We start from the raw sequence: 114,474 nt of genomic DNA, 5'->3' as shown, positions 1-114,474 counted from the left end.
CTCTCAAATTCTATTGTGATATCTTGGGAATGAACTTGTTGCGTCAAAAAGAGTATCCAGGAGGAGAATTTACTCTCGCTTTTGTTGGGTATGGGGATGAGTCAGAAACTACAGTCATTGAATTAACCTATAATTGGGGGGTTAATTCCTATGAATTAGGCAATGCCTATGGACACATTGCTCTTGGGGTTGATGATATTTATGGAACTTGTGAAAAAATTCGTAACCTTGGTGGTAAAATAAGTAGAGAACCTGGCCCGATGAAACATGGCTCAACTGTGATTGCTTTTGTGGAAGATCCTAATGGTTATAAAGTTGAATTAATTCAGTTAAAAAATCAAGGATTATCCCCCAAAGAAGAAGCGATCGCACCGAGTCAGTTCTTAAGATAAAATATTGCTTACTATTTGATGTAATGGTGGAACGGGCATCTTGCCCGTCACAGAATTTTAGCTATATATAAAATTAAATATGGGGTTTCGTTCATAAAATTAAATGTGGGGTTTTGTTCATAAAATTAAATGTTGGGTTTCGTTCCTCAACCCAACCTACGTTTAGGAGTAATTATGAGTCATTTTTTTGAATTTGAAGCTGATTTTGTGGAGTCTTTACGCTGTATTCCTATGCAGGTACGTCTGAAATTAGATACCTGTGGAGTAAAACTTAAACTGTCTCATTGGCATCAGTTTACTGCTGAAGAACGTCAAGTGCTAATATCTATGGCTTGTGCTACTACTGAAGAAAGTCAAATTTATCGGGAATTTCTGCAAACTTTGGTCACACAAAAGACAGGAAGTCCAGCCACCGAACTTCCTTTAGAGTCTAATCCTTCTTGGTTAGATGGGGGAACTATCCCCTCAGAAGTCCAAGCAAAAGCGACTGAATTTAATCTGATTATTGAACCCTCTCAATGGGCTAATTTAACGCCTTCTCAACGGTTTGCCTTGATCAAATTGAGTCGTTCTAGCCATGAAAACCGGAATTTTTATCCTGCTTTGCAAGAATTTAAGCTGGTTTAAATGCCAAATTCTGCGGGAATATGACCTTCCTTGATCGCTTTAACTAAAGAGTCCCAGTCTTTTTCTGTTTGTTCTCCATACGCTTCAGCAAAGTTAGCGATCGCGGAGGGTAAAATGGGAGATGTCCCACAATATCCGGCAATTTTGGCAATATCTCCAGAACGAGCATGAGCGCGAGCTAATAAAGTGCCACAAGCACGAGCATAGGTCATAAAAGCGGAACCTTTCAGGGAATTAAGGGGAATAGACCCTTTTAAATTCTTTAGCTGACGCACATAAAAAGGACGACCATCAATAGAAGTCCAACCCAGTAAAACATCTGTTGCTGCTTGTAATACCCGTTGTCCAAAGACAACTCGCTGCCCTTGATGAGTAACTGTAGGGGGTAAAGAAGGCCCATAAGGGGCAAATACAGGAGAAATACCCTCTTTAACTTGCAGAAACAGGGGATCACTATCATCATTGCCCAACAACATCACCAGATACGTTCTTAACCCCACACTACTAATACCAACGACCCGATGAGCAACATCCACAACCCGATAGCGTTGGAACATATAACGACGTTCTGGTGCAAGGGTTTCCGCATAGCTAATCAGAGAACCAATAATTTTTTGACTGGTGACTTCATCAGTACGGATTAAAAGAGGCGGATTTTCGATAAATTGCCATTTCCCTTCCACAGAACGACAGGCTAAGTCTTCTAGCAAACTAACGTTAGTGTTATCGAGGGCTTTTTTGACTGCTTTTTCCAGAATTTCCTTAATTTTAGCATCGGGTTTAAATACCGTACTTTCTTCTCCTGGATAATGGTGTAAATACCAAACTTGAAGAATTCGCAAGCTTTCTAGGTGTTCCGCATTTTCTTGATATCCGGCCACAGAGGCCATAACAGCTTCACAGCGATCGTTTTTCTTGAGTCCAGATTCTCGTGCGGCTACATTGATACTCGCTGCTAACCGTTTGAGATCCCATTCCCAACAACCATAGGTAACTTCATCAAAGTCATCAAGATCAAAGACAACGGTGCGTTGAGGGGTTCCAGATAGACCAAAATTGTTCAGGTGAGCATCTCCATCTATGAGTACCTGAATGCCTGATACTGGGGTATGAGCTAAGTCCCAAGCCATGACCCCTGCTGTTCCGCGAAAAAAACTGAAGGGTGAGGCACTCATGCGCCCCATGCGAATTGGCACTAAATTGGCTTGTCTGCCCTCGTGAGTGGCTTTAATGAATTCTACGGGGTCAGGACGGTTTGAGGGGGCTTCCCAGCGATTATGGACTTCTCTGGGAGTCTTTAAACGGAGGGCTTTACCAATTTTATGTCGGCCTGGCCAAGAGTCTATTTTTAAATTAGGTTCATAGTAGGGAAGATGTTGCCAGGATTCGAGATCTTGAGCCAGAAAGAAGGGATGATTCGGATCTGTGACAGGGGAAGATTGAGGGGTAAAGGATTGAGAATCGTTCATAGATTAAGTTTGATAAGATTAATTAAGATTAGAGTAGCCTATTAATTTTGGACACTTAAAAATAATCTAAAATTTTTTAGAATTCCAGGATAATTTATGTTTCTATGTTTTCATTTTAAAATTGTACTTATTCTTAACAGGTCTAAAATAAGTCTAAGGTAAAAATCAAAGCTTCCTTGATTTAAAGTAGTATCTTATTCGGTAATTGACCTAAATTGCGTTCTAACCGTACTGTAGGAATAGAACCTAAACCTTGTAAATTAACTATAGATTTCCGTTTTAAAAAGGACAATTTTGGCAACATAACTTCATAAGAACTGTTACGATTTTGGGTCGTTATTGGTGCATAGAGAATCAACGCGCGAGGTGAATTAGGATCGTATGGAACAAGTTAAAAAGAATTAAAGATAAGTTAGGTTAGGAAACATTTTAGGCTGAGAATTGATGATTTATAATTTTCGCTATTAAGTAAACCATTTAACCTCTTTAGTAAATTTTCAAGAATTAGAACGCAGAACTCGAATTAACTTACCTTTGATTGTTTTCTGAACCAAAATCGCTTTGTTAATCTCTATAGCGGCTTTCTCAAAGTCTGGATCTTCAGTGCAGACGACAATACCAGTATGATCTGGGTTTAATTGATGTAATCGGATAAAATGACGGCGATTTCTCGTTAAAATACCTCTCTCAGTACGAACAGCGAAGGCTAACACATCCTCATCAGGAATTCTCTGGTTAGCTTTTCCGGCTTCCTTAGCTGTCAACACATCATGACCGAAACTACGGAGAAACGCAACAACTGGCAAGGGAAAATTCTCATCGGCGTAGAGGCGTGCCAATTTTCAATCTTCTCCATTTTCTAGCATGATTTCTTCATTTTCTCTGATAGCAGTTGAAATTTCGTCAGGATGGCCATCAGCATAAGCCCAAGCATTGACCAAATCAGCCGCAGTAAGATCTGGAAAGGCTTCTAGAATACTAGCATCACTCATGCCGAGACAGCGATTGTTGACTAGAGACCAAATGGGAATGCGAGTGTTACCCACACAAGCATCACCATCACAAACACCCTGCGTTTTTTTAATTCCTTGAGAACCATTCGTTAAATTTTGGGTCAAAATTTGGATAATTTCAGCTTTTTCTGTCAGATTTAGGGCAAGGATTTGTCTTTCCAACTCTTTAAGTGTTATTGTTGTTTTCACTTTGATTCTAATCCTTATTTTAGTAGGATATCTTTATTGTAGATAATGATAGATTCTCGTTATGTCTATGGCTGTTATTACGGATGGTTATAAATAAGGTATGGTAAGTAAAAACCTCTTTTAAAAACCCATTTAATTTCACCTCCTTATGATCTCTCAACTACTTGATCCTCATTCTCTAGAAACATTTACCTGGAATTGGCAAGGACACCGCATTAAGTATACGGTCAAGGGACAGGGTAAACCTATCCTCTTAATTCACGGGTTTGGTGCATCTATTGGTCACTGGAGACACAATATCCCCATTTTAGCTCAGGAAGGTTATCGGGTTTATGCCCTAGATTTACTAGGATTTGGCGGCTCTGATAAACCTGAGTTAAATTATACGGTGGAACTCTGGCGCGATCTGATTCAAGATTTTTGGGCAGAACATATTCAAGAACCTACCGTATTTGTGGGTAATTCCATCGGGGGTTTACTTACTTTAATGATTATGACTTCCTCCCCTCATATTACTCAAGGAGGAGTGTTAATTAATTGTGCGGGTGGGTTAAATCATCGTCCTGATGAGTTGAATTTTCTCCTAAGATTGATAATGGGAGTCTTTGCTAAGCTGGTTAATTCTCCCATAACAGGTAAGTACATTTTTAACAGCATTCGTCAAAAAAAGCGCATTCGTCGCACCCTTTATCAAGTTTATTGCGATCGCAATGCTGTCACGGATGAATTAGTCGAGATTTTGTATCAACCATCTTGTGATGAGGGGGCCCAAAAAGTCTTTGCTTCTGTATTAACTGCACCTCCTGGCCCCCATCCCATAGAATTATTACCCCAAATAGAACACCCCTTATTAGTATTATGGGGAACTGAAGATCCTTGGACACCAATTACAGGAGCCAAAATTTATCAAGAACGGGCGCAAATGGGACAAAATACGGAATTTTATCCCATTCCCCAGGCAGGCCATTGTCCTCATGATGAAAAACCAAATCAAGTTAATGAATTAATGTTAAATTGGCTAAATCGTTTTAATTAGCGTTGCGGCAAATTTCAACTAATCCGTCAAATCCTTCCCAAATTTGCTGGTCTGATGCTTCAATTAGACCAAAAGCAAATTTGGTTTTTTTCTCAATATTTAAGGTTAATATTTTCTTAGATGGTTCAAATTGATAGGAGAGTGTCGCTGCAACTGTCCCATTTTGAATCATGGGTTGATTTCTTACTTTAAGTTCTATTGTGCCGTCATTTTCGCCGTAGTATTGGGCCCATCCTTGTTCTGAACCGTTAGAACTGGGGGGTTTTATGCACTCATTAAACTGCTTTTGATTAATATTTTGATACTGTTTAGAAGATTTAGCTTGAGCAGGAATAATCATCCCGACAGTCAATAAACAACCAGCACTAGCGAGTGCAATAATCAAACGAAGTTGATTTGATATAAATGGATTCATGGCAGACCTGATAAATAGCGTTTTATGTTATGTATGATAGCGGGTTTCACGGAGAAGGCAATTAACTTAAAGAAACTTTAAACTTAAATCAATCTAAAGAAAACATAAATTTGTAATCTTTGTAGCCAATTTATAGTCTCAAGGAACATTTAAAGTATCTGATGAAGTAGTTGTTTAATTCATATATTTAATATTAATAACTTTTCTCTCGATTTTTTCTTCCCCTGTAGCTGGATTAATCAATGTTATTTCTTCAAAAGTAACTATATATAAACGATCTATAGTTAGCTCAATATTGGTATTTTTTAATACCTGGTCTAAAATATCACCTGTATATATTTGTTTATCCTCTAGACTTAATATTTCAAGATAATTACGCTTACTTTTACTAGCTAATAATAGTTTTCCCCGAACTGTAATTTCTTCAGGATTTTCAGTTTCCATTTTATTAATAAAATCAATAGTATTAACTGTATTTTCATAAGTTAAATACGCATGACCACCAGCTTCAGGATTAACTGAACCCCAATCAATATAAAAATTAGATTGATCACGAATTAATTCAGCTAAAAATTTACGATATCTGGATGCAATTCTTTTTTTTAAATGTAATAACATTTGTTTCAAATTTTCTTTATCTGAGCTATTGCTAAGATTTATTAATTCTAGAAAATTGTGAGATACTCTTTCTGCAAGAGGCCTTTCTTCAAAAAGATCTAATTGCTGAGTAAGTTTTGCAAAAGCTAATTTTACCCCAAAAGAACCTTTAAAAGTTTCAAAAACTGAAATTTCTGTTTTGTCTAAAACTTTTGGAGAAATTCTGCCTCTTATACTTTCACTTTCCTGACCACTTTCTAATTCACCAAAAGCGTCGAATAAATTTTGTAGAGAAACAAGAACAAGACCCATTTTTTTTGCTGAAAATTGTTTTTTATACTCATCATATATAAATTGAAATCTTAAACTAATTATTTCTGTTTGTTGCTCTAAAGCAACTTGATGAGGACTTTTAAAGTCCTTTATAATTTCCTCTTTAGATTTATTATCTACGACTTCTAAAGTTCTCAAAACATCATACATTCGAGAATAAAAATCAGGTATTTCTTGATCTAATGGCAATAGTAATGAATACTTTTTATTGTTTTTATTAGTAGTTAATATAACTGCTATATCATCTAGTTTTGATTCTTCTTTCCAACCATTATTTTCCAAGTATGTGTATACATAACTTGGATCTATTGAATTGATATTATCAATAAATAGGTTAGTAGAAAGTATCATAAATTTTCCCTCCTTCCTGCTTTCTCCATAATGTTTCGGAGACTAACTGGGGTAAATAAGTTTTGACGAGGTAATTCAACTGTTATGTTTTCTGTATTATTTGTAGGAGATTGTCCTCTTAAAGAAAGCCAATAACCGCACTTTTTCATTAAAATATCTTCTTCAGTGATTTTTAACCAATCATTTATATCACTAGGAACTAAAACCACGACTAAAATTAGAGGAACATAAGGATTTGGATAGATTAATGTTTTATAGTTTTTGACGGGAAGAGGAAATTTGATACAATTTTCTTTCCTAATATTTTCAGCAGCAGTACACTTAACTTGTGCATCAATTCGAGGGAAAAGGACTCCTCCCGCTTCTCCAGGAACTTCAATAGTTACATCAATTCCAGCATTATCCATTGCTCTAGGTTTAAGTTCAACGGAATAACCCGCAACTGAAGAAACTGCTTCTATGTAAGCATAACTAAACATTTCTTTTCGAGTATTAAGATCCATCGATAAGCTCTTATCAAAAAGTTATGAAAATAGCTTTTATCGAAAGTTTTGTACTGAATAAGTAGGCTAATTTTCTAAACCTCAATTGTTTCATAATGCCAACTTTTTACCTTATATAAATTAAGTAATCATTCCATTATAGCAAAAAGGTGGACAGTTACAGTCCACCCGATAAAATTAACTTAACCCTTCTTAACCCTTCTCAACCTCCGCTACCATTAACAAAGTTTTCAACACAGAATCAGGGTTTAAACTCATAGAATCAATGCCTAATTCTACTAAGAATTGAGCAAACTCAGGATAGTCACTTGGCCCCTGACCACAAATTCCAATTTTACGCCCTTTTTCTTTGGCAGTTTGTATTGCTAATTTAACCATTCGTTTGACTGCTTCATTCCTTTCATCAAACAATTGGGATACTAACGCAGAATCACGATCTAACCCTAAAGTAAGTTGAGTTAAATCGTTAGAACCGATGGAAAAACCGTCAAATACTTCGGCAAATTGATCTGCTAAAATTACGTTACTGGGTAACTCACACATCACATAAATTTGTAACCCATTAACCCCTTGTTTAAGTCCATGTTTTGCCATTTCTTCGATTACTTTTTTACCTTCTTCTGGAGTTCGACAAAAAGGAATCATGGGGATAACATTAAGTAAACCCATCTCATCTCGTACCGCTTTCATTGCCTGACATTCTAAAGCAAAAGCCTCCCGATACATGGGATCATAATAACGAGAAGCACCCCGCCATCCTATCATGGGATTATCTTCTTTAGGTTCAAATTGTTGCCCTCCTAATAAGTTTGCATACTCATTAGATTTAAAATCAGACATCCGAACAATCACAGGTTTAGGATAAAATGCAGCCGCAATGGTTGCAATTCCTCGCGCTAATTTATCAACAAAAAATTGAGATTTATTTTCATAGCGTTTTGTTAATTCAGCAATCTGATCTTTGACATTTTCATCCTCTAATTGAGCAAACTTGATTAAGGCCATAGGATGGGCTTTAATATGATTAGCAATGATAAATTCTAGACGGGCTAAACCTACTCCATCACAAGGAATTCCTGCTAAAGAAAATGCTTGTTCAGGGTTGCCTACATTCATCAAAATTTGAGTGCGAGTAGTGGGTAAATTATCTAAAGGTGTTTCTTGAATTTCAAAGGGTAATAACCCCTCATATACCTTTCCTTCGTCTCCTTCTGCACAACAAATGGTGATTTCTTGACGGGTTTTGATTTTTTGCGTGGCATCACCACATCCCACAATAGCGGGAATTCCCATTTCACGGGCAATAATAGCAGCGTGACAATTACAAACAATAACGGGGGTATATTTAGCGGTGAAAACTACATAGTTATGATGATCAGCAACCGTAATATTATAAACATCTCCGTCGCTTTTTGCCGCTACTTGAATGACTCGCTGCATCCGAATATCTCCGTTAAGAATAGATTCAAATTGACCTATTTCACGGAGTTGTTTTTCACCTATCAAGAAGTTGTTATCTTGACGTAGTTTAATTTGTCCTGTTTCTTGATTTTCAAAGAGTTGACGAGTGGCAAAAAAGCGTGTTTGAATAGTTCTTGAGGTAACTTCTCCTTTGACTCGTTGGGTATATGTTAGAATTTCCTCTAATTTTTCCACAATTTGCACATTGTAAATATTGCGGTTTTTGGTAACTTGAGGAACTGTATTAATTTTGAGACAAGCAATAATCACTGCTTGCAAGAGATTTTCTTCTGAGATGTAGATGTTAATACGGTTATTAGCATAACAACCATCTCCATCAATAACCCCTGCTAAAAAATGATAGGAAATTTCAGGATCATTTTCTAACAAAATTTGGGTTATCTGTTGTTCTTTTTGTTTTAAGTCATAGGCGATCGCTTTAGAATAAAAACGATAAGCTGTCGTTTGTCCTGTTACCTTTTGTCCTCGAATATAACCGGAAGAAACTGGTTTAAGCTGAGAGGTAAAAGATTTATCATACAGAGTCTTTGCCTTCTCATTCATCGTGGCAATGAAAGCTTGTTTTTCGGGGACATCTTTTTGAATAAACTGAACTTCTCCATGAGTTGAACTGGTATAAATTGACCCATCTGTAATAATTCCTCCCAAGAAATAAGCTAGATCAGCTTTTTGGTAATTACTATTACCTAACTTGGGAATATTTTGTGAGACAATTATCATTTCTTGACGATCTAATATCTCTTGAATCTCAGTTTTTGTGTATGCACCTCCCCGAAGATTAACCATTTTATGATCAGGGGTAAGACGTAAAGTATTATCTGTAACTTTGCCAGTTTGAGAAACACTAATATCAATCATTTGAGACTGACGTTTCATGGTATCTAAAATGGGTTTCCATTCCATTTTATGGGTAATAGTATTGAGGGCTAAAGTTGATAAACATTGATATCCTTGATCATAAATTTGACGCAAGGTCATAAAACCTTGATTAGTTAAGATTTTAGTATTACCATCAAAACAAGTTCTTCCCCCCTGGTTAGTGACGATCGCACTAGCTTTTTTCATAATAGGTTCCCAGTCGGGATCAGTACGATTCGTCACCAAAACTTCCCCTTCCTTAAATTGGTCAATTTTGGTCGCTTCTAAGATTACACGGGCTTTTCCTTGACCGATCGCCGCCCCCACACTACGCCCAATAGCCAGGATTGTACTATGATTTTTTAATTGGTAAGTTTTGAGCAAATTTGCCGCTTTTTGGGATTGAACGGTTTCTGGACGGGCTTGCACAATGTAGAGTTCTCCCGTTAAGCCATCTTTAGCCCATTCAATGTCCATGGGGGTATAGGTTCCCCTTACCTTAGTATAGTGTTCTTCAATGATGCAAGTCCATTGACCTAGTTGCAGAATTTCGTCATCAGATAGACAAAATTTTTCTCTTTCTATGGGCAAAACTTCGATATTTTTAGTTAATTTAGATCCTCCTGTATCGTAAATCATTTTAATGGCTTTAGTGCCAAGACGTTTTTCTAAAATGGGACGATAACCATCTTTTAATGTGGGTTTAAAAACATAATATTCGTCAGGGTTAACTGTTCCTTGTACTACACTTTCCCCTAGACCATAAGCTGCTGTAATTAAAGCAGCATTTTTAAACCCAGTTTCCGTATCAATAGAAAACATCACACCTGCGGATGCTAAATCAGATCTGACCATCTTTTGTACCCCCACAGAAAGGGCAACTTCAAAGTGATCAAATTTGTTATATTGACGATAGGAAATAGCCCGATCTGTAAACAAAGAAGCAAAACATTTATGACAAGATTCTAAGACTCCTTTAATTCCATGTACGTTAAGATAAGTTTCTTGTTGTCCAGCAAAACTAGCTTCTGGTAAGTCTTCTGCTGTAGCACTCGAACGAACTGCTACATCTAGATTTTGAGTTTCAATTTCACATTCTTGGCGGTATTTAGCACTTAATTGACTACAATCTGTTTGATAGCGATCGCATATTTTTTTGTACGCTTTGGTGATAGCTTCTTGTAAGTCTAAAGGGAAGGGAGTATTTAAAATTAAAGAACGGGCTAATTCTCCTCTTTCTTGCAAATTAGCCATATCATTAACATCAAGATCGGCAAAAAGTCCCCTTAGTTTTGTTTCTAATCCGGCTGATTTGATAAAATAACGATAGGCATAGGCAGTAGTGGCAAAACCTGTCGGAACATTGACTCCTATGGGTTGCAAATGTTGAATCATTTCTCCCAAGGATGAATTTTTTCCCCCCACTAAGTTAACATCATGAGTCCCTACTTCTTCAAACCAAAGAATAAAAGCAGTTTCTCGATTAGGGGTTGAGATTTTTTCATTACTTGCTGTTACCATAAGTATTTATTCCTAATTTATATTATTAGTTTAACAATATTTTCTCTAGCATAAGGATATTATTTCTATTTGTTAACAAGCTGCTAACTTTCTTAAAAAAAGTCTATCTATTTTCCTCTAATTAATAATTTTTAGCCGCTTAAACTAGAATATTTGGGCTAATTATGATATAATACTAAGTTGAGAGTAAACCTAAATTATCAAAATTCATTAAATTATTTTCTCCTTATCTTTCCAGCTTAATTGTTAATTTTTACAATAACAGACAAAAATTCTGGTGTGTTAACTTTTCCTGACGAGTTAAGCAAAACTTATGGGACTCACAAGAAATTCAAAAGGTAGCAGACTATACTTTTTAGGAGATTTCATCCATAATTGAGAATGTAAAGAAATATCAATAATCATAGAGGAGAGTACATGGAATTCAACGAACTAGGACTATGGTTAATGCTTATGTTTAATGCCCTACTTTGCTTATGGCTACCCAGAATTTTAACCTTAGATTGGTCAAATTTATTTTCAGGGAACCAAAAAGATTCCCAACCTCAACTCGATGCAGTAATTCAAGAAAATTAGTTCCAAGTTTGGGTGATATTGTGGGTAATTAATAAAATCCTGGGTAAATTAAGTTAGAATGCAGACAGGATTTAAGATGGTTTTACCATGCTAGAAGGTTTACAAACCCAACTTTATCACCTCGAACAATTTGCTAATCATCAAGTTTCTCTACAATTAGACCATCTAAGTTGGCTAAGTATTGCTATTATTTTCGTGGCTGGACTGCTAACAAGTTTAACCCCCTGTATGCTATCAATGTTACCTATCACCATTGCTTATATCGGTGGTTATGAAACTGAAGGAAGACTAAAAGGGGCTATTCAATCAACTTGGTTCTCTTTGGGGTTAGCCACTACTTTAGCCATTTTAGGCATCTTAGCAGCTTCTTTAGGACGGGTTTATGGACAAATTGGGGTAGGTCTACCAATCGCGGTTAGTCTTATCTCTATTGTCATGGGACTCAATTTGCTCGAATTAGTTCCCTTGCGTTTCCCTTCTTTGGGGGCCACAGATTGGATAATAGATGAACTACCAGCCGGATTCCGTTCTTATTTTTTAGGATTAACTTTTGGTTTAGTTGCCTCTCCTTGTAGTACTCCTGTCTTAGCGACCTTATTAGGATGGGTAGCCAGCAAACAAGACTTAACCTTGGGGGCCGTTTTATTATTAGCTTATACGGCTGGTTATGTCACCCCTTTAATTTTAGCAGGAACTTTTACTGCTAGTCTGAAAAAGCTATTAGAATTACGTCGTTGGTCAGCTTGGATTAATCCCGTTAGTGGAGTATTATTAATTGGATTTGGGATGTTTTCTTTATTATCCCGTATTCCTTTGGGTATTTCCTAAATCCACTTTCATCCCAAAACCATACTTGAAGCTTATTTGGTTCTGTTTTTGCTATTTTTATATATTCTGCCAATTTTTCTTTAAATGCTTTTCTTTGCTGCGTAGCAGCTTAAAGCTTAAATCAAATACCTGCCTGTAGGGGTCAACGACCGTTGACCCCTACATTGGCCTGATGGCTGATATAAGTCGGATAAAAAAGACTTTTGCATTATAAAAGGTTTTTCTGTTTAGTTAACCTTACTTAACAAAACTTTACTAAAGAAACCTAGACATACTCGAAAGTAAATGTCCAACTTTGACTATATTTATATATCTTTAATTTGTCCAATATTTTTTTATTAAGTCTAACACTTATGTAAACGTTTACATAACGTTTACATAACGTTTACATTAACCTTTACACGACCCTTTTATAGTTAAAGTGAGGTTCCGACCTGACGGGGTGACAATTCGACTTTCATTTAAGAGGGGGTTAGGTTTTAGGGGTTAGGGGTTAGGGATAAATTAAAGATGATGTTGAGGTTTGATAACGGTAAAACCGACTTTGTTTGTAATCCTATGGTCATCAAATTAAATTTCCCCCGAAATTTTCCCTATCCCCCAACCCCTGTCTAAACTTGAATCTTGTTGTCACCCCGTGAGGGTTCCGACCCTAACCCAAGGGTATGGCGTGGGGCTTCTCGCGGAGGAAGCTAAATCATTCCGTAAGCGTTTTTAAACAACGATTAATCTTAAGAGGAAAGAATGAACAAGACTTCAATATTTCAAAAATCCTGGCTACTCTCAGTAGGACTGATGGTTCCTGCTTTAATGACCCTCGCTTCCCTGCCTGCTAACGCATTGGATTTGAAGGGATTTTCAAGGCCAGATGATGCAGCTTGTGCAGTTGATTTTGATTGTGCTACGAAAAGAGGTGGTGTGTCGGATGTATTCATCATCCTTAATCCAAATGGAACTATTTTTGATCGCATATTCGCTTTTGGTAACGAAGAAGCCGATAACATTTACTATTTTGATCCAGCAGTAGTTGCAGTCAATCCCGACGAGGTAGGAGACAATACTACTCTGTTAGAACCAAACGGTTCATGGAGTGACAATTTCGGAATATTCTCAATAAATGGGGCCTTGGCTTTAGGTTTTATCTCAGATCCCCAAGCAAACATTCCTCCCACCGGATCTATAGTTTACTATGAAGAACCAGGTTCCAATCCCTATGGTTATATTCTAGAGGGTGGTCCAGATTCTAAAGCATTGACCCAGTATTACGATGCTACATTCTACTTGCATCCTGACTTACAATTGGATGGATACATCGCATCCTTCCAATCTGATACGGTTCCTGAACCTTTAACCATGCTTGGTGCTGGTGCTGCTCTTGGTTTCGGTTCTTTCTTCAAGCGTAAACTCGGCAAAAATAATAAACAAAATAAAGCCTAAATTTAAGATCACCCTAAATCCCCCTTATTAAGGGGGACTTTACCTCTAGTTCCCCTAACTCCGTTTTATTCCATTTTGCTCCTCACTCTAACACGACATTTTTATAGTTAAAGTAATGTTTAGGGAAATTAGTTAAATAATACTAATTTATAGAAAAACGATGAACAAAACCTCAATTTTCCTACAATCCTCCATCTTAGGAATCACGGCGATCGCATTAGCTTATTCCCCAGCAGTTGCTCTGTCTCCACCATTCACTTTCGCTCTTGATGTTAATGGATTTTCGAGGCCAGATGATATATTTTGTGCAGTTGATCTTGACTGTGCTTTGTCTAGAGGTGGTGTGTCAGATGTATTGACTATCTATAATGGAAATGGCAATATTGCTGATCGCATCTTCGCTTTTGGTAACGAAGAGACCGATAACACTTACTATTTTAATCCACAAGGTTTTGCCGTCGATGCCACGCAGTTAGGAAACTTTTCTACTATAATAAAACAGGAGTTCGATTATTTATTTCCTGGTGACAATTTTGGCATATTTGAAATAAACGGCGACTTAGTTTTAGGTTTTCAGTCTGATTACCAATCAAATATATTTTACGGAAATATCTCTTACCAAGAAGAACCAGGTGACAATCCCTATAAATATATTCTAGAACCTGGCTCAAGATTGACCATTCCATACGATGCCACATTATACTTGCATCCTGACTTACAATTAGCAGGATATACAGCAACCTTCCAATCTGATTATGAGGTTGACAACTAGCTACCATTTTGCTAACATTAACTAACAAACGCTAACAAATCAGCGAATGTTTGTTCCATTACGAAAAGCTGTTGAAATTTTGGGTTTTCATCCCAATACATTAAGAAAATATGCCGACGAAGGAAAAATCAAAAGCATTAAAAATGAAGCTGGACAACGATTGTACGATGTCCAATCCTACATTAATGGGTTCCTGAACCTTTAACCATGCTTGGTGCTGGTGCTGCTTTTGGTTTCGGTTCTTTCTTCAAGTGTAAACTTGGCAAAAATAATAAACAAAATAAAGCCTAAACTAGGACTGATGCAACTTTAATGACTTTGATTGTTTACGATATTGGGTCTATAAAATCCCAATTTATAATTTATAATTTATAATTTATAAGCTTTACTTATTACCACAGGTACGGGAGAGGCTAATGTTAATAAAAGTCCGCGCTCGTCGGGCTTTGTTTGTATAGCCACAGACTTTAGCCTGTTGGCATTTGGAACTAAGTTGACACCAATGACGGCCGTTGACCCCTACATCGGCTTAATGGCTGAGTTCTTAATGCGATATAATAGAAATTAGACTCAAAAATCCTGAAAGATTAAATTTTAGATTTATGACAGCTTCGGATTCATCAACCCCAACAGATTTTTTATCTTTGTGGCGACAAGCATTTCGCTATCTAGTAAAAATAATTTCTGATTTACGTTTAGCTATTATTCTCTTATTAATTATTGCCTTATTTAGTATTAGTGGAACGGTCATTGAACAAGCAGAAACTCTACCATTTTATCAAAAAAACTATCCTGAATCCCCCGCTTTATTTGGCTTTTTAACCTGGAAAGTAATTTTATTAGTTGGCTTAAACCATGTATATAGTACATGGTGGTTTTTATCTTTATTAGTTTTATTAGGAAGTAGTTTAACCGCTTGTACCTTTAACCGTCAATTTCCGGCATTAAAAGCCGCTAGACGATGGGCTTTTTATCAGCAACCTCGTCAATTTGAAAAATTAGCATTAAGCACCCAATTAGATATTAATACATTATCTTCTATTGCTCCTCTCCTAGAAAAGCGAGGTTATAAAATTTTTCAAGAAAACAATAGTCTTTATGCCCGTAAAGGAATCATTGGGAAAATTGGCCCCATTATAGTCCATGCTTCTATGTTAATGATTTTAGGGGGATCAATTTGGGGAGCATTAACCGGATTTTTAGCTCAAGAAATGATTCCTAGTGGTGCTGCTTTTCAGGTAAAAAATATTATCGAAGCTGGCCCCTTATCTACCGCTCAAATCCCTACAGATTGGGGAATTAAAGTTAACAGATTTTGGATTGATTATACTCCTAATGGCAATATTGACCAATTTTATTCTGATCTATCTGTAATTAATAATCAAGGACAAGAATTAGACAGAAAAACTATTTATGTTAATCAACCTTTACGGTATAAAGGTGTGACCTTTTATCAAACAGATTGGTCAATTTATGCCGTTAAAGTTCAAATTAATAATAGTCCTATTCTTCAGATTCCTATTGCCCCTTTAAACACTAATGGACAAGGGAAAATATGGGGAACTTGGATTCCCACAAAACCCGATTTAAGTGAGGGGGTTTCTCTCTTAGCCAAAGACTTACAAGGAACCATGATAGTTTATGATAATAAGGGCAATCTCTACAGTGCCATTCGTCCTGGTATGGCCGTTGAAATTAATGGCGTAAGGTTAAAAATTCACGAATTAATTGGTAGTACTGGACTGCAAATTAAAGCAGATCCAGGTATTCCCTTTGTTTATACCGGGTTTGCTTTATTAATGGCAGGAGTGATCATGAGTTATGTTTCTCATTCCCAAATTTGGGTCTTACAAGAAGGCGATCGCTGTTATTTAGGTGGCAAAACAAACCGGGCCCAAGTAAGTTTTGAGAGAGAATTATTAGCCATCTTAGACCACCTACTAAAAACCTGTTAGTATCTAACAATATCTTGTCAGATTAACAGTATTGGGGCATCGGTGACTGATACATTTATGCGGTACAACACGGTATATCACTGTATTGTGCAACAATAGCATTACCATCTTTGACAATGGTAAAGGTCGTATCCGACAAAGCTTTGAGCATGATTCCCAAAGCACCATTAAAGTCTCGATTTAAGGTATGTCCACATTCAGGGCATTTAAAGATTTTTGAACCGCCTAGTTTTTGATGTACATGACCACACTTCGTACAAGTTTTGCTGGTGAATTCTTCAGTTACATCAATAACTTTACTGCCATTCAACTCAGCTTTGTCTTTTAATACTTGCTTAAATCGATAATGTGACCAAGTTAACATCTGACGGGCGGTTTTTGTTCTTATTTTTCGTTTATTCTTTTTGGTCATTTTTGACGTTTCAAAAGTTGGTAATAAGATCATCCCGTAGTTTTTAGTTAGATAATTTGCTGTTTGCTTATGGCATTCATCAACTAGGTTTTTAATCCGAGTTCGTAATTTACTAGCGGCTTTTCTCCTAATCGCTTTTTGATGCCCTTTTGATTGGCTTGTTCGACTCATTAAATCATCTAGGTAAGAACAGAGTCGATTGATTTTCCCAATATCCTTTTGCCCAATCTCAATAAACCGTTGCCCATCAAACCCAGTTAAAAATGTTCTAACACCAGGATCTAAACTAATTATATTATTGTTTGAGTTTTCGGCTTGCTCAACGGAGTTTAAAAAGACGGCAAACCATTCACCCGACTTACTTTTGATTAACTGGGTTGCGTAAGCATTTTTTAAGGGGATAGGTTCCGACGATTCAAACTCTAACCCTTTTGTTACGTTCGGATACCATTTTCCCTGAGCAAAATTACTGTTATTAAACTTAATAGTTTGTCGAGGGGCATGGCAATTTCTAAACTTACAATCTTTACTCGCGGTGTAAGCCTGGTGAGCATCAAAAATAGCATTCTGTCTTATATGACATGGTGTTTCTTTTACCCACTCAGGTAGGTTTGACTGCATGATAATATTCCTTAATTTAGTTTTACCCATCCTGCCGTTTTTTTTCTGATAAGCAATAGCTTGATTGAAACAATATCGACAAGCAGCTGCCCATTTATTCCACATTATTTTGAGTTCTGGAGTGGGGTAAATCTTGATCTTTCTTGATCTGAGTTTTATATTTTCTGAGTCCATACAATCTGCTTGAGAAGCAGTGGAGGATAGCAAGGATGTCTTCAACCATTTCTGCTTCTGGAGAAAGGTTTGTCTCGTTGAGAACCACGATTGTACAGTCAAATTGCTGACAGAACCAGTTAAGCCAATCGAACCCAAATCTTGCCAATCTGTCTTTGTGAGCGACAACAATTGTTCCGATAGTTCCTGACATAACTCGTTCCAATAAGGCAAGAAGTTTTTTTCTTTTGAAGTTGAGTCCTCCTGCGATCTCGCTAACAATTTCTGCGCTTGGATATCTTTCTTTGATTGCTTTGACTTGACGAGCGAGATCTTCTTGTTGTCCTCTACTACTGACACGGGCGTAAATAACGGTATTTCTAGCTGATGAAATAAATTTTCCTTGGTAGGACTCAATATCGTATCGTCTTTGTCCTGATGGAGTTTTGATTGCTTGTATTTTGCTTTCTTGTTCCCACTTGGATAAAGTTCTGATATGAACTCCAAGGATAGCTGCTGCTTCTCTTGGCTTGACATACTTAGGTATTTTGACTTCCTCAAATCAACTGTCTTATTATATCAAATTATTCCGTGTTATACCGCAAACCGAGGACTAAAGGATTGCTCCCCAATACTGCTCGGTTAACAAAAAAAGTCGGTTGAGGCAGGGATAGGGAAGGGTGGGAAGGGTGGGAAGGGGGACAAGAAGGGGAAGAAGGGGAAGATAAAAACCTGACTATTGCAAGATTGCTCCCCACACCTCCCACACCTCCCACACCCCCCATCTCCAGAATGTTTTGCAGCTTAACCGAGCAATATTGTATTGGGTCTATAAAATCCCAATTTATAATTTATAATTCATAATTCATAGTCTAACCCACCCTAGGAATTATAAGCTTTACTTATCACCACAGGTACGGGAGAGCAATAAATCCCCATCTATAATCTTTGATTTAGATGGGGTGCGTTCAATCCTAGACGGTTTGAGGTTGTCCTTGAGGTTGGAATTGGAACAAGGAATAAACCACATTACGACGGATATCGATCATCATTTCTAAGAACATTTCGTAACCCTCTTGTTTATATTCAATCAAAGGATCTTTTTGTCCATATCCTCGTAACCCAATAGACTCCCGTAAGGCATCCATTGACTGAAGATGTTCACGCCAAAGGGTATCAATTTGTTGGAGAATAAAGAATCTTTCTGCTTCTCGCATTAGTCCGGGTCGTACCCTATCTACCTCATTTTCTTTGATATCATAGGCCTTACGAACTTCTTCATGGAGAAAGATTTTCATCTCACTAACCGTCATATCATCCATATCTTTGGCCGTGATATCTTGCAACAGATAAACAAATTCCTTCACCTTATTAACCAAGTTTCCTACATCCCATTCTTCAGGGGGTAACTCCGGGTTTACATAAGCATCGACAATTTCATCCATCGTCTTTTCTGCATATTGAAGTACCTGTTCTTTGAGATCTAACCCTTCAAGTACCCGACGACGTTCTGCATAAATGGCCCGACGTTGATTATTCATCACTTCATCATATTCAAACACCTGTTTACGGGTGTCATAATAAAACGTTTCGACTTTTTTCTGGGCCCCTTCTAGAGAACGAGTCAACATTGATGATTCAATAGGCATATCTTCTTCAACCCGGAAAGCATTCATTAGACCGGCCACGCGATCTCCACCAAAAATCCGTAATAGATTGTCTTCTAAACTCAAAAAGAAGCGAGTAGACCCTGGATCTCCTTGTCTTCCTGCCCTTCCTCGTAATTGGTTGTCAATACGTCGAGATTCGTGGCGTTCTGTTCCGGTCACATATAAACCACCTAATTCCACTACTTCAGCGTGTTCTGTTTTCGTAACGACTTCATATTCTTGACGAATTTGCTTATAAATTTCCCGTAATTTGGCAATTGCAGGATCATCAGTAGGGGCATTTTCCGCCGCGATCGCAATTTTTTCTTCTGCTTCTAGTTCAGATAAACTTTGTTGTCCATATTCTTCCACAGCAACTTTAACTGCCTCTTTTAGCTTAGTTTCTGTTTCGGCCTTTAACTGAGTCGGAAAGATATTCATATCCGAGGGCCGCCAGTTTTTCTTTTTAGTAGTTTCTTTGCCAAACCCTTGAGGACGACGAGATCCCCCATTTCCTTCCATTCCTGCCATGAGATTATCATCTTCAGGCATAGCAATTTGAGGCATCAGAAATTCCCGAATTTTCAGACGGGACATATAATCTGCGTTACCTCCTAAAATAATATCTGTTCCTCGTCCTGCCATGTTTGTGGCAATAGTAACGGCCCCTTTGCGTCCCGCTTGGGCCACAATTTCTGATTCGCGTTCCACGTTTTCGGGACGGGCATTAAGAAGATTATGGGGGATATTTCGTTCTTTAAGCAATTTTGAGAGAACTTCTGATTTTTCTACACTGGTAGTTCCTACGAGAATGGGACGACCTACGATATGTTCTTGTTCCACATCTGAGGCGATCGCTTGCCACTTAGCGTTTTCTGTTTTGTAGACCACATCCGCACAATCATAACGTTTGGAGGGTCGGTTTGTCGGAATAATTGTTACTTGGAGGTTGTAAACTTTTTCAAGTTCTGTTTCTTCAGTTTTAGCCGTTCCGGTCATTCCCGATAGTTTAGGGTACAACAGAAAGAAATTTTGATAAGTAATGGTAGCTAAAGTTTGGGTTTCGCGTTGAATAGGAACTCCTTCTTTAGCTTCTATGGCCTGATGAAGTCCATCACTCCACCGTCTTCCGGGGAGTACCCGTCCGGTAAATTCATCAACAATAACAACTTCCTTATTACGAACAATATAATTGACATCTTTAACGAATAATTCTTTAGCTTTTATGGCATTAAAGATATAGTGGGCCCAAGGATTTTCTTGATCATATAAGTCTTCAACTTTTAATAATTGTTCTGCTTTTTCAAAGCCTTTATCAGTCATTAAAACGTTACGGGCTTTTTCATCAACTTCATAATCTTGTGGTTCGTCTTCACTTTCTTGTTTTATCAATTTTCTGCCTATTTCGGCAGCTTTGAGATATTTTTCTGTGGGTCGTTCTACTTGTCCTGAGATAATGAGAGGGGTACGGGCTTCGTCAATTAGAATTGAGTCTACTTCGTCAATAATACAGTAGTTAAAGGGACGTTGTACCACTTCAGCCATAGCCGTGGCCATATTATCCCTTAAATAGTCAAATCCTAATTCACTGTTAGTGGTATAAGTGATGTCACAAGCATAATTTTTTTTACGTTCATCCGGGTTCATTCCTGACTGAATCAGTCCTACTGTTAACCCTAAGAAACGATGAACTTGTCCCATCCATTCTGCGTCCCGACGGGCCAAATAGTCGTTAACGGTGACGATATGGACTCCTTTTGAGGTTAAACCATTGAGATAAGCGGGAAGGGTTGCTACCAGGGTTTTTCCTTCCCCTGTTTTCATTTCCGCAATTTGCCCTTTATGGAGTACCATTCCACCTAGTAACTGTACATCAAAATGTCGCATACCTAAGACGCGTATACCTGCTTCTCTGACTACAGCGAACGCTTCCGGGAGAATTTCGTCTAAAATATCGTTTAATTCGTCGTCGTTTCTGGCTTTGTCTAAAGCTTCTCTAAATTCGACCGTCTTATGCTTGAGTTGTGCATCAGATAATATCTTAATATCTTCCTCGATCGCATTGATATCTGCTACGATAGGTTGGAATTTCTTAACTTTACGGGTATTGGGATCGCCAAATAGAGTTTTAAGCATAGGTATTTTTTATTATTAATTTTACCTCTAGATTGTCCAGTTGCCCTTATTTAATTAACATGGGCTTGTCTACGTCTACTTATTTTAACACTGCTAGGCAGAAGACAGAAATCCCTTAAAGGATTGAAATTCATAATTCATAATTTATAATTCATAATTTAATTAACATGGGCTTGTCTACGTCTACTTATTTTAACACTGCTAGGCAGAAGACAGAAATCCCTTAAAGGATTGAAATTCATAATTCATAATTTATAATTCATAATTTAATTAACATGGGCTTGTCTACGTCTACTTATTTTAACACTGCTAGGCAGAAGACAGAAATCCCTTAAAGGATTGAAATTCATAATTCATAATTTATAATTCATAATTTAATTAACATGGGCTTGTCTACGTCTACTTATTTTAACACTGCTAGGCAGAAGACAGAAATCCCTTAAAGGATTGAAATTCATAATTCATAATTTATAATTCATAATTTAATTAACATGGGCTTGTCTACGTCTACTTATTTTAACACTGCTAGGCAGAAGGCAGAAATCCCTTAAAGGATTGAAATTCATAATTTATAATTTATAATTCATAATTTAATTAACATGGGCTTGTCTACGTCTACTTATTTTAGCACTGCTAGGCAGAAGGCAGAAATCCCTTAAAGGATTGAAATTCATAATTTATAATTTATAATTCATAATTTAATTAACATGGGCTTGTCTACGTCTACTTATTTTAGCACTGCTAGGCAGAAGGCAGAAATCCCTTAAAGGATTGAAATTCATAATTTATAATTTATAATTCATAATTTAATTAACATGGGCTTGTCTACGTCTACTTATTTTAGCACTGCTAGGCAGAAGGCAGAAATCCCTTAAAGGATTGAAATTCATAATTTATAATTTATAATTCATAATTTAATTAACATGGGCTTGTCTACGTCTACTTATTTTAGCACTGCTAGGCAGAAGGCAGAAATCCCTTAAAGGATTGAAATTCATAATTTATAATTTATAATTCATAATTTAATTAACATGGGCTTGTCTACGTCTACTTATTTTAACACTGCTAGGCAGAAGGCAGAAATCCCTTAAAGGATTGAAATTCATAATTTATAATTTATAATTCATAATTTAATTAACATGGGCTTGTCTACGTCTACTTATTTTAACACTGCTAGGCAGAAGGCAGAAATCCCTTAAAGGATTGAAATTCATAATTTATAATTTATAATTCATAATTTAATTAACATGGGCTTGTCTACGTCTACTTATTTTAACACTGCTAGGCAGAAGGCAGAAATCCCTTAAAGGATTGAAATTCATAATTTATAATTTATAATTCATAATTCATAATTCATTTGTGTTGGTAAAAAATCATGTTTATGTAACATTTTCCCTAAATTTACCTCGGTTTCTAATAAGCAAGCATGACCACTATGGGGCAAAATTGTCAAGTTTCCCCTGACAAAATAACTTACTAATTCTTGTCCTTCTTCTACAGATGGTAATAATTGATCTTTATGACTAGCTATGGTTAAAATCGGTTGAGTTAAAGATTTTAATTCTTCTTGCTCGACTTGAAAATCTCTAAGCAAGGAAATTCGCCAACTGACAATTTCTTTAGGTACAGATTGCATGGCTTTTAATAAGGCTTGTCTATCTGGTCTTTCGATTCTATTTAATGCTGCTAAAAAAGGTAAAAACCCTAGAGTTGAATTCTGATGGACAAAATCAGGTATCCATTGAGTTAACTCCACACCTAAACTTAGCCAAGGACGTTTATTAAAGGATGAAGCAGGATTAATTAAAATCATTTTTTCAACTAATTTAGGAGCAGCTAAAGCTACTTTTATCGCCAAACATCCTCCAAAAGATTCTCCACATAAATAAACACCTTTGTCTAAATTATTTTCTTTAATTTCTTTTTCGATTAATTTAATCATTTCTTCAGTTAATTGATGCCAATTACTGCGATTATAACGGGAAATTGATAAACAATAAATAGAAAAAAATGGAGATAAAAATTTAATTTGTTTGTAGAATAATTCTCCGGTTCCATCCATTCCCGGTAAATAAATTAATAAAGGTAAATCTTTTTTAATTAGTTGTGGTGCAAGTAACCTAATAGGGGTTTGATCAATCATTAGGAATTCGGTGTTGAAATGGTAGAAACTAGCAATTACTGTTTATATTATCCCAAAATATCTCATTTTGCCTAACTTACTCACATAAGTACCCCGCGCAAAATTAATTGCACAGCCTCCGGCGCGGGTTTTGATATAGTCATAATGGTTGAGTAATAGGGGGCGGGTTTATCTAGTTTTTTGGTGAAAATCATGGATTTATGTAAAAAACCCGTTCCTACGAAATTTTGTGTAATTAATTTTGTCTACCTACTTAATCAACATACTTAAGCCAATCTAAATACCAGAAGATCCGTTAATTATGGTTATTTTCTCATGAAACTTAATAATTGCTCAAATGTGAGCCAAGTTACACTCTTAAGGATAATTTTATTGATAGAATTATCCAAAATAAGTTAGAAATAAAAGAATACAGATAAAGAAAACAGCTACAATGAAAATAAGTTAGAGTCTGGGATCAGAGTCTAGATAATTAAATAAATGCTGTTAATTTGATCCGTATAATTTGAATCCGATAGATTGGTTAAATGACCTTAGATAAGACAAACCCGCAAAAATTCTCTTTAACAACACCCCTGTATTACGTTAACGACGTGCCACATATTGGGAGCGGCTATACTACCATGATAGCCGATGTTATTGCCCGTTTTGAGCGGCTAAAAGGTAAATCAGTGTTGTTAATCACAGGAACCGATGAACATGGCCAGAAAATTGAAAGAACCGCCCAAGAGAAGGGAGTCACGCCCCAAGAGCATTGTGATCGAATTGTAACTCGTTTTGATGAACTCTGGGATAAACTTAACATTAAATATGATAGGTTTAGTCGAACGACTGCCCCTCGTCATGAAGCGATCGTTAAAGAATTTTATCAACGAGTCTGGGAACAGGGAGACATTTATTTAGCACAACAACAGGGATGGTATTGTGTTGCTTGTGAAGAATTTAAAGAAAAACGGGAACTCTTAGAAAATGGATGTTGTCCCCTTCATCCTAATAAACAAGCTGAGTGGCGTGACGAAGAAAATTATTTTTTTAGGCTGTCTCAGTATCAAGAGAAATTAGAGGATTTGTATCAAAAAAATCCTGGGTTTCTCGAACCAGAAAGTCGTCGGAATGAAATCCTTAATTTTATCAAAGGAGGGTTGCAAGATTTTTCCATATCTCGTATTAATGTAGAGTGGGGATTTCCCATCCCCAACGATCCTAAACATACCATTTATGTGTGGTTTGATGCCCTATTAGGGTATATTACGGCCCTTTTGGAACCGGAACAAGAAGCCACATTAGATAACGCTTTATCTCAATGGTGGCCCATCAATTTACATTTAATTGGTAAAGATATTTTACGGTTTCACGCCGTCTACTGGCCAGCCATGTTAATGTCAGCAAGGGTTTCCTTACCACAACGAATTTTTAGTCATGGGTTTCTGACGAAAGATGGGCAAAAAATGAGTAAAAGTTTAGGGAATACATTAAATCCATTTGATTTAATTGAACGTTATGGATCAGATGCTATCCGCTATTATTTCCTAAAAGAGATTGACTGTGGACGGGATGGAGACTTTAACGAAACCCGATTTGTGAACGTGCTGAATGCTGATTTAGCCAATGATTTAGGGAATTTACTCAACCGAACCTTAGGTATGATTAAAAAATACTGTCAGGGAGAAGGCCCCCAAATCACTGGGGAAAACTTACCCTTAGAGCATCCCCTAAAAGCCATTGGGTTAGACTTAAGCGAGCGCATCATCCATAGCTATGAGACCTTGCGCTTTAACCAAGGATGCGAGGAAATTCTAGCATTGATTCGGGCCAGCAATAAATTTATTGATGAACAAGCACCCTGGAGTTTGTTTAAACAAGGACAACAAGCTCAAGTGGAAGGGATTTTATATGCCGTGCTAGAATCAGTTCGCTTATCAGCTTACTTGCTATCTCCCATTATTCCCAATTTAAGTAGCCGTATCTACGAACAACTAGGATTTTTAGTAGATTTTAACCAAGCAGATCAGGTGAATCAAATCGTCCCGTTTAAACAACATACTCAGTGGGGAATTTTAGCCGCCAATAGAGTCTTGCCCAATCCCCAACCAGTTTTTGCGAAATTGGAACTTCCTGCGGAAGAAACCAGCTAAATTTCGCCAAAAGACGACAGACGTTTTATTCCCCGTACCTTTACCTTACTTAATTCCCATGAAATACAAACCCGACATAACAAATCCATTTCACAAAGCCTCCTTTTACGAAAATCAACGAGGAATTAGAGATATGTTTGAAGATTTTGAAGACGATTCGATTTTTACTGCCGAACAAGTCCTAGAAAATCGGGGCCGGGTAGCTATTTTTATTGATGGATCGAACCTATTTTATGCAGCTTTACAATTAGGGATCGAAATTGACTATACGAAACTACTATATCGTTTAACGGGTGGATCTCGTTTACTCAGAGCTTTCTTTTATACTGGAGTAGACCGCAGCAACGAGAAACAACAAGGCTTTTTATTGTGGATGCGACGCAATGGTTATCGAGTGATTGCCAAGGATCTTGTACAATTGCCCGATGGTTCCAAAAAAGCTAATTTAGATGTAGAAATCGCCGTAGACTTAATGGCTTTAGTCGGTGCTTATGATACGGCTGTAATTGTCAGTGGAGATGGAGATTTGGCTTATGCGGCTGATTCAGTCAGTTATCGAGGGGCCAGAATCGAAGTAGTTAGCTTACGTTCTATGACCAGTGATAGTCTAATTAATGTAGCTGATCGATACATTGATCTTGATCAAATTAAAGAAGATATTCAAAAAGCCCCGAAAGCTAATATGTCTTATGGGGGATTTTCTAGTGTCGGAATGTTAGATCAACATAAACAAAGGTAAGATCCCTAGGGGCAATTCATGAATTGCCCCTATATAAATACCTCACGAACGGTATTTATTTTCCCTTAGGGATTACAATATTGACATTGAGAAGGATCGGCGGTTTCTATTCCTGTGGGAAATTTTTTTTCTTGGGAGAAATTACATTGTTGACATTGATAAATATCAAGTAAAATTGAATCAGTTGCCAACCCACATAAGCCACAGGGTAAGCCTGATTGACGTTTGATAACATCAAATCCAGGATAATAACATTGAGGACATTGTTGATAAATTGTTTTGATTAAATTTTGGGTTGCTTTCTCAATAACTTTCATGCGAGTAGGGTTAAACATTGCCCGCATATCTGTTTCTATATGAATTGTCCCATTATTCGACTGTTTAAGACATTTTTCTACGGTTTCAATTAATTTATTTTCAGTATTTATTCCTTTATAAATATAATTTTTATCAATAGATTTAGGACTTAACATTACAACTAATCCATGGTCAGGAAATTTTGTTTTTTCTGCAAAGTTTAAAGCTTCATCTAAAGTTTTAATTGATTGATGAGTATGGTTAGTTTCAGTTGAAATTTCTTGACCAATTATTTCTAAATCATGTTTTTGATCGAGTAATAAGACAATTTCTCGATCGCAAGAAACAAAGGGAAAAGCAGGATGAGACATAAAACTGCCTTCACTAGCGATCGCTAAAGTTTCTCCGGTAATTTCTAAGGCAGTTTGTGCTTTTTTTCTGGCCGCTTCAATTTGGGTTCCTCTGCGATTAATATCCCTGGTAAATGTCCCAAATTGATCGGTATTAAAATCAGGTATAGTGATACAATTAACTCCTAATTCAGCCTCAACTAAAGGCATAATCACTTGTTCTTTTTTGTGCATCGTTGCAATAACTAAATTTCTATTAGCAAACCAAGATTTAATAGAATTTGATAACATATAACAGTCCTCAATCATTTGTGAGAAGTGACAGGCCGTATCTTGCCTGTGAGATTCTATTTTCTCACAAATTAAATAGGATCGCTAAAGATAAATTAGTGTCACAACAGGATATAATCAGTTAGGCAACTCAAAAAATTAACGGCACAGCCATCAAATTTATGAGTATACAATTGCGTGTCTATGTTCCGGATCATCCGTTGATTAAACATTGGTTAGGGATCGTTCGTGATAAGAACACCCCAACAGTGCTATTTAAAACCGCTATGACGGAATTAGGACGTTGGTTAACCTATGAAGGGAGTCGTTATTGGTTCTCTACCCTAGACACCACCGTTCAAACCCCTTTAACTGAAACGTCGGCGACTTTTATTAATCCCGAAATTCCTATCGCTATTGTTCCAATTGTAAGGGCAGGGTTAGCATTATTAGATGGGGCCCAAACTTTATTACCTTTAGCCTCAATTTATCATTTAGGTTTAGTTCGAGATGAGGAAACCTTAGAAGTTAGTTGTTATCTCAATAAATTACCAGAAAAATTTGACCCTGAAACTAGAGTTATCATCTTAGAACCAATGTTAGCAACAGGTGCTTCCATTATCAGAGCAATGGCAGAAATTACTCAAAGAGGAGCAGATCCGGCTTTAATGAGGATTATTTCTATTGTAGCCGCTCCTCGAGCTTTGCAAAAATTAAGTCAAGAATATCCTCATTTGACTATCTATACCGCTATCATTGATGAAGGGCTTAATGCCAAAGGATATATTGTTCCAGGATTAGGAGATGCAGGCGATCGCGCTTTCGGAACTTAACATTAATTAGATAAGGATTAATTATTATGAGTCAACGGGATGGGTTTACAGGCGGATTTTTACTCGGAACTCTTGTGGGAGGAGTAGTTGGGGGAGTTATGGCTGCAGTGGTTGCCTCACGTCAAAAAAATGAAGAAAATGAAGAAAATACACCTTTTCTTAAGTCTTCTAAGACAGGTGAATTAGAAACGGAAGCAAGTATAGAAATGGCCCGTCGTCGCTTAGAGGATAAGATTGCTCAACTTAATAATGCCATCGATGATGTGCGTCAACAACTAGGCCCAGTTAATGGAAAGTCTACAGAACAAGACATGCCTTTACAGTAATACCTCACGAGTATGAGAATTGCTATATTTTGTGTACTTAATTACTATTTTAGGCGACAATGACTAACTCTTTTTCAACTGCCAAACTTGATAAAATTTTAAATGATCGCCGTGTAAAATTAGAAGAAGAACGTCAGCTATTATTATCTAAAACTTATCAATGGCTTAATCAATTTGCTTCAGACTATGGTATTGAAAAAGCATATATTTTTGGTTCTGTAACCCGTCCAGGAAAATTTTATCAAGATTCAGATGTTGATTTAGGAGTTGAACGAATTAACCCTACAGATTATTTTTTAGCGATTAGTTTGCTATCTGCCTATTTACAGAGAGAAGTTGATATTATTCAACTTAATAAATGTCACTTTGCTGATCGTATTCGCCAAAAAGGGATTTTATGGATAAAAACACCTTAATTATTTTAAAAACTGATTTAAATGCACAATTAAAACTTATTCAAAGTATATCACAAAAATTGAATGAACGAGCTAATGGCTTAAATTCAGATGATATAATTCGCTTAGAAAGTGTCGCATATCAAATTCATAATTTATATAATGCAACTGAGGATTTACTAAAAATTGTTGCGACTTATTTTGAAAATAATATTACAGAAATGACCAAATGGCATAGTGCTTTATTACAGAGAATGGCTCAAGATATTGTTGGAATTCGTCCTGGTCTACTCTCCCAAGAAACCTTTTTACTTTTAAATAGTTTACGAGGGTTTCGTCACTTTTTTCGTCATGCTTACGGAACCCCCATTGAATATGAACAGTTAAAAATTAATCTTGATAAAGCTAGAAATTTATTGCCGAACTTAGAAAAAGATATAGCAAATTTTATCGAAACTATATCTAATTTAGATTAGCCACAAAATCCTCTCTTTAAATCTTAGGGCTTAATATTATTAAGCACCTAAATATTATATTAACCTTTTTATCTTCTTCTTTCTTGTAACTTTCGATAGACATCTTTAAGATCTACATGATGATAGGATAAAGCCACTAAAGTATGATACAATAAGTCAGCAACTTCTGAAGCGATCGCGTCTTTCTCATCATCTTTACAAGCCATAACAACCTCAGCCGCTTCTTCCCCAATTTTCTTAAGAATTTTATTGTCCCCTCCAGCTAATAATGTACGAGTATAAGAACCTTCAACAGGATGATCTCGACGTTGACAAATTACCTCATAAACCCCTGATAAAGTATCAGCAGGAGGGGCAATTTTTTGATGATCTTCGAGTTGATGAAAACAGCTTCTTTCTCCTGTATGACAAGCAATATCTCCAACTTGTTCAACAGTGATTAATAAAGCATCGCTGTCACAATCATAACGAATAGCTTTTAGCTTTTGAATATGTCCAGAGGTGGCCCCTTTGTGCCATAATTCTTGTCGGGAACGACTCCAATACCAAGCTTCTCCCGTTTCTAATGTCTTTTGCAGAGAGTCTTGATTCATCCAAGCCATCATTAAGACAGTGCCATCTAAATAATCTTGAGCGATCGCTGGAACTAATCCCTGTTCATTATACTGAATTTTGTCTAAGGGAATGACATCAATGAAATTAGCATCGGCAGATAAAGAAGACATCAAGATAACTTCCAAAATAACTTTGATCATTATTTCCCTATCATAATCAAGATACTTCTATCTCAATTATTTTGGACAATAATAGGTACTAATCTTAGCTCATTATAGCATATTGTTTCCCTCATAATAGATTGCTTAAAATTAAATAATAAAGACAAAAAAATATTGATTAACCCCATAAAATCATTAAATTACTTATTATTTATTATCTTTTGCATAATTGGTATAGTAAGCTTCTTAAAAATAAGGATTCATAAGTAAAACTTTTAGTAATATCCATTTAACTTTTAATTTTCCTAATTCATAATTCTTAATTTGTTACAAAACTTAAAATATAGTTGAGAAAGATTATTAATTATAGGGGTCAATTGCACGATTTTTCGGGATTTGTTAGACTAAGGTAAGAATTTCACAATGGGGTTCTATAACTAATTTTACAAAAAGCTTCCTTAACACCCCTCAAACATTGATAGTCTCGTTGTTAACGAGATCGTCTTTTGCCCAAAAATCTAAAAGTTGACCTATAAAGTAAGATAAACAAGAGTATTTTTTGTATATTTTTGTTAAGACTAAAACTGCATGATTTGACAAAATCGATAAAATGTGATACACTTTTGTAACCCATCATTTTATGGAAATAAACTTATGAATAATCAACAAATAATAGAAACGATTAATAAAAATTTACAACAATTACCGGAAGATAAATTGAATGAGATTGCTAATTTTGTTGAACAATTACTGATAAAATCAGTTTCTTCTACTGAGAAAAAACAATTTATTCGTTCTCTTAGGGGAAAATACGCTAATTCTTTAACACCTACTGATGTCTTTATTGAAGAAAAACAATCTGAAATTGACTGGGAAAAGCGAAATTTATGATAGTTATTCTAGATGCTTGTGCGGTTATTGCTTTCTTAAGAAATGAACCAGGGTCAAATTTAGTTGAAAATTATTTGATTAATGACGCTTACACTTGTTATATTCATGTTATTAATTTATGTGAGGTTTATTATGATGTAATGAGAAGTAATAATAAACAAAAAGCTGATGAAATGCTTAATGAATTACAAGAAGCATGTGTTATTTTTCGAGATGATATTGATTTGTATTTTTGGCAATTAGTCGCTCAATATAAAGCAACAATTCGCCGTGTATCTTTAGCTGATTGTTTTGCTTTAGCGTTAACTAAACTTCTCAATGGTTTATTAATTACTTCAGATCATAAAGAGTTTGATCCCATTGTACCTTTAGGAATTTGCTCAATTACTTTTATTCGTTGATATTATTTCTCAAAATTTTGCTATCAACTGTATAATGATCTATTATAATTTTTAAGGATGGAGGTAAAGACACATGAAAGAACCGTTTCACTTTAAAGATGATTTATCTGCTTATTCTGTTGACAGATTAATTGAATTATGTAAAGATCAAAAAAATAACGATACTGCATTTAATCATATACGTCAAGGAAATATAGAAAAATGGTTAAACTATATAGGAGAAGTAGAACTTTGCAATATTGTCAATGAAACCAGAAAAAAACAATTTAATATACTAAATAAACATAAATCACAAAAAGTAGAATGCGTATATAAAAGATTATCTGAACAATTAAACAATCGGAAATTTATTAAATCATTAGATATAGATAAAGCAATAGAAATTACTTTAAAAGAGTATGAAACTTTGTGGGCTGAAATTCTACAAAATATACAAGAACGTAATCAGTTGATTGGTTTAGGATTAGCTGCTATATTCACAGTTGCAGGATTTGGTTTAGCACCTTTAGCTGGTTTTTTCACAGTTGAAGAAATAAGTGTAAAGACACCTATTGAAATTCAAAGAATAGATGATAAAGTATCCGATTTGAAAGATCAGAACAATAAAATAAAATTAAAGAAATTCTAGATGATATGTGGGATAACTAACAATGACTCAATACCTAATCAAACGTATTTTAACAGCTATTCCCACCCTAATCGCTATTAGTATCGTCCTCTTTACCATATTAGCATTAGCCCCAGGCGACCCGTTAGGCGAATTTGCCTCTAACCCTGCTATTACTGAAGAAATCAGAGAAAATATACGTAAAAACTTAGGCTTAGATCAACCCATTTATATTCGTTATATTAAATGGTTTTTTGCCTTTATTAGAGGAGATTTAGGCTATTCTTTTAATAGTCGTAGTCCTGTTTTAGATCTCATCTTACAACGACTACCTACCACCCTTTGGGTAGTGGGAACTGCCTATATCTTAAGTGTTTTAATTGCCTTTCCTTTGGGCATAATTTCTGCCATTAAACGCTATTCTTGGCTAGATCAATTAATTACTACTTTTTCATTTATGGGCTTTTCATTACCCACATTTTTAACAGGATTACTATTTATTGTTATTTTTAGTGTCCAATTAAATTGGTTTCCCTTTATTTACAATAGTACCTTACAAATTACAAATTGGGAAACCTTCATAGAACAAATTAAACAATCAATTATGCCTGTTTGTGTCTTAGCTTTATATCAAGCGGCTGTCTTAATGAGGTTTATTAGATCAGCTATTTTAGATGAATTAACCAATGATTATGTGCGTACTGCATATGCTAAAGGATTAACTCGTTTTGCTATTTTAAAAGATCACATTATTCGTAATGCTATGATTCCGGTTGTTACTTTAATTGCTTTAGACATTCCTACAATTTTTACGGGTGCATTAGTTACAGAACAAGTGTTTAGAGTACCCGGAATTGGGGCATTATTAATTGAATCAATTTATCGCAGTGATACTCCAGTTGTGATGGCAATTACTTTTATTTATGGTATATTAATTGTTATATTTAATTTACTGGCTGATCTGACTTATGGATTTCTTGATCCGCGAGTACGATATTAAAATAACTAAACAGGAAATACAGATCAATGTAGGTTGGTTTGAACGATAATGAAAAACAACAAAACCCCAGTGTTGGGTTTCGTTCCTCAACCCAACTTACGAAAATTTTTTATTGGTATATAATATGATTTAAGTAAAAAATAAATTGATAAGTAATTTATAGCTTATGGTTGCTACTATTTTAAAATCTGATCATGTGGTTTTACATAACCTAAATTGGCTACAATTTACTAATATTTTAGATAATTTAGGCGAAAATCGTGCGGTAAGAGTTGCTTATGACCAAGGTACACTAGAAATCATGACTCCTTTACCTGAACATGGTTATTATGAAGATGTTATTAGTGATATTATTAAAGACATTGCTGATGAACTCGATATTAATTATGAATGTTATGGCGTAACTACTTGGAAACGAGAAAGTAAATTAGCAGGAGTTGAACCTGATAGTTGTTTTTATTTTCAAAATGAAAGTATAATTAGAGGTAAGTTAAGCTTCGATCTTAATCAAGATCCGCCGCCAGATCTAGCCTTAGAAATTGATTTGACGAGTAAATCTTTAGATCGTTTTCCTATTTATGCGCGTTTAGGTGTCCCTGAAATTTGGTGTTATGATTCTGGAGAACTGAAAATTTATCATCTACAAGAAAACCTATATATAGAGGTAACAAATAGTTCTATTTTTCCTCAGTTATCTATTCAAGACATACCTCAAATAATTAAAGATAATTTACCATTGGGAAGGCGTATAATTAGAAAAATAGTTCGAGAATGGGTAAAAAAAAAGTTAAATAAATAAGTAAATATAGCATTTTAACATTAGATATAAATGTGGAACAGGCATCTTGCCTGTGCATGCTGGAAGCCTACATTACTACTCATATCTTAAATGAAAAAACTACATTTTAATTCATACTTCATTATTGTCACAGGCAAGATGCCTGTGCAACAATTGTTGATATTTATCACAAAAACACTATAGTCTAATTCATAATTCATAATTCATAATTCATAATTCATAATTCATAATTCATAATTCATAATTCATAATTCATAATTCATAATTCATAATTCATAATTCCCAACTTATTCCCATAAACGACGACGAGGAGAACCATTTAAACGTTGATGAGTATCTTTTAATAGTGTAGGAATTTCTAATTTTTCGGGACAACGAGGTAAACAGTCTCCACACTCAGTACAACGGTTGCCTTTATTTCCAGGGAACCAATGACCCGCATTTTCTAACATTCTATAACGATATTGACCAAACCCTGTCATATCATAAGCAACCGCTAGATTTCGTAACCGTAAAATTTCAGGAATATTGATATTTTCAGGACAAGGAAGACACTCATAACATTGACGGCATTGATCAGTGCCCAATGCCTGATCTAAATGAGTTTCTAAACCTTTAAATACACTAACTTCTTGAGCAGTTAAAGGTTCATCTTGATCCCTTAATAATATCATAGCCTCTAATTCTTTAGGGTTAGCAGGCCCCATGCTTAAAGTAGTAATACGGCGATCGCTCAATAAAAACCGATAAGTTAATTCTAAAGGAGAAAAAGGAGAACACAAAGCTTTAAGAGTATCAGAAGGAGTATAAAGACGACCCCCTTTATCAGCAGGAGAGATAATAAACACCCCCATATCTTTCTCATGCGCTAACGCGATCGCCCTTTCATGACGTTGAAAAAAGTAATAATAATGAAGGTTAACAAACTCAAATAAATCTGTCTCTATTGCCGCTAAAATCAATTCTAAGCTGCCGTGAGTGGAAAATCCTAAGTGGAGGACGCGACCATCATTTAACGCCTCTTGCAACGCATTTAAACAGCCATTAGAATCTGTAATCCACTGAAGATGTTCCCAAGTATTAATACCATGAATAGCCAAACAATCGATATAATCGACTTGTAATCGCTCTAAAGACTCATTAATCCATTTTTTCATCTGATCGGCATCAGGAGTAGGAGGTAACTTAGTAGTGATATAAACTTGCGATCTAACAATGGCTTTGCTTTGCTCAAATACCATCCCTAAATAACGTTCACTTTGACCATACCCTCTGGCAGTTTCAATATGATTAATACCAAACACGATCGCCTGTTGTAAAGTTTGTTGAAAAATTTCCCTTGAGTCCAAACAACGCATGGTTCCCACAGACAAGACTGAGAGAGATAAATTAGTTTTGCCAAAGCGTCTATAGCGCATTAGTCTAGTTATTGTTGCTCATTATCTGTTTGAAACCCCCGACGTTGAATTAAATCTTCTGGCCGTAGATTTTCCACAAACTCTCGGAAGGCCTGACGTTCCTCTTCATCCGCATCTCTATCAACAGGAATGGAAGCATGAGCAATAACTTCTTCCATCACCCAAATAGGACTATTTGTGCGTAGGGCAATGGCGATCGCATCACTAGGACGACAGTCAATTTCTTTTTTGATTTCCCCTTGATGGAGACACAAAACCGCATAAAATGTATTATCTTGGAGAGAATGGATGATAATACGGTCTAATTCCATGCCCCACACTTGAAAGAAATTAGCAATGAGATCGTGGGTTAAAGGGCGAGGGGGTTGTTGATTTTCTAAGGCCCCAATAATGGACTTAGCTTGATCTTGCCCAATATAAATGGGTAAAGCGCGGCGATCAGAACCATCTTTGAGTAAAACGATGGGACTGCGGTTAACCGCATCTAAGGCAATACCAGCCACTTTCATTTCAATCATCTGCCTATCCTCATTCAGTACACTTGAAAAGGTATTGCTCCTTTGTTTATCAGCTTAGAGAGTAGGGGTATAATATATTATGCCCCTACTCACAGTATGCCCCACAATGCTCATAAACTATATCAGTTAAGGAAAAATCTAATAAATTTCTCGACGATGGGCAACTCGTTGACATATAATAGTTCAATTAATTTTATCAATAGTTAAGCCAATTCTATAATCTCCAACTCTAATTTTATACTTCTATTGGCAAGGAGGCTAACTCTTTTAAAAATCTCTTAGTGTATTCAACTTTCCACATTATTATTTTTGATTAATTTTAAATATTTTAATGCTTCTTGTTTAGAGAGAGTTTCGTCATTTTCAACTTCTTCAATAAGTTTCCCTAGTCCATAATCTTCAAGAATTTCTTCTATTTTTTCAAATTCAGCAATAGGAATCTGAACTGCAATAGCTTTTTGATTTTTATCTAATACATAATTTTTGTTGATTTCTAGCATCTAGTTCTCTCCAAAAGTCCTATAAATCATTATAAGCAATTATTTCCAAAATGATAATTGCTGTTAATTAGGTAGATAAAATTAATTACATAAAATTCGTAGTAGGGGCGGGTTTTTCTTAACCCGCCCTGGGTTTTTTCCATAAATCAATGATTCTCACAAGAAAACTAGATCAACCCGCCGGAGGCTGTACTTTTATAAAGATATCAAAAAGTTGCGTAATAGCTGTTTCCCTGATGGGGTTAAGATACTTTCTGGGTGAAATTGTACCCCTTGAATATGGGGATAGTCCCTATGTTGTAGACCCATAATAGTTCCATCTTCAACCCAAGCAGTAATCTCTAATACATCAGGAATAGTCTCTCTTTCCACCACTAAACTATGATAGCGAGTCGCCTGAAAAGGATTATCTAAATTAGCAAAAACTCCGGTATTATTGTGATAAATAGGTGAGGTTTTGCCGTGCATTAAAATCGGGGCCGAGACAACTTTTCCGCCGTATACTTGACCAATACTTTGATGCCCTAAACAAACCCCTAAAATGGGTAAATTGGAACCTAATTGTTCAATTAAGCTTAAAGAAATCCCGGCATCTTCGGGACGGCCAGGGCCTGGTGAAATAACTACCCCATCGGGTTTCAAATAGAGAATTTTATCAATATCAAGCTGATCATTACGATAGACTTGAATCTCTGAGGCAACTTTTAATTCAGTGCCTAATTCTCCTAAATACTGCACTAAATTGTATGTAAAACTGTCGTAATTATCAATAACCAGAATCAATGCTGATCTCCTTGGGGATGGTTAAGCAAACCTTGAAACTTATAGGGCAAAAGCTAACGCTACTAAGGGAGGACATAAGATAAACCCTCCTACTAATAAAGCCGCGATCGCGGATATCATTACGGCTCCAGCAGCACAGTCTTTAGCAATTTTAGCTAATTCATGGTAAGACTGACCAACGGCTAAGTCAACTACTGATTCTAATGCCGTATTTAATAATTCTAAAACCATGACTAAAGCACAGGTTAGGGAGACAATAGCCATGGAAACTCCATTAACTTGTAAAAATAGCCCTAAACTAATGGCTGTAGCTGTCATAATGGTATGAATTCGGAAATTTCGTTGTGTCAGGAAGGCATAAGAAATCCCCGCCCAGGCATACTTAAAACTTACTAATAGGTTAGGTGCTATCTGCCAAGCGGGGTAACGTCTATTATCTAATGTTAATTCTGAGGTGGGGATAGGGGTTTCAGAGAGTCGGTTATTGGTTCTGAAGGCAGAACTAGGGGGAAATAAAGCAGTGGAGGGCATATTCACAGAAGCTTGAGTCATTGTTAAAGGGGCTTTCATAATTTAATGTTTTGATGACACAATAGTTAATTTTTCTTAGGAATTCTGTTCAAATTGAACAGTATTTTGACAACTGTTGCTGTATACATGAATATTTTGTAACAAAGTTTCTTGTTCTCCTAGCATTTCTTCTAGAGTTTCATCATCAAGATGATCCCAACCGAGAAGATGAAGTAAGCCGTGAGCCGCTAACCAAGCGAGTTCTATGGTTAAAGTATGGCTTTGTTGTTCGGCTTGTCGGTGGGCCGTTTCTAGAGAAATGACTATATCCCCTAAGTATAAAGGTTCTGAGGTATCTAAGGGGTTGGGAACATCTACTTCTAGGGCAGCAAAAGCTAATACATCGGTAGGTTGATTTTTTTGCCGATATTGGGCGTTAAATGCCTGTATTTCTTCATCTCCAGTTAATCGTAAGCTTAACTCATAGGATGGAGCGGGTGGAAGATGGTTTAATAATGATTCTAACCAAGTTTGAAACCATTTCTGCCAAGTTTCGGCGGAAATTTTCCACTCCTGGGATTCAGGGGCGATATCTAGGGTAAATACCTCTTGAACATTGAGGTCAAATATCACGGTGGAAGTTTCAGAGGATAGCATTACAGCCACATTTTAACGGGTTAAATAGGAAATGCCAACCAAAAACCCTAATAAACCTGCTGTTGTTAAGAAAAAGTGTTTCAGGGAGATGCCTTTCTTACTTACCATGTTACGCATGGCTAGTTTGACGTAACTGGGTTTAGGTTCGGTAGATGGGGTTTCTGTTGCGTTTGGGTCGGTCGGTTGAGTAGATGAGGATGGATTGCTCATGGGATTCTAGCGCATCCTAATGGCTTATGCCCTTAAATGAAAAATGAACTGCTTTATAATGTAACAGTTTATTGCAAAAAATAAACTTATTTTTAGGAGTTGACGTAAAGGCTTAACAGTGTTAGGCCCCTACGGAAGTTCAGGAGCTTCACTTAATCTTATATTGCCCTAATTGTTCGTAATTAATATCAAATGTAGGGGTCAACGGCCGTTGACCCCTACGGTATGATTATGGTGTCAGGGCGGGTTTATTTAACATACTGGTGAGAATCAAAGATTTTGGCAAAAACCCGCCCCTACGGTATGATTATGGTGTCAGGGCGGGTTTATTTAACATACTGGTGAGAATCAAAGATTTTGGCAAAAACCCGCCCCTACGACAACTTAAAACACTATAATAAATCCATATTTTCTAACTGTTCCTTTTCCTGTATTAATAAACAACTTTTATTCATCCCATTATATCGTTATCTTAAATGTAGAAGATAGTAACCTGAAAAAGTTAGCAAAAAGTTCTGCAAAGGCACTCAAAAGAATCGTTCTTGCTGTACCCACTGCCACAAAATTAATAGAAGAATGTAATAGAATTTTACCCGCGATCGCACAATTATTGGGGTTATAAATAAAATTAATAAAACCCATAATATTAGGTAATATTGTATTTACTTTTGCCTGATTTTGGGAATGGTCACTAAATATGTTAAGATTTGTGTAGTGATAAGGCTCGGATTTTAAGAAAAGCCTTTTCTCATTTCAAACTAAGGATCATAATAGGGACTTTATGCCATATACAATTGATACAGCACGTAATATTTTTTCAAATACCCTTGCGGCAGATGTCGTTCCAGCAACAACTGCCCGTTTCGTCCAACTCAGTGCCGAAGATCAACTGGCCTTAATTTGGTTTGCTTACTTAGAGATGGGAAAAACCATTACCGTTGCCGCTCCTGGTGCAGCTAATCTTCAGTTTGCTGAATCAACCTTAGCACAGATCAAAGGGATGTCGTTCGTAGAACAATCTCAAACCATGTGCGATCTAGCAAACCGGATCGATACCCCCATTAACCGTCTTTATGCAGTTTGGTCTCCCAACATTAAACTAGGCTTTTGGTATCGTCTAGGTGAATGGATGGAAGAAGGTTTTGTTGCTCCGATTCCTTCAGGTTATCAACTTTCTGCTAATGCTTCTGCTATTCTTGCAACAATTTCTAGTCTTGAAGGTGGACAGCAAATCACCGTTTTGAGAAATGCCGTAGTAGACATGGGTTATGACCCGAAAAAAATTGAGGGTTATCAGCGTGTATCAGAACCCGTTGTTGTCCCCACACAAATTTCTGAACGTCAAAAAGTATCAATTGAAGGTGTTGATAATCCCACAATTATTCAATACATGAGCAATCTTAATGCTAATGATTTTGATGCTCTGATTCAATTATTTGCAGAAGATGGTGCGATTCAACCTCCTTTCCAACGTCCTATTGTTGGCAAAGAATCTGTACTGCGTTTCTTCCGAGAAGAATGTCAAAATCTTAAACTCGTACCTGAACGGGGTGTTATTGAACCAGCTAATGATGATTTCGTGCAAATTAAGGTAACAGGAACTTGTCAGACTCCTTGGTTTGGTGCAAATGTGGGGATGAATATTTCTTGGCGTTTTCTGTTAAATCCTGATGGCAAAATATTCTTTGTTGCCGTTGATTTATTGGCATCTGCTAAAGAACTTTTAAACTTAGTTCGTAAATAGAGTTTTTTCTCAACAATTTAACAGAAATATCTCTAAATTTTGCGACTAACAGCAAATGAGAGCGTCCTCATAGGGGACGCTCTTTTTGGATATATTAATCCTCCGAACAAGGAAATTATGGTATTACAAAAACACGCATCATATTTGGGTCTATATTTAGCGATCGCAATTCTTATATTATGGCTGACCAGTGGTCTTTACTTCATGGCTTTTCCCCTGAGTAAAATGAGTTTGAGTGCGATCGCCATAAGAATAGGATGTCGCTCTTTTCTACATACAGGCTTATTTATTTTGGCTCATGATGCCATCCATGGCAATCTTGTTCGTAACAATCTGGTTTTAAATAGGAGAATCGGTCAATTAGCGGTTAATCTCTATGCTTCTTTGTCCTATGAAAAGTGTCAAAAAAATCATAGAAAACATCATTTAAACCCGGCACAAATTGGCGACCCTGACTTTCATGATGGAGTCCATTCTCACCCGATTTTTTGGTATTATAAATTCCTACGAGGTTACTTTTCTCTTGCCGAATTTTTTAAATTTATAGGGAAGATTACTCTATTTTCTGTCTCTGTTCATGCTTGGTTTAATGTTGCTTACTTAAATTTATTTATCTTCTTCCTGGTTCCTTTGGTCTTGAGTTCAGTTCAGCTTTTCTTTTTTGGGACATATTTACCTCATGGCCAAGAAAATTCATGGCAAAACCGGAAGCAACCCAGTAATTTTTTAGGCAATTGCTGGTCATTACTCACCTGTTATCATTTTGGCTCATATCATGAAGAACATCACGCCTTTCCTGACATTCCTTGGTTCCAACTACCTCAAACTAGATCAAATTTCTACACCCAGCAAAAACTTAACAAATTTTAAATAATTAATCTCACCGGGTTAAAACCCAGGCTATATAAGGATTAGATGAGGTTAAAGCCCTCTGTTGGCTGAGGGATTCTGAGTAAATGCCCTAGTTACTGGAACCAAATATTCATTATAATTTTTACTTATATGAAGGAATGTAACCTTCTCTCACAATTTAAAAAACTATTAATGTTGACTATGCCCCTTACAGAAACTCAATGGTCGCCCAGAGAAGAAAAAATTGCCCAGACTGCTTTTGATATAGCTTATCGTCGAGAAGTTGCTTCAATGATGGCAGAGGTACAACGACAAGCGCAAGGAGCGACAAATCCAGATGAACTATGGAAACTACATGATTTTCTTAGTGCAAGAAGACATGACCTGGATGGTAAATATGATTTTCGTAGTTCGATGTTAATTTTTGTCTTTGCTCAATTAGTGAAAGAACATTGGTTAGAGCTTGGAGAATTAGAAGGATTGAGTTCCGATAAGATTGCAAAGGTCAAAGCACTTGCTGTAATTTGATTTTTTGGTCGGAGCTACAATACTTAAGATGGTGGGTTATGACGCGCCTTAAAATTTATTGGTTTTTCAATAAAAGCATAGCCGCGTCTAACCCACCCTACCCGATTGTATAGGTAGGATGTGTTCCCAACGCATCTCACTACGGCTTGCTCCATTTAAGATAGAAATCAGACATTTAAGATAGAAATCAGAGGGGTTTTCTTGAGTTTCACTATGCTTCAACCCAACCTACATTTATAGGACTTACGCAAAAAATAGTTAAATACGCCATAGATAGTGGGATGCGTTGGGAACACATCCTACTTTTAGTGTCCTTGCGTAAGTCCTAATTTATGCAAAATTAGCAAATTTTACAAGTATCGTAAACGTTATACGAAAATATAGTCATATAATACGGCAAGTAAACCTTAGTGACTCCTCAACATTGTGATTGCAGTTTATCCTGGTAGTTTTGATCCTATTACCCTCGGTCATCTTGATATCATTGAAAGAGGGGTGACTTTATTTGAACGAGTTATTGTAGCAGTATTATGTAACCCCAATAAAAAGCCCTTATTTACCCTCGAAAAACGAGTCGAACAAATTCGAGAATGTACCCAAAAGTGGAAAAACATTGAAGTTGATAGTTTTACCGGATTAACGATAGACTATGCTAAATTACATAATGCTGGAGTTTTGCTTAGAGGATTACGGGTCTTATCCGACTTCGAGAAAGAACTTCAGATGGCCCATACTAATAAAACTCTCTCACAAGAGATAGAAACCGTGTTTTTAGCCACCAATAAAGAATATAGTTTCTTAAGTAGCAGTACCGTCAAGGAAATCGCCCAGTTTGGCGGCCCAATTTCTCATTTAGTCCCAGAAAATGTGGCTAAAGATATTTATCTATATTACAGTTAACTCACCAGCGATCTATACTGTTTATTATCGACTAAATTGATGTCTATGGTACGCCGAAATTCCTCTAGCCCCAATAAATCAGCTAACAATCAACAAGGAATGACCCAGGGCCGAGGGGTTGATTTTGATATTCAACAAGAGTTAGCTCGTTTACAAGAAATTATTTATGATAGTTTTCATATTCCTCTAACTCAATGGACGATAGTGGATGAAGGAAAGTTACTCGATCAACTAGAGATTATTGGGGATAGAATTCCTGAAGCCATTAGAAAAGCTCTGGCGGTTTTGGAACAAGAACAAGAAATCTTGTCCGAAGCTGAAGGTTATGCACAGCGTATTATTCAATCTGCTCAACAAGAGGCGGCCCAGATTTTAGATGAGTCAGGAATTATTCAACAAGCACAACGAGAAGCGAACCAACTACGACAACAAGTACAACATGACTGTGAGACTATTCAGTCTCAAACTATTGGAGAAGTTGAACAACTGCGTCAAATAACAACCAATGAAATACAACAATTACGTCAACAAAGTTTAGCCGAATGTCAAAAACTTGAGGAAGGGGCTAATGAATATGCTGAGCGGGTTCTGACTCGTTTAGAAGATGAACTAGGTGAGATGTTAACCGTTATTCGTAATGGTCGTCAGCAATTATATGATAATGCTTCATCAAGAGGAACATCTCCACCAAAGCAAACCCCTAATTTGCCCAAAAAACGTGCTTAAATCCGTTAATAATCATCAGCTATTCCTAGAAAATTGGGATTATAAAATTAATCTTTGAAAATAGTCCTTAGGGCGAATTTAGGGGATAAAATTCTGGCTTAGAAACTAGTTTCCTTCAAAATTAAGATTCAATTGTATGAGCGCAGAACAAAAACGTCTTCAGTCAGTTGGTGATGATTTGCCTTGGAAAAAATGGGGCCCTTACTTAAGCGAGAGACAATGGGGGACGGTACGAGAAGATTATAGTGATGATGGCAATGCTTGGAATTATTTCTCTCATGATCAAGCGCGATCGCGTGCTTACCGTTGGGGAGAAGATGGACTAGGAGGTATTAGTGATGATCATCAAGTTCTTTGTTTTGCCTTAGCTTTATGGAATGGGAAAGATCCTATTCTCAAAGAAAGATTATTTGGGTTAACAAATAGTGAAGGAAATCATGGAGAAGATGTCAAAGAATATTACTTTTATCTTGACAGTACCCCGACTCATTCCTACATGAAGTATTTGTACAAATATCCCCAAGCAGAGTATCCTTATGAAGATTTAATCAAAACTAATCAACAACGTAGCAAGCATGAGTTAGAGTACGAATTACTCGACACAGGTATTTTTGACGACAATCGTTATTTTGATGTCTTTCTGGAATATGCTAAGGACGATACAGAAGATATCTTAATTAAAATTAGTGTTGCTAATCGAGGGCCAGAAGCAGCAGAAATTGATGTATTGCCTACTTTGTGGTTCCGTAATACTTGGTCTTGGGCCGATGGTGGTTCTAAACCCATAATACAAAAAGTAGAAGATAGGGTGATCCAAACTCATCATACTGATCACTTATTCCAAAAATTACTGAGTGATTATTATCTCTATTGTGACCGAACCGTTCCCCTATTATTCACTGATAATGAAACCAATAATTCCCGTTTGTTCGGTGTGCCAAATCCCACTAAGTACGTCAAAGATGGCATCAATAACTACATTGTTAATGGACAACGCGAAGGAATAAATTACAATCAAACAGGGACAAAATGCTCTCCCCATTATCACTTAACTGTAGAAGCTGGCGCAACTGAGGTGATCTGTTTACGTCTGACCAAAAAAGCCCCTAGCGAAATCGGTGAACCTTTTGCTACCTTTGAGACAAAGTTTCAGAGTCGTTTACAAGAAGCTGATGCTTTCTATGATTCTGTTACCCCTCCAGCTATTAAATCTGATAGCGATCGCGTCAATGTGATGCGTCAAGCTTTAGCGGGGATGTTGTGGACAAAACAATATTTCTACTATGATGTAGATAAATGGTTAGAAGAACATAATATTAACCCATTATTGGGGCCAGAACAACGCAAAAAGATTCGCAACGGTGAATGGTTCCATATGTACAGTGATGACATTATTTCCATGCCCGACAAATGGGAATATCCCTGGTTTGCCGCTTGGGATCTCGCTTTTCATATGTTACCCTTGGGGATCGTTGACTCCGAGTTTGCCAAAGAACAGTTAGACTTGATGTTACGCAACGACTATTTACACCCGAATGGTCAAATTCCGGCTTATGAGTGGAATTTTGGCGATGTGAACCCCCCCGTTCATGCCTATGCTACCATGCAAATTTATTTGATGGATAAGGCCCGCAATGGGGGTAAAGGAGATCTAAATTTCCTCAAGTATGCCTTTTCTAAATTATTAGTTAATTTTACCTGGTGGGTGAACCGCAAAGACAGCGACGGTAACAACGCTTTTGAAGGGGGCTTTTTAGGACTGGACAATATTGGAGTCTTTGATCGTAGTGCGCCCTTACCCACAGGAGGAAGTTTAGAACAAGCAGACGGAACAGCCTGGATGGTCTTTTTCAGTCAACAGATGTTACGCATTGCTGTAGAACTTGCCCTCGATGACCCTCTCTATGAGGAGTTTGTCAGTAAGTTTTTTGAGCATACCATGTGGATTGCCGGGGCGATGGACCGCATTGGTGAAAACCAAGATGAAATGTGGGATGAAGAAGACGGGTTCTTCTACGATGTATTAAAGTTTCCTGATGGAACAGCTATGCGTCTGAAAGTGCGATCGTTGGTGGGATTATTGCCTCTAGCGGCTGTAGCTATTTTTAATGGGGATGATATCGCCAAATTACCCAATTTCTATAAGCGGGCTGAGGCTTTTTGGAGTCGTCATACTGATTTGATTGAGAATATACACATCCCTGATAAACAAGGGGCAGCCGGTCGCTATATGCTATCAGTGTTTACTGAAGATAAACTGCGTAAGGTGTTGGCACGGATGCTTGATGAAAACGAGTTTTTCAGTCCTTATGGTATTCGTTCTCTTTCCCGTTATCATGCGGATCATCCCTTTGTCTTTCATCATGGGGGGGAAGAATTTCGAGTAGATTATGTACCAGGAGACTCTAATACGGGCATGTTTGGGGGTAACTCTAACTGGCGCGGCCCTGTTTGGATGCCTGTTAATATGTTATTCGTGGCTGCGTTACGGCGACTTTATGCCTTTTATGGTGATCAGTTCAAGGTAGAATGTCCCACAGGTTCAGGAAACTATATGACCTTATTTGAAGTATCGCGGGAACTAGCTCAACGACTGACTCGCCTTTTCCTCAAGGATGGCAATGGTAAGCGTCCTATAAATGGGACTGCTGAGAAATTCCAAAATGATCCCTACTGGAAAGATTTGATCCTATTTTATGAGTATTTTCATGGGGACAATGGAACTGGTATTGGCGCGAGTCACCAAACAGGTTGGACAGGTGGTATTGCTACCATTATCCAAGTAGCAGGAATGTTGACTGATGATGTGGTGAAGGAACTCTTAGAGAGTGCTGATATTGAACTTCAGTTGATTCGGAAGTATCAAGGACAATAACTCTTGACGGGGTTAACGGCCGTTGACCCCTATAATCTGCTCCTAATTTTTGTCCTGAGATTGACTAAAATCAATCTTAAGTGACTTCATTAATTATCTAGATTGATAATGCTGAACCTGATTCTAACTATATTATTAAGGATGATAATCAGAGTAAAATCATTACTAACTACGCTGAAAATGTTGATGAAATCCTCTATTAAACCTTGTGGCAAAAAAGATAATTGTTGATACTTCTTCCCTTTTGTCTTGGTAAAACGCATTTTAAATGCGTTTTAAATTATAGGTTAAACCAGCCGAGGAATGTTTGTAAAAGCAACCAAGTATTTAAACCAACAATAATTATAGCGACTGCACTTGACAAAACTTTTAACCAAGTAGGATTAACAAATTCTCCCATCAGGCGACGGTTACTGGTAAACATAATTAAAGGAATCACAGCAAAAGATAACTGTAAACTTAGCACTACTTGACTAAAAATAAGTAAAGTTCCCGTACTTCTTTCACCAAAAAAAATAATAGCAATTAAAGCAGGAATAATGGCCAATAATCTCGTGACTAAACGACGTAACCAAGGAGGTAAACGAAACTGAAGAAAGCCTTCCATGACAATTTGTCCAGCTAAAGTCGCCGTCAATGTAGAACTTTGTCCAGATGCTAACAAGGCTAAACCAAAGATTACACTGGCCGCACTTACCCCTAATAAGGGAGTAAGTAATCTGTAAGCATCTTGAATTTCAGCAACATCATGATAACCAGTAAAATGAAATGTAGCCGCCGCAACTATTAAAATTGCTGAGTTAATAAATAAGGCAAAAGAAAGAGCGATCGTTGAATCAATGGTGCCAAATTTAATGGCTTCCCACCGTTTTTCCGAGGTTGGTTGCCAAGCACGAGTTTGTACAATAGCAGAATGTAAATAAAGATTATGAGGCATCACCGTCGCCCCTAAAATACCGATCGCAATGTAGAGCATTTCTTGGTTTCTCAACACCTCTGAAGTAGGTAAATAACCCCCTAAAATTGCGGTTATATTTGGTTGAGAAAAGATAATTTCCGCAAAAAAACAGATTCCAACTGTTCCGACTAAGGTAATTATTAACGCTTCCACATAGCGGAACCCTTTCCCTTGCAATAGCAATAAAACCATGACATCTGAGGCAGTTATACAAACTCCCCAAAGCAAAGGAATACCGAAAAGAAGTTGTAAGGCGATCGCACTTCCTAATAATTCTGCCAAGTCACAAGCTGCAATAGCAATTTCACACAGCACCCACAGGATAAAATTAATACGAGAGGGGAAATAGTCTCGACAGGCCTGGGCTAAATCCCGTCCTGTTGCTACCCCTAAGCGCACACAAAGCGATTGTAATAGGACCGCCATCAGATTCGAGAGTAAGATCACACTCAGCAGCGTATAGCCAAATCTAGCCCCTCCAGCGATGTCTGTTGCCCAGTTACCAGGGTCCATATATCCCACACAGACGAGATATCCAGGACCCGCATAAGCAAGCATTTTACGCCAGAACCCTTTGTCAGTAGGGATTTTAATACTACGGTGGGCTTCAGGCAAACTCTGTTGATTGACTGGAACAGACATGATGATGCTCTTTTCATAATTTTATCATAATTATAGCGAATTTTTAACAAAGAAACAGAATCTTTGCCCCACTTGTGGGCAAAAATGAGTCCCCATCTATAACTTCTGATTTAGATGGGGAGATTTAAATTCTAAAATTGTCAGGGACTTAATTACAAGGCATTAGCACCCGATACAACCTCAAGCAATTCTTGAGTAATTGCCGCTTGACGAGCTTTATTGTAAGATAAAGTTAACGTACCGATCAGTTCACCTGCATTTTCGCTGGCATTACTCATGGCCGTCATCCGAGCGGCTAATTCACTAGCGGCTGATTCTTGTAAAGCTCTGAGTAACTGGTTGTTAACATACAGAGGCAATAAAGCATCTAAAATTTGCACAGGATCTTGTTCAAAAATCATATCTTGGGAGAAGCTACTAACTGATTGAGTTACAGCTTGCCGTTCCACTTGTAATTTACCGTCACGAGTAATGAGACGGAAAATTTCATCATCTTCCACTTCTAACCCCTGAATGGTCAAGGGTAACAAAGTTTGAACCACAGGACGAGAATTAATCAGAGAGACAAAACCCGTGTAAATTAATTCAACCCGATCAACTGTCTCTGATAAGAATAAAGAAAGCAGTTCATCAGCAATACTTCCCGAATCATCCGCCGTTGGGATTTGATTTAATCCGATATATTTTGCTTCAATAGGAGCTTGACGACGAGAAAAATATTGAGTGGCTTTGCGTCCAATAGTAATCAAACGATAATCTAAACCTTGCTGTTTTAATTCCTTAATACGTTCTTCTGCTTTACGGATAATATAGGCATTATAGCCCCCACATAAACCGCGATCGCCAGAAACAACCACAACAGCGACAGATTTAACATCCCTCTGTTGTAACAAAGGCAGATTAACATCGCCAAAACGTAGACGATTCAGTAAATTATAGAGAACATTGGCTAACGCATCAGCAAAGGGACGAGTAGCAATTACTTGTTCTTGAGCGCGGCGTACTTTAGCTGCAGCCACCAAGCGCATTGCTTCAGTAATTTTTTTGGTATTTTTGACCGACTGGATACGATCGCGGATAGCTTTAAGATTAGGCATAATGTTTAGGGATCAGTTCGGGAGCGTGATTGATAAATCAGGAGTTATGCACAGACTTTACGGCGTAGGGACAATTCATGAATTGCCCTAAAAAACACAATTCAGGTTAGTATTGCCTAAGTTCTATAAATAATCAATGGTCAGTTATCCAATATCTTAAGAGGGACAACTAACCATTGACGGCTAACTATTCCACCTAATTACGCAGCAAAAGCCTGTTTATATTCCTTAATGGCTTCTTTGAGCAGGTTTTCTGCTTCATCAGTGAGTTTTTTATCACTGTCAATAATCTCTGCATATTTGGCCTTACTGGTTTTGATATATTCCCGAAGTCCAGCACAGAAGACAGTTATTTTCTCTACTGCAATTTCATCAAGATAGCCATTAAGTCCCGCATAAGATAAAGCCACTTGTTCCCAAACAGCTAAGGGAGAATTTTCCGGTTGTTTCAACACTTGACGTAACCGTTGTCCTCGCGCTAACTGAGCTTGGGTAGCTGCATCTAAATCAGAGGCAAACTGAGAAAAAGCTTCAAGTTCAGCAAACTGAGCTAATTCTAGTTTCAGTTTTCCAGCTACTTGTTTCATAGCCTTGGTTTGAGCGGCTGAACCTACCCGACTCACAGAAATACCTGCGTTAATAGCGGGACGGAAACCTGAGTTAAACAAGTCACTAGAGAGGAAGATTTGACCGTCTGTAATAGAAATTACGTTAGTAGGAATGTAAGCAGATACGTCTCCAGCTTGGGTTTCAATTACCGGTAACGCCGTCATACTACCACCACCGAGTTTATCACTCAGTTTAGCCGCCCGTTCTAATAAACGAGAGTGAATATAGAACACATCTCCAGGATAAGCTTCCCGACCGGGAGGACGACGTAACAGTAAGGATAACTGACGATAAGCTTGAGCTTGCTTAGAAAGGTCATCATAGATAACCAAAGTATGCTTGCCTTTATACATGAAGTATTCCGCCATAGTCGCCCCTGTGTAGGGAGCAAGATATTGCAAAGTGGCGGGGTCATTAGCGTTAGCAGCTACCACAATAGTATAGTCCATCGCTCCTTTTTCTTGGAGAGTTCCCACAACTTGAGCTACAGTAGACGCTTTTTGACCGATGGCTACATAAACACAGATAACATTTTCTGATTTTTGGTTAATGATGGTGTCAATGGCGATCGCGGTTTTTCCGGTTTTGCGGTCACCAATGATTAACTCCCGTTGTCCCCGTCCCACAGGAATCATGGCATCAATAGCGGTAATGCCTGTTTGCAGGGGTTCACACACCGACTTACGAGCGACAATACCAGGGGCAGGAGATTCAATTAAACGAGTTTCGCTAGTGTTGATATCTCCTTTGCCATCAATAGGACGGCCTAAAGCATCAACCACGCGACCGATCATGGCATCGCCCACAGGAACCTGAGCAATTTTTCCTGTAGCTTTAACAGTACTTCCTTCTTGGATACCGAAACCAGTTCCCATTAAAACGGCCCCCACGTTGTCTTCTTCTAAGTTGAGGGCGATACCGACGGTTCCATCTTCAAATTCGAGCAGTTCTCCTGCCATAGCTTGTTCTAAGCCATAAATGCGGGCAGTTCCATCCCCAACTTGTAGAATAGTGCCTACGTTAGATACTTGAACGCTTTGGTCGTAGGACTCGATTTGCTGGCGAATAATGCTGCTAATTTCGTCAGGTCTGATGCTAACCATAGTTTGATCTGTTTAGAGATTAAATGGATATGAGAAAAACGATGTCAGTTAACAGTAGAACTGTCTTAAACTTAGGCGCATCTAAACTTTATAAGATGCAATGTCAGGAAAAAAATCAGCTTTCCTTTTGCCTTTTGCCTTTTGCTTTTTGCCTTGCCAAAACCCATTTTAAATTGGTTTTAGCTTAGGAGGCACCACCGAGATTAAGACTAATACGACGCAGTTGTCCGCGAAGACTAGCATCAAAGACTTGTGAGCCAACTTTGATCACTACCCCACCAATTAAGTCGGGATCAACCGTGGTTTGTAACTCAATTGATTGAGCTTGGGTCAATTGTTTAATCTTTTCACAAACGGCTGAACGTTGTTCTTCACTCAAAGCCTGAGCAGAACTAACTTCAGCTAAGACCGTATTGGTCAATTTCCGTAGTAAAGCCAAATATTGTTGGCAAATTTCCGGTAAGTAAACCAGTCTCCGTTTATCAATTAAAAGCATAATGAAATTGGTCAAATAGGTATTGGCATTATCGCCAAGTACCCGTCTGAGTACCGCTTTCTTATTTTCTTCGTTAGTGACTGGAGAATTGATAAACTCCCGTAAATCTGGAGAATTGTTCCAGAGTTCCAGCAGAGAACGACAATCTTCTCCCAAAGACTCTATGCTTTGCTGAGATTGAGCTAAAGACATCAGTGCCTGAGCATAAGGCTCGGCAACTTGTGTACTAAAAAGTGAACCTTTCACAATTAACCTCCTAACTGAGCAATACTGCGATCAATTAGGCGTTGTTGAGCCGTATCATCAATCTGCTGTTTGAGTTGAGCTTCAGCTTTAACTACGGCCATTTGACCAATTTGCTTTTTCAATTGAGCGATTACCCTATCTTGTTCGGAGGATAAATCGGCGGCGGCACTGTCTCTAAGACGAATAACATCCCGTTCACATTGGGCGGCAATTTCAGCCGCGACAACTTTGGCTCTTTCTTGAGCCGCTTGACGAATTCGTTCGGCTTCTGCTTGGGCTTGGGTTAATTTTCTTTGTTCTTCAGTTAAGGCTGCTGCCGCCTGCTTTTGTCTTGCTTCAACTTCTTGAATAGCTTGAGCAATTTGGCTGCGCCGATCACTAAGAATTTTTCCGATCGCTTTACGACCGTAAAACACCAAAACACCAACAAGAATCGACAGATTAATGATGTTACTTTCCCACAAGTCAAGATGGAACCCTATTAAGGCCCCACCCTCACCATGGCTTTCTGTGGCTAATAATAAAAAAGAATCGATCATACCTGTTTATTAGTCAACGGATGGCGTTTTTACCTTACAAATTCAGGGCCTAGTAATTTTTCTAGGATTTGACGACTCAAAGAATCCACCTGTTGTTCTAGATTCGTTAGAGCCTCTTGGCGTTGTTGCTCAATTTCTTGAGCTACTGTTTCTTTCTTGACTTGAGCGTCTTTTTGTGCTACAGCAACAGCTTGAGCGGCCATTTTTTGAGCATCTGCTTGTGCAGAAGCAATGACTTCTTGAGACTGCTTACGAGCATCTGCTAGCTGTTTTTCATATTCTTTGGCGAGTTCTTTGGCTTTAGTTAGCCTTTCTTGCCCATCAGCTTCTTGTTTACGGATGTATTCTGCCCGTTCATCTAATACCTTGTTTAATGGCTTGTAAAAGATGCTATTGAGAATCACCGCTAACACAACAAATTGCAATGCCATCATGGGCAAAGTTGCATCAAAATCAAACATTTTTCACCCATCCACTTCCAATCTAATTAAAGCTTTTCTTCGGTAGAGCCAGCCTAGATGCTGTCTCTACCATCTGATTAAGTTTTAAGCGAAGGGGTTAGCAAATAACAGCACCAATGAAATAACCAAACCATAAATGGTCAGAGATTCCATGAAAGCTAAGGTTAAAAGTAAAGTTCCGCGAATTTTGCCTTCTGCTTCGGGTTGACGTGCAATCCCAGCAACAGCCTGACCTGATGCGTTACCTTGACCAATACCAGGGCCGATAGCGGCTAAACCAACAGCTAAAGCAGCAGCGATAACGGAAGCAGCAGCAACAGTGGGATTCATTTATTTTTTCCTCGTTAATTTATTGACAGAACAAAATTGCAAACTAAGTTGATCAGGCTAAATTTTAGGAGTGCGAAGTTCCCAAGCAAAACATGGTTTTGACTTGTATTGTTAAGAACTCCCAACAGATCAAGACCTAAGTCGTCCAGAATTTTCGGTTGAATTTTCTCTCGGACTTCTTTGTTATTGTCTTATGTTTTGGGCTTTTTTGCTCAAATGATCTTTGCCTATTTTTTTTAGGTTAGCCCAGAGATGATTTTACGGTTACCCGTGTTCTTCTTCTTCTTCCGACTCAATGGCTTCATGAATGTAGGCACCCGCTAAGGTGGCGAACACTAAAGCTTGAATGGCACTGGTAAATAATCCTAATGCCATTAGGGGTAATGGCACTAATAGGGGGACTAAAAATACAAGAACTCCCACAACCAGTTCATCAGCTAAGATGTTACCAAACAGACGGAAGCTTAGGGAGAGGGGCTTGGTGAAATCTTCTAGAATTTTAATGGGTAAGAGAATGGGAATCGGTTGGATATAGTTGGCAAAATATCCTAGTCCTTTCTTACTCAAACCCGCGTAAAAATACGCTAGTGAGGTTAACAATGCTAAGGCAACGGTGGTATTAATGTCATTGGTGGGAGCGGCTAATTCTCCTTCTGGAATTGTAATCAGTTTCCAAGGAATTAATGCTCCTGACCAGTTAGAGACAAAAATAAACAAAAATAATGTCCCGATGAAGGGCAACCATTGTCGATAATGCTTTTCTCCTAGTTGATTTTTCGCTAAGTCTCGCAAAAATTCTAGGACGTATTCCATGAAGTTTTGCATCCCACCTGGAACCATTTGACCTTGTTTTGGTTTTGCGGCTAGGGAGGCAATAACCAACAGGACAATGACAAACCAGGAGGCCAGAAATACCTGCCCGTGTAATTTTAAATTGCCAATTTCCCAATACCAGTGCTTGCCAACTTCTAAAGCAGCAAGGGGCAGGGAATTTAGTATGCTCAAACCATCTAACATTGTCATTGGCTAATATTTACCTAGTCTAATTACGGAAATTATCGATTTCCTTGTGTCCTAATCGTTTGGTTTTGGCTCTGGTGCCATGACGCTTTGCAGCGTATAAACGATTATGGCGACTTTATAGGTCAGAAATCCCAGAAATACTGGGACAATGTGTAGTTCTTGCCATCGACTGGCTAAAATAATCATGGCAGCAAATAGAGCCAGTCCTTTCGTGCCAACCCTGTTCCCCGTGGTTCCGATTTTCTCTACTTCGCCAGCTAGTAACTTTAAGTACACTATACCAACACAAGCTCCTAATAAATAATTTAGAGCTATATTCAGAGAATAGAAGACCCAGACGCTAATAAAGATGATTCCGGTTAATCCTAAACTCAGCAGCAGCAGGGTTCGCTGTAACTGATAATAGTCTTTCATGGGATCGGTTGCGACTGTAATTTTCTCGGTAGCTTCGGTTTGGGGTTCGGTCAATGGCATAGGTTTACGGTTTTTGATTAGACTCGGTTATCCTTGACTAAGAATGAAGCTAATCGAGTTATTTGGCTTATATTGGCACTGGCAAACAACCCTGATGAACTCGTTAAATGGTTCAACAGGTCTGTTTTCTGCATGATAGCCATGCTCTAAAGTGTCCCATAGCAAACCAGCAGTAATAATATCACGTTCAGGCGACAACATAAACACTTATCAATGGATAATTGATAGTTGCTTTACCTTCACAACTTGTGTATTTTGTCAATATTTTTTATTAAAATGCGTCTTTGCGCGAGATAAAAATCATATCATCAATCAGCAACGCCATTTTTTTTTGTATAATTAACAGGGCAATGATTAACAAAAAAACTGTGCTTTAATGTATTCTAAACCAGAGAAAAATAAGCAGGAATAATCAGGAAAATAATTACTTAATGGATATCCGTTTTTGATAATCCCAGAAATCATCTAATATCACGCTCCATATCACCACAGAAAGAAACCGCGAATTTATAGCCAATCCGAATACCAAACAGTCGAGCTAATCTGTTTTTATTCCTTAGATAATGGGCTGATTCTCTGCCTATTTTATCAATGGCATATTCACCTGTTTCTATATCAATAATTACCATTTTACCGATATTTTCTGGTGTTTCTACTTGTTGACGAATACCATTTTCATATAATTGTTTGGCACGTTTGGCAACTTCTTCGCTGCTTAAGAGGATAGCTTGCACTTTTTTACTTCCCTGCTGCTGATTGTATCTTAATTATAGCAGTGGCTAAGTACTAACTGTTTTAGTTGTCTTGAGTTGATAATTCTCTATACATATTTAATACTTTTTGTCAAATTTGTTTTTTTTCTCGTAACAAAAATTTATAAAAAAGAGCTAATTTTTCGGGCGTTTTCTGGGTTAAATTTTGATTTTTTGGGAGTTCATCACCAGACTGATTGAAGCTTTTTCACGAATTTATCGGGGTTTGAGGTCAATTTAGAGAAAAATTGAATACCAGAATCCTATTATGAAAATTAGACTATAGCGCAAAAATCCCTTGACTTCGTTTACAAATAAGAAATATTCTCAATAATCTGTTAAGTTTTATTACAAGTAACAGAATGTAAATTAGAAATTTTAAAAGTGATAGGGGATTATTGATAAGTTTTTGTTATTAAAATTGGGTTTGAGGTGAGAAAGTTGAGGACTTTCTCCTCTACATGAGAACTGGACTAAAATAGAACATAATTGTAATTGTGTTGGTTATTTAAGATGTCTACTGCTATCACAGAAGCCATAACTACTCTAGGTTAAGCTGATGCAAAAAGATTCTCCAGAATACGATATTTCACGAATTTTTGCTTTATTTACCTCAAATCAGGAACTTTATCAAGTGCTACAAATATTAGAAAAATTGGGAAACCTTTCTTAAAAAGTTACCCAACTAATACTTAGTTTAAACAAGGTATTAGAGATTAGAGATCTCAACGTCTGTTTTAGACACATACCAAGTATTACGATTTTCGGAACCTATTTCTTCTGTCATTACGACGAGATAATTATCGCCTTTTTCCTCACTAGAAAGCACATAATAAATATCTCCTTTATTGACTTGATACCAAGTTTTCCCCTCTCCATCAGGATCATTTTTTTGCAAAACTTCCGGTTCTGTTTCATCAATCTTTAAAGGGGTTCCAGAAGCACCAGAAACTTTGAGTCTTTTTTTAACTTCCCATCTTGCTTTAAACTCATCTTGCAGTGCTGTAGGAATTTGTTCTTGTAGAAAACTAAAGGCTTCTTCTTGATGAGCATTGATAGAGTCAGTGCCTTTATAAGAACGGGGTAAATTTTCTAGATGTAAGGGTGAATCATTGGCATTGGAAGGGGAAAGTTTACCCGTGCGCCATTTTTGTGCAAATTGATCAAGAATAGTTTGATCGGATAAGTCAGATTGTATATGAATTTGTAGCCATTTTAAGGCTCGTTTTTGAGCGTCTTGTTTTTGATCAACTGTAAATTGAGCATAAGACTGAAAAGCATCTCTTAAGAAGCTAGGTGCAGTTGTTGGATTCTTTTCGGGTTTAGCCATGGTTATTTTTTACCTGGAAAGTTCTGTAGCACAAGAATTTCAATTTCGTTTATTAACAAATTTCAACGAAGTTTGAAACTCAATAAATAGCCTGGTTTACCCTAAGTTTAGTTAGATGTAATTGATATCTACTTTCTCAATAGTAGCAGTAATTATAAGATTTAAGTCAACTTCAGAATAATTATCTATTTTTCAAGACAAATGAAAAGGGATATGTTGTTAAAACCTTTTCTATAGCGATTATCTTATATCGAACTTAGCTTAACATTGTTAAACCCTTACGGAACTTTTTATGGTACAATGAGATTTTGTGCTATTATTTTTGGTAATATTAACTATAATTCTTTGAGGAGTTTCCTTTTACTGTGTTTACAATTGTACGCCCTGAGCAATCCTCAACAACTTCTTTCTTACCTAATGACTTGTTTATTGCCATCAACGCCCTAAAAAAAGAGTTAAAGGCGGTTATTTTAGCTCATTATTATCAAGACCCTGATATTCAAGATATTGCTGATTTTATCGGCGATTCTCTGGGACTATCACAACAAGCAGCTAGTACCAATGCTGAGGTTATTGTCTTTGCGGGAGTTCATTTTATGGCAGAAACCGCAAAAATCCTCAATCCTGATAAATTGGTATTATTGCCTGATTTAGCGGCCGGTTGTTCCTTAGCAGATAGTTGTCCTCCCAAAGAATTTGCTGAATTTAAAGCCCAATATCCTAATTGTTTGGTGGTTTCTTACATCAATTGTAGTGCAGAAATCAAGGCAATGAGCGATATTATTTGTACCAGTTCTAATGCAGTCAAAATTGTTAATCAACTACCGAAAGATCGCCCCATTATTTTTGCTCCAGATCGTAATTTAGGACGGTATGTTATGGAACAAACCGGACGAGATTTAATCTTATGGCAAGGGAGTTGTATGGTGCATGAAACCTTCTCAGAGAAGAAAATTGTGCAGTTGAAAATTGAACATCCTGATGCAGAAGTTATTGCTCATCCTGAATGTGAACCTTCAGTTTTAGCTCATGCTAATTATATCGGTTCTACCACTGCATTACTACAGTATTCTCAACAGAGTCCGAGTCGTACCTTTATTGTCGCTACTGAACCGGGTATTATTCATCAAATGGAGAAAGAAACCCCTGATAAACTATTTATTCCAGCACCAGGAATAGATAATTGTCCTTGTAATGAATGTCCTCATATGCGTTTGAATACTTTAGAAAAATTATATTTAGCAATGAAGTTTAAAACCCCAGAAATTACTATGGATGAGTCTATTCGTCTAGCTGCTTTACGTCCCATTCAAAGAATGTTAGAACTTTCTGTTTAATTATAAGTAGGGTGGGTTAGACGCGGCAACGATTTTGAGGGAAAACTAATAAGTTTTTGTCCGCGTCGTAACCCACCATTTTAAAGATTGTAACTCTAACACACATTCTATAGCAAGATATCGGGGGAACCACAATATGGTTAAAATCTTATTAGGGGCGGTTTGTTGGGTTTCGTTCCTCAACCCAACCTACAATTATTAAAGAATTGACAGAAATAAATAACATTAAACCCTAATATTTAACCAGCATTAAGAACATCAGAAGGAATTTTAATTCCCCCTAGATCAAGTCCATCAAATTGTAAGGCAGTGGCAATATGGAAATATTCCAGAAAATTAATTAGCCAGGCCATTTCAGTCTCATCAAAATCTTCGTAATTTTTGAATAACATGGCTAATCTTTTTTCTAAAGCTATGAGCATTCTTTGTTTTTTATCTTGTTGATCTTTACTATGAGGATCTATCGGATAACAATGAATCAATTGTAAGAAAATATTTAAAGTTTTTTTAGCCCCCATATTACTAATCATATCAATGAAAAAGAAATGATTTTTATCATCATCAATGACTAATAATTTGAAACAATAATCAATAGCCGTTTTAATCAAAGCTAATTCAGCATTTTTATTATTATAACTAGCTTCTTGTCCTTGTAGACTAGCTAAAAGTTTTTGAGTAACAAAGGCTTTTTGATATTCAGGAGGAAATAGACTAACAATCACTTGATAGATCATTAACTTACATTCTAATAAAGACGTTTTCTCATAGTGACCTGTCACAAAAAGAGATCTTTCTTTAAACTTACTTTCTGTTTTTTTATAGTAATAAATTGATTTATAAAGATTAACTTTTTTCAATTGAGTTGGATTATCCCAATTCTTCCCTACTGATCCTACCGCAAAAGAATCTGCTAGATCTTTATTGTTATCTTTCATCGTTTCCTGACGAAGATAACGATGTAAATCGACAGTATAATTATTAATATATTGGCTTTGTCTTACCTGTGTTGTTTGTCCAAAAGTGGTGTTATCAGATGCTCCTAAATAAGAACCATATAGATGAGGATAACGTATTAAACGTTGCCCTAATCTTTGTTTCCGCTTCCAATTAGGTTCTGTATCATCTTCTAGTTTCTTATACTTGTCTACAGCCAATTTAATTCTTTCAAAAGCTGTAGGGGTTTCCGGTTCCCCTTCAATAATTCTTACTTTTGTAAAAAAGGGTTGAAGAGAAGAAGAAATAACCGGTTTGGATGCGGCATTTTCTAAAATATTAATGAGACGAGTTAAAGAACTATAAAGGTCATTTCTAAAACGTCTATCAAGTCCCAAATGATTAATAAAATAACAACAAATGCGATTGAGAAAATAGCTAATATTTTCAGGAATATTACGACAAATTTTAATAAAATCTACTGAATCTTCAAACAATAACTGTTCTAGTCTATCTAAATACTTATCAGGATGATTAACCCAATGTTTAAAGTAATCATCAAATAAGGTATCCTCTCTAACTAAATTTTCAAAGTCTTTTTGTAATTGAGTGGCAATTAACATTGTTTTTCTCCTTTAAAGCTGCTCAACCTTCAGCTATATAAAAGTCAGTAATATGAATAAAGACAAGCAATTAAAACCAATAAAGAACAACACAGAATTTCAACCAAACCTTTAGGTTAAGTTGAGTTAGTCCTGAAACTTCCCTGTGATTCAGTATAAGATCAGAATACCCAATCTTCTGTGATCTTGATCACAAGAACGATTATTTTTTACGACCGGGTTTATCTAAATATATGTATTAAAATCATCAATTGTGCTTAAAAACTCGCCCCTACGTAGTTATTTACGGCTTTCCCTACTATGCTTCTTTCTAGGGACTAAGATACAGTATGAGAAGAAGATAAAGAAATGTAACAAACCCAACACCTTAAAAATTTATGTTTGAATACTTTACAGACAAAGCTATTAAAGCCATTATGTTAGCCCAAGAAGAAGCCCGTCGCACGGGACAAAATTTGGTGGGGACAGAACATCTATTATTAGGGTTAATAGGAGAAGGCACTGGTATCTCCGCTAAGGTATTAGGAGAATTTGGCTTAACATTGGCCCAAACAAGACATATTATTCAAAAAATCACTAAAAAAGGGGTGGGTTTTAGTCCGGCTAATATTCCCTTTACCTCAATGGTTAAACTAATACTAGAACGGGCTTTTCAGGAAGCGCGTCAACAGGGCGATCGCTATGTTACCACTGAACATATCTTATTAGTTCTTATTTGTGATCCTGATGCGGTGGCCGTCAAAGCGATCAAATTACAAAATATTGATCTTGCTGAGTTACGTACTACTTTAATTGATCGTATTGAGGAACAAGAACCCGTCCCTGTTGCTGCTTTTGATGAACCTATAGGGTTTGAACGTCCTTCAGGTAAAAAAACTCGTTTAGAGGACTTTGGCGTTAATTTGACGCAAAAAGCAAGAGAGGGTAAACTTGATCCGGTGGTAGGAAGAACTAAGGAAATTGAGAGAACCATCCAAATTTTGGGGAGACGTACTAAAAATAATCCGGTGTTAGTGGGGGAACCTGGAGTTGGCAAAACGGCGATCGCTGAAGGACTAGCTCAAAGAATTGTAGCAGGGGAGATTCCCGAACTTTTAATTAATAAAGAAGTCATGACCCTTGACATGGGCTTATTGGTGGCAGGAACTCGCTTTAGAGGTGATTTTGAGGAACGACTCAAAGCTATTGTTGAGGAAGTCAAAAAGGCAGGAAATATCATTTTAGTTATTGACGAAGTTCATACTTTAGTAGGTGCGGGAAACATGGGAGGAGGTATGGATGCAGCTAATTTGTTAAAACCTGCTTTAGCGAGAGGAGAATTACAATGTTTAGGTACAACAACTTTAGATGAATATCGTCAATATATTGAACGGGATGGGGCATTAGAACGAAGATTTCAATGTGTCATGGTAGGAGAACCTTCTGTTAGTGAAACCATTGAAATTTTGTTAGGATTACGCAAAGAATATGAGGCTTATCATAAGGTTAAATTTGATGATCAAGCTTTAGAAAGTGCTGCTAAATTAGCTGATCGTTATATTAGCGATCGCTTTCTTCCTGATAAGGCAATTGATCTAATGGATGAGGCAGGATCTCGGACTCATTTACGTCATTCTTTACAAACTAAAATGGCTTCATCTGTAGAGGGTCAAAATTCATCTGTTATCATTAATCCTGATTCTTTAATTCCGGTGGTTGATGAGGAAGAAATTGCTCATATTGTGGCAGCTTGGACGGGAATTCCCGTTAATAAATTAACGGAAACTGAATCAGAATCTCTGCTTTATTTAGAAGACCATTTACATGAACGTATTATTGGACAAAGTGAAGCAGTTAAAGCTATATCTCGGTCTTTACGTCGTGCAAGAGTTGGGTTAAAAAATCCTCATCGTCCTATTGCTAGTTTTATTTTTGCGGGGCCTACTGGAGTAGGTAAAACCGAATTAACTAAGGCCTTAGCGAAGTATTTATTTGGGTCTGATGATTCGATGATTCGGTTAGATATGTCAGAATATATGGAGTCGCATACTATCTCTAAATTAATTGGTTCACCTCCTGGATTTATGGGCTATGAAGATGGGGGACAATTAACAGAAGCAGTACGTCGTCATCCCTATGGAGTGGTGTTATTTGATGAGATTGAAAAAGCCCATCCTGATGTGTTTAATCTGTTGCTTCAAGTGTTAGAAGATGGACGGTTAACGGATGCTAAAGGTCGTACAGTAGACTTTAATAATACTCTCATTATTATGACTTCTAATATTGGGTCAAAGGTCATTGAAAAAGGGGGTAATGGGTTTGGTTTTGAAACTGATTCTAATCAAGATAATGCTCAATATAAACGGCTTCAAGAGTTAGTTAATAATGAACTTAAACAATATTTCCGCCCAGAGTTTCTTAACCGTCTTGATGAGATTATTGTGTTCCATCAACTCAATAAATCTGAAGTGACTAAAATTGCGGATATTCTCCTACAAGAAGTGGCTAAACAGTTACAAGAACAACGTCAAATGACTTTAACTGTGACTGATAAGTTTAAGGAACTTGTTGTTAATGAAGGTTATGATCCTAGTTATGGGGCCAGACCTTTACGTCGTGCAATTATGAGACGTTTAGAAGATAGTTTAGTTGAGGCTATTCTCTTAGGTCAAGTTAAAGATGGAGAACAGCTAAAAGTAGATGTTAATGAGCAAAATCAGGTGATAGTTAAATCAGTTAAAAAGCTGGCTTTATCATCTGTTATCGGTTAATAAATGTAGGTTGGTTTGAATGATAGTGAAATGCCAATAAGAACTCTTTGTTGGGTTTCGTTCCTCAACCCAACCTACTCGTTTTAAAGTTTGTTAATATTGTTCAAATTAGTTTAACATGAAGTTGACGGTCTGGTGGATTATAATTATTGTTAATATCCTAAATTTTTTTACTATAAATAAAGCTTTAAGTGCTGACAATAACCCTTTATTAAGTCAAACATTAGCCAGAGTTAATACTGCATCTCGTCAACAAGTTTACTCAGCAAATGCCCAATTTTGGGGACTTTTAGCAACGGGGGTTAATCAAATTAGTACTGTAACTTTTTATACAGAATTAAACAATCGTTTATCTATAGGGATTACTTTACCTCAAAAATGTCTTTTAATCTTTGAGATTACTAAAACAATTATCACAAAAGTGACTCAATATTGTCCTGATCAAAAAATCGATAAATCTTCTGATTATACTAATTGGATGATTTCTCATAATCAAATGATGAGAGAAATCAAAATGATCGCTCCTTCAGTAAAATTAGACAATCCTTTATATATTAGAAAACAAGCCTTTTGGCTGATAAAATATTAATAATTGAGATGTGGATGTGAAATGGAAATCTTGCCCGTCACAGGCAAGATAGGGCCTGTCACAAATGTTTATATTTTAAATCGAAACACTATATAGCATTTCCATTTGAAATATAAATAACTCATTTTGATTCTACTAAACGCTTGCTTAATAATTCAACTCGACGCTTAGCAATCTTATTTGTCGGGTCATACTTTAATGTTTCTTCATAAGTTTCAATGGACTTAGAAATCATTTGTTTTTTTTCGTAAGCATTACCTAAATTATTTAACGCGATCGCATATTCTGGATACAGTTTAATTGCGTCTTTATAATGACGAATAGCTAACTCTAATTGTTCTTGACAAAAATAGGCATAACCCAAAGCATTATAAATTAAGGCTTTATTTTCTGGCTCTAATTTTGGACCAGTTTTCAAGGCTTTTTCTAAGAGTTTAACTGCCTGTACATATATTTTTTTCTCTAGGTACAAACTCCCTAATTCATAATAGTCTTCAGCCGTACCTTTATCTTTTTGTAACTTTTCTTGTAGTTTAGAAAATCTGTTTTCAGTACGACGAGTTTTAATGATTTGTAGGAGAAGAAAAATAGCTACTCCCCCTAAAAAAATCACAATACCGGATAAATAAATGACTGGAAGAATTTCATTCATAGTTGCTCAAATCCCAATTAATCATTATAATTATAATAGTTTAAGGACAAGGCTATTTCATTCTCTAAAATACCCTAACCCTAAAGGGTTGGGCTGTAGGAACAAAGCCCGCCTGCGCGGGCTATCCGACGAATTATTAGTATTTGAGTCTGCATAGGCAGGCTTCGTTCCTATAGCTCCAGACTTGGTGCCTGGGAGCATTTTTAGTTTAAGGGAGTCCCCAATATTTAGCCCGTTGTGCTAACCATCCTGATCGCTGCCAACGGACAATGGCTTCATTGACTTTGCCCCGTAGACTAGCATACTTCGCTCCTTTGGGCATGACTACCCCTAACCCTTCTCCTGACAAACGAACGGGTAATTGATGGTATTCAGAATTTTCCTGCACCCATCCCGCTAAAATACTATTATCCCCCGCAAAGGCCTCAACAACTCCCGCTTCTAATAATGTTAAGGCTTCTTGATAAGAATTTACCCCAATTAACTCTGCTTTGGGGAGTTCGCTGCGAATTACTGCGATGGTACTGGATGACTTAAGTATGGCTATTTTGGCGGTAGATAAGGCGGTTAAGCCTTGAATATTGGGGTTTTTCGTCACTAAACCAGTACCATCTAAATAGTAAGCAGGGCTAAAATTGACTAATTGGGCGCGAGAGGGATTAATCGTGACTCTGGCGATGACTAAATCCACTTTTCCGTCAATTACTGTTTGTAATCGTTCTTGATTATTGACAGGTTTTAAGATAATGGCCTCAGGATTACCTAAAAGTTGTTGGGCCAAACGGCGAGCAATATCAATTTCTAGTCCTTGAAGTTGTTGAGTATCATCAGAAAATCCAAGGGGTCGAGTGTTATTTTTTACCGCTACAATTAGTTTACCCCGTCGTATGATTTCTGGCAAGTCTGCAGCCCAAGAATTAGCTATGCTTATGCTTAATAATAGACTTAAAATAAGAGTTGATAGGATTTTTTTCATGTTCATTTATCACTATAATAATATTGATCTATGTCTGGAGGTCTTGCATAAGTCCTATATTTTATTGTATAAGCAGTTAATAATTAAAGCATCAGTTGAGATAGCTAAATCACCTTGATCTTAAATTATTAAGCCCCTACATTTAATTTTGGTGCTGATTTGGGTAAAGCGTTTAGTTCAATCTATAATGGATTATTGAATTGAGGTAACTTTTAACGCATTGGAGGAGTTATTATTTTGAGAATTATTGCTCGAAGTACCTTAAGGGAATTTTGACAAAAACATCTCTCTGCTGAACAACCTTTAAAAGCATGGTTTGATGATGTTTCTCGTGCTAATTGGCAAAGTCCATCTGATATAAAAAAAATCTATAAAAATGCTAGTATTATTGCTAATAATCGGGTAGTTTTTAATATTAAAGGGAATCATTATCGGTTAATTGTTCATATTCGCTATGATATTGGCATCGTTTTTATTCGTTTTATTGGAACTCATAAAGAGTATGATAAAATAGATGCTACTACAATTTAAGGAGGTTAATTAACATGAATTTACGACCAATAAAAACGGATAATGATTATCAACAAGCTTTACAAGAAATTGAATCTCTTTTTGATGCTGAACTCAATACACCATCAGGGGAAAAATTAGAAATTTTAGCTACTTTAGTAGAGGTATATGAACAAGAACATTATCCTATTGAACTCCCAACTCCAATAGAAGCAATTTTATATCATTTAGAAAGTCGTCATCAAGGAGTTTCTCTGTTTATTGAAGGGTTAAAGCGTAGAGGGGTTAGTGATGAGATTATTAATGAGGCGTTAACAGATTTAGTTAAAATAATCTAGATGACTAATTATCTCATTAAACGGGCGACCAAGGGCCAATAAAAGATTTGTGCTTCTTTTGTTTCTTTACCCGTAATATGTTGCTCACAAAAATCAATAAATTTCTCTACACTTTCTGGGGTAGAACTTGACATAATAGACAAAATTAAGTTATACTTATAAAGTGATATTATTTTTAATATTAATTAAAATCTGCCTTTATTGTATCCTTAAAGCTTAACAAAATGGTAACAACTATCAACCTAAAAATAACCATTGAAACCTTGACAGATACCATTTGTTCTCTTGATTTAGAACAAAAGCGTCAACTACTAGAAATACTAGAACAAAAAATATTTGAAGAAGAAGAAGCCGCTTATGAAGATGATGCTGAAACTATAGCAGAATTGCAAGGAGTTCATACTGAATATCAAACAGGTGAGTATTTAACCTTAGATCAATATCTGGCTAAAAATAAAGCATCAGCATCATGAGTTATGAGATTATTATTTCTAAATCTGTTCAAAAACAAATTGATAATTTACCCAATGAATTTAAAACTCGTATTTTAGAAAAAATTGAATATCTCAGAAAAGAACCTCGTCCTGTAGGAGTAGTTAAAATGAAAGGTTATGATAATGAATATCGTCTTCGTGTCGGAGATTATCGAGTGCGTTATGAAATCAATGATTCTAATCGAATGATACAACTCTTACAATGTAAACATCGAAAAGAAATTTATCGGTTGTAGGGTGGGCAATGCCCACCCTACAATCAATTAAGCTTCAACTAAACGAATAGCACCACCTAAACTGGCCGCCATTTCTTCAGCCGTAATTTTGCCATCATGGTTAATATCAATAGCATCAAAAACTAAATCAGTTCCTGCCCATTCTTCACGAGTAATAAACCCATCTCCATCTAAATCATAGACTCGGAAAATATCCGCCGCCGCATTATGTACAGTGCTTTCTCCTTCCAGACGAGCGAGCCTTTCTTTAAGCATTTCTTCAAGACTTTCTAACGCTTTGGTAAAGCCAGCAATACCTTCATCTAGCTTTTCATAAGCCATTTTATCAGCTTTGTGCATCTGTTCAAATGTCGCTTTGTCAATAGAAATTTTGGTAATTTCCATCGAAGCAGCTACTTCAGGGTCAAGCTTACGAGGTAAAGGTTCTTCCGTTGAATTTAACTTCTCTAATAACCCAGGAGAAATGGTTAATAAATCACTTCCTGCTAATTCACAAATTTCTCCAATATTACGGAAACTTGCCCCCATCACTTCAGTTTTGTAACCAAATTTTTTGTAATAATTGTAGATGCTAGTAACAGAAACAACCCCCGGATCTTCAGCCGCAGCATAGTCTTTTCCGGTTTCCTTCTTATACCAGTCCAGAATACGCCCTACAAACGGAGAAATCAAGGTAATACCCGCTTCTGCACAAGCGATCGCCTGATGTATGCCAAATAATAGGGTTAAATTACAATGAATACCCTCTTTTTCCAGGATTTCCGCCGCTTTAATTCCTTCCCAAGTAGAAGCAATTTTGATCAAAATGCGATCGCGTGAAACCCCTGCTTTTTGGTATTCTCCAATCAAATAACGAGCTTTTTCGAGGGTTCCCTCCATATCATAAGATAAGCGAGCATCAACTTCAGTAGAAACCCTTCCAGGAATAATTTCGAGAATTTTTAAGCCAAAAGCCACCGCCAAACGATCAAAAGCCAACGTAACCACATCAGAAGTAGAAGCAACTTTTCCTAATTCTTTTCTAGCAGTTTTAAGAGTATCATCTACAATAGACTGATATTGGGGCATTTGAGCCGCCGCCGTGATTAAAGAAGGATTTGTAGTAGCATCACGGGGTGTAAAGGTTTCAATAGCTTGAATATCCCCTGTATCTGCCACAACAATTGTAAATTTCCGAAGTTGTTCAAGCAATGTAGCCATAATTACTCCTTACAAATGAATGTCAAAGTCAAAAATTTAAGATAGCGACTTAACTAAGCAAAAATTAATAATCCTATCCCTTTTAAACATATCAGTTGACTTCTATCTAAGAGCTATAATTTCAGAAATTCCTAATCATTGACAATTCTTTTTTCTTAAGAATTTTACAATAAATTGTCAAGATTTACTCATATTAAGAAAGTTTCTTTTGCAGGGGCAATTCATGAATTACCCCTACACATAGCCTCTAAATATAAGTATCCATCAATCAGCAACGCCTATTACTTATGTATCAAACTAGGGCTGGTTGCAATAATTTAATATTAGAAAATCCGAATTCTTTGATCAGATTTTCTCCATTTTCTTCTTTATGGATAATACGACTTGTTAAGATATAATAATCTCCAATTTGGTCATAATTATCTTCAAAATCACTTTTTCGAGTTTTAACATCTCCCGTTTTAGGATCATGATAAATAGAATCATAACGATGGGCTAAATAACCACTTCCTGTATCATGACTACTAAACGTATCAATAGTGACAACCACCCCATGAATATGACGATGGACATGACAAACCTGGTTATTACGAAGTTTATAGCGATCGCCTTCTGACTTACCACCCAGAAGAATCTCTACGGCCCCTGTTTCGTCCGTATTTCCATAACGGAAGGTATTTTTGCCGTGAGTATCTTCAAAACTTCGGCGAATACGATGAATGGCAACTTCCCATAACTGAGACCCAATTTCAGCCTTAATTGCCTCATCCTCAACGTTAAACACTTCGGTACTGAGATCACGGTTCACACGAACCTGACCCACCATTATCTTATCATTAACCTTAAAGGTAATATCTGCTGTATATCCGGGAAAATTTTTATCCCAAGTGTAGCGGTTTTCGTAAGCAGCACGAAATAATTCTTTAGCTTCAATGTTGGCAATCATGAAATTCTTTTAACCTTTATCTTTAGATGGACTGAAAAATCCTTGATTATAATATAGCCGTTTTCAGTCTTATCATTCAACGCTTGAGAGATTATGGCGAAGCTTCTGGCATAAAACTAAATAAAAATGAAAAGCCTTCGGGCGTCTTGCCGTGTTTCGACTCCAAAGGCTTTTTCAAATCACTCTTACTCCTCACACACAAGAATAATCTATCAGCATCAGCAACCATACCTACTAGCATATGTGACAGTTTATGAATTGTCACAATAACCATAAATTTAACATTGTCCAAATAGTCTCTCTAAGAAATTGTTGCTAGATTGTTTGTGATAGAGTGCGAAGTCTAAAGATTGACTTGGCGACTTTGAGCGAAGCGATAACGGCTAAGGGTTGCTAATCCTAAACTTATTGATGATCGAGTTAGATATACTAATGAACCTTGCTAATTTTCCCTGGTTAACTACAACTATTGTCTTTCCCATCGTTGCCGCACTGTTTATTCCCTTTATTCCCGATAAAGACGGAAAAACAGTCAAATGGTACGCGCTGACGATAGGATTGATTGATTTTGCTATCATTGTTTACGCTTTCTATACAGGATATGACTTAAGCAACCCTAACCTACAATTAGTAGAAAGCTATGCTTGGGTTCCTCAAATTGACTTAAAATGGTCAGTGGGGGCTGATGGTTTATCAATGCCCCTAATTTTACTGACAGGGTTTATTACTAGCTTAGCCACCATGGCAGCTTGGCCAGTAACGTTTAAACCTAAACTCTTTTATTTTTTGATGTTGTTGATGTATGGGGGACAAATTGCCGTATTTGCGGTACAAGATATGTTGCTCTTTTTCCTAGTCTGGGAATTAGAGTTAGTCCCTGTTTATCTGATTTTGTCGATTTGGGGCGGAAAACGCCGTCTTTATGCCGCAACCAAGTTTATTTTGTACACGGCAGGAGGTTCTTTATTTATCCTACTGGCGGCCTTAACTATGGCCTTTTTTGGCGATACCATCACTTTTGATATGAGTGCGATCGCGGCTAAAGATATCCCCCTGAAATTACAATTATTCCTCTATGCTGGTTTTCTCATTGCTTATGGGGTAAAACTCCCCATTTTTCCCCTTCATACTTGGTTGCCGGATGCTCACGGTGAAGCGACGGCCCCGGCCCATATGTTACTGGCGGGTATCCTCTTAAAAATGGGTGGTTATGCCCTCTTACGGATGAATGCGGGGATGTTACCCGATGCTCACGCCTATTTTGCCCCAGTTTTAGTCATTTTAGGGGTGGTGAACATTGTTTACGCCGCTTTAACCTCTTTTGCTCAACGAAACCTCAAGCGAAAGATTGCCTATTCGTCTATTTCTCACATGGGGTTTGTTTTGATCGGTATGGCCTCGTTTACCCCTTTAGGAGTCAGTGGGGCCATGTTACAAATGATCTCTCATGGTTTAATTGGGGCGAGTTTGTTCTTTATGGTAGGTTGTACCTACGATAGAACCCATACCCTGATGTTGGATGAAATGGGGGGTGTCGGACAAAAGATGAAGAAGATCTTCGCTATGTGGACAACTTGTTCTTTTGCTTCTTTAGCGTTGCCTGGAATGAGCGGTTTTGTGGCAGAATTAATGGTTTTTGTGGGCTTTGCCACCAGTGATGCCTATAGCACGACTTTCCGTGTAATTGTTGTCTTTTTAGCTGCCATCGGTGTTATTTTAACCCCGATTTATTTACTCTCCATGTTGCGGGAGATGTTATACGGGCCAGAAAATGAAGAATTGGTATCTCATACTAAGCTTATTGATGCTGAACCGAGAGAAATCTTTATTATTGGCTGTTTGTTGATTCCTATTATTGGAATTGGGCTATATCCGAAGATTGTCACCCAAATTTATGATGCAACGACCAATCAGTTAACAGCCTTGTTAAGAGAATCCGTTCCAAGTTTAGTTAAACAAGCTGAAATTGTCCCAACAGATTATGTAGCATTGAAAGCACCTAATCTTAAATAACCGTTATTACAATTCCCGTAGGGGCGGGTTTATCGAATATATGGCTTAAAACCGGCAATTTTAGGGGAATGATGTCGGGCGGGTTTATCGAATATATGGCTTAAAACCTTCAATTTTAGGGGAATGATGTCGGGCGGGTTTATCGAATATATGGCTTAAAACCTTCAATTTTAGTTGAAAACCCGCCCCTACTAATTTTGAGAATAATTGACAAAAATCCCAATATAGCTGATTCTTGAGGCAGTAATGATAGGCTAAATTACAACATTGCAGCACAGGGATGACAACTTACCAGCGAGTATTACTTAAACTGAGCGGCGAAGCCCTAATGGGTAACTTAGGCTATGGCATTGACCCCAAAGTCGTGGCCGATATCGCTCAAGAAATTTCAGATGTCATCAGTCATGGCATTCAATTAGCGATCGTCGTCGGGGGAGGAAACATTTTTCGCGGAGTCAAAGCGGCTTCTGCGGGAATGGATCGGGCAACGGCTGATTATGTCGGGATGATAGCTACGGTAATGAATGCGATGACTTTGCAGGATGCCCTAGAACGAAATAACGTTCCTACTAGGGTACTTACTGCGATCGCTATGCAAGAAGTAGCAGAACCTTACATTCGTCGTCGCGCTATGCGTCACTTAGAAAAGGGACGAGTCGTGATTTTTGGGGCCGGTTCAGGTAATCCTTTTTTTACCACTGATACAACGGCAGCATTGAGGGCAGCAGAAATTGAAGCAGAAGTTGTTTTTAAAGCGACTAAAGTGGATGGGGTTTATGATTCTGACCCTCAACTAAATCCTAATGCCCGTCGTTATCATAGTTTAACTTACAATCATGTTCTCACTCATGATTTACGAGTGATGGACGGAACCGCGATCGCTCTTTGCAAGGAAAATAACATACCAATTATGGTTTTTGATCTCTCGGTTCGAGGTAATATTCTTCGGGCAATTAAAGGTGAATCTGTTGGAACTATTGTGGGAGGTTTCTGTGATGTTAGCTGAAATTGAAGATAATATGCAAAAATCTGTTGAGTCTACTCAACGATCATTTAATACCATTCGTACCGGACGGGCTAATGCGGCTATTCTTGATCGGGTGATGGTAGATTATTATGGGACGGAAACTCCCTTAAAATCTTTGTCTAATATTAGTACCCCGGATTCAACAACTATTGCCATTCAGCCCTACGATAAGGGGAGTATGGGGTTAATTGAAAAAGCGATTACTCTATCTGATATTGGCTTAACTCCTAATAATAATGGTCAAGTAATTCGCTTAAATATTCCCCCTCTAACAGAAGAACGGCGTAAACAATTGGTTAAATTAGCCAGCAAATTAGCCGAAGAAGGAAAAGTGGCTATTAGGAATATTCGTCGAGATGCGATCGATGATGTCCGTAAACAGGAAAAAAATAGCGATATTTCTGAGGATGAATCTAGAGATTTACAGGATGGAATTCAAAAAATTACTGACAAATTCACAGCCAAAGTTGATGAATTATTAGCCCTTAAAGAAAAGGACATTATGACGGTTTAGATCTATAAAATTTAGGAATTATCCTAACAATCTATAGGGGCATAATGTATTATGCCCCTACACAATTCTTCCATGATAACTAAATAATGGTTAATCCACAAAAAATTTACGATTTACTGTTAGATTACAGTCATAATAATCCCCTAATCACTGAAGTTTTGATCGGGTTAACTTGGACTATGTGTCATGCTGAAGGAATCGGTCTTTGTATGAGTCCAGCTATTCCTACTCGCACCCTATCTTGGTCAGGTACACTGGTTAATCAACGGATTCAAGATATAGCCCCTTGGCTCCGTTCATGGGATAATTATCAAGCAACTGTGGCTATGGCTGCTATTAATGCCGCAATTAATCCTCATTCTCCTTTACTTGCTAAAACTCAACTCCTCCCCTATACAACAGGTTTAGGGAATTTAACCGTTTTTGAACATTTTCTCCCTCAAATGCTAGGAAAATCTGTTTCTGTTATCGGTCGTTATCCAGGGTTAGTTCGTTACGAAACTGAAATGAAAATTAATGTGATTGAACTACAACCAGGACCTGAAGATTTCCCCGCAACGGCCTCAGAATATTTACTCCCTGAATCTGATTGGGTATTTTTGACAGCCACTTCTATCCCTAATAAAACCTTCCCTCGTTTGGTAGAATTATCTAAAAACGCCAAATTAGTTTTAATAGGCCCTACCGTTCCCTGGTTGAGCGAATTAGCCGATTTTGGCATCGATTACTTAGCAGGAGTCACAGTCACTGACCCTAAAACCCTTAGACAAACTATTGCTGAAGGGGGTGGGGTGAGAATTTTTGAACAAGGAGTCCAATATCGCTTAGTGGCTCTTAATCAATCTTAATATTAAAAGGACTTGACTAATCACACTTTTTATGATATAATCCTCGACTAACTATTTAGTTTGAGAAACTTCTACAGAAACTGAACCAAGTTGGTCATTTTGAGTGAGGTCATGACTGACTTTGCTGGTGGGAAAGACAAAGGAAAAAGCGGCAACCCCTAAGCAGGTAGTGGTAGCTAGGACGGCTAATTGATGAACGACTCTATCCATAGGATTTGATTAATTTGCTACTCAGTTAACACATATTAATCGATCTCCGTAAATTTGTCTAGATCATTCACTTGTTTATTGGGAAAACACAGTCATGTCAAAAAATCTTCTAATTGCCCAGGTAAATCTAAAGCAATTAATAATGCACGATTTAACTGTTGTATTTGGGCTCTCCCGTACCTATGGTGATAAGTAAAACTTATAATTCGTAGGGTGGGTTAGACGCGGCTATGATTTTGATGAAAAACTCATAACTTTTAAGGCGCGTCGTAACCCACCATATAAAGTATTGTAGCTGATTATACATTTTATACCAAGATGTCGGGAGAGCCATCAGTTTATGAAATTGTCCTTATAAAAAAGCGATCGCCTCTTATAAAAAAGCGATCGCTTAATTTTTTAAACAACCTTATTTATTCTGATAATATTGTTGGAAACTTTGATATCTCGTCTCAGGATGATAAAGATGACATTGAGTGGTAATCTCATTCATTAACGCCCAAGAAAACTGACGTTCACACAAATATTCACCCCAATTATCTTTTAAACTTTGATGAGCAAGTCGCAAATTATAACTCGGAATCCCAGTGGAAATATGATGGGGAATATGAACGTTAATATCATGACAAAGAATTTCCACCCAACGAGGATAATCACAATGAACCGTACCACATAACTGTGCTTCCGCTTCATTCCATTCCGCTTCCTTCTTAAAAGGAATAGGAGGTAAAGTATGGTGAACTAAGGTAAAGGTACTCATCCAAAAATGAAATCCTAACCAGGGAAGAAACCAAAATTTAATAAATCCCCAAAAGCCTAAAGTTCCTAATAAAATAGGTAAACCAATAGCCGCACCGATTAAAACAAATAAGGCAGAAAAACGAATCTGTTCCCGTTCTTTTCCTTCAAATTTTGTCCAGTCAAAATGAATTTTTGCCCAATGAACCACAGAAGCAATCCACCAAAACTTACCCCGTAATCTTTGATATCCCCATTTTTCAAAAGACGAAAATGTCTCATAAAATTCGGGAGTAAACGGGTCCCAAGCATTATCAACATCCAGTTTATTCGTATTTTTGTGATGGAAATTATGAAGAATACGCCAACTGTGAAAGGGATAAATTAAAGGTAAAAAAACTAAATGTCCCACCCAATCATTAACCCAGGTGCGATTAGAAAAGGAACGATGACCACAATCATGGCCAATTACAAAAAAACCAGTCATGGCCGTCCCCGTAAATGCCCATAAAATAGGCAATAGATACCAAGGAGCGATCGCTAATCCCCAATAGCCTAAACCCACCATTGACAGGGTAAGAACTACCTTAAACCACGCTTTACGGGGGTCTTTGACAAATACCTCAGCAGGTAGGGTTTTGAGAATATCTCGCAACCGTACGTCTGCATTAAGTTGAGGCGAAATAGGCGGTTGAGACTGAGTAAGCAGTGTTGTCATGAATTCTTGATAGTTGTGAGAGTTTTGAGAATTTTACCCGTTGACCAAAATTAATTATAAACTATCTGGTTTCTTTGTTAATCTGGTTCCTGGCTTTTAGTCTTGATATTTCTTGATTTTTAACCTAAAATACCAGAAGTGGATAAGGTAATCAACCACTTTAAGAATCCCCAGATAAATCAGGGGAGCGTCAAAAACCGCTATGATGTGATGACACAATAAAATAGCCTTATCCCCTAGCCCATTTTTCAGTAGAATACTGACAAGCCTTTAATGGACATTCAAGAAATTAGCGAGCTATTCCCCTTATTTTATACAGCTAACCCAGAAACCCTAGAATGGCTCTTATCGATTGTAGATGAAGAAACCTATGCCCCAGATGAAACAGTCATAACAGAAGATGATTGGGGAAAGGCTGTTTACTTAATTGTTTCGGGTTGGGTGAAAGTTCGTTCTCATTACCATTATCAGGAAAGCACCTTAGAAATTCTTAGTCAAGGGGATTTTTTAGGAGAAATGGAGATTCTAGATGAGTCTATCAAGTCTATTGAAGTAATTTCTTTGTCTGATGTCCGATTACTTAGTATTTCGGCTCAACGTTTCTTACAAATGCTCTTCAAAGATCCTCAATTACATCATCGAATGTTACAGTTAACAGTTCGGCGAGTTTGTCAACTCTATCGTCGTCTTCAATTACATCAGCAATCTCCTAAAATGAAACTGATTAAAACGTTGATAAAATTAGGCGATAATTATGGTAAATCAACGGAAAAAGGCATAGAAATTTTACAAATTCCTGATCAAGATCTTGCTGATTTTGCTGATGTTTCCTTAGAAGATTTTCAACAATGTATTAATCAATTTCAAAATCAAAACTGTCTTGAAGTTGATTCCGCTAATAAATGCTTATATTTGACGAATATTAAACAACTTAATCACCTCGCTAAACAACTCTAACAATGACCAAAGCTACCACGATTGAAAGAACAAGCATTGCTAAACTTACCCCAACCATTCATTATCAAGTTGCAATGGTTGATCCCCATTGCCATCTATTTCAAATCACCTTAGAGATTAATAATTGGTCAGATTCTGTCTTAAACTTAAAAATGCCTGTCTGGACACCAGGGTCATATTTAGTGAGAGAATACGCTAGATATATTCAAGATTTTTCTGCTCAATCGACAGATCAGGCTCAAGTATTAGTGAGTGAAAAAGTTAGTAAAAATCATTGGATTATTAATACTGAAAATATTAATAATATTACAGTTAACTATCGTGTTTTTGCTAATGAATTAACTGTCAGAACTAATCAGTTAGATAGGACTCATGGTTATTTTAATGGGGCAGCTTTATTTTACTTTATTCCAGGACTAGAAAAACAACCCATTACTGTTAAGATAATTGTCCCTGATCTTCAATGGAATATTAGTACAGCATTGCCTAAAGTATCGGGATCAAGCAATCAATTTTATGCCAGTGATTTTGATACCTTAGTTGATAGTCCCTTTGAAATTGGACTTCATTCAGTTTATGAATTTGAAGTATTAGGAAAACCCCATAAATATGCGATTTGGGGTCAAGGAAATGTTAACCCTCACAAGTTAATTGAAGATACAAAAAAAATAATTGAAACAGAAGCTAAATTATATGGGGGACTTCCTTATGATGATTACCTGTTTATTTTACATTTAACTAATAATGGTTTTGGAGGATTAGAGCATAAAAATTCTTGTTCTTTGATTTATTCTCGGTTTGGCTTTCGAGATAAAGATAAATATAACCGTTTTCTTCAATTAGTTGCTCATGAATTCTTTCATCTATGGAATGTTAAACGGATTCGTCCTAAAGGTTTAGAAACCTTTGATTATGAACAAGAGAATTATACTCCCTCTCTATGGTTTTCGGAAGGAACAACCAGCTATTATGATCTTGTAATTCCTTTCAAAGCTGGGATTTATGATAATCAAACTTTTTTAGGACTTTTAGCCAAAGAAATTACCCGTTTTTTAAGTATTCCAGGTAGGAAAGTTCAACCATTAAAAGAAGCAAGTTTTGATGCTTGGATTAAACTATATCGACGAGATAATAATAGTGATAATTGTCAAATTTCCTATTATCTTAAGGGTCAATTAGTCTCATTATTATTAGATTTATTGATTCGTTCAAAGCATAAAAATAAGCGATCTTTGGACGATGTAATCCGTCAAATGTGGGAACAATTTGGTAAAACAGAAATGGGTTTTACCCCAGAACAATTATGTCAAGTTATAGAGTCAGTTGCAGACCTTAATTTACAAGATTTTTGGACTCGTTATCTAGATACCACAGAAGAATTACCCTTTAATGAGTATTTAGACCCCTTTGGCTTAATTCTTAAACCTATCATAGATGACAACCCAATCCCCTATTTAGGAATGCGAGTCCAAGCAGAAAACGGTAAAGAAATTATTAAGTTTGTTGAAGTTGAATCCCCTGCTAAACTAGCAGGAATTGACCCAGATGACGAATTACTAGCAATTGACGGAATTCGAGTTCGTGCAGACCAATTAAATGATCGTCTCAAAGATTACCAAACTAATGATATTATTTCAATTACAGTGTTTCATCAGGATGAACTCCAAACATTTTCCGTACAATTAGCAGACCCCCAACCTAGTCGCTATGAAATTGTACAAAAGGCAAATCCTTCAGATGAACAAAGACAAAACCTTCTCGGTTGGTTGGGACAAATGTGATTGTAATTAGCTCTAATTTATTCTTATAATAAAAGAAGGATTAGGGTAAACAAAATCTAACCAAAAAGATAACGAATACCGGAACTAACGATGCTTAATTTTTTGCCCATAGCTTACTTTGAAAATGAATTTATTGCCTTTGATAATGCTAAGATTTCCATTGCTACCCATGCGCTACATTATGGGACAGCAGCGTTTGGGGGAATGCGAGGAATTCCTAATCCCCAGAATTCAAAAGAAATTTTATTGTTTCGTTTAGATCGTCATTGTCAACGTTTAAGTCAAAGTGCTAAATTTCTTAACCATGATTTACCCGCAGCTAAAATTCAACAAATTATTATTGATTTTGTCAAAAAAAATAAACCTTCAGCCTCTTTTTATATTCGACCCTTAGTTTATACTTCTGGGTTAGGAATTGCACCTCGACTGCACAAAATTGAGAAAGATTTCTTTGTTTATGGGTTAGAAATGGGAGACTATATGTCACCCGATGGAATTAGTTGTCGTATTAGTTCTTGGTATCGTCAAGAAGACCGTAGTTTTCCCTTAAGAGGTAAAATTAGTGCTGCTTATATTACCTCTGCTTTAGCGAAAACTGAAGCGGTAGAATCGGGATTTGATGAAGCCATTTTGATGAATTCTCAGGGTAAAGTCTGTGAAGGAACAGGGATGAATTTATTTATTGTTAGAAATGGTCAATTAATTACGCCTGGATTTGATCAAGATATCCTGGAAGGAATTACAAGAGATAGTATTCTGACTTTAGCTAAAAATCTCGGAATTCCTACTCTTGAAAGACCAATTGATAAGACGGAATTGTTTATTGCAGATGAAGTGTTTTTAAGTGGAACTGCCGCCAAAATTACTCCTGTTAAAAAGATTGAAACCTTTCACTTATCCGAACAACGTCCTATTACGGAGAAATTAAGGGATAAATTATTAGCTATTACGGAAAATAAAGACCCAGAATATCAAGATTGGGTTTATAGTATTTCCCTTTGAAATATTAATGATTGTGGTACAGGCTTCTAGCCTGTCACCCCTTCAGGAATTCAAAATCTATAGTATTTCCATATATTATGCCCATAAAATAAAATCATAACCCAGGTTATTTTTGTTTGTACCAAGCGGCTAATTGTGTAGGGGAAACTCCTAAATAATAACCAATAATAATTAACTGATTAATTAGGGTAGTTTTCCACACTCCTAATTTTTGCCAACGACGGTTAGAGGTAATAACTTTTGCTTTTGCTATGGTAATTTTACCTCGTTTTTTTAACCGTTGTATCAATTCAAAATCTTCCATAATTGGAAGATTACTAAATCCTCCAAATTCTTGAAAAATTGAGGACTTTATAAAGATTCCTTGATCTCCATAGGGAAAGGAAAAAAAACGCGATCGCCAGTTAACTAAAATTTCCACTAAACACAGAGAAAAGTTTGGACGATCAATTTCTAATTCAAACGCGCCTGCAATGGTTTTTGTATCGGATAAAATCTCTTGTATAATGGACTGATATTGTGGAGGTAAGTGGGTATCTATATGCAGAAATAAGAGAATCTCTCCCCTGGCAATAGAGGCCCCCTTATTCATTTGATAAGCGCGACCCATTTGAGAAGAAATTAACACTTTAAATCCCAAATTTTCAGCTAATTCAACAGTTTTATCTTGACTTCCTCCATCAACAATAATGATCTCTACATTAGGGTTAGATTTTAATAAAATCAAGTTTTTCTCAATGAGAATTTCTTCATTTAAAACAGGCACAATAATACTGATTTTCATAAGCTAATCTGAAAACTACAACTCAGAAACCTGAGTTAGGTGTAGACCTTTAAGAACTGTCTGACGAACCACCATTTCATTTTCTTTGCTTAACATCAAACGAAAATATTCTCTAAGTTGCTTAGTCTGACTAGAACTTAACTGTTGTTTTTCGAGAAGATTAGCCAGATTTACCACCGCAATTAATCGTTTTAAAGGATTAACCTCCGTTAAATCTGACACCCATTCATGATATTGCTTTTCTTTTTTTTTGCCTTGTAAATGAAAGATTTGCCAACCTAATAATCCCAGAGTTAATAAAGTTCCTAAACCTTGTAAAATTAAACCAGTGGCTAACCAACGATTCTGGGCCTCAGACCAAATGGAAATAGCCATATAGCTTCCTATCACAGCTAAACCCCCACTTCCTGCCGCGACGGTTAACTTACCCTGAAAACTTTTGAGAAACTCACCCCAATAGAACCAGCGACGTTGCCAGTTCCAACCTTGCATCTGATAAACTAAGACCATGAAACCGATGCCCGTAGCAGTGGCTAAAACCAATTTCCAGTTCCACGCTATCATCAAGGTTGCACCCGTTGACCCCAATAACCACCAACCCAGTTTATGTCGTCTTTTTTGGGTGATAAGGTTCATCACTCCATACTTGAAAGGAATCAGCCAGGAGTTTGAAAAGAAGTTAAGTAGTGGTTTAGACCGCAATGAAACCTGCATTACTGACAGTGCCTAAGTAAAATGTCTGCTGATGTTTACTATATCGCTATCTGTGAAATTACTGACAAGATGTTACAAAGGTTTCACCAATCGACAATGGACAATGGACAATTCATAATTAACAATAATCTCCCTAATTAAGCCATGAAAGCCATTATCATCAATGCACCAGGAACCCCTGATGTCTTAACACTTCAGGAGATTTCTCAACCAAAAATTACCATACCGACGCAAATACTCGTTAAAATCAAAGCTGCTGGACTTAACCCCATTGACACCAAAATTCGTCAGCGAGGAACCTTTTATCCTGAGCAAATGCCAGCTATTTTAGGTTGTGATGGAGCAGGTATTGTTCAAGCTGTAGGGTCACAGGTTCAAGAATTTAAGCCAGGGGATGAGGTATATTTTTGTGGGGGTGGACTGGGCCAAAGTCAAACGGGGAATTATGCAGAATTTACCGTTACAGGAAAAATTGCCTTAATTATTGATTAGATAATAATTTATTTATTAGGCCACTTGCGGTTCTAATAAAACACTTAATTGTTGAATGCCTTTCTGTAAATGTCGTGTCACTGTCATGGGACTCATCCCAATTTGTTTAGCCGCTTCTTTGCGGGGTAATTCTCTCAGAAAAACACATTCAATAGCGGCTTTTGTTTTTTCTTCAAGTTGACTCATAGCTCTTTGTAATTGTAGTCTATCTTCTTCAAACTTTTGTTTAGCTTGATAGTGATGATCTGGTAAAGTATCGCCAAAAGTGATAGAACAATCTACTGTTTGACTAACCGTTGCATCTAAGCTAACAGGTAAACGATTTTGTAGAGCTAATTGACACTCATTCCATTCTTTTATATCAATGCCAAGGGCGATCGCTAATTGTTTATCACTCGGAGGATAGCCTAAGTTAACGGTTAATTGTTTGCGTAATTTTCTCCCTTTATTGTAAAGTTCTTGCCAACGTCTAGGAATCCGCATTACACTGCCTTTGTCCCGCAAATAATGTAACATTTCTCCTCGAATATAAGGAATAGCAAAAGAACTAAAAGCACAGCCTTGATGAGGGTTAAACCTTTCAATTGCCCGAATTAATCCTAAATAACCTATTTGTTCTAAATCTTCGTAAGGTTCTGAACATTGCCGACTTATACGATGAGCAACTTGACGCACTAATCCTTTATTGAATTCTACCAGTTGATTCCGTATTTCCAGGGAAGGATTACGAAAATAAGCAACTAAGAGTTCTATAGTATCAACGTTAGTATATTGAGCAGATCGAATAGTCATGATTCCTAAGTCCACAGTAGATTTTGTCAATAGCAAGATGATGAGAGTTGGTTCTCTATCTTTTCTTATTTTCCTTCTCAGGAAAATTCCTTACTATCGGCATTACACTGAAATATTTGGAGTTGTGGTGGTCCTATGTCTGAGTAAATACGCAAATTCTGTCAAAGTTCCCTCAATTACCATTAATCTTTGATAACTTCTCTCCCTCACCCAAAAAATTCGGTATTCCTTACTAGCTGATTGCCCTCAATTTCCGCTATAAAACTTAAGTAATACTTCAAACAATTATCGATGGAAATCTCATGAGTAATTCGAGTAACTTTCGTCAAGCCATTGCTGAGGCTAAAAGTCAACACCTGATTGGCCCTAATGTCATTGCCAATGCCCTCCCTTATTTAGGTGGTGGTTTAGTCCTCACTGCTGTGGGAACTTATGGAGGGTTAGGAGTTATCCAATCCTTTCCCAGTCTGTTTTTCCCCAGTTTCATTGTGGCTATTATCCTTGAGTTAGTCTTATTTTTTGTCGCCCGTAATGTGGCAGAAAATGGCAACAATAGCATCGCTCTCCCCTTATTGGCTCTTTATAGTCTATTATCGGGTTATACCCTCAGTGGCATCGTTTTTGTCGCTCTGGGAACTCAAGGAGTCGGTCTTCAAGGATTAGCGATCGCAGCTCTTGGTTGTGGCATTGCCTTTATAGCTGGCCGCAGTATCGGGTCTAATCTCTCTGACCAAGATGGGATGGCTCTTACCAAAACCATCAGCTTAGGTATTCTAGCCTTAGTCATTGTGGTGGTAGGACAGTTAATCTTCTCTTTATTTGGGGTTTATACTCCTTCTTGGTTAGAAATCGCTATTTCTGGTTTAGGAGTGTTTCTCTTTGCGGGTGCGGCTGTTGTAGATTTCTATATCTTGCCCCGTACTTATAGCAATGATCAGTATCTCTCGGCTGCTTTATCCATGTATTTGACTTATATCAACCTATTCATCTTTATTTTGCGACTCTTAATTGCTATTAACGGTCGAGATTAATCTTTCCAAGAAGTATAGGTCCGAATTTATCAAAAATACTTGTTAGGGCGGGTTTATCTGACTTTTTTGTGAGAATCGCCGGAATTTGGGAAAAAACCCGCCCCTACTTCCCTCTTGTCCTCTCAAAGTGTTATCTTGAACGTAAAGAATTGTAAATAACTTGATTCAGGAGACAACATGACTAACCCCCAAACTCAACCCACCCAAACCCCTAAAGTTGAAGATCCTAAATTCGGCTTTAATGACTACGCGGAACGCTTAAACGGCCGTGCTGCCATGATTGGCTTTATTTTGACCCTAGTGATTGAATATGTCACCGGACAAGGGGTATTAACTTGGTTAGGGTTACAGTAATTCTGAAATAAGTAAAGCTTATAATTCGTAGGGTGGGTTAGACGCGGCTATCATTTTGATGAAAAACTCATAACTTTTAAGGCCCGTCGTAACCCACCATATAAAGTATTGTAGCTGATTATACATTTTATACCAAGATGTCGGGAAAGCCTCAGTAGAGCAAAAAGCCACGAAAGAATGCGGTTTTCTGCCGATGAACTCAATTGTTTTTCCATTAGATGGCGATTACCAGTTTAAAATGCGATCGATTAAAACGTCGGTACACAAAGGTTCTCCCATCCAGGTGGGGTCTGGCTGAAAACCCATTATATCAAAAGCGGTCCCTCCAGGACGGGGTTTTAAACCAAAATTTCTGATAAGCTAAAATTAGAATTATTACTTAAATATCCCACAAATTAATGAATGCTCTATTTCCTCGCTTTTTAAGAACTGCCTACCGCAAAGAACCTATTTCTAGCTTTATTCTAGTTGTTGGGACTGTAGATGCGGTCATTGGTGGTGTCGGTCAACAATGGTCATTACTTTCCTTGGGACTCTTAATTTCTCTGTTATCTGTCGCTTTACGTTGGTGGCAAATCCAAAAAACTCAACCTATACCAACTGAAAATACTCCTAGACGATATCTTCCCCCTAGTTCTTCTAGAACTCCTTTACCTAGATTAACTCATGATCACTCCCGTCGCTAAATATACTTAGGGTTACAATATCTTATCCTTTCCTTGTGTCCGTCTATGCTCTTAGTGTCATGAAACATCGGGAAAAACCCCTCAAACAACCCTTATCTCCAGGTCTGTTAGCTGCTACCCTCATAAGTATGATGACGGGTTGGCAATTTCCTCTTTATGCTCAATTAGTCCCCCAAGAAACCCCATCTTTAGCTCAAACAGGTCAAATTTCTCAAGGTATTCTATCTGACCCGATTCTACGTCACACTCTAATAGGTCACACTACTCCTATTCGTTCTTTGATCTTTAGTAGAGATGGGAGAACCTTAATTAGTGGTGGAGGAACAAATGAGCCATTTCTTAAATTTTGGTCTGTGGAAACGGGAGAAGAAGTTGATACCCTGCGGGCCCAAAGTTCCGCTATTTTAACTGTAGCTCTCTCCCCTAATGGACAAACTTTAGTCACCAGTGGAGAAGATGCAGATATCCATTTTTGGAGTTTGCCCGCTATTGAAGGTAAAGTTACTTTTTTTGACCATTATAGTTATGTTTTAGCTCTAGCTGTCACTCCTGATAGTAAATTGGTCGTTAGTGGGGCATTGGATGGTCTACGAGTTTGGACATTAAACCCTCCTCATTTTCTCTTTCAATTAGAAGGTTTTGGTACTCCTGCTTATTCTTTGGCTATGCACCCTAATGGTTATTTGGTCGCTAGTGGAGATAATCGCGGTGGGGTCAGATTTTGGAATTTACGTGAAAGAACTTTAGTATCGGAATTTTTCCCCCATAAAGAATCTATAACTGGTTTGGTTATTACTTCTGATGGCAAAACCCTGATTACTGCTAGTCAAGACGCAACAATTAAGTTATGGGATATCCCTACAGGCAACTTAATCTCTACTTTGGTAGGCCATAAGGGTAAAATTCAGGCGATCGCTCTGAGTCCTGATGGTAAAATTCTAGCCAGTGCTAGTAATGATGGGGTTCGTCTTTGGGCTATGGAAGATGGACGATTATTGCGTCGTTTTAGTGACCACGCTGATTGGGTCAATGCTTTAGCCTTTAGTCCGAATGGTCGGTTTTTGGCTTCGGGAGGCTTTGATAAAATGATTAATATTTGGGAGCTTCCTCCTTCTTTTTGGGAAATTACGCCCTCTACTATTGAAAATATCTTAAAATGACAGATATGCCTCAAGATCAGCAACATCCTCAAGAAAAGAATGATCGTCTGGTGGTTGATAAACTTCTAGGGGGCAACCCTGATGACTATAATCTGGTTGAATTAGCCCGACTTCGTATCCGTTATGGGAATTTTCCTGGTGCTAGGACTATTCGTCGGGATTTGGATTTGATTCTACAACAATGGCAGTTGACAGAACCCGAATTATTAGACAAAACTCGTCAAATTCATCATCTTGGCCATGTTTATCGTCGTTCTACTTCCGAAGATGCTCAAGATTGGAGTTAGGCAGCTTGACAAATAAAGGAAAACCATGTACGATTCAGACTGGTCTTTAAAAGGTAATTTTCATAATGGTCGTGTGGAGTTATAAAAATTAGTCAAAATATTCCCATGATAAAGAATAATTGAAAAAATAATAAAACAAATACTACAACTTTGTCAAGCCCGATTCCTCGTTCTTTATTAAAAATATTTCGCAATAAAATCGAGATTTTTGGTATAAGAGAATACTTTTTGCCGTTAAAAGATGAAATTGGGAGACATTAAAAATACAAAAGTAATACATATTAAATCAAAAGTTTAGCTTATATATAGTGATTTTGAGACTCATGAGAAATTTATGTTATTTAAGTAGTGGGACATAAATAAACAATATACAGTTTAAATGGGTCTTAGCTTATAACTTTTGAGACTGCGTTCGTTGGAAAAATTATCCACAACGAACTCCGAACTCTTTCAAGGGAAAAGTAATTGTTAATTATTAATTGTCCATTGTGGAAAGATGTTTTTCTAGGGCTTGGCTAAAAGTTTCATAAGGGGCTTTACCGACGAGAGTTTCTACAACTTCCCCATCTTTAAAAATGAGAACAGCAGGGATACTACGAATGCCATATTTTTTGGCATTATCTTTGTTTTGATCGATATCGATTTTAACAACATTAGCACGACCTTCATACATTTCTGCCAGTTGATCAATAAAGGGACTGATCACGCGACAGGGGCCACACCAAGTTGCGGTATAATCAACAACTAATGGAAGAGAATCAATTAATAATTGTTCAAAGTCTTCGGTTTGAATAAAACTTGCTTTAGCCATGATAATTTTCCTGGTGATTATATTGATGAATGTTTGCCAATCAAATCTCAAATAATAAGCTAGAATTAGGATACATAAGAATCTATTGTATGTCTATTGTGTCCTTTTCGGAAAAATAATTTATGGACTCAAACCCTAAAGGGTTGAGCTATAGAAACAAAGCCCGCCTTCGCGGGCTTATTTAAGACCCAATACAGACCAGATTAAATAGCTACTTCAGCGCGTTTATAAGCCTCATCTAGCACTTCTGAGAGAGTAGGATGGGTGTGAACATTAAAAGCTAGGTTTTGGACGCTTTGACGTTGAGCGATGGCGTTTGCTGCTTCTTGAATCAAGTCTGAGGCATGGATACCAATAATATGTACCCCTAATAATTCTCCCGTATCTTGACGATAAATAACCTTAGCAATGCCGTCCGTTTCTCCTTCTGCGAGGGCTTTAGAATTGCCTTTAAAATAGGTTTTGACGGAAGCTACCTTAAACCCTTCTTCTTCTCCAAGGGTGATGGCTGCGGGTTCAGTTAACCCGACATAACTAATTTCGGGGTGAGTAAAAGCGGCCGCGGGAATACTGCGGTAGTCGATAGTTTTATCATTACCACACATATTTTCTACCGCTATGACTCCCTGTGCTGATGCTGCATGAGCTAACATCATTTTACCTGTTGCGTCGCCCACTGCCCACAAATGAGGAACAGGTTCACCGTCGCGTAATACTTCCATTTTGTCATTGACGGGGATAAATCCTCGGTTGGTTTCAATGCCGATGTTTTCGAGTCCTAAATTTTTAGTAGCAGGAATACGTCCGGTTGCGACTAAACAAGCATCTACTTCTAATATATTTATGACTTCTTTGGTTTTAGCATCAGTTAATTCGATAGTAACTGGAGAACCGGGGGTAATTTTGGTAGCAAATACACTGGAATAGGTTTCAATATCACGAGTTTTAAGTAAGATTCGTTCAGCAATTTTTGAGATATCGGGATCAAAACCTGGCATTAAAGTATCTAATGCTTCGATCATGGTGACTTCACACCCTAAAGCTGTATAAATATCTGAAAATTCGAGGCCAATGTATCCACTACCAATAATGGCTATCCACTGAGGTAATATTTCTAGTTTTACTGCTTCGTCACTTGTGAAAACGGTTTTATGATCAATTTCGATACCACGAGGGACAAAAGGGATAGAACCAGGACACAACATGATATCTTTTGCTGTGATTATTTTTTCGCCGTTATCAGTTAAAATACTGATTTTTTGTGTATCTATAATTTTTCCCCAACCGTGAATAGTTTCTACTTTGAGACGTTTTAAACTATTGGTGAGATCACTGCGAATTTTATTTACTAAGTTTGTAGCATGGTCGGCGATCACTTCTCGTTGAAATAGTACTTCTCCGACTTGAATACCTAAACTATTGAGATGGTGAGTATTGTGTAAGTCTCTAACTTTTCCCGATGCAGATAATAAAGCTTTGGAGGGAATACATCCTCGGTTAACACAGGTTCCCCCCATATCTTTTGCTTCAATGATAGCGGTTTTGAGTCCACATTTTACCGCGTGTAATGCTGCACCATGTCCCCCTACTCCTGCACCGATAATGATTAAGTCGTAATCAAACTGCTGAGTCATATAGTTTCCTCTTAAAAATCTTCTTATTCTTTAGTTTAGGATATTAGGTATCGGAAATACATCTTAATTTTGTGTAGGGACATGGCAACAACAAATAACCTATGGTAATTATAAGGGTTAAAGCTGAAGACAAAAATCAGTAAAAATTAAATCTTGCTAAGATTTGGACGAAAATTAAGTTGATTTGCTAGAATACAAAAGTCAAAAGAGTCATCTAAAAAATAATCTTGTCTACGGCAAATAAACATCTTGAACTATCAACGTCTTGGCAAAAAATGTTAAGACAACATCGAGCGATCGCGGTTATTCGAGTCACTAATATTAACCAGGGACTGGAAATGGCCAAAGCAGTGGCAACTGGAGGAATGAGGTTAATTGAAATTACTTGGAATAGTGAAAGTCCAGCAAAAATCATTAAAAAGTTACGCCAAGAATTACCAGAATGTTTAATCGGAACTGGCACAATTTTAACCTTAGATGAACTCAAAAACGCTATCTCATCAGGGATACAATTTTGTTTTACTCCTCACGTAAATTTAAGCCTAATTGAAACTGCATTAGAACAAGGAGTTCCGATTATTCCGGGGGCTTTATCTCCGAGTGAAATTGTTAATGCTTGGCAAGCGGGAGGCAGTTGTGTTAAGGTTTTCCCCGTACAAGCAGTCGGAGGAATAAATTATATTAAAGGTTTACAAGGACCTCTCGGTTCTATTCCTTTAATTCCTACTGGAGGAGTCACCTTAGAAAATGCAGTAAACTTCATAGAAGCAGGAGCAATAGCAGTGGGTTTATCAGGTCAATTATTTCCTAGCATGGCAATAGAAACACAAGATTGGGAAACCGTAACAAAAAGGGCCCAAACCCTAATGAAATTACTAAAACGTTTTTCCTTAACTTAACCTTAATGAGCTAATGGTTTAAGGGAAGAAAGAACTCATGAGTGAGTCAAGTATGAGAATTTTAGCTATAGGTGATATTCATGGCTGTTCTATCGCCTTAGATTTATTATTAGAAAAGGTGGAATTAAAATCTAATGATAGGATTGTAACCTTGGGAGATTATGTTGATAAAGGGCCTGATAGTAAAGGGGTCTTAGATCGGTTAATTTATTTGAGAGAAACTACTCATCAATTAATTCCCCTCAAAGGCAACCATGAAGTTAAAATGATCGAGGCCCGTGATAGTCGTTCAGATAGAGAATTATGGTTAAATATTGGGGGGGAAGAAACGTTAAATTCCTATGCCAAAACAAGTAAGAAAAACTCTTTAGGAAATATCCCAGAAAACCATTGGAAATTTATGGAAAATCATTGTCTAGACTGGTGGGAAACTGATAAATATATCTTCGTTCATGCGAATATTGATCCTAATCTTCCTTTAGATAAACAATCAAAATATGAATTATTTTGGCAAAAGTTTTGTCATCGGGAGACTCATTATTCCGGCAAAACCATGATTTGTGGTCATACCAGTCAAAAAGATGGCAACCCGATTAATTTAGGTCATCGAATTTGTATTGATACCTGGGCCTGTGGGAAAGGTTGGTTAAGTTGTTTAGATGTTAATAGCGGTCAACTATGGCAAACTAATCAAAAAGGACAAATACGCACAGGTTCTATTGAAGATTTTAAATTAATTAAATTGAACTCAATGGGACACTTTATTAATCCAATTTCTCAAAAAATAATTCATTATTAAGTCAGAATTATAAATCTAAATTATGTTATAATAATTCTCATAAGTGCTTAGCGAAAGTCTCGTCTTCCTGATATATTTATAACTACAAAAGAATCTGCTTTAGAATTGTTAGATAAATCAGCTATTTTTCAAGTTCCTCCCTTATTAATTGTGGAAATTGTTAGCCCAGATTCTGTAACCACAGTTTTAGGATTCGACATTGTAAATATCTTCCTCTGGATCATTCCATTCTGTAAAGCCTGTTTGTGCTAGTTTCATGAAGGTGGGGGTTTCTAGCTTATCTTCGAGGTCTTCTAAGAGAGAAATTTGTTCTGATAGGGGAAGTTGATAGACTAGGGTTTTGATTTCTTCAAGAGTTGGGGTGGAAATCATAAGACTCTGGGGTTGTGGAGATATATCTTGATGGTTTCATTTTAACGTGAGTTTGATAAAAACATCGATACCAATGATTATAGAAACTGATTTAAAGGAAGTCTTAGGGGAGATCAAACAACAGCTTAATGAGATTCAAAAGGATGTTACTGATCTCAAAATTGATATGGCAATAGTCAAAACTACCGTTAATTCTCTAGAAAATAGGCTAGATTCTCTAGAGAATGGGTTAGAGAAGCTGGAAACAGAACAAAAAACTCTGGTTAAAGATATATCTGACCTTAAAGGTGCAAAATCCCTAATTATTCCTATTATCGTTGCTGTTACTACAAGCCTAATAACTTTACTGATTCGTGCTATTCCTAATCCCTAATCAGATTAGTGGTTAATAAGATTATTATAAATTAAATATAATATACTGAATAGATAATCATTGCTGACTAATATATTGAGATGACTTTTACCCAGACTCTTGAATCTTCTCAAACTCCTTTAGATGAGATAATGTTTCCAACGGGAGAGTTTTGGAGTGATGAACCACCTTTGGAAAGTAATCTACATTTACGACAAATTTTACTGTTAATTCAATGTCTTGAGTGGTTTTGGCAAGATAGAGAGGATTTTTTTGCTGCTGGTAATCTCACCATTTACTATAGTCCCAATCAAAGTAAATCGGAACATTTTCGTGGCCCTGATTTTTTCTTAGTATTGGACACGGAACGGAAATTAGAACGAAAAAGTTGGGTAGTTTGGCAAGAAGGGGGAAAATATCCCAATGTAATTATTGAGATTTTGTCAGATAGTACAGCAAATACTGATAAAGGGGAGAAAAAAAGAATTTATCAGGATATTTTCCGCACCCCTAATTATTTTTGGTTTGATCCGGTAACTTTAGAATTAGCAGGATTTCGGTTAGTAGAAGGAAAGTATCAACCCATAGAAACAACTGAGGATGGATGGTTTTGGAGTCAAGAATTAGGGTTATATTTAGGAATATATGACGGACAATTGCGCTATTTTACACCTGAAGGAGATTTAGTCTCTACTCCTGAAGAATCAGCCAAAAAAGAGCGTCAACTAAAGGAATCTACCCAAAAACAACTAGAAACTACTCAACAACAACTAGAAACTACTCAGCAACAACTAGAAACGGAACGTCAAGAACGGGAGTTAGTAGAACAAAAATTCCAAGAGTTACAAGCGCGGTTAAAAACGTTAGGTATTGACTCAGATTGACACTCGCTCGCTTTTTTAACGGCGGGGATTCTTGGAGAGCAGTGACGAGATTGGGTTGGTTGATTGACCCCCAAAATCGCCGTGTAGAGATTTATCGCTCTACCAAAGGAGTGGAAGTGTTAGAAAATCCCACAGAATTGTCTGGTGAGGCAGTTTTGCCTAATTTTATCTTGAATTTAAACAAAATTTGGTATTAAACTGATAACTGTTTACTGTTCACTGTTCACTGTTAAAAACCCGCCCCGACACGATGCAAATAACTCGATAAAGTAAACGCATCAACCCCTAATTCTGTGCGTTCTTGTGCTGCTAAAATTCCCGCTTGTGCGTGCCACCAAGCCGCCGTTGCTACCCCCCGACTTAATATCTCCTGAGTGCCGCTATTTTGCGCCACTAAGCCCCCTATTAACCCCGTTAGGACATCTCCACTGCCTCCCCTAGCTAACGCGGGTGTACTCTCAGGAATTAGCCAGACTGTGCCATGAGGATCAGCGATCGCGGTTCGGGCCCCTTTCAATAAAATAATAGCCCCGCTTTCTTGGGCCGCCCTCTTAACAGCAGTTATTCTATCCCCTCCAGGATCAGCAATATGAGGGAAAAGTCGCTTAAATTCCCCTAAATGGGGTGTTAAGATAGTAGGAGCTACCCGACGAGATAGACCCGAAACCATTACCCGTTGGGCCAGAATATTCAATCCATCTGCATCTAAAATTAGAGGAAGGGGGACACTTAAGATATTTTCGACAATATTAGTCGCTTCTTGGGTTAAACCTGGGCCACAAGCCACGATATCATATTGATCAAAGTCGCTGGCTAAGGGAGATAACCCCGCGATCGCTCCAGTTTTAGTTTCGGGACACTCAATAATTAAAGCTTCGGGTAAATGACTGACTAATAAAGGTTTCAGGGACTCAGGAACGGACATAGATAACATTCCTACTCCACTGGCCCGGGCCCCTAACCCGGTTAAAATGGCCCCTCCTGCATAACGATAAGAACCACAAATTAATAATAAACGTCCTTGTTTGTATTTATGAGTTATTAGGGGACGAGGTAAGGGTAAAAATTCTTTAGCTAGGGTTTTTGTTAATATTTGAAGGGGGAAAGGTTTGGCAACAATAGCCCGTACATCTTTAACTGGAATCCCAAAATCAATGCGTCTTGCTTCTCCAATATATTCCAAAGCTTGATCTTGAAAAAATATTGGTTTCCATAATCCTAAACATAGAGTATAAGTTGCTTTAATAGCTATGCCTAAAACTTCTCCAGTATCAGTATGTAACCCGGAAGGAATATCAATACTAATTACTGGAATATTCCATTCATTAAGAATAGTTATGGCTTCAACAATAATACCAGTGAGAGGACGAGTTAACCCAAAGCCAAATAAACCATCAATGATTAATTCACAATGTTCTAATAATTCAATATCTTCATAAGAACAAATTCCTAAACTATTAGCATAATTAGCATGATATTGTGTTAATTCTTTTAACTGAGAAAAAGGACAATACAGACAAATATTATAGCCTTGTAAATGTAATTCTCTGGCAATGACTAAAGCATCACCTCCATTATGACCTGGCCCGACTAAAATACCCACTCGTGAAACTTGAGATAAAGGATAAAGTTCTTGAATAGAATGAGCAGTTAAAATGGCAGCCTTTTCCATTAAAGCAGCCACAGGCATTCCTGCCGCAAAAATACGCCCTTCAATCTGACGCATTTGTTCAGCCGTAACAATAATTGAGTCGAGTGCTTGTCGTTGTTTGTGTCTCATAAATTGTTAATTTTCTGGTTCTATCGGATAAGTTATGCTAAATTATCACAAAATACTTTAACTCTAAAGAGTTAAGCTATACAAACAAAGGTTGCCTACGCAACCTAGAATTTAGTCCGCCTTCGCGGACTTCGTTTTTATAGGGTCAGACAATAGCTGGGTTATTAACTATTCGTCTAGCATAATTTGTCCTGTAAAACCAAATTTGGGAAACTGTCACATTTTTTACGTTTAAAACACAATTATCAAGTTAAACTATTAATCAGTGAAGGGTAGGTTAGACCTACCCTAATAATCAATTCTAGGAAAGGGAAATGCCCCGATTTGTTAAAATTTCTTGTAATTCTTCTTCTTGATCTTTGCTTAAAGAAGTCCGCAAAACTTTGCCTCCAAATGGGGCAACTTCGTCAAGCACTTTATCAGGGGTGACTTGGCGAACTAAAACAAACAAAGCGGATGTTTCTGGTTGCAAGGTTTCGCCTAATTCTCGCATGAAATCATCATCAACCCCGATATCGGTCAATGCTCCCCCTAATGCTCCTGTAGCTGCTCCCACAGCGGCCCCAACTAACGGAACAAAAAAGAGAGTACCAATCAATAAACCCCAAAAACCACCGCTAACTGCTCCTGTACTGGTTAAGTTAACCGCTTGTTTTAGTTTAATTTTGCCGTTCTTATCTTTGACGACGACAGCAGCATCTTCAAGCTCAATAAGATGTTCTTTCTGAAGTTTAGCCAAAGTTAGGCGCACTTCTTCGGCCTTAAATTCGTCATCGTAAGCAATGGCGATTAAGTCACTCATTTTGGTAGCTCCTTTTTGGATTTATTTGATGCCACATACATTTTACCTCATCACTCCATCACTCCATCACTCGATCACTCCATCACTCCATCACTCCATCACCATTCGTAATTCTTTACCGTTTGTTACATAAAATGAGATAATGTTACAAATCTTTATTAAAATTGATTTATCCTGTAAACTAGCCAAGATAAGGATTGTTTTCATTGATTAAGGAGCAAGCAATACCAATGCAGGCCGTTCAGATGCCGCCAACCGTTCCCAAGGAATTTCTCAAAGCACCAGGGGGGTTTAACCCCAATGTCTGGATGTTTTTTACTGCCATTTCACTCATTAGTATTTCCCTGTGCGGCTATTGGCTATGGGGATGGCCTAGTTGGCTTTGTTTTGTGTCTAATGTTTTGGCCCTTCATTTATCTGGTACAGTCATTCATGATGCGTCTCACAATGCCGCTCATAGTAATCGTATTCTCAACGCCATTTTAGGTCATGGTAGTGCCTTGATGCTCGGTTTTGCCTTTCCTGTGTTCACAAGGGTACATTTACAGCATCACGCTCATGTTAATGACCCTGACAATGATCCCGATCATTTTGTCTCCACAGGTGGGCCACTTTGGTTAATTGCAGCCAGATTTTTTTATCACGAAATTTTCTTTTTTAAGCGTCGTCTTTGGCGAAAATACGAACTATTAGAATGGTTCCTCAGTAGACTATTGTTGTTTACGGTGGTGTTTTTGGGCATTCACTACGGTTTTATAGGTTACGTAATGAATTTTTGGTTTGTTCCTGCTTTAGTGGTAGGAGTGGCCTTAGGATTGTTTTTTGATTATTTGCCTCATCGTCCCTTTAAAGAACGCGATCGCTGGAAAAATGCCAGAGTTTATCCGAGTGCCATTCTCAACTTAATGATTTTTGGGCAGAATTATCATTTAATTCATCATCTTTGGCCGAGCATTCCTTGGTATAAATATAAACCAGCTTATCATGCGACTAAACCATTATTAGATGCTAAAGGATGTGAGCAATCTTTGGGTTTACTCGAACCAAAAAACTTCTGGAATTTTCTTTATGATGTTTTTCTCGGCATTCGCTTTCATCATTAATGGAAAAACTTTTAGTTGCTTTGACCCTTGCTAAAACGCATTTTAAAGGCGTTTTAGTTTATTGAACATTCCACCAACCAAAAGTAGGGCCAATAAAACGAACTGTAACCCAAAGAAACACCATCAAACCAATACCTATCCAAGCACCTTTGGTTGTCCATTTGTAGAAGTCATCCGCTTGGCTTTTTTTAATGGGTAGCCAAGGTAAAATGGTTTCATCTTGGCCGTATTTTTCCCTTAAAGCACTTTTGCGACGTTTTGATTCACCCATAATTAACTACTTAACTCACTAACATCGATCATAACCTTTTAGGGCAAAATGTTAACCATCTCGCCCAAAGTCCCCATTGTGTTTTAGCATAAACAAGAGGATACAATTTTTGAGTTTCGATGACAGTTTATCAAGTTCGGTTGATTAATCCAAGCCTCAATCTTGACTATACCTTGGAAGTTCCTGATGATCAGTACATTCTTGATGTGGCAGATGAAGCAGGAATTCGTTTACCATCGGGGTGTCTTCAAGGGGAATGTTCTGTTTGTGTGGCAAAATTGATTGAGGGTGAAGTCGATCAAACTGAACAAAAGTTTCTCAAACCATCAGAAATTAATCAAGGTTATACTGTTACTTGTGTGGCTTATCCCCGTTCTAATTGTGTTTTAGAAACCCATCAAGAATCAAGTCTTTATAAAAATTCTTTATATTTGAAAGGGGCTTAATGATATTAAGCCCCTACAGCAGTAAAACCCCTAAATTTTAGGGCTTAATATTTAGCAGTGACAACTAAACCTTTGAAATTTATTGATTGATTTGCTGGTATTGGTGGCTTTAGACTTTCTTTTGAGCAAGTCGGATATCAATGTGTCTATTCTTGTGAAATCAACGAATCCTGTCAAAAAGTTTATTATAACAATTTTAGGGAAGTTCCTAATGATGATATTACAAAAATTATTCCTAGTAATCTTCCAGCTTTTGATGTTTTAACAGCAGGATTTCCTTGTCAACCTTTTAGTATATCTGGTAAAAAAGAAGGATTTAAGGACACTAGAGGAACCTTATTTTTTCATATTTGTGAAATTATAGAAGTTAAAAGACCACCTTGAGGATTTCCACTGTTAACCCCAATTTCAACGATGATTGCTATCTGGTTTCCATTCAACTGATTTCTCTTAATAAAAGAGAGTTATCAATACATATTATATAAATTTTGTCAATGCGTAAGTCCTAGACTCTTGCTTTTTTGATAGCATAACAAAATTTAGCAGCCATCCGCAAGCTTGACATTCCCGCACACTTTTTGAATTTTGGGGATTTGAACATCTGGGGTTCAAACAGTAAATACCATCAAATTTTTCTAATCTCATAGTTTGTATTTTTCTGGAGTCTAAGAAAAGCATATAACAATTCGCCTACTGGTGACGTAAAGACTTTTCTGGTTTTTGGCAACAGGCAACAGAGAATAAATCAGGGTGTACTTCACTCCTTAAGGGAAACGCAATCGCTTAAGATTTTTGAAAAATATCTTCTAAAATTTTTATGGTTTCTTTTAAATTTTGTATTGTCTCTTTCTCATCAACTTCTCTAGAATTTTCTCTTTTTTTAGCTTGTTTTAAAGGATTTTTGGGTTTATTGAGGATGTATTTCTGCACGATGGGGTCGATTCTATATTTTTTTTCTCCTAAGATGAGTGAACGCTGTAAGAGCGACTCAAGGGCATCCTGAAGCTCTGCACCTGATAAGATGTTACTCTCATCGTTTAACTCGATGAGTTTTTGTTTTAGTTCAGAGAATGAGATATCTTGTTTGCTGCTAAAAGTGCTAAGAAAAAAAACGATTCTCCTTTCTAGGAGTGAAAGAAAAGTAATTTCTTGAGCTAACATTTCATCGATATCTCTGCGAGTAATTGTATGTTCTTTTAGATATTCCACTACATTTCCTCCAAAAATCTGCTTGATTTTATTGGCAACATTTTGCAGCGCAAAAGGATGACCTTTAAAAATATCGATTAGTTCATCCCATCGTTCAGGGTTCGAGAGTCCCCCTTGTTCAAAGTTTTTCTTAATGTCTTCTTTTAATCCTTTAAGAATATAAGACGCAACAGAAAACCCTCTTTCTTCTAACTGACTAACTTCTATGGGTTTTTCTTGGGTGATAATCAATAAACAACTCTGATGTCGCTCTTTCCCGACTCTTTCCCACAATTCTCCGTATTGTTGGTAGCCTTCTAAATAGTTTCCTGCATATTCTCCTTTTTTCATGAGAAATTCTACATGATCTAACACCAATAAACATCGTTTTTTTCTCAAACAGTCAATTAATAAAGATAGGTTTTGATTGACATCTATTTGGCCATTATTCTCGAATAGTTTGAAGTTCTCGTTTGGGTGGAGGAAGTTGAGCAAATCTCTTAAGGTTTTTTCAAAGTTTGGAGGAGGGTTATAACTGAGCGATCGCCAAATAATTAATTCAAATTTTCCCTCATCGATTAACTGTTCTACTAACTTGACAGCTACAGCCGTTTTTCCAATGCCATTTAACCCGATTTGTGCCACTAATTGATGTTGAAGTATCAACGTCTTAAGTTCCGTCATCTGTTGCTCACGCTCTTCATAAAAACGTATCATTGAGACGTTGGGTGCTTCCCCCCAATCTATCTTTAAACCAGATGGGGATTCCTGAAATTGACTGTCTGTGTCTAAGGTGATACCCTGATCTACATTAGAGAAGTGTGACTCCAGAACGGCTCGAAAATTCCCTTTTCCGATCTTTTCTGCTAACCTTTCACTTAATATATGCCAGAGATTGGGCCCGATATCATTGGATAAATACTTAACATTAGGGAAATCTAGGCTTTCTGAAGAAATTTGTTCGTAGGTTTTTCCTTCCCAAGCTCCGCGAAATACGGTTTCTTGTGCCGCATTGAGAGTGAGTTTTAGTCGTTCTTTGAGGTGTTGTATAGCGACTTCACAATCCATTTTTTAAATTTGAACTTTTTCGGAGTATGTTAAGCTTAACATAAAAAAGTGAGTTAGGTAGGACTTTTAGGACAAGTGGGAAGTGAAATGTATTAATTAATTATTGTTACGGAGTATTGAGTAAAAGCTGGATCAACGGAGATGACTGGTATATCCTCAGCGATAGATTGAGCAATGATAAGTCTATCAAAAGGATCTCTATGATGAAAAGGTAAATTAGCATTAATTTTCAAATGATTTATTTCAATTTTGAGTAAATTAAGACGAGTTTTTACAATTTATGGTTCGATAAATTCCTCATAAGAATTTTCCAATCTCAGTTTTCCTAAGTTATATTTAATTGACATTTCCCAAAAACTAGCAACACTTAAATAAATCCTATTTTTTTCGTTTTCAATCAACTCTTTTAATCGTTCATTTAATTGAGGATTATCGTTGACAAACCAAAGAAATATATGAGTATCTAATAATAAGTTCATTCTGTGTATTCTTGAAAATATTCGAGAGGTTCATCAAAATCTGGTGACATCAACACTTTGCCTTTAGCACTTCCCCGTTTTAAGGCTCGTTTAATAGGTGAGATTTGTGCAACGGGTTTATCATCTTGGGTAATGATGATTTCTTCTCCTTCTATGGCTAAATCTAGCAGTTGTGAGAAATTAGATTTAACTTGCTCTATATCTAACTTTGTCATCCTTATATTCTGCCTATTCTAAATTAACTGTAAATTAACGGTAATAAAATTTTAAGGAAGTTTTTGGAAAAGCGAGTGTATTCGCATTTATCAACCCTAAATATTCAACATAATACTACATCACAAACTAATGTTAGGGGGTAATGAGTTGGAGCTTTGGAAAATAGGTACGATAGCGATTGGTATCTCTAGTCAACAACGGTATTTTTATAACAATGGCATGGGCACCAATATAGAAATCTGGTAAAGGAGAGCGTTTTTGTCCACCACGACGACGGTATTCTAGAAAACTTTTTCCAGCAAGAAAAGCTGCTTCATAGGGCAAGGGATCTTGACGAAAAAAGTCAGAAGGAAGATAAGTTTCTAGCTCTTCAATTTGATTAAATCCAATAGAAACCTCAGCATAAATAATCGGATTTATAACCAATTCTCCTTGGTCGGCATAAGTTGCTATCATTTGAGCAGACCACTCAAACCATTGAGGATCTTCAGTGAGTACGTCGAGAATCACATTGCTATCGACTAAAACGCTACTCATTCGCTATCACGAGTCATTTGCATAATTGTGTCAGTGCTTAGGTTACTGGTAGTTTTCCCTCGCATAGCAGCTATTAATTGAGTTCCCCGACTAGGAGTAGATTCCTTACGCAGTTGAATAAGATTACCTATAATTTCAAGGTACATTTCCATACTTGGGTATAGTCCCAATTTTTCTTTAATCTCTGGAGGAATAGGAATTTGTCCAGAGGTAAAGAATGACTCAATAATTTCTAGGGTCATTCTATTAGTAATTGCTGGCTTACTTGCTTCCTGCATAATTTCTAGAAATGGTTTTTTATTGACTGCTTTTTTGAGCATTGCATTTAAAAAGATTGATATTTTTTGCTGTTGTTCGGGATCAGCATCCCGATAAGCTTGGGCAATTTCAGGATCGACTTGAATGGTAATATTTTCCATTTTTTCAGATTAACTTGTTAATTTACCCCATTATAACAAATTATAACAAAGCAAAATAAATTGCCTTAAGTTGCTTCTTTCCTTAAAAAACATAGATCAAAAGTATGCTTTTTACTTAGTTTGTTAAGTTTTGTAACAGGGGATTGACACACCTATAACTTCTATTATAGACTTAAGTTGTTAAGTTGTTAAGTTGTTAAGTTGTTAAGTTGTTAAGTTGTTAAGTTGTTAAGTTGTTAAGTTGTTAAGTTTAACTTAAGTCCAGCCTAAACTAAATGGTTAACCCCATTGTCTGCAGCAAAACTAGATAAGGAGAAGGCGATCGCATTTACAATCAATCTTTTTCACGTCTTAATCAGTCCTTAAAGAGTTAAGTTTTGAAAGGAAGCGATCGCCTAAAAAATCTTGAAGGCAACTGTTTTACTTGTTGCTTATCGCTCACGATTAATTATTCCAGACACAGATAGTAACTTTTACTGCAAAAATTTAGTATTGGAAAGAAGATGAATCAGAATTTAACGTTTAACGATGTTATGAATATAATTCTTCCCGCTAAAGACGGGAATGTACCCAACATAACTAAACCCAAGGGCCATTTCGGTAGTATTCGTAGTGATGGGTCAAAGCATCGTGGCATTGACTTTAATTATCAAAACGTTGGACAAAATGGAATCAACTTAGAACATCCAACTGTATATTCCCCCGTAGCAGGAACAGTAAAATCTACTAATGACAAATCTGGTTTTGTAAGCATAACGGATGAAAATAATATTGAGCATGAAATTCTACATCTACATACTATAAATGTTAAAGAAGGTAAAAAGATAAATTCAGGTGATCCCATTGGAACGATGGGGAAAACTGGAGCCGATGATCACCACGTTCACTATCAAATAAAAGATCGCCGAAGAATTTCCGCAGGAGAATCAATTAATCCGCAAGAATGGTGGGATAATTTAGTATATCAGAAAACTATTTTAACTAAATACTGCTTCACCGCCGAAACCCCAATCTTAATGTCAGACGGCACTTACAAACCCATCGCTAAAATTGAAATAGGTGATCAAGTCATGGCATTTGAAGGGTTAGGAGAATTGCAACCCTGTAGAGTAATTGCCACTTCAATAAAACCCAATCAAGAAGTCATTCAACTAGGCAATATTAAAGTAACACCAGGACATCAATTTTTATTACTCGATGGCAGTTTTCAGTCAATTAGTGAAGTAGATGTAAACGGGTATTTAGTAGGAGTTACTGGCAAACTCATTCCCCATCCTGGTGTTAAATCTGTCCCTGGAAAGCATACTGTTTACAACATCACTGTTGAAGGATTACATACTTATGTAGCAGGAGATTATCGGGTTCATAACGAGTCATTATCTGCCTATCGAACTGTAACGGATGAGGGTTTTCTTGGTGCTTCTCTGGGTTCACAAATTGCTTCATATTATGCTGATGATAAGTTTGCCAGTCAGCTTATAGCAAAGTCGTTAGGCGAGACAGTTGGCGGTTGGGTAGGAGATGCTATTGACTATGAACTTTATCGTCCCGAATCTCTATCTTTATCTGCATTATATACACGACTGCCTGCAAGTTTTATTGGTAATGGAATTTCCCTCGAAACTTCAAGATTAGCAGAGAATATTATTAAGAGATTTGGTATAGAAGAGCCACTTGTTCAGCAAGCAGTTAGCGCAGTTGTTAATACTACCAGTCTTTATTTAATACAAAATGTTGTTGCTGAGGTTTATAGTCCAATTGTTGCCGCTAAGTTATTTGGTGCGCCACCTAAATTTGCTATTGATGCTCTTGGAAAACCAACTGACACTATTGTTGGTGCTGATTTAAGTCTTGAAACATTTGGAAATACACTTCAAAACGCTGGATACAATATCATAGCATCTTACGCCGCCACTGAACTCTATGATGGATTAATTAGATGGAATGTTTTAAGTGAAAATTACAGCGTTGAAGGTGCTGCAATAGGTGGGACTATTGGCGCAACAGTTGGCGGAATAATTGGATCTATCGGAGGACCTATTGGGTCAGCAATTGGGGCAGGAATTGGTAAACTTATTGGTAATATTCTCGGCGGAATATTCGGGGATGATGATCCTCCACAAGCAATTGGTTACATTTACCCTGACTATCAAACAGGTTTATTTAAAGTTTCTCCTCTTGATAATAAACTCCCTCAAGATTTTTATAATTTAGCCAAACAGATGTCCGAAACAGCACAAACTGCTCTTAATAGTCTTATATTAGAGATTGGAGGAGAGTTAATTTATGCCAAAGGTGGTGGATATGGTCATTATAAAAAATATCATTTTCATTTAGAAGGAGAAAGAAGAGATCCTGAAAAAACAAAAACGGCTGAAGGTGCGCTTAATTTTGGCATATTACGTCAAGTTAAAACTTTCCAAATTGAAGGAGGCGACCTCTATTTAAAACGTGCTTTATTAACTACTGATGCGACAAGGGTTGAAGTGTTAGGAAAAGATTTAGAAGTTGCTAGAGAATATGGTGTTTATAAAGACAATCCAGTGCTTTATCTAGCTACCATTAAATATTTAGATGATAACGCAATTCAATTGGCAGATAAAAGTATTTTAGACTTGCGACAACATCCCGATAAAGTACCACAATTACCTGAAGATAAAGACGATCAGTTTTTTGATGATGATTTTATTATTAATAATCAACTTGTCAAACAAAATCAAACCATTAGATTTGCTGATGGCAGTCTTTTTAAACCTGTCGTTCATCAAGATGGTTCAATCACCTTAGAAGCACAACAAGTCGCTAATTGGCTAGAAACACAAGTAAGAGCCGCACAATTAAAGTTAGATACACCTCAACTTTCGGATACTTTTCAAAAACAAGAAATGTTCGAGATTAAATCTCCTTTCCCCAATACCGGATATGGAGTCAATGCCAATAACTATAACTATCATTCAGGGGATTTCAATGGAGATGGTAAAACCGATTTAATTCATTTTGTTAATAATGATTACGCTCATGTTTGGCTATCTAATGGGGATGGAACTTTCAATATTAAATCTCCTTTCCCCAATACCGGATATGGAGTCAATGCCAATAACTATAACTATCATTCAGGGGATTTCAATGGAGATGGTAAAACCGATTTAATTCATTTTGTTAATAATAATTACATCCATGTTTGGCTATCTAATGGGGATGGAACTTTCAATATTAAATCTCCTTTTCCCAATACTGGATATAGACTCGATGCCAATAACTATAACTTCAAGACTGGAGATTTTAATGGGGATGGGAAAACGGATTTAATTCATTTTGTTAATAATAATTACATCCATGTTTGGCTATCTAATGGGGATGGAACTTTCAATATTAAATCTCCTTTTCCCAATACTGGATATAGACTCGATGCCAATAACTATAACTTCAAGACTGGAGATTTTAATGGGGATGGGAAAACGGATTTAATTCATTTTGTTAATAATAATTACATCCATGTTTGGCTATCTAATGGAGATGGAACCTTCGAGATTAAATCTCCTTTTCCCAATACAGGATATGGAGTCTCTAGCAATAACTACAATTATCAGACCGGAGATTTTAATGGGGATGGAAAAACGGATTTAATTCATTTTGTTAATAATAATTACATCCATGTTTGGCTATCTAATGGAGATGGAACCTTCGAGATTAAATCTCCTTTTCCCAATACAGGATATGGAGTCTCTAGCAATAATTACAACTTCAAGACTGGAGATTTTAATGGAGATGGTAAGACAGATTTAATTCATTTTGTTAATAATGATTACACCAATGTTTGGCTATCTAATGGAGATGGAACCTTCGAGATTAAATCTCCTTTTCCCAATACAGGATATGGAGTCTCTAGCAATAATTACAACTTCAAGACTGGAGATTTTAATGGAGATGGTAAGACAGATTTAATTCATTTTGTTAATAATGATTACACCAATGTTTGGCTATCTAAAGATGGTAGTGAGCAAATAAATGACCCAAATTATAACAATACTTACACCTATAACCTTGGAGACGGAAACAAAACCATCCTCGATATAAACAATTATCAAGGAATAACTCGTGATGGCGGCATTGATATCCTTCAATTCGGACAAAACATTACCCCAGACAAGTTAACCTTCAAGCGCCAAGATAACAACTTAATTATCACCCTTAATAACCAAACCCTGACCATACAAAATCAATTTACTCCTGAAAGTCAAATTGAAACCTTCCGTTTTACTGATGGTAGCGAATACTCTGTCAACCTCTCTGCTGACAATTCCATTAAATTAGTCCCCCTTATTGGACAAAGCGAATACAGTCCCGATACAACTCAATTACCCAGTCAATATACCCTCAGTCCCTATAAATTAGCCGTTTTCGACTTAACTGGAGATGGACTTCGCCTCATCAGTGCAAGCGACTCTCTTACCCAATTTGACATCGACAAAGACGGTTATTTTGAACAAATGGGATGGGTAGCACCTAGCGATGGTTTCCTAGTACGCGATGTTAACCAAGACGGTTATATAACCACCCTTAACGAATTTTTCTCTCTTTCTTCTCAAAATAATGTTACCCAACTTGCCACCCTCGACAGCAATCACGATAACATTATTGATGCCAAAGATCCTCTATTTTATGAACTGCGTATCTGGGTAGATAGCAATCTCAATGCACAGGTCGAACTCGGTGAACTTGCTGCCTTATACCGTTTCGGAATCAATTCCATTTCTACTCTTCCTCAAACAAATAATGACACCATCGCCGGTAATCAAATTACTGCCTCAGCTTCCTTTACCCGTTTAGGTTTTCCCATTCGTTCTACTGCCAAACTCCACGATGTTCAATTTGCCTATAACCCCAATGGTATTGTCATCGAACAACCAGGAGACGGGACTACAAAATTCAACTACGAAAACAAACCCGATATTATCTTTGCAGATGATTCCAATAAACCCTTAAATTTAACCATAGATCCCTCCGTTACCTATTCTGTAACAGGAGGCAACGCCAATGACACCTTAAGTATACTTCCCAAGAGTACAAAAAGTGCTGTCCTCAGTGGTGGCGAGGGGAATGATACCTTAACTGGTTCTGATGGAGATGATATCCTAACTGGAGGCTTGGGAATTGATGCTATCAACGCAGGTAAAGGAGATGATGTTTTAACCATAGACAGCAGCGATATTCTTAGCAACATTAAAGGCGGTTCAGGCACAGATACCCTAATTCTAGAAAGCAAAAGCAATATTAAGCTTAATTTGAACCAACTACAAGTCGAAATCGTCAAGAGTAATGATGGCAATGACAATCTAAGCACTACGGGAACAACTCCTGTTGTAATTGCTGGTGGTGGTGGGAATGACACCATTAAAGGAGGTTCAGGAAATGATTTATTAGAAGGTGAACAAGGCAACGATAAGATTTATGGGGGGGAAGGCGATGATTTTATTATCGGTGGTCTTGGTAATGATTCCTTGTTTGGAGATGCGGGAGACGATAGCTTAATTGATGATAGTGGCGCTAATACCTTACAAGGAGGGTTAGGAAATGACATTTATTTAATAAATGCAAAAACCACTGGTGGAAGCCAAATTTCTGATAGTGGCGGCACAGACTTATTAACCATTGCTAACCTTAACTTAATTCCATCTAACCTGAAAAAAGAGGGTTTATCGCTCATAATTGACCTCAATCAAAATAAGATATTTAACGCCAATGAAGACTTGACAATTCTTGATTTCTTTGGAACAACAGAAGCCGGTACAGGATTTATTGAACGAATTAATGATTTTTCAAAGAACGTTCTTTTGAAAACTTTTGGCTTAATTAAAAATACTCCTCCCACTGCTAACAATGATACAGCAACAACAATCAAAAACCAATCTGTCACTATCTCAGTCCTAGAAAATGATAGTGATATTGATGAAGAAAGCATAATTATCAAAACTTTTGATAGCAAATCTAATAAAGGTGGGACAATTAGCAAAAATAATAACGGCACTGCTAATAATCCCAATGACGATACATTAATATACACTCCCCTAACAGGATTTAGTGGCACAGATACCTTCACTTATACCCTGAGTAATGGAACTGATAGCAAAAAAGCTACAGTAACCGTTGAAGTTTTAAATCCGGGTGCGATCGCTTTTAGTACGGCTAACTATGCCATCAATGAAAACGGTACACCCGTCACTGCTATAACCCTTACCCGTACAGGAGGTAGTGATGGTGCTGTTAGTGTTAAAGTGACTCCTACTAATGGAACAGCCATCTCATCCGCAGACTACAATAATACTCCTATTACTGTCAACTTTGCCGACAAAGAAACCAGTAAAACTGTTACTATCCCCCTCAACAATGACACGGTTTATGAACCCGATGAAACCCTGAATTTAACTCTATCTAACCCAACAGGTGGGGTAACGTTAGGCACACAAAAAACCGCCGTTGTTACCATTAAAGATAATGATGCTAAACCCGGTGTCATTACTTTTAGTGCGGCTAACTATACTATTAATGAAAATGGCATACCGGTCACTGCTATAACCCTTACCCGTACAGGAGGTAGTGATGGTACTGTCAGTGTAAAAGTGACTCCTACTAACGGTACAGCCACTTCCCCAACGGACTACACTAATACTCCTATTACTGTCAACTTCGCTCACAAAGAAACGAGCAAAACGGTTACTATCCCCCTCAACAATGACACGGTTTATGAACCCGATGAAACCCTGAATTTAACTCTATCTAACCCAACAGGTGGGGCAACATTAGGCACACAAAAAACCGCCGTTGTTACCATTAAAGATAATGATGCTAAACCCGGTGTCATTACTTTTAGTGCGGCTAACTATACTCTCAATGAAAACGGTACACCGGTTACAGTTATCACTCTTAACCGTACAGGAGGAAGTGATGGTGCTGTCAGTGTAAAAGTGACTCCAACAGATGGGACAGCACTCTCATCAACGGACTACACTAATACTCCTATTACTGTCAACTTCGCCGACAAAGAAACGAGCAAAACTGTTACTATTCCCATCAATAATGACACGGTTTATGAACCCGACGAAACCCTTAATTTAACTCTATCTAACCCAACGGGAGGGGTAACATTAGGCACACAGAAAACCGCCATCGTCACCATTACAAATGACGATCCCAAAGTCACTGTTATTATTGGGGGAGACGACGATGACTCTCTCTTTGGCAAAGACGGAAATAACATTTTATATGGTAAAGGTGGCAATGATGCTCTTTATGGAGGAGAAGGCAATGATACCCTTTATGGAGAAGAAGGCAATGATACCCTTTATGGAATAGAAGGTAATAATACCCTTTATGGAGGAAAAGGCAATGATACCCTTTATGGAGGAGAAGGCAATGATACCCTTTATGGAGAAGAAGGCAATGATACCCTTTATGGAATAGAAGGCAATGATACCCTTTATGGAGGAGAAGGCAATGATAAGCTTTATGGGGGATTCTATGGTGATAAAACTCTTGACGGTGGAAAAGGCGATGATTTAATCTATGGAGGCAATAATAATGACATAATCTATGGAGGAGAAGGCAATGACACCCTTTCTGGGGGACTTGGTAGCGATCTCTTTGTCTTTAATTCCCTTACTGATGGCAAGGCTCGGATTACGGATTTTTCCGTTGCGGATGACACAATCCAAGTGTCTCGTGCTGGCTTTAGTGAAACTCTAACGATTGGTACACTTTCCCCCACTGCGTTTATCCGAGGGACAGCAGCGACAACTCCTAATCATCGTTTTATCTATAATTCCCAAAATGGTTTTCTTCTGTTTGATTCCGATGGAACAGGTTCACAAAGCTCTATCGAGATCGCTACTTTAAATACGGGGTTAGGCATTACTAATGCTGACATCGTTGTGATTGCCTAGCTCGCTCTTCGTTAAAAAAAACGAAAAAATGGGAGGGACTCAATCTCGTTATTTATTTCACATTCCGCCTTTAATTTTTTTGGGAATAAGACCACCTGTTGTTATTCTAGAAAATGTTAAGCATTTAATTCATCATCAACAAGGCAAAACACTAGAAACAATTATTTATGCTTTGGAAGATTTAGGTTATTTAGTTGATTATAAACTTTTAAACGCTAAAGATTGGCTCTCCCAACATCTTGGTATAAAATGTATAATCAGCTACAATACTTTATATGGTGGGTTACGACGCGCCTTAAAACTTATTAGTTTTTCATCAAAATCATAGCCGCGTCTAACCCACCCTACGAACTATAAGCTTTACTTATCACCACAGATCCGGGCCTTTGAAGTTAGCTGATAGAATTGAAGGGGAAACCAACCAAACGGCAACTTATGCTAAAAACCATCGAAGGCATTTATCAGGATGGGCAAATCCTGTTCACCGAGCTACCACAAGATATTAGCGATCGCTCCCAAGTTCTCGTCACCTTTCTCGATCCTGGCAAAATCAATTCTCCCCAATTACGCCAACTGATAGATCAGTTGGAGACAATTACTTACCTAAATAGAAATTATTATGACAACTCTAACCATAGATGAAGCGTTAAAAATTCTCAAAGAATATAGCTGTATTGACATTAAAATAATTGAATCAGAAACAGACAAAGAACAGTTAAGACAGGCAATTAAATTACTTGTCAGTCTTTCAGCATCAGAAAATTTTGGAGTTTGTGCCAATAATTATCAACAAGGATTTGAAGCGTTAGAAAGTTATCTCAAAGCATTAGGTTATATTCCTCAAATTAACCCTAACCTATCAGATATAAATGATAGTCCTATTTATATTAAATTTAGTACCCATAAAATGTCTTATTATACAGATTCTTATAGCGGAAGTTATCGAGGGGTTTTGATTTCTTGTCAATCTGAAGACGATAAATTAACAGGAACTTATGGACATTTTCCCTTAGATTTATTTCAGTAATAAAAGTTAAAATCTTTTTTGTCGAATATAATCGAAAATTCCTTGAGCGATCGCGGCAGCCATTTGACGACGATAAGCCGGATCTTGTAAACGAGGATTATCTTCCGATCCGGTCACAAAACCAACTTCCACTAAAGAAGACGGCATTCTTGCATTTCTTAATACATAAAATCGGGCTTGTCTAACACCGCGATCGCGCATATTAATACTACGAATAATACTGCGGTGAATAGCATCGGCTAACTCTCTATTACCCGAATAATACACTTCCAAACCATTAACCTCTGATCGCCCCCCACCAACCGCATTAGCATGGATACTAACAAAAATATTAGCCCTAGCTTGATTAGCTATATTCGTCCGTCCCTGAAGACTGACAAAATAATCCGAATTACGAGTCATCATAACATCTACGCCCCCTTGCCTTAACAATTGAGCTACATCCAGAGAAATCGGCAAAATAACATCTTTTTCCTGTAATCCTTCTAATCCAACCGCCCCTGGATCTTTACCCCCATGACCCGGATCAATCACCACTAAAATCCTTCCTCTAGGATTACCAGAAGAGGGATTAGACGGATCAGGTTCAAAAGGAGGAAAAGACGGATTAGAAGGAGGAGGAATGGGGATATTAGTAGGGTTTCCAGGGGGGAAAGAAGCTTGTAGAGAGCGAATATCTAGCGCTATAGTTTGTTGATTAGGTTGAGTCAACCCCCCAAAACGGATGCCTAGAGACGGTTGGACTAAAATCATCACCGTATTAGCATCCGCTTGACGCACTTTTAACTGATAAATCGGGCTATTATTCCCTAATTCGGGGCCTTGTATTGATTCAGCCAGTTGAGCATTAGGAATACGAATTTCGTAAACTCCAGTACGCCGATTAAGATTGCCTGTCCCGCGTATTGACCTATCCGCCTGAATAATCAACTGAGTATTATTGTTAATTAATTGAATGCCCAAAATGGTCGGATTTTGGTTTTGTGGCCCATTATTAGAACGAGGATTGACATCTGGAGACGGTTGGGGAGGTCTAAGACCTTGTACCTGAGATAATCCCCCTTTGGGCAGTAACACTAAACCCCCTACACGAGAATAATAAGCTTGCCAGTCGGGACTATCGGCTGACACCTTTAAGGTAATACGGACTTCTGGAGGTGAATTATTAGTTTGCTCAAAGCTGATGTCACTTACCCCATAATCATTAACTGATCTAGTTTGATTTATTAGCGTTTGCGGCAGAGAAGCCCCTGGTAGGGTGAATTCAATACTTTGCTTATTGTCGCTCCTTCTAGAGCGAATTTGATTGTCTCTACCATTGCGATCGAGACGGACAAATAATCCATTACGGGTCACTTGAAAGTCATTCGATTGTTGAGAGGGTGTATTAGGATTTAGGGGACGTAAGGGTTCAGGATTATTAGGAGATGGTAGAGGGTTAGGGGAAGGGGTAGATCGGTCAATTCTTTGGGGAGTAGGCAGTTCTACAGCCCATTGAGTCGCAGAAATACCTCTGACTCTCACTTGAGTGGGATCAACCGTGTATCCGGGGGCCATTTCAATGACTAAACGGGTCATCTGAGAGTTAAACTGTCCTACCCTAATACTTTTAATCGCTCCTCCAATGGACTGAACTACACCGGGTCTTCCTAGTACAATTCCTGGCAAATCTAAGACAATACGAGTAGGATTAGGGATTAATTGGGCCCTGGGTTGAACTCGTGAGTCTGTAGTGAAAATTAGGCGATTTTGGTTGGATTCAAAACGCCAAAATAACAGTTTACCTGCTTGGGCCGGCAGGGCTAATAATAGGCTGCTTAAGATACTCAGTAGTAGCCAGCGAAATCTCACGATGGTTGCTCCTGTTGACAATAAGACCTCTTTGACACAAGTTACAAAAATTCAAGGTTAGTTGCAACCGTCTGACTGATCAACCCATCCAGACGCATAAATGTCTGTCTAAGTTTCAGTGGGGAGTGATGGGGTGATGGGGTGATGGGGTGATGGGGTGATGGAGTGAGGAGAATTTTGTTGTTCCTAGTCCCTAGTCCCCAATCCCTAACCCCTAAACCCTAAACCCTAACCCCTAACCCCTAAATTCAAGATTTTGCTTCTTGAGGAGTTGAAACAGGTTCTTTAAACACTATCCGTAACAACGGAGGAGCGACAAAAGTAGTCAAAATTACCATCATGATAATAGCCGCATCCGTCGCAGGAGAAAGGGCCCCACTTGCAGAACCCACACCCGCAAAGACTAATCCTACTTCTCCTCGCGGAATCATTCCCACACCGATCGCAAGTTTATTTAAGTTGGGGTTCCCAAAAAGGGTAAATCCGGTAACAACTTTGCCAAAAATAGCCACAACGATTAAAAACGCAGCAATAATTAATCCTTCTCGGTTACTAGGAATAGCCGGATTTAACACACTTAAATCTGTTTTTGCCCCAACAGACACAAAGAAAATGGGAACGAAAAGATCAGCAATAGGAAGGATTTGTTCTTCGAGTTCTTTGCGTTTTTCTGTTTCAGCTAAAACTAATCCAGCAGCAAATGAACCTAGAATGGCTTCTAATTGGATGATTTGGGCAATATAAGACAAGACAAAAGCAAAGATCACAGAAACAAGCAAAAGCTGCCCTCTAGTCTTCATAGAATCAACTAATTTGACATAAAAAGGACTTAATAATCGTCCAATTAAAATCGCACCAATGAGAAATGTGGCCGCACTGATTATCAGGTAAACGATATTAATTACCTGAATTTCCCCAGTTTTAGCTAAACTGGACACAACAGCTAAGACAATGATACCTAAAATATCATCTAGTACTGCAGCCCCAATGATAATTTGACCTTCTGAGGAAGTCAAACGACCAATTTCTGAGAGAACTTTGGCCGTAATACCGATGCTAGTAGCGGTTAAAGCGGCCCCAGCAAAGACAGAGGGAATAACCGATAGATGGAACAAATACAATAATCCGACGGTTCCCAAAGCAAAGGGTACAACGACTCCCACCACCGCAACGATCGCAGCTTGGGGCCCCACTTTAATTAATTCTTTGAGATCAGATTCTAATCCGATTTCAAATAGTAGAATAATGACACCTAATTCTGACAGGACAGAAATGACTTCTCCTTGGGCAGAAAATACGGATTGTAGACTTTCTGGGTTAATATTTGAGGTGACTTCTAAAAATTTCATCAATAGGGAGTCACTAGCTGTGGCCCCACTTTCAGGGAAGACTAATAACCCCAATGCAGATACCCCGATGATTACCCCTCCAAGTAATTCTCCTAACACGGGAGGAAGATTAATCCGCAAGCAGATTTCTCCTCCTAGTTTACTGGCAAAGTAAATCACTACCAAGCTTAATAGTACACTAACTAAGATAAAAGAACTATCGGCTGTTTCCCCTTCTGTAGCTAACAAAGGAAAGGGTGTATAGAAATTAAGTAGAGACAAGGTTGAAGTTAATGTATCCATCCAAGTTGTTATATTACCCATAATCTGGGCAGAAATTACTTTTATCTACTTTACAGGGTTCTTTTCAAACTTTCCTCTAATAGCCGTTTAAGTTCCCGAATAGCTGCACTTGTATTACGTTCATAAGCAACTTGACGACAACGGGAAACTACATCTAGAAGCTTAATATAGGGAAAATAACGGCTTTGTGTTTGAATCACATACTCTGTCCCTTGCAACTGGTAAACCAATAACTGATTTTTACGCAATAGCCAAACTTCAGGCACTCGATATGCTAGGTAATCATTAACATCTGAATAACTGGTAACATCAATTTCTAAAACCAGATCAGGGGGTGGTTCAGTCTGCCAGTTGATGCGTTCCTTGCCAGAAATCGCTTGCCAATGGTCAATATAAAAGCAATAATCAGGTTCAATGCCGCTTTCCTGGGGTAATTCCATCGTCACTGGGGTAAAAGAGTCGTATTCGAGTCCCGCATAATCCAAGAGAACTTTGATAATATCAGCAATTAAACTAGCATCCCGTCCATGTTTAGGTAGAGGAGACATTAACAAAACTTCTCCAGAATGATACTTGATTCGGGGAATTGAGCCATCTCCTCGCTTTTTACGTAACATCTGATAATCCTGCCAAGTCCCAGGCAACCGCACAACGGCCCCTATTGGTAACTGAATTTTCTCAGGTGATACCAGAGCAAACATAATGTTTCGGGGAAAATTTAGAATCCTCTATACAACATAATAGTTTAATTATCTCCGTCACTTAAATAATCACAAAATACTCATAATTCAACTCCTTGATGAATTGCTTCTAAAATATAAGGACGTGCATTTTGGATTTCTACCAAATCCACCTCAAATTGATGTCCATAATCTAAATCTGCTAGCGCCTTAAAATAATCAGTTTCAGGTAAATCCCAAACAGCCAGATCAATATCTGAATGGGTCGTCATTTTTTCATGATTCAATAAAGAACCAAATAAAACCACCTTCCTTACCCCGTACTTTTCTTTTAAGAAGTTAGCGCATTTTTTTGCTACTTTTAACCCCTCCTTTTGCCGTTCTTTCATCGACAATAAAAATTGTTCACGATTAGACCTTGCTGCTAAAACTTCGGCAATAATTTCTTGTTTTCTCGCTTCTGTTAAATGTCTCATAATCATTGTTCTCTTGATGATATAATGGTGTAATTATCAATAGACAATTAATAATTGACAATTGGTTAATTTGCTTTAAAACCTCCACGGCACTTTCTCCTTGGGGGAACCACCAAGACAAGGCAGTCGAAGTGGGCGGGTTCCCCGACATAAAGGAAATGCCGCCGAAGTGCCTCCTCTTTTAAGGGGAGAAATCAAAAAAAATTTCCCTTATTTCTCTCTTTACTTTTTAGGTAGAGGTAATTGTCCATTGTTCACTGTCAATTGTTGAAAGAATTTAAGCAAAAACTGTTCTATCAAGTAACTGGGTTAACTTATTTTCGTTGCCTTGAAGTTAAAAATGACTCTCTTTTCTGGTTAGTAATTTCTAATAATTTATCTAAATTTTCCCAATTTTCTGATTCAATATCTCCAATAATTTGATCTAAATTATCTCTATACTTTCTTAAAGATTTTAGTAAAGCTTCTTGATTATATTGAGCCATCATTAATCCTAATTCGGGGTTTCCTCCTCCTACTCGACTGGTATCTTTAAATCCTGAACTGGCTAATTGTTGAGCTAATTTTAAAATAATTGGGTCTTTTTCTCCTAAACAACTATTAATCAAATTAGCACTAATCATTACAGGTAAATGAGAAATCCAAGCAACGGCTTGATCATGATTTTCTGGGGTACATTGATAAACAATTGACCCTAAAGATAAAGCAATATTTTCTAATAGTTTAACCCCATCTGATGGACTATTTTCGGTGGGTGTAATTACATAAGGAGCATTTTTAAATAAGTCTTTTTGGGCGGCTTCTATACCTTGTTCGGCTGTCCCTGCCATGGGATGTCCCCCAATAAATTTATTCCATAATTTGGAACATTTGTCAACAATTGGAGTTTTCACTGACCCCACGTCTGTAATAATTGTTTCTGGGTTTAAATGGGGAATTAATTGTTCTAATGTAGGAATAATTAAGCTTATTGGGGTACAAATAAAGATGATTTCTGCACTTTCCAATAAGTTTAAATTAACACTCGCTTGATCAACGACTCCTTTTTCTAATGCTCTTTGACAAGTATTTTCTTTACGAGATACTCCTAACACATTATAGCCGCGATCGCGTAAATCTAGACCAAGCGACCCCCCAATTAATCCTAATCCAATAATTCCTATTTTCATTAATAATAAGAGATTGAATGATAATCTTTACAATTAATTGCCCCTTCTGTATTAGCATAGTGAGGATTTACGGTACATTTTAAGCGATAATCATTAGTAAAATACTGACAGTTACTACAAGGAATTTGGTGCATTGTCTGGGCTTTTTTTGTTGTATCTCGGATCGCACTAAACATTGTCCATCCTAGCATTAACACGAATGTCCAAGCAACAGTAAAGCAAATGGGGACTAAGATGGGTTGTATTATTTGTATGAAGGTGTAGAGAAGTTGTAACACGAGAATATTTTATATAGGGTCATACCTAAGTTATTTTATATTGTTTAATAGATTTAATGTTTTGATAGTTTATTCTCCTTAATAAAACTTAACTCATGATTTTTTTTGCTAATTTTCCCCAAATTTACTTGATTATGGCATTTCGACTATTTTTATGATAAACTATACAAAGGAAATCCCTTATTCCTCCCAAGTATGTCCAACGAAATAGAAAGAGAAATTCAAGAAGCAGTGCAAAGAAGACGTAACTTTGCGATTATTTCCCATCCCGACGCAGGAAAAACCACCCTCACCGAAAAACTGTTACTCTATGGAGGAGCCATTCACCAAGCAGGGGCAGTCAAAGCAAGACGAGATCAGCGCAAAGCTACCTCCGACTGGATGGAAATGGAAAAACAACGAGGAATTTCTATTACCTCCACCGTCCTCCAATTTGAATATCGAAATTTTCAAATTAACCTGTTAGATACACCCGGACACCAAGACTTTAGTGAAGACACCTATCGTACCCTCGCTGCTGCTGATAATGCAGTCATGTTGATCGATGCAGCAAAAGGTTTAGAACCTCAAACAAGAAAGCTTTTTGAAGTCTGTAGAATGCGCGGACTTCCTATCTTTACTTTCATTAATAAAATGGATCGTCCGGGTCGAGAACCCCTCGAATTATTAGATGAAATTGAAAAAGAATTAGGCCTCAAAACTTATGCGGTAAACTGGCCCATAGGAATGGGCGATCGCTTTAAAGGTGTTTATAGTCGTCGTCAACAATCTATACACCTGTTTGAACGTCGCGCTCACGGTAGTCAGCAGGCACAGGAACAGACGATAAAGCTAGGCGACCCCAAAATTGAGGAATTTCTTGATAAAGAGCTTTATTATCAATTTAAAGAAGACCTAGAAATTCTCGAAGAATTAGGGGGAGATCTCGACTTAGAAGAAGTTCACGCAGGAAAATTAACCCCCATTTTTTTTGGATCTGCTATGACCAATTTCGGGGTGCATTTATTTTTAGAAGCGTTTCTAGACTACGCTTTAAAACCCGAAGGACGTAATTCTTCTGCCGGAGTTATTGACCCTACTTATCCTGATTTTACAGGATTTGTCTTCAAATTACAAGCTAATATGGACCCTAAACACCGCGATCGCGTGGCTTTTGTGCGGGTGTGTACTGGTAAATTTGAAAAAGACATGACGGTTAACCATGCAAGAACAGGCAAAATCGTCCGTTTATCCCGTCCTCAGAAATTATTTGCCCAAGATCGTGCATCCATTGAAGAAGCTTATGGAGGAGATGTTATTGGATTAAATAATCCTGGAGTCTTTGCTATTGGGGATACAATTTATAACGGGAAAAAATTAGAATATGAAGGCATTCCCTGTTTTTCTCCTGAAATATTTTCCTATTTGAAAAATCCTAATCCTTCCAAATTCAAACAATTTCAAAAAGGAATTCAAGAATTAAGAGAAGAAGGGGCTATTCAAATTATGTATTCTACTGATGACTTTAAACGTGACCCCATATTAGCCGCAGTAGGACAATTACAATTTGAAGTTGTACAGTTTCGGATGTTGAGTGAATATGGAGTCGAAACTACTTTAGAAGCACTTCCTTATAGTTTAGCTCGTTGGGTAACAGGAGGTTGGCCAGCTTTAGAAAAAGCAGGGCGAATTTTTAACACCATTACA

118 protein-coding genes and 4 pseudogenes (1 of these 122 only partly in view) are annotated in these 114,474 nt (G+C 37.3%); 60 read left to right on the top strand and 62 right to left on the bottom strand.

What is annotated here, in order from left to right; translation table 11 throughout:
* Both gloA and AsFPU1_RS08175 read left to right on the top strand, forming a co-directional pair.
* Positions 1–392, top strand: partial view of a lactoylglutathione lyase gene (gene gloA / locus AsFPU1_RS08180; RefSeq protein ID WP_124975048.1) — the 3' portion only. 46 nt of this gene lie to the left of the window's left edge; 392 of the gene's 438 nt are visible here — the last part of the coding sequence; its start codon lies beyond the left edge, outside the window; its stop codon occupies positions 390–392.
* A gap of 174 nt (positions 393–566) precedes the next feature.
* Positions 567–1,019 (top strand): nitrate reductase associated protein, encoded by a 453-nt coding sequence (locus AsFPU1_RS08175; protein WP_124975046.1) that lies wholly within the window; start codon positions 567–569, stop codon positions 1,017–1,019.
* Here AsFPU1_RS08175 and AsFPU1_RS08170 read toward each other — a convergent pair.
* The 3 genes from AsFPU1_RS08170 to AsFPU1_RS08160 form a co-directional block, all read right to left on the bottom strand.
* The gene (locus AsFPU1_RS08170; RefSeq protein WP_124975044.1) at positions 1,016–2,488 is read right to left on the bottom strand and encodes a DUF2252 domain-containing protein; all 1,473 of its coding nucleotides are present in this window, start codon (positions 2,486–2,488) and stop codon (positions 1,016–1,018) included. The genes AsFPU1_RS08175 and AsFPU1_RS08170 overlap by 4 nt on opposite strands.
* Before the next feature lie 497 nt (positions 2,489–2,985).
* Positions 2,986–3,327 (bottom strand): DUF5615 family PIN-like protein, encoded by a 342-nt coding sequence (locus AsFPU1_RS08165; RefSeq protein WP_124975042.1) that lies wholly within the window; start codon positions 3,325–3,327, stop codon positions 2,986–2,988.
* A gap of 3 nt (positions 3,328–3,330) precedes the next feature.
* Complete coding sequence (locus AsFPU1_RS08160; protein WP_368665969.1) at positions 3,331–3,690, bottom strand: DUF433 domain-containing protein; 360 nt, start codon at positions 3,688–3,690, stop codon at positions 3,331–3,333.
* Between the two features lie 148 nt (positions 3,691–3,838).
* Here AsFPU1_RS08160 and AsFPU1_RS08155 point away from each other — a divergent pair, with 148 nt between their 5' ends.
* Positions 3,839–4,726: an alpha/beta fold hydrolase gene (locus AsFPU1_RS08155; protein WP_124975040.1), complete on the top strand. Its 888-nt coding sequence runs from the start codon at positions 3,839–3,841 to the stop codon at positions 4,724–4,726.
* Here the strand turns inward: AsFPU1_RS08155 and AsFPU1_RS08150 are convergent.
* The 4 genes from AsFPU1_RS08150 to ppsA form a co-directional block, all read right to left on the bottom strand.
* Complete coding sequence (locus tag AsFPU1_RS08150) at positions 4,719–5,141, bottom strand: hypothetical protein (protein ID WP_227873523.1); 423 nt, start codon at positions 5,139–5,141, stop codon at positions 4,719–4,721. The two genes, AsFPU1_RS08155 and AsFPU1_RS08150, sit on opposite strands and share 8 nt — an antisense overlap.
* Before the next feature lie 174 nt (positions 5,142–5,315).
* On the bottom strand, positions 5,316–6,422 hold the full coding sequence (locus AsFPU1_RS08145) for a hypothetical protein (protein ID WP_124975038.1): 1,107 nt from the start codon (positions 6,420–6,422) through the stop codon (positions 5,316–5,318).
* Positions 6,419–6,925: a DUF4365 domain-containing protein gene (locus AsFPU1_RS08140; protein ID WP_124975036.1), complete on the bottom strand. Its 507-nt coding sequence runs from the start codon at positions 6,923–6,925 to the stop codon at positions 6,419–6,421. Before AsFPU1_RS08140 ends, AsFPU1_RS08145 begins: the two co-directional genes overlap by 4 nt.
* Before the next feature lie 192 nt (positions 6,926–7,117).
* Positions 7,118–10,786, bottom strand: a complete 3,669-nt coding sequence (gene ppsA, locus AsFPU1_RS08135) for a phosphoenolpyruvate synthase (RefSeq protein WP_124975035.1) — start codon at positions 10,784–10,786, stop codon at positions 7,118–7,120.
* Positions 10,787–11,203: 417 nt separating this feature from the next.
* On the opposite strand from ppsA, the gene AsFPU1_RS22550 reads away from it, so the two are divergent.
* The 7 genes from AsFPU1_RS22550 (at position 11,204) to AsFPU1_RS08105 (ending at position 16,354) form a co-directional block, all read left to right on the top strand.
* Positions 11,204–11,362 (top strand): hypothetical protein, encoded by a 159-nt coding sequence (locus AsFPU1_RS22550; protein WP_172957505.1) that lies wholly within the window; start codon positions 11,204–11,206, stop codon positions 11,360–11,362.
* Positions 11,363–11,449: 87 nt separating this feature from the next.
* A complete protein-coding gene (locus AsFPU1_RS08130) occupies positions 11,450–12,190 on the top strand; it encodes a cytochrome c biogenesis protein CcdA (RefSeq protein WP_124975033.1) in 741 nt (246 codons plus the stop codon).
* A gap of 744 nt (positions 12,191–12,934) precedes the next feature.
* The gene (locus AsFPU1_RS23025; protein WP_227873522.1) at positions 12,935–13,627 is read left to right on the top strand and encodes a PEP-CTERM sorting domain-containing protein; all 693 of its coding nucleotides are present in this window, start codon (positions 12,935–12,937) and stop codon (positions 13,625–13,627) included.
* 160 nt (positions 13,628–13,787) lie between these two features.
* A complete protein-coding gene (locus AsFPU1_RS08120) occupies positions 13,788–14,399 on the top strand; it encodes a hypothetical protein (RefSeq protein ID WP_124975031.1) in 612 nt (203 codons plus the stop codon).
* A 46-nt stretch (positions 14,400–14,445) separates the two neighbouring features.
* Positions 14,446–14,604 carry a MerR family DNA-binding transcriptional regulator gene (locus AsFPU1_RS08115; protein ID WP_227873521.1) on the top strand — a complete coding sequence of 53 codons (159 nt, stop codon included), beginning with the start codon at positions 14,446–14,448 and terminating at the stop codon, positions 14,602–14,604.
* A 2-nt stretch (positions 14,605–14,606) separates the two neighbouring features.
* Positions 14,607–14,690 (top strand): PEP-CTERM sorting domain-containing protein, encoded by an 84-nt coding sequence (locus tag AsFPU1_RS08110; RefSeq protein ID WP_124975105.1) that lies wholly within the window; start codon positions 14,607–14,609, stop codon positions 14,688–14,690.
* 311 nt (positions 14,691–15,001) lie between these two features.
* Complete coding sequence (locus AsFPU1_RS08105) at positions 15,002–16,354, top strand: cytochrome c biogenesis protein (protein ID WP_124975029.1); 1,353 nt, start codon at positions 15,002–15,004, stop codon at positions 16,352–16,354.
* Positions 16,355–16,409: 55 nt separating this feature from the next.
* Here AsFPU1_RS08105 and AsFPU1_RS08100 read toward each other — a convergent pair whose 3' ends face one another.
* The 4 genes from AsFPU1_RS08100 to AsFPU1_RS08090 form a co-directional block, all read right to left on the bottom strand.
* Positions 16,410–17,492, bottom strand: a complete 1,083-nt coding sequence (locus AsFPU1_RS08100; protein WP_265415802.1) for an RNA-guided endonuclease InsQ/TnpB family protein — start codon at positions 17,490–17,492, stop codon at positions 16,410–16,412.
* Positions 17,482–18,087 (bottom strand): IS607 family transposase, encoded by a 606-nt coding sequence (locus AsFPU1_RS23020; RefSeq protein WP_227873526.1) that lies wholly within the window; start codon positions 18,085–18,087, stop codon positions 17,482–17,484. Before AsFPU1_RS23020 ends, AsFPU1_RS08100 begins: the two co-directional genes overlap by 11 nt.
* Before the next feature lie 427 nt (positions 18,088–18,514).
* Positions 18,515–21,325: a preprotein translocase subunit SecA gene (secA, locus tag AsFPU1_RS08095; RefSeq protein ID WP_124975024.1), complete on the bottom strand. Its 2,811-nt coding sequence runs from the start codon at positions 21,323–21,325 to the stop codon at positions 18,515–18,517.
* Between the two features lie 1,339 nt (positions 21,326–22,664).
* The gene (locus AsFPU1_RS08090) at positions 22,665–23,468 is read right to left on the bottom strand and encodes an alpha/beta fold hydrolase (RefSeq protein ID WP_172957504.1); all 804 of its coding nucleotides are present in this window, start codon (positions 23,466–23,468) and stop codon (positions 22,665–22,667) included.
* A 527-nt stretch (positions 23,469–23,995) separates the two neighbouring features.
* On the opposite strand from AsFPU1_RS08090, the gene metG reads away from it, so the two are divergent.
* Both metG and AsFPU1_RS08080 read left to right on the top strand, forming a co-directional pair.
* Entirely contained in the window at positions 23,996–25,603 is a 1,608-nt protein-coding gene (gene metG, locus AsFPU1_RS08085) for a methionine--tRNA ligase (protein WP_124975022.1), read from the top strand.
* Between the two features lie 133 nt (positions 25,604–25,736).
* The gene (locus AsFPU1_RS08080) at positions 25,737–26,342 is read left to right on the top strand and encodes a LabA-like NYN domain-containing protein (RefSeq protein WP_227873520.1); all 606 of its coding nucleotides are present in this window, start codon (positions 25,737–25,739) and stop codon (positions 26,340–26,342) included.
* 65 nt (positions 26,343–26,407) lie between these two features.
* Here AsFPU1_RS08080 and AsFPU1_RS08075 read toward each other — a convergent pair whose 3' ends face one another.
* The gene (locus AsFPU1_RS08075) at positions 26,408–27,280 is read right to left on the bottom strand and encodes a DUF6671 family protein (protein ID WP_124975014.1); all 873 of its coding nucleotides are present in this window, start codon (positions 27,278–27,280) and stop codon (positions 26,408–26,410) included.
* Positions 27,281–27,441: 161 nt separating this feature from the next.
* On the opposite strand from AsFPU1_RS08075, the gene upp reads away from it, so the two are divergent.
* From upp to AsFPU1_RS08055, 4 genes are read left to right on the top strand one after another with little or no spacing between them, the layout of a single operon-like run.
* A complete protein-coding gene (upp, locus tag AsFPU1_RS08070) occupies positions 27,442–28,092 on the top strand; it encodes a uracil phosphoribosyltransferase (protein WP_124975012.1) in 651 nt (216 codons plus the stop codon).
* A 26-nt stretch (positions 28,093–28,118) separates the two neighbouring features.
* The gene (locus AsFPU1_RS08065) at positions 28,119–28,418 is read left to right on the top strand and encodes a ssl2009 family thylakoid membrane protein (RefSeq protein WP_124975010.1); all 300 of its coding nucleotides are present in this window, start codon (positions 28,119–28,121) and stop codon (positions 28,416–28,418) included.
* 59 nt (positions 28,419–28,477) lie between these two features.
* Complete coding sequence (locus AsFPU1_RS08060; RefSeq protein ID WP_124975007.1) at positions 28,478–28,834, top strand: nucleotidyltransferase family protein; 357 nt, start codon at positions 28,478–28,480, stop codon at positions 28,832–28,834.
* The gene (locus tag AsFPU1_RS08055) at positions 28,816–29,289 is read left to right on the top strand and encodes a ribonuclease toxin HepT-like protein (RefSeq protein WP_124975005.1); all 474 of its coding nucleotides are present in this window, start codon (positions 28,816–28,818) and stop codon (positions 29,287–29,289) included. Before AsFPU1_RS08060 ends, AsFPU1_RS08055 begins: the two co-directional genes overlap by 19 nt.
* 68 nt (positions 29,290–29,357) lie before the next feature.
* Here AsFPU1_RS08055 and hisIE read toward each other — a convergent pair whose 3' ends face one another.
* The gene (hisIE, locus tag AsFPU1_RS08050) at positions 29,358–30,014 is read right to left on the bottom strand and encodes a bifunctional phosphoribosyl-AMP cyclohydrolase/phosphoribosyl-ATP diphosphatase HisIE (RefSeq protein WP_124975003.1); all 657 of its coding nucleotides are present in this window, start codon (positions 30,012–30,014) and stop codon (positions 29,358–29,360) included.
* 645 nt (positions 30,015–30,659) lie between these two features.
* On the opposite strand from hisIE, the gene AsFPU1_RS08045 reads away from it, so the two are divergent.
* From AsFPU1_RS08045 to AsFPU1_RS08025, 5 genes are all read left to right on the top strand, one after another.
* On the top strand, positions 30,660–30,896 hold the full coding sequence (locus AsFPU1_RS08045) for a DUF2281 domain-containing protein (protein WP_124975001.1): 237 nt from the start codon (positions 30,660–30,662) through the stop codon (positions 30,894–30,896).
* Positions 30,893–31,297, top strand: coding sequence for a PIN domain-containing protein (locus AsFPU1_RS08040; protein ID WP_124974999.1), 405 nt, complete (start codon positions 30,893–30,895; stop codon positions 31,295–31,297). Before AsFPU1_RS08045 ends, AsFPU1_RS08040 begins: the two co-directional genes overlap by 4 nt.
* A 73-nt stretch (positions 31,298–31,370) precedes the next feature.
* Entirely contained in the window at positions 31,371–31,925 is a 555-nt protein-coding gene (locus AsFPU1_RS08035; RefSeq protein WP_124974997.1) for a hypothetical protein, read from the top strand.
* A gap of 22 nt (positions 31,926–31,947) precedes the next feature.
* On the top strand, positions 31,948–32,904 hold the full coding sequence (locus AsFPU1_RS08030; RefSeq protein ID WP_124974995.1) for an ABC transporter permease: 957 nt from the start codon (positions 31,948–31,950) through the stop codon (positions 32,902–32,904).
* Between the two features lie 166 nt (positions 32,905–33,070).
* Positions 33,071–33,703 (top strand): Uma2 family endonuclease, encoded by a 633-nt coding sequence (locus AsFPU1_RS08025; RefSeq protein ID WP_124974993.1) that lies wholly within the window; start codon positions 33,071–33,073, stop codon positions 33,701–33,703.
* A gap of 287 nt (positions 33,704–33,990) precedes the next feature.
* On the opposite strand, the gene AsFPU1_RS08020 is transcribed toward AsFPU1_RS08025, so the two are convergent.
* The 9 genes and pseudogenes from AsFPU1_RS08020 to AsFPU1_RS07985 form a co-directional block, all read right to left on the bottom strand.
* A complete protein-coding gene (locus tag AsFPU1_RS08020) occupies positions 33,991–35,121 on the bottom strand; it encodes an aldo/keto reductase (protein WP_124974990.1) in 1,131 nt (376 codons plus the stop codon).
* A gap of 8 nt (positions 35,122–35,129) precedes the next feature.
* The gene (locus AsFPU1_RS08015) at positions 35,130–35,639 is read right to left on the bottom strand and encodes a bifunctional nuclease family protein (protein WP_124974988.1); all 510 of its coding nucleotides are present in this window, start codon (positions 35,637–35,639) and stop codon (positions 35,130–35,132) included.
* Between the two features lie 186 nt (positions 35,640–35,825).
* Positions 35,826–35,940, bottom strand: a pseudogene (locus AsFPU1_RS23515) (type II toxin-antitoxin system RelE family toxin); the annotation flags it as partial.
* Positions 35,927–36,139, bottom strand: a complete 213-nt coding sequence (locus AsFPU1_RS08010) for a RelB antitoxin-like protein (protein WP_124974986.1) — start codon at positions 36,137–36,139, stop codon at positions 35,927–35,929. The pseudogene AsFPU1_RS23515 and the gene AsFPU1_RS08010, both read right to left, overlap by 14 nt.
* A 195-nt stretch (positions 36,140–36,334) precedes the next feature.
* Positions 36,335–36,922 carry an anthranilate synthase component II gene (locus tag AsFPU1_RS08005; RefSeq protein ID WP_124974984.1) on the bottom strand — a complete coding sequence of 196 codons (588 nt, stop codon included), beginning with the start codon at positions 36,920–36,922 and terminating at the stop codon, positions 36,335–36,337.
* Between the two features lie 39 nt (positions 36,923–36,961).
* Positions 36,962–37,492: a diacylglycerol kinase gene (locus AsFPU1_RS08000; RefSeq protein WP_124974982.1), complete on the bottom strand. Its 531-nt coding sequence runs from the start codon at positions 37,490–37,492 to the stop codon at positions 36,962–36,964.
* 36 nt (positions 37,493–37,528) lie between these two features.
* Complete coding sequence (gene ybeY, locus AsFPU1_RS07995) at positions 37,529–38,089, bottom strand: rRNA maturation RNase YbeY (RefSeq protein ID WP_124974980.1); 561 nt, start codon at positions 38,087–38,089, stop codon at positions 37,529–37,531.
* Between the two features lie 12 nt (positions 38,090–38,101).
* Positions 38,102–38,299, bottom strand: coding sequence for a DUF3285 domain-containing protein (locus AsFPU1_RS07990; protein ID WP_124974978.1), 198 nt, complete (start codon positions 38,297–38,299; stop codon positions 38,102–38,104).
* Positions 38,300–38,758: 459 nt separating this feature from the next.
* Positions 38,759–38,941 carry a hypothetical protein gene (locus AsFPU1_RS07985; protein ID WP_124974976.1) on the bottom strand — a complete coding sequence of 61 codons (183 nt, stop codon included), beginning with the start codon at positions 38,939–38,941 and terminating at the stop codon, positions 38,759–38,761.
* Positions 38,942–39,080: 139 nt separating this feature from the next.
* On the opposite strand from AsFPU1_RS07985, the gene AsFPU1_RS07980 reads away from it, so the two are divergent.
* The 6 genes from AsFPU1_RS07980 (at position 39,081) to AsFPU1_RS07955 (ending at position 45,924) form a co-directional block, all read left to right on the top strand.
* On the top strand, positions 39,081–40,043 hold the full coding sequence (locus AsFPU1_RS07980; protein WP_124974974.1) for an orange carotenoid-binding protein: 963 nt from the start codon (positions 39,081–39,083) through the stop codon (positions 40,041–40,043).
* A 117-nt stretch (positions 40,044–40,160) separates the two neighbouring features.
* Positions 40,161–40,913: a fatty acid desaturase gene (locus AsFPU1_RS07975; RefSeq protein WP_124974972.1), complete on the top strand. Its 753-nt coding sequence runs from the start codon at positions 40,161–40,163 to the stop codon at positions 40,911–40,913.
* A 174-nt stretch (positions 40,914–41,087) separates the two neighbouring features.
* On the top strand, positions 41,088–41,423 hold the full coding sequence (gene frp / locus AsFPU1_RS07970; protein ID WP_124974970.1) for a fluorescence recovery protein: 336 nt from the start codon (positions 41,088–41,090) through the stop codon (positions 41,421–41,423).
* Positions 41,424–41,849: 426 nt separating this feature from the next.
* Complete coding sequence (coaD, locus tag AsFPU1_RS07965; RefSeq protein ID WP_124974968.1) at positions 41,850–42,323, top strand: pantetheine-phosphate adenylyltransferase; 474 nt, start codon at positions 41,850–41,852, stop codon at positions 42,321–42,323.
* Between the two features lie 45 nt (positions 42,324–42,368).
* Positions 42,369–43,049 (top strand): hypothetical protein, encoded by a 681-nt coding sequence (locus tag AsFPU1_RS07960; protein WP_172957502.1) that lies wholly within the window; start codon positions 42,369–42,371, stop codon positions 43,047–43,049.
* 136 nt (positions 43,050–43,185) lie between these two features.
* Positions 43,186–45,924 (top strand): MGH1-like glycoside hydrolase domain-containing protein, encoded by a 2,739-nt coding sequence (locus AsFPU1_RS07955; RefSeq protein WP_124974964.1) that lies wholly within the window; start codon positions 43,186–43,188, stop codon positions 45,922–45,924.
* A 280-nt stretch (positions 45,925–46,204) separates the two neighbouring features.
* Here the strand turns inward: AsFPU1_RS07955 and AsFPU1_RS07950 are convergent, their stop codons facing one another.
* The 11 genes from AsFPU1_RS07950 to AsFPU1_RS07900 all read right to left on the bottom strand — a co-directional run bounded on the left by AsFPU1_RS07950 (position 46,205) and on the right by AsFPU1_RS07900 (position 55,984).
* Positions 46,205–47,524 carry an Nramp family divalent metal transporter gene (locus AsFPU1_RS07950; RefSeq protein ID WP_124974962.1) on the bottom strand — a complete coding sequence of 440 codons (1,320 nt, stop codon included), beginning with the start codon at positions 47,522–47,524 and terminating at the stop codon, positions 46,205–46,207.
* 152 nt (positions 47,525–47,676) lie between these two features.
* A complete protein-coding gene (locus tag AsFPU1_RS07945) occupies positions 47,677–48,621 on the bottom strand; it encodes a F0F1 ATP synthase subunit gamma (protein ID WP_124974960.1) in 945 nt (314 codons plus the stop codon).
* A 200-nt stretch (positions 48,622–48,821) separates the two neighbouring features.
* Positions 48,822–50,333, bottom strand: a complete 1,512-nt coding sequence (gene atpA / locus AsFPU1_RS07940; RefSeq protein ID WP_125061078.1) for a F0F1 ATP synthase subunit alpha — start codon at positions 50,331–50,333, stop codon at positions 48,822–48,824.
* Between the two features lie 184 nt (positions 50,334–50,517).
* A complete protein-coding gene (atpH, locus tag AsFPU1_RS07935) occupies positions 50,518–51,075 on the bottom strand; it encodes an ATP synthase F1 subunit delta (RefSeq protein ID WP_124977102.1) in 558 nt (185 codons plus the stop codon).
* A 2-nt stretch (positions 51,076–51,077) separates the two neighbouring features.
* The gene (locus tag AsFPU1_RS07930; RefSeq protein ID WP_124977100.1) at positions 51,078–51,614 is read right to left on the bottom strand and encodes a F0F1 ATP synthase subunit B; all 537 of its coding nucleotides are present in this window, start codon (positions 51,612–51,614) and stop codon (positions 51,078–51,080) included.
* Positions 51,615–51,643: 29 nt separating this feature from the next.
* Positions 51,644–52,075, bottom strand: coding sequence for a F0F1 ATP synthase subunit B' (locus AsFPU1_RS07925; RefSeq protein WP_124977098.1), 432 nt, complete (start codon positions 52,073–52,075; stop codon positions 51,644–51,646).
* Between the two features lie 84 nt (positions 52,076–52,159).
* Positions 52,160–52,405 carry an ATP synthase F0 subunit C gene (gene atpE, locus AsFPU1_RS07920; RefSeq protein ID WP_124977096.1) on the bottom strand — a complete coding sequence of 82 codons (246 nt, stop codon included), beginning with the start codon at positions 52,403–52,405 and terminating at the stop codon, positions 52,160–52,162.
* Between the two features lie 264 nt (positions 52,406–52,669).
* Positions 52,670–53,428, bottom strand: a complete 759-nt coding sequence (atpB, locus tag AsFPU1_RS07915) for a F0F1 ATP synthase subunit A (protein WP_124977094.1) — start codon at positions 53,426–53,428, stop codon at positions 52,670–52,672.
* 51 nt (positions 53,429–53,479) lie between these two features.
* Positions 53,480–53,902: an ATP synthase subunit I gene (locus tag AsFPU1_RS07910; RefSeq protein WP_124977092.1), complete on the bottom strand. Its 423-nt coding sequence runs from the start codon at positions 53,900–53,902 to the stop codon at positions 53,480–53,482.
* 461 nt (positions 53,903–54,363) lie between these two features.
* The gene (locus AsFPU1_RS07905) at positions 54,364–54,636 is read right to left on the bottom strand and encodes a hypothetical protein (RefSeq protein ID WP_124977090.1); all 273 of its coding nucleotides are present in this window, start codon (positions 54,634–54,636) and stop codon (positions 54,364–54,366) included.
* Positions 54,637–55,363: 727 nt separating this feature from the next.
* Entirely contained in the window at positions 55,364–55,984 is a 621-nt protein-coding gene (locus AsFPU1_RS07900; protein WP_124977088.1) for a hypothetical protein, read from the bottom strand.
* A 365-nt stretch (positions 55,985–56,349) separates the two neighbouring features.
* On the opposite strand from AsFPU1_RS07900, the gene nadA reads away from it, so the two are divergent.
* Positions 56,350–57,321 (top strand): quinolinate synthase NadA, encoded by a 972-nt coding sequence (gene nadA / locus AsFPU1_RS07895; RefSeq protein ID WP_124977086.1) that lies wholly within the window; start codon positions 56,350–56,352, stop codon positions 57,319–57,321.
* A 239-nt stretch (positions 57,322–57,560) separates the two neighbouring features.
* Here nadA and AsFPU1_RS07890 read toward each other — a convergent pair whose 3' ends face one another.
* Positions 57,561–58,877 carry a Sll1247 family protein gene (locus tag AsFPU1_RS07890; RefSeq protein ID WP_124977084.1) on the bottom strand — a complete coding sequence of 439 codons (1,317 nt, stop codon included), beginning with the start codon at positions 58,875–58,877 and terminating at the stop codon, positions 57,561–57,563.
* Positions 58,878–59,254: 377 nt separating this feature from the next.
* Between AsFPU1_RS07890 and AsFPU1_RS07885 the strand changes: the two genes are divergently transcribed.
* Together AsFPU1_RS07885 and AsFPU1_RS07880 are read left to right on the top strand one after the other, a co-directional pair.
* Positions 59,255–61,627 (top strand): ATP-dependent Clp protease ATP-binding subunit, encoded by a 2,373-nt coding sequence (locus tag AsFPU1_RS07885; protein WP_124977082.1) that lies wholly within the window; start codon positions 59,255–59,257, stop codon positions 61,625–61,627.
* Between the two features lie 118 nt (positions 61,628–61,745).
* Entirely contained in the window at positions 61,746–62,216 is a 471-nt protein-coding gene (locus tag AsFPU1_RS07880) for a hypothetical protein (RefSeq protein WP_124977080.1), read from the top strand.
* A 121-nt stretch (positions 62,217–62,337) separates the two neighbouring features.
* On the opposite strand, the gene AsFPU1_RS07875 is transcribed toward AsFPU1_RS07880, so the two are convergent.
* Both AsFPU1_RS07875 and AsFPU1_RS07870 read right to left on the bottom strand, forming a co-directional pair.
* Complete coding sequence (locus AsFPU1_RS07875; protein WP_124977078.1) at positions 62,338–62,868, bottom strand: tetratricopeptide repeat protein; 531 nt, start codon at positions 62,866–62,868, stop codon at positions 62,338–62,340.
* 208 nt (positions 62,869–63,076) lie between these two features.
* The gene (locus AsFPU1_RS07870) at positions 63,077–63,844 is read right to left on the bottom strand and encodes a transporter substrate-binding domain-containing protein (RefSeq protein WP_124977106.1); all 768 of its coding nucleotides are present in this window, start codon (positions 63,842–63,844) and stop codon (positions 63,077–63,079) included.
* Between the two features lie 303 nt (positions 63,845–64,147).
* Between AsFPU1_RS07870 and AsFPU1_RS07865 the strand changes: the two are divergent.
* Both AsFPU1_RS07865 and AsFPU1_RS07860 read left to right on the top strand, forming a co-directional pair.
* Positions 64,148–64,375: pseudogene (locus AsFPU1_RS07865) on the top strand (type II toxin-antitoxin system HigB family toxin); the annotation flags it as partial.
* Positions 64,376–64,389: 14 nt separating this feature from the next.
* Positions 64,390–64,692 carry a helix-turn-helix domain-containing protein gene (locus tag AsFPU1_RS07860; RefSeq protein ID WP_124977076.1) on the top strand — a complete coding sequence of 101 codons (303 nt, stop codon included), beginning with the start codon at positions 64,390–64,392 and terminating at the stop codon, positions 64,690–64,692.
* An 8-nt stretch (positions 64,693–64,700) separates the two neighbouring features.
* On the opposite strand, the gene AsFPU1_RS23315 is transcribed toward AsFPU1_RS07860, so the two are convergent.
* Positions 64,701–64,826, bottom strand: a complete 126-nt coding sequence (locus AsFPU1_RS23315) for a hypothetical protein (RefSeq protein WP_265415801.1) — start codon at positions 64,824–64,826, stop codon at positions 64,701–64,703.
* Positions 64,827–64,916: 90 nt separating this feature from the next.
* On the opposite strand from AsFPU1_RS23315, the gene AsFPU1_RS07855 reads away from it, so the two are divergent.
* Together AsFPU1_RS07855 and AsFPU1_RS07850 are read left to right on the top strand one after the other, a co-directional pair.
* Positions 64,917–65,165 carry a hypothetical protein gene (locus AsFPU1_RS07855; RefSeq protein ID WP_125061077.1) on the top strand — a complete coding sequence of 83 codons (249 nt, stop codon included), beginning with the start codon at positions 64,917–64,919 and terminating at the stop codon, positions 65,163–65,165.
* Complete coding sequence (locus AsFPU1_RS07850; protein WP_125061076.1) at positions 65,162–65,422, top strand: type II toxin-antitoxin system RelE family toxin; 261 nt, start codon at positions 65,162–65,164, stop codon at positions 65,420–65,422. Before AsFPU1_RS07855 ends, AsFPU1_RS07850 begins: the two co-directional genes overlap by 4 nt.
* 27 nt (positions 65,423–65,449) lie before the next feature.
* Here AsFPU1_RS07850 and AsFPU1_RS07845 read toward each other — a convergent pair whose 3' ends face one another.
* Positions 65,450–66,622, bottom strand: coding sequence for a transaldolase (locus AsFPU1_RS07845; protein WP_125061075.1), 1,173 nt, complete (start codon positions 66,620–66,622; stop codon positions 65,450–65,452).
* Between the two features lie 292 nt (positions 66,623–66,914).
* Entirely contained in the window at positions 66,915–67,568 is a 654-nt protein-coding gene (locus AsFPU1_RS07840; protein ID WP_125061074.1) for a DUF3386 domain-containing protein, read from the bottom strand.
* Positions 67,569–68,000: 432 nt separating this feature from the next.
* Between AsFPU1_RS07840 and AsFPU1_RS07835 the strand changes: the two genes are divergently transcribed.
* The 4 genes from AsFPU1_RS07835 (at position 68,001) to AsFPU1_RS07820 (ending at position 71,970) form a co-directional block, all read left to right on the top strand.
* Entirely contained in the window at positions 68,001–69,581 is a 1,581-nt protein-coding gene (locus AsFPU1_RS07835; RefSeq protein WP_124976357.1) for an NAD(P)H-quinone oxidoreductase subunit 4, read from the top strand.
* A gap of 280 nt (positions 69,582–69,861) precedes the next feature.
* Positions 69,862–70,587, top strand: coding sequence for a UMP kinase (gene pyrH, locus AsFPU1_RS07830; RefSeq protein ID WP_124976359.1), 726 nt, complete (start codon positions 69,862–69,864; stop codon positions 70,585–70,587).
* Positions 70,577–71,122 (top strand): ribosome recycling factor, encoded by a 546-nt coding sequence (gene frr / locus AsFPU1_RS07825; RefSeq protein WP_124976361.1) that lies wholly within the window; start codon positions 70,577–70,579, stop codon positions 71,120–71,122. Before pyrH ends, frr begins: the two co-directional genes overlap by 11 nt.
* An 86-nt stretch (positions 71,123–71,208) precedes the next feature.
* Positions 71,209–71,970: a DUF364 domain-containing protein gene (locus AsFPU1_RS07820; protein WP_124976363.1), complete on the top strand. Its 762-nt coding sequence runs from the start codon at positions 71,209–71,211 to the stop codon at positions 71,968–71,970.
* Between the two features lie 51 nt (positions 71,971–72,021).
* On the opposite strand, the gene AsFPU1_RS22545 is transcribed toward AsFPU1_RS07820, so the two are convergent.
* Positions 72,022–72,180 (bottom strand): hypothetical protein, encoded by a 159-nt coding sequence (locus tag AsFPU1_RS22545; RefSeq protein ID WP_172957541.1) that lies wholly within the window; start codon positions 72,178–72,180, stop codon positions 72,022–72,024.
* A gap of 409 nt (positions 72,181–72,589) precedes the next feature.
* Positions 72,590–73,636, bottom strand: coding sequence for a fatty acid desaturase (locus AsFPU1_RS07815; RefSeq protein ID WP_124976365.1), 1,047 nt, complete (start codon positions 73,634–73,636; stop codon positions 72,590–72,592).
* A 273-nt stretch (positions 73,637–73,909) separates the two neighbouring features.
* Here AsFPU1_RS07815 and AsFPU1_RS07810 point away from each other — a divergent pair, with 273 nt between their 5' ends.
* The 3 genes from AsFPU1_RS07810 (at position 73,910) to AsFPU1_RS07800 (ending at position 77,376) form a co-directional block, all read left to right on the top strand.
* Positions 73,910–74,593, top strand: a complete 684-nt coding sequence (locus AsFPU1_RS07810; RefSeq protein WP_124976367.1) for a Crp/Fnr family transcriptional regulator — start codon at positions 73,910–73,912, stop codon at positions 74,591–74,593.
* Between the two features lie 2 nt (positions 74,594–74,595).
* Positions 74,596–76,374, top strand: a complete 1,779-nt coding sequence (locus AsFPU1_RS07805) for a M61 family metallopeptidase (RefSeq protein ID WP_124976369.1) — start codon at positions 74,596–74,598, stop codon at positions 76,372–76,374.
* Between the two features lie 90 nt (positions 76,375–76,464).
* Positions 76,465–77,376 (top strand): branched-chain amino acid transaminase, encoded by a 912-nt coding sequence (locus tag AsFPU1_RS07800; protein WP_124976371.1) that lies wholly within the window; start codon positions 76,465–76,467, stop codon positions 77,374–77,376.
* A gap of 106 nt (positions 77,377–77,482) precedes the next feature.
* On the opposite strand, the gene AsFPU1_RS07795 is transcribed toward AsFPU1_RS07800, so the two are convergent.
* Positions 77,483–78,160, bottom strand: coding sequence for a TIGR04283 family arsenosugar biosynthesis glycosyltransferase (locus tag AsFPU1_RS07795; RefSeq protein ID WP_124976373.1), 678 nt, complete (start codon positions 78,158–78,160; stop codon positions 77,483–77,485).
* Between the two features lie 15 nt (positions 78,161–78,175).
* Positions 78,176–78,796 carry a hypothetical protein gene (locus AsFPU1_RS07790; protein ID WP_227873579.1) on the bottom strand — a complete coding sequence of 207 codons (621 nt, stop codon included), beginning with the start codon at positions 78,794–78,796 and terminating at the stop codon, positions 78,176–78,178.
* A gap of 222 nt (positions 78,797–79,018) precedes the next feature.
* Between AsFPU1_RS07790 and AsFPU1_RS07785 the strand changes: the two are divergent.
* Positions 79,019–79,336: pseudogene (locus AsFPU1_RS07785) on the top strand (alcohol dehydrogenase catalytic domain-containing protein); the annotation flags it as partial.
* 45 nt (positions 79,337–79,381) lie between these two features.
* Here the strand turns inward: AsFPU1_RS07785 and AsFPU1_RS07780 are convergent.
* Positions 79,382–80,158 carry an RNA polymerase sigma factor SigF gene (locus AsFPU1_RS07780; RefSeq protein ID WP_124976379.1) on the bottom strand — a complete coding sequence of 259 codons (777 nt, stop codon included), beginning with the start codon at positions 80,156–80,158 and terminating at the stop codon, positions 79,382–79,384.
* Between the two features lie 302 nt (positions 80,159–80,460).
* On the opposite strand from AsFPU1_RS07780, the gene AsFPU1_RS07775 reads away from it, so the two are divergent.
* From AsFPU1_RS07775 to AsFPU1_RS07760, 5 genes are all read left to right on the top strand, one after another.
* The gene (locus tag AsFPU1_RS07775; protein WP_124976381.1) at positions 80,461–81,189 is read left to right on the top strand and encodes a Bax inhibitor-1/YccA family protein; all 729 of its coding nucleotides are present in this window, start codon (positions 80,461–80,463) and stop codon (positions 81,187–81,189) included.
* A gap of 177 nt (positions 81,190–81,366) precedes the next feature.
* Complete coding sequence (locus tag AsFPU1_RS22540) at positions 81,367–81,543, top strand: CAB/ELIP/HLIP family chlorophyll-binding protein (RefSeq protein ID WP_172957543.1); 177 nt, start codon at positions 81,367–81,369, stop codon at positions 81,541–81,543.
* A 398-nt stretch (positions 81,544–81,941) separates the two neighbouring features.
* Positions 81,942–82,229, top strand: coding sequence for a hypothetical protein (locus tag AsFPU1_RS07770; RefSeq protein WP_124976383.1), 288 nt, complete (start codon positions 81,942–81,944; stop codon positions 82,227–82,229).
* 35 nt (positions 82,230–82,264) lie between these two features.
* Positions 82,265–83,389 (top strand): WD40 repeat domain-containing protein, encoded by a 1,125-nt coding sequence (locus tag AsFPU1_RS07765; protein ID WP_227873580.1) that lies wholly within the window; start codon positions 82,265–82,267, stop codon positions 83,387–83,389.
* Complete coding sequence (locus tag AsFPU1_RS07760; protein WP_438357527.1) at positions 83,386–83,676, top strand: DUF3288 family protein; 291 nt, start codon at positions 83,386–83,388, stop codon at positions 83,674–83,676. Before AsFPU1_RS07765 ends, AsFPU1_RS07760 begins: the two co-directional genes overlap by 4 nt.
* Positions 83,677–84,151: 475 nt before the next feature.
* On the opposite strand, the gene trxA is transcribed toward AsFPU1_RS07760, so the two are convergent.
* The gene (gene trxA / locus AsFPU1_RS07755; RefSeq protein ID WP_124976385.1) at positions 84,152–84,487 is read right to left on the bottom strand and encodes a thioredoxin; all 336 of its coding nucleotides are present in this window, start codon (positions 84,485–84,487) and stop codon (positions 84,152–84,154) included.
* A 203-nt stretch (positions 84,488–84,690) separates the two neighbouring features.
* A complete protein-coding gene (gene lpdA / locus AsFPU1_RS07750) occupies positions 84,691–86,121 on the bottom strand; it encodes a dihydrolipoyl dehydrogenase (RefSeq protein WP_124976388.1) in 1,431 nt (476 codons plus the stop codon).
* A 227-nt stretch (positions 86,122–86,348) separates the two neighbouring features.
* Between lpdA and AsFPU1_RS07745 the strand changes: the two genes are divergently transcribed.
* Positions 86,349–87,020 carry a bifunctional 4-hydroxy-2-oxoglutarate aldolase/2-dehydro-3-deoxy-phosphogluconate aldolase gene (locus AsFPU1_RS07745; RefSeq protein WP_124976390.1) on the top strand — a complete coding sequence of 224 codons (672 nt, stop codon included), beginning with the start codon at positions 86,349–86,351 and terminating at the stop codon, positions 87,018–87,020.
* A 37-nt stretch (positions 87,021–87,057) separates the two neighbouring features.
* Complete coding sequence (locus AsFPU1_RS07740; RefSeq protein WP_368665976.1) at positions 87,058–87,819, top strand: metallophosphoesterase family protein; 762 nt, start codon at positions 87,058–87,060, stop codon at positions 87,817–87,819.
* Positions 87,820–88,005: 186 nt separating this feature from the next.
* On the opposite strand, the gene AsFPU1_RS07730 is transcribed toward AsFPU1_RS07740, so the two are convergent.
* On the bottom strand, positions 88,006–88,191 hold the full coding sequence (locus AsFPU1_RS07730; protein ID WP_124976392.1) for a hypothetical protein: 186 nt from the start codon (positions 88,189–88,191) through the stop codon (positions 88,006–88,008).
* A gap of 73 nt (positions 88,192–88,264) precedes the next feature.
* Here AsFPU1_RS07730 and AsFPU1_RS07725 point away from each other — a divergent pair, with 73 nt between their 5' ends.
* The 3 genes and pseudogenes from AsFPU1_RS07725 to AsFPU1_RS07715 all read left to right on the top strand — a co-directional run.
* On the top strand, positions 88,265–88,564 hold the full coding sequence (locus AsFPU1_RS07725) for a shikimate dehydrogenase (RefSeq protein ID WP_124976394.1): 300 nt from the start codon (positions 88,265–88,267) through the stop codon (positions 88,562–88,564).
* A gap of 80 nt (positions 88,565–88,644) precedes the next feature.
* The gene (locus tag AsFPU1_RS07720; protein WP_124976396.1) at positions 88,645–89,427 is read left to right on the top strand and encodes a Uma2 family endonuclease; all 783 of its coding nucleotides are present in this window, start codon (positions 88,645–88,647) and stop codon (positions 89,425–89,427) included.
* Between the two features lie 47 nt (positions 89,428–89,474).
* Positions 89,475–89,624: pseudogene (locus AsFPU1_RS07715) on the top strand (Uma2 family endonuclease); the annotation flags it as partial.
* Between the two features lie 32 nt (positions 89,625–89,656).
* Here AsFPU1_RS07715 and AsFPU1_RS07710 read toward each other — a convergent pair.
* Positions 89,657–91,207 (bottom strand): NAD(P)H-hydrate dehydratase, encoded by a 1,551-nt coding sequence (locus AsFPU1_RS07710; protein WP_124976398.1) that lies wholly within the window; start codon positions 91,205–91,207, stop codon positions 89,657–89,659.
* A gap of 301 nt (positions 91,208–91,508) precedes the next feature.
* Positions 91,509–92,009 (bottom strand): DUF1269 domain-containing protein, encoded by a 501-nt coding sequence (locus AsFPU1_RS07705; protein ID WP_124976400.1) that lies wholly within the window; start codon positions 92,007–92,009, stop codon positions 91,509–91,511.
* Between the two features lie 245 nt (positions 92,010–92,254).
* Between AsFPU1_RS07705 and crtR the strand changes: the two genes are divergently transcribed.
* Positions 92,255–93,112 carry a beta-carotene hydroxylase gene (gene crtR / locus AsFPU1_RS07700; RefSeq protein ID WP_438357528.1) on the top strand — a complete coding sequence of 286 codons (858 nt, stop codon included), beginning with the start codon at positions 92,255–92,257 and terminating at the stop codon, positions 93,110–93,112.
* Positions 93,113–93,170: 58 nt separating this feature from the next.
* On the opposite strand, the gene AsFPU1_RS07695 is transcribed toward crtR, so the two are convergent.
* Entirely contained in the window at positions 93,171–93,383 is a 213-nt protein-coding gene (locus tag AsFPU1_RS07695; protein ID WP_124976404.1) for a DUF2839 domain-containing protein, read from the bottom strand.
* 119 nt (positions 93,384–93,502) lie between these two features.
* Here AsFPU1_RS07695 and AsFPU1_RS07690 point away from each other — a divergent pair, with 119 nt between their 5' ends.
* Complete coding sequence (locus tag AsFPU1_RS07690; protein ID WP_124976406.1) at positions 93,503–93,829, top strand: 2Fe-2S iron-sulfur cluster-binding protein; 327 nt, start codon at positions 93,503–93,505, stop codon at positions 93,827–93,829.
* 99 nt (positions 93,830–93,928) lie between these two features.
* Positions 93,929–94,213 carry a DNA (cytosine-5-)-methyltransferase gene (dcm, locus tag AsFPU1_RS07685; RefSeq protein ID WP_227873583.1) on the top strand — a complete coding sequence of 95 codons (285 nt, stop codon included), beginning with the start codon at positions 93,929–93,931 and terminating at the stop codon, positions 94,211–94,213.
* Between the two features lie 93 nt (positions 94,214–94,306).
* Here dcm and AsFPU1_RS23400 read toward each other — a convergent pair whose 3' ends face one another.
* The 6 genes from AsFPU1_RS23400 to AsFPU1_RS23010 form a co-directional block, all read right to left on the bottom strand.
* On the bottom strand, positions 94,307–94,474 hold the full coding sequence (locus AsFPU1_RS23400; protein WP_369692077.1) for a 4-Cys prefix domain-containing protein: 168 nt from the start codon (positions 94,472–94,474) through the stop codon (positions 94,307–94,309).
* Positions 94,475–94,612: 138 nt separating this feature from the next.
* Positions 94,613–96,085: a helix-turn-helix domain-containing protein gene (locus tag AsFPU1_RS07680; RefSeq protein ID WP_124976408.1), complete on the bottom strand. Its 1,473-nt coding sequence runs from the start codon at positions 96,083–96,085 to the stop codon at positions 94,613–94,615.
* A gap of 278 nt (positions 96,086–96,363) precedes the next feature.
* Positions 96,364–96,564: a type II toxin-antitoxin system VapC family toxin gene (locus tag AsFPU1_RS23015; RefSeq protein ID WP_227873581.1), complete on the bottom strand. Its 201-nt coding sequence runs from the start codon at positions 96,562–96,564 to the stop codon at positions 96,364–96,366.
* Positions 96,561–96,779: a type II toxin-antitoxin system Phd/YefM family antitoxin gene (locus tag AsFPU1_RS07670; RefSeq protein WP_124976410.1), complete on the bottom strand. Its 219-nt coding sequence runs from the start codon at positions 96,777–96,779 to the stop codon at positions 96,561–96,563. The genes AsFPU1_RS23015 and AsFPU1_RS07670 overlap by 4 nt, the downstream gene beginning before the upstream one ends.
* A gap of 133 nt (positions 96,780–96,912) precedes the next feature.
* Positions 96,913–97,317, bottom strand: coding sequence for a type II toxin-antitoxin system VapC family toxin (locus AsFPU1_RS07665; protein WP_124976412.1), 405 nt, complete (start codon positions 97,315–97,317; stop codon positions 96,913–96,915).
* The gene (locus AsFPU1_RS23010; RefSeq protein WP_227873582.1) at positions 97,314–97,736 is read right to left on the bottom strand and encodes a hypothetical protein; all 423 of its coding nucleotides are present in this window, start codon (positions 97,734–97,736) and stop codon (positions 97,314–97,316) included. The genes AsFPU1_RS07665 and AsFPU1_RS23010 overlap by 4 nt, the downstream gene beginning before the upstream one ends.
* A gap of 503 nt (positions 97,737–98,239) precedes the next feature.
* Between AsFPU1_RS23010 and AsFPU1_RS07655 the strand changes: the two genes are divergently transcribed.
* The 4 genes from AsFPU1_RS07655 (at position 98,240) to AsFPU1_RS07640 (ending at position 106,703) form a co-directional block, all read left to right on the top strand.
* Complete coding sequence (locus AsFPU1_RS07655; protein WP_125061073.1) at positions 98,240–105,676, top strand: Calx-beta domain-containing protein; 7,437 nt, start codon at positions 98,240–98,242, stop codon at positions 105,674–105,676.
* 28 nt (positions 105,677–105,704) lie between these two features.
* The gene (locus AsFPU1_RS23005) at positions 105,705–106,004 is read left to right on the top strand and encodes a DNA cytosine methyltransferase (protein ID WP_227873666.1); all 300 of its coding nucleotides are present in this window, start codon (positions 105,705–105,707) and stop codon (positions 106,002–106,004) included.
* Between the two features lie 107 nt (positions 106,005–106,111).
* Positions 106,112–106,318 (top strand): hypothetical protein, encoded by a 207-nt coding sequence (locus AsFPU1_RS07645; RefSeq protein WP_124978271.1) that lies wholly within the window; start codon positions 106,112–106,114, stop codon positions 106,316–106,318.
* Positions 106,296–106,703, top strand: a complete 408-nt coding sequence (locus AsFPU1_RS07640; protein WP_124978269.1) for a DUF1824 family protein — start codon at positions 106,296–106,298, stop codon at positions 106,701–106,703. The genes AsFPU1_RS07645 and AsFPU1_RS07640 overlap by 23 nt, the downstream gene beginning before the upstream one ends.
* 6 nt (positions 106,704–106,709) lie before the next feature.
* Here AsFPU1_RS07640 and AsFPU1_RS07635 read toward each other — a convergent pair whose 3' ends face one another.
* From AsFPU1_RS07635 to AsFPU1_RS07610, 6 genes are all read right to left on the bottom strand, one after another.
* Positions 106,710–108,554 carry an N-acetylmuramoyl-L-alanine amidase gene (locus AsFPU1_RS07635; RefSeq protein ID WP_124978267.1) on the bottom strand — a complete coding sequence of 615 codons (1,845 nt, stop codon included), beginning with the start codon at positions 108,552–108,554 and terminating at the stop codon, positions 106,710–106,712.
* A gap of 248 nt (positions 108,555–108,802) precedes the next feature.
* Entirely contained in the window at positions 108,803–110,185 is a 1,383-nt protein-coding gene (locus tag AsFPU1_RS07630) for a cation:proton antiporter (RefSeq protein ID WP_227873668.1), read from the bottom strand.
* Between the two features lie 50 nt (positions 110,186–110,235).
* Positions 110,236–110,886 carry a Uma2 family endonuclease gene (locus tag AsFPU1_RS07625; protein WP_124978265.1) on the bottom strand — a complete coding sequence of 217 codons (651 nt, stop codon included), beginning with the start codon at positions 110,884–110,886 and terminating at the stop codon, positions 110,236–110,238.
* Positions 110,887–110,966: 80 nt separating this feature from the next.
* Positions 110,967–111,341: a nucleotidyltransferase family protein gene (locus AsFPU1_RS07620; RefSeq protein WP_124978263.1), complete on the bottom strand. Its 375-nt coding sequence runs from the start codon at positions 111,339–111,341 to the stop codon at positions 110,967–110,969.
* 314 nt (positions 111,342–111,655) lie between these two features.
* On the bottom strand, positions 111,656–112,510 hold the full coding sequence (locus tag AsFPU1_RS07615) for a prephenate/arogenate dehydrogenase (RefSeq protein WP_124978261.1): 855 nt from the start codon (positions 112,508–112,510) through the stop codon (positions 111,656–111,658).
* Positions 112,510–112,788 carry a hypothetical protein gene (locus tag AsFPU1_RS07610; protein WP_124978259.1) on the bottom strand — a complete coding sequence of 93 codons (279 nt, stop codon included), beginning with the start codon at positions 112,786–112,788 and terminating at the stop codon, positions 112,510–112,512. Before AsFPU1_RS07610 ends, AsFPU1_RS07615 begins: the two co-directional genes overlap by 1 nt.
* Positions 112,789–112,983: 195 nt before the next feature.
* Between AsFPU1_RS07610 and AsFPU1_RS07605 the strand changes: the two genes are divergently transcribed.
* On the top strand, positions 112,984–114,474 hold a 1,491-nt coding region (locus AsFPU1_RS07605), incomplete at its 3' end, for a peptide chain release factor 3 (protein ID WP_125061072.1).

This window comes from Aphanothece sacrum FPU1 (genome assembly GCF_003864295.1).
Lineage (GTDB): Bacteria > Cyanobacteriota > Cyanobacteriia > Cyanobacteriales > Microcystaceae > Aphanothece_B > Aphanothece_B sacrum.
Note: the sequence above shows the minus strand (reverse complement) of the source record. Positions and strands in the feature narration are given on the sequence as shown.

Excerpts from the sequence above, each read along its gene's own strand:
- AsFPU1_RS08175 (WP_124975046.1), top strand. The coding sequence starts at position 567 with ATGAGTCATTTTTTTGAATTTGAAGCTGATTTTGTGGAGTCTTTACGC.
- AsFPU1_RS08170 (WP_124975044.1), bottom strand. The coding sequence starts at position 2,488 with ATGAACGATTCTCAATCCTTTACCCCTCAATCTTCCCCTGTCACAGAT.
- AsFPU1_RS08155 (WP_124975040.1), top strand. The coding sequence starts at position 3,839 with ATGATCTCTCAACTACTTGATCCTCATTCTCTAGAAACATTTACCTGG.
- AsFPU1_RS08150 (WP_227873523.1), bottom strand. The coding sequence starts at position 5,141 with ATGAATCCATTTATATCAAATCAACTTCGTTTGATTATTGCACTCGCT.
- AsFPU1_RS08145 (WP_124975038.1), bottom strand. The coding sequence starts at position 6,422 with ATGATACTTTCTACTAACCTATTTATTGATAATATCAATTCAATAGAT.
- AsFPU1_RS08140 (WP_124975036.1), bottom strand. The coding sequence starts at position 6,925 with ATGGATCTTAATACTCGAAAAGAAATGTTTAGTTATGCTTACATAGAA.
- ppsA (WP_124975035.1), bottom strand. The coding sequence starts at position 10,786 with ATGGTAACAGCAAGTAATGAAAAAATCTCAACCCCTAATCGAGAAACT.
- AsFPU1_RS22550 (WP_172957505.1), top strand. The coding sequence starts at position 11,204 with ATGGAATTCAACGAACTAGGACTATGGTTAATGCTTATGTTTAATGCC.
- AsFPU1_RS08130 (WP_124975033.1), top strand. The coding sequence starts at position 11,450 with ATGCTAGAAGGTTTACAAACCCAACTTTATCACCTCGAACAATTTGCT.
- AsFPU1_RS23025 (WP_227873522.1), top strand. The coding sequence starts at position 12,935 with ATGAACAAGACTTCAATATTTCAAAAATCCTGGCTACTCTCAGTAGGA.
- AsFPU1_RS08120 (WP_124975031.1), top strand. The coding sequence starts at position 13,788 with ATGAACAAAACCTCAATTTTCCTACAATCCTCCATCTTAGGAATCACG.
- AsFPU1_RS08115 (WP_227873521.1), top strand. The coding sequence starts at position 14,446 with ATGTTTGTTCCATTACGAAAAGCTGTTGAAATTTTGGGTTTTCATCCC.
- AsFPU1_RS08110 (WP_124975105.1), top strand. The coding sequence starts at position 14,607 with ATGCTTGGTGCTGGTGCTGCTTTTGGTTTCGGTTCTTTCTTCAAGTGT.
- AsFPU1_RS08105 (WP_124975029.1), top strand. The coding sequence starts at position 15,002 with ATGACAGCTTCGGATTCATCAACCCCAACAGATTTTTTATCTTTGTGG.
- AsFPU1_RS08100 (WP_265415802.1), bottom strand. The coding sequence starts at position 17,492 with ATGTGGAATAAATGGGCAGCTGCTTGTCGATATTGTTTCAATCAAGCT.
- secA (WP_124975024.1), bottom strand. The coding sequence starts at position 21,325 with ATGCTTAAAACTCTATTTGGCGATCCCAATACCCGTAAAGTTAAGAAA.
- AsFPU1_RS08090 (WP_172957504.1), bottom strand. The coding sequence starts at position 23,468 with ATGATTGATCAAACCCCTATTAGGTTACTTGCACCACAACTAATTAAA.
- metG (WP_124975022.1), top strand. The coding sequence starts at position 23,996 with ATGACCTTAGATAAGACAAACCCGCAAAAATTCTCTTTAACAACACCC.
- AsFPU1_RS08080 (WP_227873520.1), top strand. The coding sequence starts at position 25,737 with ATGTTTGAAGATTTTGAAGACGATTCGATTTTTACTGCCGAACAAGTC.
- AsFPU1_RS08075 (WP_124975014.1), bottom strand. The coding sequence starts at position 27,280 with ATGTTATCAAATTCTATTAAATCTTGGTTTGCTAATAGAAATTTAGTT.
- upp (WP_124975012.1), top strand. The coding sequence starts at position 27,442 with ATGAGTATACAATTGCGTGTCTATGTTCCGGATCATCCGTTGATTAAA.
- AsFPU1_RS08065 (WP_124975010.1), top strand. The coding sequence starts at position 28,119 with ATGAGTCAACGGGATGGGTTTACAGGCGGATTTTTACTCGGAACTCTT.
- AsFPU1_RS08060 (WP_124975007.1), top strand. The coding sequence starts at position 28,478 with ATGACTAACTCTTTTTCAACTGCCAAACTTGATAAAATTTTAAATGAT.
- AsFPU1_RS08055 (WP_124975005.1), top strand. The coding sequence starts at position 28,816 with ATGGATAAAAACACCTTAATTATTTTAAAAACTGATTTAAATGCACAA.
- hisIE (WP_124975003.1), bottom strand. The coding sequence starts at position 30,014 with ATGTCTTCTTTATCTGCCGATGCTAATTTCATTGATGTCATTCCCTTA.
- AsFPU1_RS08045 (WP_124975001.1), top strand. The coding sequence starts at position 30,660 with ATGAATAATCAACAAATAATAGAAACGATTAATAAAAATTTACAACAA.
- AsFPU1_RS08040 (WP_124974999.1), top strand. The coding sequence starts at position 30,893 with ATGATAGTTATTCTAGATGCTTGTGCGGTTATTGCTTTCTTAAGAAAT.
- AsFPU1_RS08035 (WP_124974997.1), top strand. The coding sequence starts at position 31,371 with ATGAAAGAACCGTTTCACTTTAAAGATGATTTATCTGCTTATTCTGTT.
- AsFPU1_RS08030 (WP_124974995.1), top strand. The coding sequence starts at position 31,948 with ATGACTCAATACCTAATCAAACGTATTTTAACAGCTATTCCCACCCTA.
- AsFPU1_RS08025 (WP_124974993.1), top strand. The coding sequence starts at position 33,071 with ATGGTTGCTACTATTTTAAAATCTGATCATGTGGTTTTACATAACCTA.
- AsFPU1_RS08020 (WP_124974990.1), bottom strand. The coding sequence starts at position 35,121 with ATGCGCTATAGACGCTTTGGCAAAACTAATTTATCTCTCTCAGTCTTG.
- AsFPU1_RS08015 (WP_124974988.1), bottom strand. The coding sequence starts at position 35,639 with ATGATTGAAATGAAAGTGGCTGGTATTGCCTTAGATGCGGTTAACCGC.
- AsFPU1_RS08010 (WP_124974986.1), bottom strand. The coding sequence starts at position 36,139 with ATGCTAGAAATCAACAAAAATTATGTATTAGATAAAAATCAAAAAGCT.
- AsFPU1_RS08000 (WP_124974982.1), bottom strand. The coding sequence starts at position 37,492 with ATGAAAGCCCCTTTAACAATGACTCAAGCTTCTGTGAATATGCCCTCC.
- ybeY (WP_124974980.1), bottom strand. The coding sequence starts at position 38,089 with ATGCTATCCTCTGAAACTTCCACCGTGATATTTGACCTCAATGTTCAA.
- AsFPU1_RS07990 (WP_124974978.1), bottom strand. The coding sequence starts at position 38,299 with ATGAGCAATCCATCCTCATCTACTCAACCGACCGACCCAAACGCAACA.
- AsFPU1_RS07985 (WP_124974976.1), bottom strand. The coding sequence starts at position 38,941 with ATGGGTTTTATTAATTTTATTTATAACCCCAATAATTGTGCGATCGCG.
- AsFPU1_RS07980 (WP_124974974.1), top strand. The coding sequence starts at position 39,081 with ATGCCATATACAATTGATACAGCACGTAATATTTTTTCAAATACCCTT.
- AsFPU1_RS07975 (WP_124974972.1), top strand. The coding sequence starts at position 40,161 with ATGGTATTACAAAAACACGCATCATATTTGGGTCTATATTTAGCGATC.
- frp (WP_124974970.1), top strand. The coding sequence starts at position 41,088 with ATGTTGACTATGCCCCTTACAGAAACTCAATGGTCGCCCAGAGAAGAA.
- AsFPU1_RS07960 (WP_172957502.1), top strand. The coding sequence starts at position 42,369 with ATGGTACGCCGAAATTCCTCTAGCCCCAATAAATCAGCTAACAATCAA.
- AsFPU1_RS07955 (WP_124974964.1), top strand. The coding sequence starts at position 43,186 with ATGAGCGCAGAACAAAAACGTCTTCAGTCAGTTGGTGATGATTTGCCT.
- AsFPU1_RS07950 (WP_124974962.1), bottom strand. The coding sequence starts at position 47,524 with ATGTCTGTTCCAGTCAATCAACAGAGTTTGCCTGAAGCCCACCGTAGT.
- AsFPU1_RS07945 (WP_124974960.1), bottom strand. The coding sequence starts at position 48,621 with ATGCCTAATCTTAAAGCTATCCGCGATCGTATCCAGTCGGTCAAAAAT.
- atpA (WP_125061078.1), bottom strand. The coding sequence starts at position 50,333 with ATGGTTAGCATCAGACCTGACGAAATTAGCAGCATTATTCGCCAGCAA.
- AsFPU1_RS07930 (WP_124977100.1), bottom strand. The coding sequence starts at position 51,614 with ATGATCGATTCTTTTTTATTATTAGCCACAGAAAGCCATGGTGAGGGT.
- AsFPU1_RS07925 (WP_124977098.1), bottom strand. The coding sequence starts at position 52,075 with ATGTTTGATTTTGATGCAACTTTGCCCATGATGGCATTGCAATTTGTT.
- atpE (WP_124977096.1), bottom strand. The coding sequence starts at position 52,405 with ATGAATCCCACTGTTGCTGCTGCTTCCGTTATCGCTGCTGCTTTAGCT.
- atpB (WP_124977094.1), bottom strand. The coding sequence starts at position 53,428 with ATGACAATGTTAGATGGTTTGAGCATACTAAATTCCCTGCCCCTTGCT.
- AsFPU1_RS07910 (WP_124977092.1), bottom strand. The coding sequence starts at position 53,902 with ATGCCATTGACCGAACCCCAAACCGAAGCTACCGAGAAAATTACAGTC.
- AsFPU1_RS07900 (WP_124977088.1), bottom strand. The coding sequence starts at position 55,984 with ATGGCTAAACCCGAAAAGAATCCAACAACTGCACCTAGCTTCTTAAGA.
- AsFPU1_RS07890 (WP_124977084.1), bottom strand. The coding sequence starts at position 58,877 with ATGTTAATTGCCACTCAATTACAAAAAGACTTTGAAAATTTAGTTAGA.
- AsFPU1_RS07885 (WP_124977082.1), top strand. The coding sequence starts at position 59,255 with ATGTTTGAATACTTTACAGACAAAGCTATTAAAGCCATTATGTTAGCC.
- AsFPU1_RS07880 (WP_124977080.1), top strand. The coding sequence starts at position 61,746 with ATGAAGTTGACGGTCTGGTGGATTATAATTATTGTTAATATCCTAAAT.
- AsFPU1_RS07875 (WP_124977078.1), bottom strand. The coding sequence starts at position 62,868 with ATGAATGAAATTCTTCCAGTCATTTATTTATCCGGTATTGTGATTTTT.
- AsFPU1_RS07870 (WP_124977106.1), bottom strand. The coding sequence starts at position 63,844 with ATGAAAAAAATCCTATCAACTCTTATTTTAAGTCTATTATTAAGCATA.
- AsFPU1_RS07860 (WP_124977076.1), top strand. The coding sequence starts at position 64,390 with ATGAATTTACGACCAATAAAAACGGATAATGATTATCAACAAGCTTTA.
- AsFPU1_RS23315 (WP_265415801.1), bottom strand. The coding sequence starts at position 64,826 with ATGTCAAGTTCTACCCCAGAAAGTGTAGAGAAATTTATTGATTTTTGT.
- AsFPU1_RS07855 (WP_125061077.1), top strand. The coding sequence starts at position 64,917 with ATGGTAACAACTATCAACCTAAAAATAACCATTGAAACCTTGACAGAT.
- AsFPU1_RS07850 (WP_125061076.1), top strand. The coding sequence starts at position 65,162 with ATGAGTTATGAGATTATTATTTCTAAATCTGTTCAAAAACAAATTGAT.
- AsFPU1_RS07845 (WP_125061075.1), bottom strand. The coding sequence starts at position 66,622 with ATGGCTACATTGCTTGAACAACTTCGGAAATTTACAATTGTTGTGGCA.
- AsFPU1_RS07840 (WP_125061074.1), bottom strand. The coding sequence starts at position 67,568 with ATGATTGCCAACATTGAAGCTAAAGAATTATTTCGTGCTGCTTACGAA.
- AsFPU1_RS07835 (WP_124976357.1), top strand. The coding sequence starts at position 68,001 with ATGAACCTTGCTAATTTTCCCTGGTTAACTACAACTATTGTCTTTCCC.
- pyrH (WP_124976359.1), top strand. The coding sequence starts at position 69,862 with ATGACAACTTACCAGCGAGTATTACTTAAACTGAGCGGCGAAGCCCTA.
- frr (WP_124976361.1), top strand. The coding sequence starts at position 70,577 with ATGTTAGCTGAAATTGAAGATAATATGCAAAAATCTGTTGAGTCTACT.
- AsFPU1_RS07820 (WP_124976363.1), top strand. The coding sequence starts at position 71,209 with ATGGTTAATCCACAAAAAATTTACGATTTACTGTTAGATTACAGTCAT.
- AsFPU1_RS22545 (WP_172957541.1), bottom strand. The coding sequence starts at position 72,180 with ATGGATAGAGTCGTTCATCAATTAGCCGTCCTAGCTACCACTACCTGC.
- AsFPU1_RS07815 (WP_124976365.1), bottom strand. The coding sequence starts at position 73,636 with ATGACAACACTGCTTACTCAGTCTCAACCGCCTATTTCGCCTCAACTT.
- AsFPU1_RS07810 (WP_124976367.1), top strand. The coding sequence starts at position 73,910 with ATGGACATTCAAGAAATTAGCGAGCTATTCCCCTTATTTTATACAGCT.
- AsFPU1_RS07805 (WP_124976369.1), top strand. The coding sequence starts at position 74,596 with ATGACCAAAGCTACCACGATTGAAAGAACAAGCATTGCTAAACTTACC.
- AsFPU1_RS07800 (WP_124976371.1), top strand. The coding sequence starts at position 76,465 with ATGCTTAATTTTTTGCCCATAGCTTACTTTGAAAATGAATTTATTGCC.
- AsFPU1_RS07795 (WP_124976373.1), bottom strand. The coding sequence starts at position 78,160 with ATGAAAATCAGTATTATTGTGCCTGTTTTAAATGAAGAAATTCTCATT.
- AsFPU1_RS07790 (WP_227873579.1), bottom strand. The coding sequence starts at position 78,796 with ATGAACCTTATCACCCAAAAAAGACGACATAAACTGGGTTGGTGGTTA.
- AsFPU1_RS07780 (WP_124976379.1), bottom strand. The coding sequence starts at position 80,158 with ATGACTATTCGATCTGCTCAATATACTAACGTTGATACTATAGAACTC.
- AsFPU1_RS07775 (WP_124976381.1), top strand. The coding sequence starts at position 80,461 with ATGAGTAATTCGAGTAACTTTCGTCAAGCCATTGCTGAGGCTAAAAGT.
- AsFPU1_RS22540 (WP_172957543.1), top strand. The coding sequence starts at position 81,367 with ATGACTAACCCCCAAACTCAACCCACCCAAACCCCTAAAGTTGAAGAT.
- AsFPU1_RS07770 (WP_124976383.1), top strand. The coding sequence starts at position 81,942 with ATGAATGCTCTATTTCCTCGCTTTTTAAGAACTGCCTACCGCAAAGAA.
- AsFPU1_RS07760 (WP_438357527.1), top strand. The coding sequence starts at position 83,386 with ATGACAGATATGCCTCAAGATCAGCAACATCCTCAAGAAAAGAATGAT.
- trxA (WP_124976385.1), bottom strand. The coding sequence starts at position 84,487 with ATGGCTAAAGCAAGTTTTATTCAAACCGAAGACTTTGAACAATTATTA.
- lpdA (WP_124976388.1), bottom strand. The coding sequence starts at position 86,121 with ATGACTCAGCAGTTTGATTACGACTTAATCATTATCGGTGCAGGAGTA.
- AsFPU1_RS07740 (WP_368665976.1), top strand. The coding sequence starts at position 87,058 with ATGAGTGAGTCAAGTATGAGAATTTTAGCTATAGGTGATATTCATGGC.
- AsFPU1_RS07730 (WP_124976392.1), bottom strand. The coding sequence starts at position 88,191 with ATGATTTCCACCCCAACTCTTGAAGAAATCAAAACCCTAGTCTATCAA.
- AsFPU1_RS07725 (WP_124976394.1), top strand. The coding sequence starts at position 88,265 with ATGATTATAGAAACTGATTTAAAGGAAGTCTTAGGGGAGATCAAACAA.
- AsFPU1_RS07720 (WP_124976396.1), top strand. The coding sequence starts at position 88,645 with ATGACTTTTACCCAGACTCTTGAATCTTCTCAAACTCCTTTAGATGAG.
- AsFPU1_RS07710 (WP_124976398.1), bottom strand. The coding sequence starts at position 91,207 with ATGAGACACAAACAACGACAAGCACTCGACTCAATTATTGTTACGGCT.
- AsFPU1_RS07705 (WP_124976400.1), bottom strand. The coding sequence starts at position 92,009 with ATGAGTGACTTAATCGCCATTGCTTACGATGACGAATTTAAGGCCGAA.
- crtR (WP_438357528.1), top strand. The coding sequence starts at position 92,255 with ATGCCGCCAACCGTTCCCAAGGAATTTCTCAAAGCACCAGGGGGGTTT.
- AsFPU1_RS07695 (WP_124976404.1), bottom strand. The coding sequence starts at position 93,383 with ATGGGTGAATCAAAACGTCGCAAAAGTGCTTTAAGGGAAAAATACGGC.
- AsFPU1_RS07690 (WP_124976406.1), top strand. The coding sequence starts at position 93,503 with ATGACAGTTTATCAAGTTCGGTTGATTAATCCAAGCCTCAATCTTGAC.
- AsFPU1_RS23400 (WP_369692077.1), bottom strand. The coding sequence starts at position 94,474 with ATGAGATTAGAAAAATTTGATGGTATTTACTGTTTGAACCCCAGATGT.
- AsFPU1_RS07680 (WP_124976408.1), bottom strand. The coding sequence starts at position 96,085 with ATGGATTGTGAAGTCGCTATACAACACCTCAAAGAACGACTAAAACTC.
- AsFPU1_RS23015 (WP_227873581.1), bottom strand. The coding sequence starts at position 96,564 with ATGAACTTATTATTAGATACTCATATATTTCTTTGGTTTGTCAACGAT.
- AsFPU1_RS07670 (WP_124976410.1), bottom strand. The coding sequence starts at position 96,779 with ATGACAAAGTTAGATATAGAGCAAGTTAAATCTAATTTCTCACAACTG.
- AsFPU1_RS07665 (WP_124976412.1), bottom strand. The coding sequence starts at position 97,317 with ATGAGTAGCGTTTTAGTCGATAGCAATGTGATTCTCGACGTACTCACT.
- AsFPU1_RS23010 (WP_227873582.1), bottom strand. The coding sequence starts at position 97,736 with ATGGAAAATATTACCATTCAAGTCGATCCTGAAATTGCCCAAGCTTAT.
- AsFPU1_RS07655 (WP_125061073.1), top strand. The coding sequence starts at position 98,240 with ATGAATCAGAATTTAACGTTTAACGATGTTATGAATATAATTCTTCCC.
- AsFPU1_RS23005 (WP_227873666.1), top strand. The coding sequence starts at position 105,705 with ATGGGAGGGACTCAATCTCGTTATTTATTTCACATTCCGCCTTTAATT.
- AsFPU1_RS07645 (WP_124978271.1), top strand. The coding sequence starts at position 106,112 with ATGCTAAAAACCATCGAAGGCATTTATCAGGATGGGCAAATCCTGTTC.
- AsFPU1_RS07640 (WP_124978269.1), top strand. The coding sequence starts at position 106,296 with ATGACAACTCTAACCATAGATGAAGCGTTAAAAATTCTCAAAGAATAT.
- AsFPU1_RS07630 (WP_227873668.1), bottom strand. The coding sequence starts at position 110,185 with ATGGATACATTAACTTCAACCTTGTCTCTACTTAATTTCTATACACCC.
- AsFPU1_RS07625 (WP_124978265.1), bottom strand. The coding sequence starts at position 110,886 with ATGTTTGCTCTGGTATCACCTGAGAAAATTCAGTTACCAATAGGGGCC.
- AsFPU1_RS07620 (WP_124978263.1), bottom strand. The coding sequence starts at position 111,341 with ATGAGACATTTAACAGAAGCGAGAAAACAAGAAATTATTGCCGAAGTT.
- AsFPU1_RS07615 (WP_124978261.1), bottom strand. The coding sequence starts at position 112,510 with ATGAAAATAGGAATTATTGGATTAGGATTAATTGGGGGGTCGCTTGGT.